This is a genomic window from Pseudomonas sp. KBN10P06128, from assembly GCF_037574945.1.
In the GTDB taxonomy this organism is placed as follows: Bacteria; Pseudomonadota; Gammaproteobacteria; order Pseudomonadales; family Pseudomonadaceae; genus Pseudomonas; species Pseudomonas aeruginosa.
The window spans coordinates 1,756,026-1,866,257 of the sequence record NZ_JBBELR010000001.1 but is presented as its reverse complement, the minus strand read 5'-3'; the positions used below and the strand labels follow the sequence as shown (position 1 = coordinate 1,866,257).

General features: G+C 65.4%; 116 protein-coding genes and 3 tRNA genes (2 of these 119 running past the window's edge). 43 read left to right on the top strand and 76 right to left on the bottom strand.

Annotated features, from left to right (window positions below):
• From VQ065_RS08760 to VQ065_RS08650, 23 genes are all read right to left on the bottom strand, one after another.
• A protein-coding gene (locus tag VQ065_RS08760; protein ID WP_033964221.1) for a phage tail-collar fiber domain-containing protein crosses the window boundary here: on the bottom strand, positions 1–1,895 show its 5' portion. The gene continues 187 nt to the left of window position 1, outside the view; only the first 1,895 of its 2,082 coding nucleotides appear in the window; the start codon lies at positions 1,893–1,895; its stop codon lies off the left edge, out of view.
• Positions 1,892–2,422, bottom strand: coding sequence for a phage tail protein I (locus VQ065_RS08755; protein WP_031691621.1), 531 nt, complete (start codon positions 2,420–2,422; stop codon positions 1,892–1,894). The genes VQ065_RS08760 and VQ065_RS08755 overlap by 4 nt, the downstream gene beginning before the upstream one ends.
• Positions 2,419–3,303, bottom strand: coding sequence for a baseplate assembly protein (locus VQ065_RS08750; protein ID WP_014603889.1), 885 nt, complete (start codon positions 3,301–3,303; stop codon positions 2,419–2,421). The genes VQ065_RS08755 and VQ065_RS08750 overlap by 4 nt, the downstream gene beginning before the upstream one ends.
• A complete protein-coding gene (locus VQ065_RS08745; protein ID WP_014603890.1) occupies positions 3,300–3,626 on the bottom strand; it encodes a GPW/gp25 family protein in 327 nt (108 codons plus the stop codon). Before VQ065_RS08745 ends, VQ065_RS08750 begins: the two co-directional genes overlap by 4 nt.
• A 9-nt stretch (positions 3,627–3,635) precedes the next feature.
• Positions 3,636–3,857 carry a hypothetical protein gene (locus tag VQ065_RS08740; protein WP_014603891.1) on the bottom strand — a complete coding sequence of 74 codons (222 nt, stop codon included), beginning with the start codon at positions 3,855–3,857 and terminating at the stop codon, positions 3,636–3,638.
• Positions 3,858–3,913: 56 nt separating this feature from the next.
• The gene (locus tag VQ065_RS08735; protein ID WP_031691622.1) at positions 3,914–4,471 is read right to left on the bottom strand and encodes a phage baseplate assembly protein V; all 558 of its coding nucleotides are present in this window, start codon (positions 4,469–4,471) and stop codon (positions 3,914–3,916) included.
• Positions 4,468–5,004 carry a hypothetical protein gene (locus tag VQ065_RS08730; protein ID WP_031691623.1) on the bottom strand — a complete coding sequence of 179 codons (537 nt, stop codon included), beginning with the start codon at positions 5,002–5,004 and terminating at the stop codon, positions 4,468–4,470. Before VQ065_RS08730 ends, VQ065_RS08735 begins: the two co-directional genes overlap by 4 nt.
• Positions 4,997–5,665 carry a hypothetical protein gene (locus VQ065_RS08725; protein ID WP_031691624.1) on the bottom strand — a complete coding sequence of 223 codons (669 nt, stop codon included), beginning with the start codon at positions 5,663–5,665 and terminating at the stop codon, positions 4,997–4,999. The genes VQ065_RS08730 and VQ065_RS08725 overlap by 8 nt, the downstream gene beginning before the upstream one ends.
• Complete coding sequence (locus VQ065_RS08720) at positions 5,665–5,979, bottom strand: head-tail joining protein (protein ID WP_015649052.1); 315 nt, start codon at positions 5,977–5,979, stop codon at positions 5,665–5,667. Before VQ065_RS08720 ends, VQ065_RS08725 begins: the two co-directional genes overlap by 1 nt.
• Before the next feature lie 2 nt (positions 5,980–5,981).
• Entirely contained in the window at positions 5,982–6,167 is a 186-nt protein-coding gene (locus tag VQ065_RS08715; protein WP_023127301.1) for a hypothetical protein, read from the bottom strand.
• A gap of 1 nt (position 6,168) precedes the next feature.
• Positions 6,169–7,206: a major capsid protein gene (locus tag VQ065_RS08710; protein WP_023127300.1), complete on the bottom strand. Its 1,038-nt coding sequence runs from the start codon at positions 7,204–7,206 to the stop codon at positions 6,169–6,171.
• Positions 7,207–7,221: 15 nt separating this feature from the next.
• On the bottom strand, positions 7,222–7,572 hold the full coding sequence (locus tag VQ065_RS08705; RefSeq protein WP_014603897.1) for a head decoration protein: 351 nt from the start codon (positions 7,570–7,572) through the stop codon (positions 7,222–7,224).
• 13 nt (positions 7,573–7,585) lie between these two features.
• Positions 7,586–8,806, bottom strand: coding sequence for a S49 family peptidase (locus VQ065_RS08700; protein ID WP_031691625.1), 1,221 nt, complete (start codon positions 8,804–8,806; stop codon positions 7,586–7,588).
• Between the two features lie 2 nt (positions 8,807–8,808).
• Entirely contained in the window at positions 8,809–10,422 is a 1,614-nt protein-coding gene (locus VQ065_RS08695; RefSeq protein WP_031691626.1) for a phage portal protein, read from the bottom strand.
• A gap of 2 nt (positions 10,423–10,424) precedes the next feature.
• Positions 10,425–10,640, bottom strand: a complete 216-nt coding sequence (locus VQ065_RS08690) for a hypothetical protein (protein WP_014603900.1) — start codon at positions 10,638–10,640, stop codon at positions 10,425–10,427.
• A gap of 12 nt (positions 10,641–10,652) precedes the next feature.
• Entirely contained in the window at positions 10,653–12,602 is a 1,950-nt protein-coding gene (locus tag VQ065_RS08685; RefSeq protein WP_311060810.1) for a phage terminase large subunit family protein, read from the bottom strand.
• Positions 12,583–13,107: a terminase small subunit gene (locus VQ065_RS08680; RefSeq protein WP_031691628.1), complete on the bottom strand. Its 525-nt coding sequence runs from the start codon at positions 13,105–13,107 to the stop codon at positions 12,583–12,585. The genes VQ065_RS08685 and VQ065_RS08680 overlap by 20 nt, the downstream gene beginning before the upstream one ends.
• A 114-nt stretch (positions 13,108–13,221) precedes the next feature.
• Positions 13,222–13,584: a phage holin family protein gene (locus VQ065_RS08675; RefSeq protein ID WP_014603903.1), complete on the bottom strand. Its 363-nt coding sequence runs from the start codon at positions 13,582–13,584 to the stop codon at positions 13,222–13,224.
• Positions 13,585–14,153: 569 nt separating this feature from the next.
• Positions 14,154–14,525: a PA0613 family protein gene (locus tag VQ065_RS08670; RefSeq protein WP_015649058.1), complete on the bottom strand. Its 372-nt coding sequence runs from the start codon at positions 14,523–14,525 to the stop codon at positions 14,154–14,156.
• A complete protein-coding gene (locus VQ065_RS08665; RefSeq protein ID WP_050158037.1) occupies positions 14,522–16,768 on the bottom strand; it encodes a VapE domain-containing protein in 2,247 nt (748 codons plus the stop codon). Before VQ065_RS08665 ends, VQ065_RS08670 begins: the two co-directional genes overlap by 4 nt.
• A complete protein-coding gene (locus tag VQ065_RS08660) occupies positions 16,732–16,941 on the bottom strand; it encodes a TraR/DksA C4-type zinc finger protein (protein ID WP_034002897.1) in 210 nt (69 codons plus the stop codon). The genes VQ065_RS08665 and VQ065_RS08660 overlap by 37 nt, the downstream gene beginning before the upstream one ends.
• A complete protein-coding gene (locus VQ065_RS08655; RefSeq protein ID WP_019726483.1) occupies positions 16,934–17,488 on the bottom strand; it encodes a phage regulatory CII family protein in 555 nt (184 codons plus the stop codon). The genes VQ065_RS08660 and VQ065_RS08655 overlap by 8 nt, the downstream gene beginning before the upstream one ends.
• A 448-nt stretch (positions 17,489–17,936) precedes the next feature.
• A complete protein-coding gene (locus VQ065_RS08650) occupies positions 17,937–18,206 on the bottom strand; it encodes a transcriptional regulator (protein ID WP_071537920.1) in 270 nt (89 codons plus the stop codon).
• A 111-nt stretch (positions 18,207–18,317) separates the two neighbouring features.
• Here VQ065_RS08650 and VQ065_RS08645 point away from each other — a divergent pair, with 111 nt between their 5' ends.
• From VQ065_RS08645 to VQ065_RS08560, 18 genes are all read left to right on the top strand, one after another.
• Positions 18,318–19,118, top strand: coding sequence for an XRE family transcriptional regulator (locus tag VQ065_RS08645; protein WP_033949268.1), 801 nt, complete (start codon positions 18,318–18,320; stop codon positions 19,116–19,118).
• Between the two features lie 264 nt (positions 19,119–19,382).
• Positions 19,383–20,207, top strand: a complete 825-nt coding sequence (locus VQ065_RS08640; RefSeq protein WP_044261405.1) for a BRO-N domain-containing protein — start codon at positions 19,383–19,385, stop codon at positions 20,205–20,207.
• Positions 20,204–20,515: a hypothetical protein gene (locus tag VQ065_RS08635; protein ID WP_033949270.1), complete on the top strand. Its 312-nt coding sequence runs from the start codon at positions 20,204–20,206 to the stop codon at positions 20,513–20,515. Before VQ065_RS08640 ends, VQ065_RS08635 begins: the two co-directional genes overlap by 4 nt.
• A 9-nt stretch (positions 20,516–20,524) precedes the next feature.
• Entirely contained in the window at positions 20,525–20,818 is a 294-nt protein-coding gene (locus VQ065_RS08630) for a phage antirepressor KilAC domain-containing protein (protein WP_023115509.1), read from the top strand.
• 153 nt (positions 20,819–20,971) lie between these two features.
• Positions 20,972–21,280 (top strand): hypothetical protein, encoded by a 309-nt coding sequence (locus VQ065_RS08625; protein WP_031631574.1) that lies wholly within the window; start codon positions 20,972–20,974, stop codon positions 21,278–21,280.
• Complete coding sequence (locus VQ065_RS08620) at positions 21,277–21,591, top strand: pyocin activator PrtN family protein (RefSeq protein WP_023107149.1); 315 nt, start codon at positions 21,277–21,279, stop codon at positions 21,589–21,591. Before VQ065_RS08625 ends, VQ065_RS08620 begins: the two co-directional genes overlap by 4 nt.
• Before the next feature lie 41 nt (positions 21,592–21,632).
• A complete protein-coding gene (locus VQ065_RS08615) occupies positions 21,633–21,911 on the top strand; it encodes a hypothetical protein (protein ID WP_057391390.1) in 279 nt (92 codons plus the stop codon).
• Positions 21,912–21,982: 71 nt separating this feature from the next.
• Positions 21,983–22,546 (top strand): hypothetical protein, encoded by a 564-nt coding sequence (locus VQ065_RS08610; protein ID WP_058161067.1) that lies wholly within the window; start codon positions 21,983–21,985, stop codon positions 22,544–22,546.
• Positions 22,543–22,782, top strand: a complete 240-nt coding sequence (locus VQ065_RS08605; protein WP_033949281.1) for a hypothetical protein — start codon at positions 22,543–22,545, stop codon at positions 22,780–22,782. Before VQ065_RS08610 ends, VQ065_RS08605 begins: the two co-directional genes overlap by 4 nt.
• Positions 22,783–22,790: 8 nt before the next feature.
• The gene (locus VQ065_RS08600) at positions 22,791–23,351 is read left to right on the top strand and encodes a Lar family restriction alleviation protein (protein WP_057391391.1); all 561 of its coding nucleotides are present in this window, start codon (positions 22,791–22,793) and stop codon (positions 23,349–23,351) included.
• Complete coding sequence (locus tag VQ065_RS08595; RefSeq protein WP_057391392.1) at positions 23,348–23,869, top strand: hypothetical protein; 522 nt, start codon at positions 23,348–23,350, stop codon at positions 23,867–23,869. The genes VQ065_RS08600 and VQ065_RS08595 overlap by 4 nt, the downstream gene beginning before the upstream one ends.
• Positions 23,866–24,651, top strand: a complete 786-nt coding sequence (locus VQ065_RS08590) for a hypothetical protein (RefSeq protein WP_058161070.1) — start codon at positions 23,866–23,868, stop codon at positions 24,649–24,651. The genes VQ065_RS08595 and VQ065_RS08590 overlap by 4 nt, the downstream gene beginning before the upstream one ends.
• On the top strand, positions 24,648–26,495 hold the full coding sequence (locus VQ065_RS08585) for a DNA cytosine methyltransferase (RefSeq protein ID WP_057391194.1): 1,848 nt from the start codon (positions 24,648–24,650) through the stop codon (positions 26,493–26,495). The genes VQ065_RS08590 and VQ065_RS08585 overlap by 4 nt, the downstream gene beginning before the upstream one ends.
• Positions 26,492–26,923, top strand: a complete 432-nt coding sequence (locus VQ065_RS08580; protein WP_034026058.1) for a hypothetical protein — start codon at positions 26,492–26,494, stop codon at positions 26,921–26,923. The genes VQ065_RS08585 and VQ065_RS08580 overlap by 4 nt, the downstream gene beginning before the upstream one ends.
• Positions 26,910–27,857, top strand: coding sequence for a hypothetical protein (locus VQ065_RS08575; protein WP_228757874.1), 948 nt, complete (start codon positions 26,910–26,912; stop codon positions 27,855–27,857). The genes VQ065_RS08580 and VQ065_RS08575 overlap by 14 nt, the downstream gene beginning before the upstream one ends.
• A complete protein-coding gene (locus VQ065_RS08570) occupies positions 27,857–28,138 on the top strand; it encodes a DUF4031 domain-containing protein (RefSeq protein ID WP_031690977.1) in 282 nt (93 codons plus the stop codon). Before VQ065_RS08575 ends, VQ065_RS08570 begins: the two co-directional genes overlap by 1 nt.
• A complete protein-coding gene (locus tag VQ065_RS08565) occupies positions 28,131–28,505 on the top strand; it encodes a hypothetical protein (protein WP_033943748.1) in 375 nt (124 codons plus the stop codon). The genes VQ065_RS08570 and VQ065_RS08565 overlap by 8 nt, the downstream gene beginning before the upstream one ends.
• Positions 28,506–28,616: 111 nt before the next feature.
• Positions 28,617–28,901: a hypothetical protein gene (locus tag VQ065_RS08560; protein ID WP_052178651.1), complete on the top strand. Its 285-nt coding sequence runs from the start codon at positions 28,617–28,619 to the stop codon at positions 28,899–28,901.
• On the opposite strand, the gene VQ065_RS08555 is transcribed toward VQ065_RS08560, so the two are convergent.
• A complete protein-coding gene (locus VQ065_RS08555) occupies positions 28,885–30,516 on the bottom strand; it encodes a recombinase family protein (RefSeq protein ID WP_033943750.1) in 1,632 nt (543 codons plus the stop codon). The two genes, VQ065_RS08560 and VQ065_RS08555, sit on opposite strands and share 17 nt — an antisense overlap.
• A gap of 28 nt (positions 30,517–30,544) precedes the next feature.
• Between VQ065_RS08555 and rimO the strand changes: the two genes are divergently transcribed.
• From rimO to VQ065_RS08540, 3 genes are all read left to right on the top strand, one after another.
• Entirely contained in the window at positions 30,545–31,879 is a 1,335-nt protein-coding gene (gene rimO, locus VQ065_RS08550; RefSeq protein WP_019725859.1) for a 30S ribosomal protein S12 methylthiotransferase RimO, read from the top strand.
• A 61-nt stretch (positions 31,880–31,940) separates the two neighbouring features.
• The gene (locus VQ065_RS08545; protein ID WP_003085999.1) at positions 31,941–32,402 is read left to right on the top strand and encodes a YehS family protein; all 462 of its coding nucleotides are present in this window, start codon (positions 31,941–31,943) and stop codon (positions 32,400–32,402) included.
• Positions 32,395–32,787, top strand: coding sequence for a hypothetical protein (locus VQ065_RS08540; protein ID WP_003085997.1), 393 nt, complete (start codon positions 32,395–32,397; stop codon positions 32,785–32,787). The genes VQ065_RS08545 and VQ065_RS08540 overlap by 8 nt, the downstream gene beginning before the upstream one ends.
• 49 nt (positions 32,788–32,836) lie before the next feature.
• Here the strand turns inward: VQ065_RS08540 and mgtE are convergent, their stop codons facing one another.
• Positions 32,837–34,285 carry a magnesium transporter gene (gene mgtE, locus VQ065_RS08535; protein WP_003085996.1) on the bottom strand — a complete coding sequence of 483 codons (1,449 nt, stop codon included), beginning with the start codon at positions 34,283–34,285 and terminating at the stop codon, positions 32,837–32,839.
• A 326-nt stretch (positions 34,286–34,611) separates the two neighbouring features.
• Here mgtE and VQ065_RS08530 point away from each other — a divergent pair, with 326 nt between their 5' ends.
• Positions 34,612–35,127: a DUF4124 domain-containing protein gene (locus tag VQ065_RS08530; protein WP_003085993.1), complete on the top strand. Its 516-nt coding sequence runs from the start codon at positions 34,612–34,614 to the stop codon at positions 35,125–35,127.
• Between the two features lie 45 nt (positions 35,128–35,172).
• On the opposite strand, the gene VQ065_RS08525 is transcribed toward VQ065_RS08530, so the two are convergent.
• The 5 genes from VQ065_RS08525 to VQ065_RS08505 all read right to left on the bottom strand — a co-directional run bounded on the left by VQ065_RS08525 (position 35,173) and on the right by VQ065_RS08505 (position 37,643).
• A complete protein-coding gene (locus tag VQ065_RS08525; RefSeq protein WP_014603630.1) occupies positions 35,173–35,658 on the bottom strand; it encodes a hypothetical protein in 486 nt (161 codons plus the stop codon).
• 52 nt (positions 35,659–35,710) lie between these two features.
• A complete protein-coding gene (locus VQ065_RS08520) occupies positions 35,711–36,214 on the bottom strand; it encodes a phage neck terminator protein (protein ID WP_003085991.1) in 504 nt (167 codons plus the stop codon).
• A 91-nt stretch (positions 36,215–36,305) separates the two neighbouring features.
• Positions 36,306–36,581 (bottom strand): phage holin family protein, encoded by a 276-nt coding sequence (locus VQ065_RS08515; protein WP_003085989.1) that lies wholly within the window; start codon positions 36,579–36,581, stop codon positions 36,306–36,308.
• The gene (locus VQ065_RS08510) at positions 36,574–36,948 is read right to left on the bottom strand and encodes a phage holin family protein (RefSeq protein ID WP_003085986.1); all 375 of its coding nucleotides are present in this window, start codon (positions 36,946–36,948) and stop codon (positions 36,574–36,576) included. Before VQ065_RS08510 ends, VQ065_RS08515 begins: the two co-directional genes overlap by 8 nt.
• 164 nt (positions 36,949–37,112) lie before the next feature.
• Positions 37,113–37,643 carry a hypothetical protein gene (locus tag VQ065_RS08505; RefSeq protein ID WP_003085984.1) on the bottom strand — a complete coding sequence of 177 codons (531 nt, stop codon included), beginning with the start codon at positions 37,641–37,643 and terminating at the stop codon, positions 37,113–37,115.
• A 170-nt stretch (positions 37,644–37,813) separates the two neighbouring features.
• Here VQ065_RS08505 and alpR point away from each other — a divergent pair, with 170 nt between their 5' ends.
• The gene (alpR, locus tag VQ065_RS08500; protein WP_003085982.1) at positions 37,814–38,527 is read left to right on the top strand and encodes a transcriptional regulator AlpR; all 714 of its coding nucleotides are present in this window, start codon (positions 37,814–37,816) and stop codon (positions 38,525–38,527) included.
• Positions 38,528–38,624: 97 nt separating this feature from the next.
• On the opposite strand, the gene VQ065_RS08495 is transcribed toward alpR, so the two are convergent.
• The 14 genes from VQ065_RS08495 to aruC form a co-directional block, all read right to left on the bottom strand.
• Positions 38,625–38,701 (bottom strand) — tRNA-Arg (locus VQ065_RS08495).
• A gap of 111 nt (positions 38,702–38,812) precedes the next feature.
• Positions 38,813–38,889 (bottom strand) — tRNA-Arg (locus VQ065_RS08490).
• Between the two features lie 117 nt (positions 38,890–39,006).
• Positions 39,007–39,097 (bottom strand) — tRNA-Ser (locus VQ065_RS08485).
• A 61-nt stretch (positions 39,098–39,158) separates the two neighbouring features.
• The gene (gene csrA, locus VQ065_RS08480; protein ID WP_003085981.1) at positions 39,159–39,344 is read right to left on the bottom strand and encodes a carbon storage regulator CsrA; all 186 of its coding nucleotides are present in this window, start codon (positions 39,342–39,344) and stop codon (positions 39,159–39,161) included.
• Positions 39,345–39,528: 184 nt separating this feature from the next.
• Entirely contained in the window at positions 39,529–40,767 is a 1,239-nt protein-coding gene (locus VQ065_RS08475; protein ID WP_003085971.1) for an aspartate kinase, read from the bottom strand.
• Between the two features lie 147 nt (positions 40,768–40,914).
• Positions 40,915–43,539: an alanine--tRNA ligase gene (alaS, locus tag VQ065_RS08470; RefSeq protein WP_003085968.1), complete on the bottom strand. Its 2,625-nt coding sequence runs from the start codon at positions 43,537–43,539 to the stop codon at positions 40,915–40,917.
• 121 nt (positions 43,540–43,660) lie between these two features.
• Complete coding sequence (gene ltaE, locus VQ065_RS08465; protein WP_003085964.1) at positions 43,661–44,665, bottom strand: low-specificity L-threonine aldolase; 1,005 nt, start codon at positions 44,663–44,665, stop codon at positions 43,661–43,663.
• A gap of 144 nt (positions 44,666–44,809) precedes the next feature.
• Positions 44,810–45,808, bottom strand: coding sequence for a succinylglutamate desuccinylase (gene astE, locus VQ065_RS08460; protein WP_003085962.1), 999 nt, complete (start codon positions 45,806–45,808; stop codon positions 44,810–44,812).
• A 13-nt stretch (positions 45,809–45,821) separates the two neighbouring features.
• Positions 45,822–46,112 carry a hypothetical protein gene (locus VQ065_RS08455; protein WP_003085959.1) on the bottom strand — a complete coding sequence of 97 codons (291 nt, stop codon included), beginning with the start codon at positions 46,110–46,112 and terminating at the stop codon, positions 45,822–45,824.
• A gap of 13 nt (positions 46,113–46,125) precedes the next feature.
• Positions 46,126–47,472 (bottom strand): N-succinylarginine dihydrolase, encoded by a 1,347-nt coding sequence (gene astB / locus VQ065_RS08450; RefSeq protein ID WP_003085956.1) that lies wholly within the window; start codon positions 47,470–47,472, stop codon positions 46,126–46,128.
• Positions 47,469–48,935, bottom strand: coding sequence for a succinylglutamate-semialdehyde dehydrogenase (gene astD / locus VQ065_RS08445; protein WP_003085953.1), 1,467 nt, complete (start codon positions 48,933–48,935; stop codon positions 47,469–47,471). The genes astB and astD overlap by 4 nt, the downstream gene beginning before the upstream one ends.
• A gap of 42 nt (positions 48,936–48,977) precedes the next feature.
• Positions 48,978–50,000, bottom strand: a complete 1,023-nt coding sequence (gene astA, locus VQ065_RS08440) for an arginine N-succinyltransferase (RefSeq protein WP_003085952.1) — start codon at positions 49,998–50,000, stop codon at positions 48,978–48,980.
• Positions 50,001–50,011: 11 nt separating this feature from the next.
• A complete protein-coding gene (aruF, locus tag VQ065_RS08435; protein ID WP_003085950.1) occupies positions 50,012–51,028 on the bottom strand; it encodes an arginine/ornithine succinyltransferase subunit alpha in 1,017 nt (338 codons plus the stop codon).
• Between the two features lie 198 nt (positions 51,029–51,226).
• On the bottom strand, positions 51,227–52,447 hold the full coding sequence (gene aruC / locus VQ065_RS08430) for a bifunctional succinylornithine transaminase/acetylornithine aminotransferase (protein WP_003085948.1): 1,221 nt from the start codon (positions 52,445–52,447) through the stop codon (positions 51,227–51,229).
• Positions 52,448–52,613: 166 nt separating this feature from the next.
• Between aruC and VQ065_RS08425 the strand changes: the two genes are divergently transcribed.
• The gene (locus VQ065_RS08425; protein ID WP_073660254.1) at positions 52,614–52,937 is read left to right on the top strand and encodes a hypothetical protein; all 324 of its coding nucleotides are present in this window, start codon (positions 52,614–52,616) and stop codon (positions 52,935–52,937) included.
• A 20-nt stretch (positions 52,938–52,957) separates the two neighbouring features.
• On the opposite strand, the gene argR is transcribed toward VQ065_RS08425, so the two are convergent.
• From argR to VQ065_RS08345, 16 genes are all read right to left on the bottom strand, one after another.
• Entirely contained in the window at positions 52,958–53,947 is a 990-nt protein-coding gene (argR, locus tag VQ065_RS08420) for a transcriptional regulator ArgR (RefSeq protein ID WP_003085944.1), read from the bottom strand.
• Positions 53,948–53,979: 32 nt separating this feature from the next.
• Complete coding sequence (gene aotP, locus VQ065_RS08415; RefSeq protein ID WP_003085940.1) at positions 53,980–54,744, bottom strand: arginine/ornithine transport ATP-binding protein AotP; 765 nt, start codon at positions 54,742–54,744, stop codon at positions 53,980–53,982.
• 18 nt (positions 54,745–54,762) lie between these two features.
• The gene (locus VQ065_RS08410) at positions 54,763–55,875 is read right to left on the bottom strand and encodes a M14 family metallopeptidase (RefSeq protein WP_003085938.1); all 1,113 of its coding nucleotides are present in this window, start codon (positions 55,873–55,875) and stop codon (positions 54,763–54,765) included.
• Between the two features lie 13 nt (positions 55,876–55,888).
• Complete coding sequence (locus VQ065_RS08405; protein WP_003085936.1) at positions 55,889–56,587, bottom strand: ABC transporter permease; 699 nt, start codon at positions 56,585–56,587, stop codon at positions 55,889–55,891.
• A 16-nt stretch (positions 56,588–56,603) separates the two neighbouring features.
• Positions 56,604–57,293 carry an ABC transporter permease gene (locus VQ065_RS08400; RefSeq protein ID WP_003085934.1) on the bottom strand — a complete coding sequence of 230 codons (690 nt, stop codon included), beginning with the start codon at positions 57,291–57,293 and terminating at the stop codon, positions 56,604–56,606.
• Between the two features lie 118 nt (positions 57,294–57,411).
• Positions 57,412–58,191 (bottom strand): ABC transporter substrate-binding protein, encoded by a 780-nt coding sequence (locus VQ065_RS08395; protein ID WP_003085932.1) that lies wholly within the window; start codon positions 58,189–58,191, stop codon positions 57,412–57,414.
• A 540-nt stretch (positions 58,192–58,731) separates the two neighbouring features.
• On the bottom strand, positions 58,732–60,687 hold the full coding sequence (acs, locus tag VQ065_RS08390) for an acetate--CoA ligase (RefSeq protein ID WP_003110260.1): 1,956 nt from the start codon (positions 60,685–60,687) through the stop codon (positions 58,732–58,734).
• Positions 60,688–60,869: 182 nt separating this feature from the next.
• Positions 60,870–62,153, bottom strand: coding sequence for a C4-dicarboxylate TRAP transporter large permease protein DctM (dctM, locus tag VQ065_RS08385; RefSeq protein WP_003085927.1), 1,284 nt, complete (start codon positions 62,151–62,153; stop codon positions 60,870–60,872).
• Positions 62,150–62,788, bottom strand: coding sequence for a TRAP transporter small permease (locus tag VQ065_RS08380; RefSeq protein WP_023098808.1), 639 nt, complete (start codon positions 62,786–62,788; stop codon positions 62,150–62,152). Before VQ065_RS08380 ends, dctM begins: the two co-directional genes overlap by 4 nt.
• Before the next feature lie 48 nt (positions 62,789–62,836).
• The gene (locus tag VQ065_RS08375) at positions 62,837–63,832 is read right to left on the bottom strand and encodes a TRAP transporter substrate-binding protein (protein WP_003114244.1); all 996 of its coding nucleotides are present in this window, start codon (positions 63,830–63,832) and stop codon (positions 62,837–62,839) included.
• A 113-nt stretch (positions 63,833–63,945) separates the two neighbouring features.
• Complete coding sequence (locus VQ065_RS08370; protein WP_003085920.1) at positions 63,946–64,773, bottom strand: HpcH/HpaI aldolase/citrate lyase family protein; 828 nt, start codon at positions 64,771–64,773, stop codon at positions 63,946–63,948.
• Positions 64,774–64,783: 10 nt separating this feature from the next.
• A complete protein-coding gene (locus VQ065_RS08365) occupies positions 64,784–65,986 on the bottom strand; it encodes a CaiB/BaiF CoA transferase family protein (RefSeq protein WP_003085918.1) in 1,203 nt (400 codons plus the stop codon).
• A 55-nt stretch (positions 65,987–66,041) separates the two neighbouring features.
• Positions 66,042–67,394: an MmgE/PrpD family protein gene (locus VQ065_RS08360; protein ID WP_003085916.1), complete on the bottom strand. Its 1,353-nt coding sequence runs from the start codon at positions 67,392–67,394 to the stop codon at positions 66,042–66,044.
• Between the two features lie 38 nt (positions 67,395–67,432).
• The gene (locus tag VQ065_RS08355; protein ID WP_003085915.1) at positions 67,433–67,813 is read right to left on the bottom strand and encodes a VOC family protein; all 381 of its coding nucleotides are present in this window, start codon (positions 67,811–67,813) and stop codon (positions 67,433–67,435) included.
• A gap of 14 nt (positions 67,814–67,827) precedes the next feature.
• Positions 67,828–68,988, bottom strand: a complete 1,161-nt coding sequence (locus VQ065_RS08350) for an acyl-CoA dehydrogenase family protein (RefSeq protein ID WP_003085913.1) — start codon at positions 68,986–68,988, stop codon at positions 67,828–67,830.
• 45 nt (positions 68,989–69,033) lie between these two features.
• On the bottom strand, positions 69,034–69,861 hold the full coding sequence (locus VQ065_RS08345; RefSeq protein WP_003085910.1) for an FAS1-like dehydratase domain-containing protein: 828 nt from the start codon (positions 69,859–69,861) through the stop codon (positions 69,034–69,036).
• 116 nt (positions 69,862–69,977) lie between these two features.
• Between VQ065_RS08345 and VQ065_RS08340 the strand changes: the two genes are divergently transcribed.
• The gene (locus tag VQ065_RS08340) at positions 69,978–70,874 is read left to right on the top strand and encodes a LysR family transcriptional regulator (protein ID WP_003085908.1); all 897 of its coding nucleotides are present in this window, start codon (positions 69,978–69,980) and stop codon (positions 70,872–70,874) included.
• 133 nt (positions 70,875–71,007) lie between these two features.
• On the opposite strand, the gene VQ065_RS08335 is transcribed toward VQ065_RS08340, so the two are convergent.
• The gene (locus VQ065_RS08335; protein ID WP_003085907.1) at positions 71,008–71,952 is read right to left on the bottom strand and encodes a LysR family transcriptional regulator; all 945 of its coding nucleotides are present in this window, start codon (positions 71,950–71,952) and stop codon (positions 71,008–71,010) included.
• Positions 71,953–72,171: 219 nt separating this feature from the next.
• On the opposite strand from VQ065_RS08335, the gene VQ065_RS08330 reads away from it, so the two are divergent.
• Both VQ065_RS08330 and VQ065_RS08325 read left to right on the top strand, forming a co-directional pair.
• Positions 72,172–74,367 carry an FUSC family protein gene (locus VQ065_RS08330; protein ID WP_003140839.1) on the top strand — a complete coding sequence of 732 codons (2,196 nt, stop codon included), beginning with the start codon at positions 72,172–72,174 and terminating at the stop codon, positions 74,365–74,367.
• 268 nt (positions 74,368–74,635) lie between these two features.
• On the top strand, positions 74,636–74,902 hold the full coding sequence (locus VQ065_RS08325; RefSeq protein ID WP_003085904.1) for a DUF2790 domain-containing protein: 267 nt from the start codon (positions 74,636–74,638) through the stop codon (positions 74,900–74,902).
• 217 nt (positions 74,903–75,119) lie between these two features.
• Here VQ065_RS08325 and VQ065_RS08320 read toward each other — a convergent pair whose 3' ends face one another.
• On the bottom strand, positions 75,120–76,679 hold the full coding sequence (locus VQ065_RS08320; RefSeq protein WP_003105980.1) for a sigma-54-dependent phenylalanine hydroxylase transcriptional regulator PhhR: 1,560 nt from the start codon (positions 76,677–76,679) through the stop codon (positions 75,120–75,122).
• Positions 76,680–76,963: 284 nt separating this feature from the next.
• Here VQ065_RS08320 and phhA point away from each other — a divergent pair, with 284 nt between their 5' ends.
• The 4 genes from phhA (at position 76,964) to pbpG (ending at position 80,655) form a co-directional block, all read left to right on the top strand.
• The gene (gene phhA, locus VQ065_RS08315; RefSeq protein ID WP_003085900.1) at positions 76,964–77,752 is read left to right on the top strand and encodes a phenylalanine 4-monooxygenase; all 789 of its coding nucleotides are present in this window, start codon (positions 76,964–76,966) and stop codon (positions 77,750–77,752) included.
• Positions 77,753–77,856: 104 nt separating this feature from the next.
• Positions 77,857–78,213, top strand: coding sequence for a 4a-hydroxytetrahydrobiopterin dehydratase (locus VQ065_RS08310; RefSeq protein ID WP_003085898.1), 357 nt, complete (start codon positions 77,857–77,859; stop codon positions 78,211–78,213).
• Positions 78,210–79,409, top strand: coding sequence for an amino acid aminotransferase (locus VQ065_RS08305; protein ID WP_003085895.1), 1,200 nt, complete (start codon positions 78,210–78,212; stop codon positions 79,407–79,409). The genes VQ065_RS08310 and VQ065_RS08305 overlap by 4 nt, the downstream gene beginning before the upstream one ends.
• Before the next feature lie 313 nt (positions 79,410–79,722).
• Complete coding sequence (gene pbpG, locus VQ065_RS08300; protein ID WP_003085893.1) at positions 79,723–80,655, top strand: D-alanyl-D-alanine endopeptidase; 933 nt, start codon at positions 79,723–79,725, stop codon at positions 80,653–80,655.
• A gap of 22 nt (positions 80,656–80,677) precedes the next feature.
• Here pbpG and arfB read toward each other — a convergent pair whose 3' ends face one another.
• The 4 genes from arfB to hppD form a co-directional block, all read right to left on the bottom strand.
• Positions 80,678–81,091: an alternative ribosome rescue aminoacyl-tRNA hydrolase ArfB gene (gene arfB, locus VQ065_RS08295; RefSeq protein ID WP_003085891.1), complete on the bottom strand. Its 414-nt coding sequence runs from the start codon at positions 81,089–81,091 to the stop codon at positions 80,678–80,680.
• Positions 81,092–81,212: 121 nt separating this feature from the next.
• Positions 81,213–81,596, bottom strand: coding sequence for a lysozyme inhibitor (locus tag VQ065_RS08290; protein WP_003085889.1), 384 nt, complete (start codon positions 81,594–81,596; stop codon positions 81,213–81,215).
• Between the two features lie 152 nt (positions 81,597–81,748).
• Positions 81,749–83,167 carry an amino acid permease gene (locus VQ065_RS08285; protein ID WP_003085884.1) on the bottom strand — a complete coding sequence of 473 codons (1,419 nt, stop codon included), beginning with the start codon at positions 83,165–83,167 and terminating at the stop codon, positions 81,749–81,751.
• Positions 83,168–83,464: 297 nt separating this feature from the next.
• Positions 83,465–84,538 carry a 4-hydroxyphenylpyruvate dioxygenase gene (gene hppD, locus VQ065_RS08280; RefSeq protein WP_003085882.1) on the bottom strand — a complete coding sequence of 358 codons (1,074 nt, stop codon included), beginning with the start codon at positions 84,536–84,538 and terminating at the stop codon, positions 83,465–83,467.
• 321 nt (positions 84,539–84,859) lie between these two features.
• Here hppD and VQ065_RS08275 point away from each other — a divergent pair, with 321 nt between their 5' ends.
• The 3 genes from VQ065_RS08275 to VQ065_RS08265 all read left to right on the top strand — a co-directional run bounded on the left by VQ065_RS08275 (position 84,860) and on the right by VQ065_RS08265 (position 86,890).
• Positions 84,860–85,648, top strand: coding sequence for an AraC family transcriptional regulator (locus VQ065_RS08275; protein WP_003085876.1), 789 nt, complete (start codon positions 84,860–84,862; stop codon positions 85,646–85,648).
• Between the two features lie 83 nt (positions 85,649–85,731).
• On the top strand, positions 85,732–85,905 hold the full coding sequence (locus tag VQ065_RS08270; RefSeq protein WP_003085873.1) for a DUF1427 family protein: 174 nt from the start codon (positions 85,732–85,734) through the stop codon (positions 85,903–85,905).
• A gap of 25 nt (positions 85,906–85,930) precedes the next feature.
• Positions 85,931–86,890: a quinone oxidoreductase family protein gene (locus VQ065_RS08265; RefSeq protein WP_003085871.1), complete on the top strand. Its 960-nt coding sequence runs from the start codon at positions 85,931–85,933 to the stop codon at positions 86,888–86,890.
• A 50-nt stretch (positions 86,891–86,940) separates the two neighbouring features.
• Here the strand turns inward: VQ065_RS08265 and VQ065_RS08260 are convergent, their stop codons facing one another.
• The 7 genes from VQ065_RS08260 to VQ065_RS08230 all read right to left on the bottom strand — a co-directional run bounded on the left by VQ065_RS08260 (position 86,941) and on the right by VQ065_RS08230 (position 94,944).
• Positions 86,941–87,723 (bottom strand): TenA family transcriptional regulator, encoded by a 783-nt coding sequence (locus VQ065_RS08260; RefSeq protein WP_003085869.1) that lies wholly within the window; start codon positions 87,721–87,723, stop codon positions 86,941–86,943.
• Positions 87,724–87,797: 74 nt separating this feature from the next.
• On the bottom strand, positions 87,798–90,254 hold the full coding sequence (locus VQ065_RS08255; RefSeq protein WP_003134291.1) for an EAL domain-containing protein: 2,457 nt from the start codon (positions 90,252–90,254) through the stop codon (positions 87,798–87,800).
• Between the two features lie 294 nt (positions 90,255–90,548).
• Entirely contained in the window at positions 90,549–92,339 is a 1,791-nt protein-coding gene (locus tag VQ065_RS08250) for an ABC transporter ATP-binding protein (protein ID WP_003085865.1), read from the bottom strand.
• The gene (locus VQ065_RS08245; RefSeq protein WP_003145641.1) at positions 92,332–92,934 is read right to left on the bottom strand and encodes a DsbA family protein; all 603 of its coding nucleotides are present in this window, start codon (positions 92,932–92,934) and stop codon (positions 92,332–92,334) included. The genes VQ065_RS08250 and VQ065_RS08245 overlap by 8 nt, the downstream gene beginning before the upstream one ends.
• Positions 92,935–92,973: 39 nt before the next feature.
• Positions 92,974–93,912: an oxygen-dependent tRNA uridine(34) hydroxylase TrhO gene (gene trhO, locus VQ065_RS08240; protein ID WP_003085861.1), complete on the bottom strand. Its 939-nt coding sequence runs from the start codon at positions 93,910–93,912 to the stop codon at positions 92,974–92,976.
• A 164-nt stretch (positions 93,913–94,076) separates the two neighbouring features.
• Positions 94,077–94,382 carry a BolA family protein gene (locus VQ065_RS08235; RefSeq protein WP_003085859.1) on the bottom strand — a complete coding sequence of 102 codons (306 nt, stop codon included), beginning with the start codon at positions 94,380–94,382 and terminating at the stop codon, positions 94,077–94,079.
• 13 nt (positions 94,383–94,395) lie between these two features.
• Positions 94,396–94,944 carry a DUF2059 domain-containing protein gene (locus VQ065_RS08230; RefSeq protein ID WP_003120754.1) on the bottom strand — a complete coding sequence of 183 codons (549 nt, stop codon included), beginning with the start codon at positions 94,942–94,944 and terminating at the stop codon, positions 94,396–94,398.
• Positions 94,945–95,111: 167 nt separating this feature from the next.
• On the opposite strand from VQ065_RS08230, the gene VQ065_RS08225 reads away from it, so the two are divergent.
• The 5 genes from VQ065_RS08225 to VQ065_RS08205 all read left to right on the top strand — a co-directional run bounded on the left by VQ065_RS08225 (position 95,112) and on the right by VQ065_RS08205 (position 100,858).
• A complete protein-coding gene (locus tag VQ065_RS08225; protein WP_003085857.1) occupies positions 95,112–96,131 on the top strand; it encodes a DUF2804 domain-containing protein in 1,020 nt (339 codons plus the stop codon).
• Positions 96,132–96,259: 128 nt separating this feature from the next.
• Positions 96,260–97,654: a class II fumarate hydratase gene (locus VQ065_RS08220; RefSeq protein ID WP_003085854.1), complete on the top strand. Its 1,395-nt coding sequence runs from the start codon at positions 96,260–96,262 to the stop codon at positions 97,652–97,654.
• On the top strand, positions 97,647–98,270 hold the full coding sequence (locus VQ065_RS08215; protein ID WP_003085852.1) for an NAD(P)H-dependent oxidoreductase: 624 nt from the start codon (positions 97,647–97,649) through the stop codon (positions 98,268–98,270). The genes VQ065_RS08220 and VQ065_RS08215 overlap by 8 nt, the downstream gene beginning before the upstream one ends.
• 279 nt (positions 98,271–98,549) lie before the next feature.
• A complete protein-coding gene (gene cbpD, locus VQ065_RS08210; RefSeq protein ID WP_003085850.1) occupies positions 98,550–99,719 on the top strand; it encodes a chitin-binding protein CbpD in 1,170 nt (389 codons plus the stop codon).
• Between the two features lie 176 nt (positions 99,720–99,895).
• A complete protein-coding gene (locus tag VQ065_RS08205) occupies positions 99,896–100,858 on the top strand; it encodes a threonine dehydratase (protein WP_003085848.1) in 963 nt (320 codons plus the stop codon).
• Between the two features lie 10 nt (positions 100,859–100,868).
• Here the strand turns inward: VQ065_RS08205 and VQ065_RS08200 are convergent, their stop codons facing one another.
• The 3 genes from VQ065_RS08200 to VQ065_RS08190 form a co-directional block, all read right to left on the bottom strand.
• Positions 100,869–101,288 (bottom strand): MAPEG family protein, encoded by a 420-nt coding sequence (locus VQ065_RS08200; RefSeq protein ID WP_003085846.1) that lies wholly within the window; start codon positions 101,286–101,288, stop codon positions 100,869–100,871.
• A 253-nt stretch (positions 101,289–101,541) separates the two neighbouring features.
• The gene (trxB, locus tag VQ065_RS08195; RefSeq protein WP_003085844.1) at positions 101,542–102,492 is read right to left on the bottom strand and encodes a thioredoxin-disulfide reductase; all 951 of its coding nucleotides are present in this window, start codon (positions 102,490–102,492) and stop codon (positions 101,542–101,544) included.
• 133 nt (positions 102,493–102,625) lie between these two features.
• The gene (locus tag VQ065_RS08190) at positions 102,626–103,225 is read right to left on the bottom strand and encodes a peroxiredoxin (RefSeq protein WP_003085842.1); all 600 of its coding nucleotides are present in this window, start codon (positions 103,223–103,225) and stop codon (positions 102,626–102,628) included.
• A gap of 184 nt (positions 103,226–103,409) precedes the next feature.
• Between VQ065_RS08190 and VQ065_RS08185 the strand changes: the two genes are divergently transcribed.
• From VQ065_RS08185 to VQ065_RS08170, 4 genes are all read left to right on the top strand, one after another.
• On the top strand, positions 103,410–105,365 hold the full coding sequence (locus tag VQ065_RS08185) for a sensor domain-containing diguanylate cyclase (RefSeq protein WP_031630121.1): 1,956 nt from the start codon (positions 103,410–103,412) through the stop codon (positions 105,363–105,365).
• 84 nt (positions 105,366–105,449) lie between these two features.
• The gene (gene cysZ / locus VQ065_RS08180) at positions 105,450–106,190 is read left to right on the top strand and encodes a sulfate transporter CysZ (protein WP_003085838.1); all 741 of its coding nucleotides are present in this window, start codon (positions 105,450–105,452) and stop codon (positions 106,188–106,190) included.
• A gap of 377 nt (positions 106,191–106,567) precedes the next feature.
• A complete protein-coding gene (gene cerN, locus VQ065_RS08175; RefSeq protein ID WP_014603629.1) occupies positions 106,568–108,580 on the top strand; it encodes a ceramidase CerN in 2,013 nt (670 codons plus the stop codon).
• A 341-nt stretch (positions 108,581–108,921) separates the two neighbouring features.
• Positions 108,922–110,232: the 5' portion of a phosphocholine-specific phospholipase C gene (locus VQ065_RS08170; RefSeq protein WP_003085833.1), read on the top strand. 882 nt of this gene lie beyond the right edge of the window; the window shows 1,311 of its 2,193 coding nt (coding positions 1–1,311); its start codon is at positions 108,922–108,924; its stop codon lies off the right edge, out of view.

The window sequence follows — 110,232 nt, the reverse complement described above, 5'->3', positions numbered from 1 at the left end:
GTCCCGTCACCCGCTACCGTCACGCGCCCCCACTGGCGGATAAATCCAGTGTCGTTATCCCGCCACCAGCCGGTGGAATAGAGCCACGCGGTCGAAGGTACACCGGCTCCAAGACTCTCCCTTGCCCCCGTGGAGTTATTCGCGCCCGTTCCCCCCAAATGTACCGGGAGAATCCCTGAAGTGATTTGGCTAGCATCGTGCGTATGCGAGACACGGGCATACACCGAGAGATCCAGATTCGCCGCAGTGTAGATTGGACTCCCGCGCCAAAGCAGATTTCCAACATCGTTCATCCCGAGGTCGCCCGCGTATACGCCGCTCCAGTGAAACCAGAGTCGCGGCGCATATTTGTAAATTCGCCCGTTCGCGCCAATCAATTCGGCTTCACGAATTTGGATGGCGGCTTGCGCGAGCCCATCGCCTGCCACCGCCGAATAGAAAATTGGACTCTGACTGTTGAATCCTGCGTTCAGCGCATCGGTAATCCCGTAGCCCGCCAACGTAGTGGGCTTGCCGCTGTTGATCTTGCTCCAATCCAAACTTGGGATATCAGCGGCGGACAACGATGCACCTGCTGTCACCAAACCTTTGGCGTTGATTGTCACCTTGGGATAGACACCGGGCACCACTCCGCTATCTGCGAGGGTCAGCGCGATGGAAATGTCCCGTGTTCCATCGAATACTGCGCTGCCTGTTGCAGCACCGCTACACGCAAGAATCCGCTCCGACGTCAGCTTCGTAGCACTCGCTGCATTACCGGTAATTGACGCCGGCAGTTGGCCCGCGCCATTGAGCCGTAGCAGCTTGTGCGGTGTTGGCTCTTCCACCGCCTCACTCTTCGCCAGGGCATCGGTGATGCCATAGCCACCCAGCGTATTGGGCTTGCCGCTGTTGATCTTGCTCCAATCCAAACTTGGGATATCAGCGGCGGACAACGATGCACCTGCTGTCACCAAACCTTTGGCGTTGATTGTCACCTTGGGATAGACACCGGGCACCACTCCGCTATCTGCGAGGGTCAGCGCGATGGAAACGTCCCGTGTTCCATCGAATACTGCGCTGCCTGTTGCAGCACCGCTACACGCAAGAACCCGCTCCGACGTCAGCTTCGTAGCGCTCGCTGCATTACCGGTAATCGACGCCGGCAGTTGGCCCGCGCCATTGAGCCGTAGCAGCTTGTGCGGTGTTGGCTCTTCCACCGCCTCACTCTTCGCCAGAGCATCGGTGATGCCATAGCCACCCAGGGTAGTAGGATTGCTGCCACTGGTTGCTCGGCCCTTCGCGTCAACAGTGAGGCTGCGGTAGGTACCAGGAGCAACCCCCGTCGGACTCAAGGATAAAGGCAGTGTAATACCGCCGCCCTGCTCTAGCGTCATCTGCCCAGTGGCATCATTGATCGCCCGAACCTCCAACAGGGCCTTATTCAGATCTGCCACCGTCGCGGTAACTACATTGGGATCGATCAGAAGGTTAACGATTTCTGCGTGGCTGACTGCGATATGCAACCGGACGGTCTGGGTTCGCCCCGCCCCCTCGCTGACCAACGGCTTGTAGCTAGGCGCACAATCCGCTACAGCGATCAGGTCGCCATCGGAATCCTCCAGTCCCAGCTCGCGCATCCACCAGCCCCCCACTTCCTGCGGCAGAATGGCTTCGGCCACTAGCACGCTAGGACTATCCTCGGCCGCTACCAACCGGTTTAGTTTGACCCGGTAGCGCTGTCGGATAAGCGCGGTTTGCGACGGACTAGGGACCGGATCAGGAGTCTCCCCGGGCGCACCTCCTCCATCACCAATCAACATATGGGTAATGTCACGCCGCAGCCCGCCAGCCGCCGCCTCGATTTGCTTGGCAGCCCCCTTGTCGGTAAGGAAGCCCCCGTATTGCTTGCTCATGGAATGAACCTCGGGAATACATCCAAGATGTCACCATCGGTTTCTACAACCGCAGTGAAGACCTGAAGCTTGGGCTCGAAGCGAATGTCGAGCCCGACGATATGGCGACTGACCGGCCGCGCGTCATCCAGCAGGCGCTCCACCTCGCGATAGGTGGTTTCAGTGATACCGCCGCTGCTCACGCCAACCTCGATGGAGAACGTGCCGGGCTCGCCGGGCGGGTCGGTCTGCCACCACTCGGTCACCGTCAACAGGTAGCCAATTGGCTCGACCACCCGACGTAGCGCGCCGATAGTGCCTTTCCTCGCGTGGATCTCGAAGGCAGAGCGGATTGCTGCCCGCTTTGTCGGCACCGACCATTCGTTGTCCCAGCGATCCACTGACCAGGCCCAGGCCAGCCACGGCAGGATGTGTTCCGGGCAGGTATCGGGGTTGACCAGCAGCCGCAGAGGCACGTCCGTTTCTTCGTCCGTCGCGAACTCCAGGGCGCGCTCCAGATCGGTCGCGTTGCTCGGTAGCTGACTCATGCGTCCCCCTGTACGACCTTCACGGACGTGCAGTAGGCCGCCTGAGCCTTGGTCGGCACGATATCGACCCAACCGTTCAACACCACCTTGCGAACGCCGGTGATATGCAATTGGGCGTCAATCGCCGACCGGGACACCTCGACACCCAGGCGACGGCGCGGATTGATCCAGGCGTTTATCCGACGCTGGCACTCGGCAAGAATCGCCTCGTTCTCCGACCCGACGCCCTCCATGTACACCACCGCATCGATGCTGTACGGCAGCACCTCGGCGCTCTGCACCGTCAGCCGGTCGCCGACCGGCCGGATATCCTCATCACTCAGTCGGGCATAGACGGTATCGAGCAACGCCTGATCGGCGACCCCCTGCCCTTCGACGTGCAACACGGTAACCACCACCTCCGCCGGCCTGGGGCTTTCGGCCGTCGCGTCCCCGACCAGGGCCGACGCACTGCGCGCGTGCAGGATGTAGCTGGACCGAGGCCCTGCGGTGGTCAGGCCTTCATAGGCTAGCTGTACGCGCTCCCGCAACGCGGCGTCGTCCTCCATCACCCGCTCGGTCGGCGGAACCGCCGACTCGTCGGCCTCCCGTATCACCAGGCGCTGTAGCTTGACGTTCGCCGCCAACTGGTCAAGGTCGCTACCCTCGGCATAGGCCAGCAACAACGCCTTGGCCGCCGAGTTCACCCGAGCGCGGTTCTGCATTCGACGATAAGCTGCCTGTTCGAGCAGCTTCACCACCGGGTCACTTTCCAGCGCAGCGTTCCACTGGTCGCCCATGTAAGCCCTGAAATCCGCCAGCTCCTCGGCATAAACCGCCTCGAACTCCAACGGCTCCAGCACTTCGGGCGCCGGCAGTGAGGCCAGATCTACGGTACTCATGCGCTGACCTCCAGCATTACGGAGTCACCCAGGTACACCCCGGCCAACTCCAGATCGATCCGCCCACCCATGACCGCCACCACCCGGACACGCTCCAGGCGCAGCCGAGGTTCCCACCGGCCAAGCGCCCGCGCGACCTCGGCTTGCACGGCACTCTTCCAACCGTCGTTCACCGGCAGATCGACCAGGCGCCGCAACTTACTGCCGTACTCCGGGCGCATGCGCCGGGTGCCCAACGGGGTAGTCAGAATGTCCTCGATGGATTGTTTCAAGTGGGCCACGCCGGATAGCGGCTGCCCGGTCCGTCGATCCAGCCCAATCATCGATCACCCCTACTTACGAACGAATTCCGCGCGAGCCACTAACCACTCGAACACCTCTTCGGTGTCGGCGACGACCTCGCTATTGCGCACCTGCACCGTCACGCCGCCGGGCATGATCAGGGTGCGCTGTCGGTAGGCCTGATCGATGAACGTCACCGGCAACTCGGGCGTCGGATGATCTTGAACCGGCGCCTGGACGGCTTCCGCTTCTTCAGTCTTGGCTTTGGCCATTGGCCCCTCCAGAAACGACAAAGCCCGCACAAGGCGGGCTCAGCGTTGGGTTATGTTCAGTGTGTGTGATGGTTGCTGTTGCCGGTGGTGTCCATGATCGAGCCGCCGCTGGTGATATTGCCGGTGACGTGCAGCGTGCCGGCCACCGTGACCTTGCCAGCCAGCAGGATCTCGCCGGCCTGGACGACTACCTGACCCGGGGTGACGGTGACCGAGGCGCCGCCAACGGTCGTCGTGCAGGTACCTGCCGGGAGGGTCACCGCGTAGCTCTTCGCCTGCCAGTCGTAGACCAGGGAGCCGCCATCGGGAAACCGCCAGACCTCCACGTTTTCGCGGTTGTCGGGCTGGTCGCCGGCGACGCCGTACAGGCCGGGAATGAACGTTCCCATGTCGGCTACGCCGCTAGGGCTGATCAGCGCACCCTGCTCACCGAGGCTCGGCGCTCGCCAGTGCCGCGCCGTGCCGGCGGCCAGGCTATGCCAGCGCACCCAGCCACTGATCCAAGCCCCTGCCTGCACGCGCACCCGAGCGGCCGCGAGATCCACCGCAGCAACCACGCACGGCTTGATCATCGCCGCAATCATGCGGTCATGTTCCGCTGTCGCGTAGCTCATAGCGGGATATCCTCGGGCGCGAAGTAGTCCCCCTCATGACCGGGACCAGTGTCGGGATCGATGCCGAACAGCAGCTCCTCGCCAGACTCGTCCTTCCAGGGCCACTCCTCGGCCCCTACATAGACCGTTTGCGTCCACTCCACCAGCCAGACACAGAAGGCGTCCAGCTCAGGCTTCGTGTAGTCCTCGCCGGCCTGGACGAACTCGGCTTGCGAAACATCGTCCAGATCCCATGTCTGGTCCCGCAGCAGATGGGCAAGCTGGGTTGCCAGTTGTAGGGCCTTGGTGCGGTTCTCCGCGCGCTCCCGGCCTACGACGATCCGGGCTTGCACATGCAAGGTCAGTCCCACCTCGCCCGTGCCCTGGTCGGGATCCTGGCTCGGCTCGAACTCCGACACCTCCAACAGGATGCACGGCGCTGGCATCCGGTCCTCGATCTGCGTATCGAACGCGATAGAGCGCATACCGGCGAGCGATGCGTTCAGCTCTGCCTCAATCGCTCGGTAGAAGTCGAGCAGCACGAAGTCAGCCACGCGCGCCTCCCTTGGTCAGCTTGTGCAGTTCGTAGGCAAGTTCGCGCTGGGCGAACTCAAGCAGTTTCTGGTCGGCCCGCTTGGCCCAGGCATCGAACAGCGGACGCACGTCGTCCAGCAGCACCTTTGCCTTGGCCAAGGGAAAGCGGCCGTACATGTCCGCGTCCATCGAACCGCGGCGACCGTAGGCCATCGATCGAACGTCGCTGGCCGGGTAATCGCTCGGGTCGAAGTGCGGGCTGGCCGTTCGAATCCAGATATCTGGCTCGCCCCCGTACACACGGGCATAGAAGGCCCCGCGATAGGTTCGCCCGGCCACCGTCACCCCCGCCTTTCCCTGACGAGGCCGGCCGATTCGGCTGGCCTCGATGGGGTTGATGCCAAACCAGAGCTTGCCCTGGCTACCCGAGCCACGCACCGGATACGCGATCAGCCGCTGCCGCACTGCCCGAACCGCTATGCGCTCCTTCTGGCCGACCGCCCTGGCGATATGCGTCCGCAGCCAACCGAGCGTCTTGTTGATCGCCCGGCGCTGCGCGTTCATAGCCGCCTTCGGGTACGCCGCCGCCAGAGTCGAGAAGGCCGCCATATCGGCGGCCTTCGGCTGGACGTTCAGCGTACCGCCTCGCGCGGTCACCCGATGGGTGGTACCGATAGCCATCAGTCCCTCCTCAGCAGCAACGCGACTAAGCCAGTGCCATCAGGCTCCCGCCGCACGACGATATAGGCGCCGCCGTCTGGCGGAGGGAGATCCACGACGATTCCCTGCCCGACCTCCACGCTCGCCGCATCGCTGGCCAGAACGGTGAACCGCGGCTCACGCAATGGAAGCGGCGCGGTACCCATGCGCGGAGCCTGCCATGGGGCGGTAAACTCCCCCAGCACAGGCTCTGCCCGCCCTTCGAAATGGGCAGGGTCGCCCAGCTCATCGAACAGCAGCGCATCGAGATCAGCGAATCGCTCATGAAAGCGCATGGCTATTCGCCGTCCTCGCCGCTCTGCGCCTGGGCGTGGTCCTTGGCCAGACCGATAACGCCCGCAGCCAGCAACTCCTCCCGCAGCTCCGTGCTGGCCGGTTCGTAGGGCTCGCCCATCCGATAGATATCGCGCCCGTCCTGCACGCACCCCTTAATGACGATGTACTTCGACTTTGCGGCGGCCATGTCACACCACCTTCGCGAACAGGAAGGCATCCGGCTCCAGCAGGCCGGACAGCGCAGCAGCCTGGAGCTTCACCCAGCGCACGCTCGGCTCCTTGGTCGTCCAGCTCTTCGGGAAGCGCGACGCCTCGACCAGGCCACTCTCGATGGCGTCGAGATCCTGAATCGCCCCGTACAACATCGCGTTACGGGTGTTGGTCGAGCCCAGGATGATGCCACCCGCCGAGATCATCGGCTGCTCCTCCTCGTCGCCATCGTCGGGCACGAACCACTCATCGTAGCCGTAGAGATCCAACCCCGGATCGTTGAGATAGCCGAGGTACGTAACGCCATCAGGCAGTTCCTCGGGGTTGATCATGCCCAGGTCGACGCGACGGGTATTCAGCTTTTTCATGACGCTTTCGTCGTTCTGGAACGCATCCAGGGCCTCGCCGCTGAACACCGACACGTTCGCTGTGCGCCCGGAATCCTTGGCAATGCGGCGCTTCCAAGTCCGCAGATTGCCAATCGGGTCGGCGCCACTGGCCCCCCACTTGCCGGTGGCCAGCGTCACCTTGTGGGTATCTTCCATCTGGAAGTCGATAACATCATCGACGCCCTCGCCCTTCACATTGATGCTGCCGGTAGTAAGCGCCTGGGCACACATCCACTCTTCACGACGGGTAATCTCGTCGTCGAGATCCGCCAGATCCTTGCCCAATTGCTCGCCGGCCCGCTGGAGCGCGGACTTGGTAGCGAACGGGTTTTCGCCAGGCGAACGTTTCAGGATCAGCTCCGCGGTGGTCTCACGCTTGGGCTGGATGTACGGCGGCTTGTAGGTGGTGCTCCGGTAGCCGGAGCGCAGCGACAGGCTCCCCGGTAGGCGGGGATGCACGAACGGAGCCATCTTGCGGGTGCCCTTCACGATATCGATATCCACCGCAGTGGTACCAAAGGTCACCGGGTTGGCGCCATTGAAGAACAGGTCACGCAGGAAGGTACGCGGCCGCACCATCTGCTCCACCGCATCGAGCATCGTGCGGCAGTCGAAAATATCGGTCATCTGGTTGAACTCCTATCAGCGAACGAAGAGGCAGAACGGGCGCAGAGCATCGACCAGGCTGTCACGCCCGTGGCCCTCGCCTACGGTGAGCGCGCCGAAACGCACATCGCCGGTCAGTTGCAGCGGCGCGACCTTGGCACCTGCCGAGGTATCGACGGCCTCCAGCAGAACCGCGCTCGGCGCCTGGGAGCCATCGTCGGCGGCGGCAACCGACAGCTTGTACTCCTTCGAAGCAGTGACCCGGCCCAGCACCGCGCCGCGCTTGAGTACCTGGCCGGCAGCGATCACACCGGAGCCGGTGGCAATGGGGAAATCACCGGCCGCCAATTGGTCCGGGACGTAGGTATTGCGTTGAACTTCGTACATGGCGGATCTCCTTTTAGCGGCGCTTGGCACCGGTCACGATGGCGGATACCGCAGCGCCACGCTCCTTGCTGGCCGCGTCGTCGCCAGCCGGCGTGGAGGCCGAGGCCCCGGTGGAGTCGGCAACGATTCCGGCGAGGGTAATGCCGCGATCAGAGGCCGCCTGGAGCAGTTGCAGGGCGGTCGCTTCGACACTGGTACCGGCTTCGATGGCAGCAGCCACCTCCTTCTCGAAGCCCTTGCTGGCCAGTGCGCTGATGCCCTGAATACGCTTGCGCTCAGCGACAGCCGCGTCGGTACGGGCCGCCTGGATCTCCTCGGCGCCGGCACTGGCCACTTCGATGGTGTTCGGGTCGATGCCGCTGGCCAGCGCCTCGCGCAGCTCTGCCGTGGTCTTCACGACTTTCATACTTGCTTTCCTCGGTTGGGTTGCGGCCGGTTTGGCCAGTTCAGTGATCAGGGCTTCCAGGCTGCCAAGTCGGTGCGCGAGGCCGGCTTTCACCGCCGCGGCGCCGACCAGAAGGCCGCCGTAGTCACCCATTTCCGGGATACGTTCAGCAGCCACGCCGAGATTGCGGGCCACCTTGTTCTCGAAGACTTCAGCCAGGGCATCGACGGTCTCGCCGATCTTCTTGCGCCCTTCTTCGGTGGTGACGTCAGGCCGCTTGTTCGGGGCGTTGCGACTGACCACCTGGTAGCGCTTCGGCTTGTCTGGTCCATCGGGCTGAACCACCGCCTCAACGATGACGCCGATACTCCCGGCCATCGCCGTCTCGTCGACAACGATTTCCTCGGCAGCACTTCCGATCCAGTACGCAGCGCTAGCCAGGTAGCCCCCGGCATAGGTAACGATCCGCTTGCGATTGCGCCCCTCGTACACCAGCTCGGCCAGCTCGTTGATGCCAGATGCCACACCGCCCGGGCTATCGATGTTCAGTACGATGCTGCGGACTGCCGGGTCGTCGAGCGCCCGCTGAATGTCCGTGGCCAGCACCTGGGTGCTGGTGGCTCCGCTGATCTCGGTAAACAGGTTCGCGTAACGGAAGATGGGGCCGATCACAGGCACGATGGCCACGCCGTTGCGAACAGTCACCGTGCGGGCCTTGTTCAAGCGCTCGCCTTCGCGGGTCACCAGCGCTTGGGGGTCACCCATTCGCTCAGCGATGGCCAGCAGGTTCTCCAGATGCTCGGGCAGCATTAGCCAAGGCTGCGATGCAGCCAGCTCGAATGCGCGCATGGTTATTCCTCGTCGTGGGGACCGGGCACCGGCGGCGCCTCGGTTTCGCGGCCCTTCGGCAGCGTGTACAGGTTGTTGGCGCGGCGCTGCTCGATCTCCCGCAAGCGCTGGTTGAACACCTGCTGCCAGGGCTCGCCAGTCATCGCCGCAGTCTCCAGGGTCTCGTTCGACAGGCCGTACTCGATGCGCTTACCGGCGGCGTTCGCCTCCTTCAGCTCGTCGATGGCGCCACGCGCCGGCCCAATCCATAGCGCCTGGCAGTACGCACGCCGCTTGATCGGATCGTGATAGCCGGGCAGGTCGATCAGGCCGCGCGCCACCGCTTCGTCAATCACCAGCTCCCGGCTCGGTTGGCAGAAGTCGCAGGTCAGCCACCAGCGGCGCAGACTGTAGAATCGCCAGGCTTGCAGCATGGCGGCCCGCGCGGCGCTGTAGCTGGTGCTGTAGTGCAAAAGCACCTCGTCCGCGGGGATCTCCAGGGCGGCGCCTATCTCCTTGACGACCGCCATAAAGAACGGATCGAACTGCGCATTCGGCCGGGCGGGGTTGGCGACAACAGGCTCTTCGCCCTCGCCCAGGTCAACCACCGCCCCCTCGCCCAGCTCCAGGGCCGGTGCTTCGTCGTCGGTGGAGGCACTACCACCACCGTTCACCAGGCCCGTCATCGGCAGGCCGCCGGCGTTGTTGTAGTCGGAGCCCTTCTTGATGAACACGGTGAACATTGCCGAGATCACCGCCGCCATAAGCTCGGCGCTGCTGTAGCGCTCCAGCTTCTGCAACGGCTCCAGCACCGGCGCCAGATACGGCGCACCGCGCTTCTGGCCGGGCCGTTCCTTGTCCGACATGACGTGCAACACCCGGCGCCGTCCGGTCTGCGCACCGAATGCCGGTAGACGCTGCCAGGTTAGCGGCCCGGCAGTCGGCAGGTCGTTCGGGTAGCCCGAGCAGACGTGATAGGCAACCGGCGCGCCGAGTCCGTTGGACTCGATGCCATCGACCAGCCCTGCGCTATCCAGGCCGTACCCCGGATTGCAAACGCGCTCGGCCTCGATCAATTGCAGGCGCGTGCCGAAGATGCAGCCGGGCCGCTCCTCGAAGGGCGTTGCCACCAGCACATCGCCGCCGACCAGCGACGACACCAGGGTCAGCGCCTGGAGCTGGTAGTGGTTCAACGTCGCCTCGGCATCGCACTCGGCTGGGCTGTCGGCGTAGTGGTTCCAGATCCAGTCCAGTTGCGCATTCAGCCGCTCCGCTTCTTCACCGGAGATCCCGAGCGCCTGGTGGTCGACCTGCGCCCGACAGACCAGCCCCGTACCGACCACGTTCGTGCGCAGGCGCATCACGACAGCCCGCGCGATCAGGTGGTTACGCAGGGCATCCCGAGAACGGGCGATCAGCATATTGCGCTCGCCGCGGTTCAGGTCTCGACGAGGACTGCCCAGGCCAGGGATCCAACTGGCCATACTGCGGAGCATGCGTGAAGCTCCCCGCCAGCGCGTTTCCGTGCCACCGCCGCCCCCCTGCGCCATCGGCGCCGAGGGACGGGCCGCCGCCTTGGCCAGACGGAGGGCTTCGCGCATCAGTTGTTGCTCGGGTGAGCGTCGGAAAAAGCCCATGGTCAAATCTTCAGGTAGTAAACGCGGTTACGACCCCGCCCGTGCTGGGCGGCCTCTTCCTGAGCGGCGGCTGCGGCGTACTGTTGTTCAAGCATTCGCAGAGACGCCAGCTCGGCTTTGTAGACCTCGCGCTCGCCACGCTTCAGGCGCTGCCCCTTTGACAGGACGTCAGATATCGCCGCCCGGACTTCCTCCAGGCGCTGTTTCGCTGTGGTCATGATTTCCCTCAGTCAGCCGACCCGGCTGCGTGTACCGCGACCGCGCGGCACCGCCCGCTTGGGCATTGGTGCCACGGGCTGGTCGCCACTGAACAATGTGGGTTGCCGCACCTGGCGCTCCAGGGCATCCCATTCGTCATCCCGCAGAAGGTGGGTTTTCAGGCTGCGCGCGGCATGCAGGGCATACACCTCGCAATCCAGCGCCTCGTTACGCCGACCGGCTTTCTTCTGCCAAATCATCTTTGTGGGAATCCGCGGGTGCGGCGCCAACACCTCGTTTGTGAACTGCTCGAAGTAGTCCTGGCGGATATCGCTGTACCAGTGCATCCGCCCCGCCCCAGCACCCACCAGGCGCACGCGGGAGTCGAGCAGGGTCTTGGCCTTGTGCGTGCCGACGATGTACACCCGCAGGCCGTACTTCGCGGCCTTGGTGTTGTCGCGGGCGGTATCCACTGAGGCAGACGGCCGGGAGAAAATCTCTTTCTCCAGGCTATCGCGGGAGGCCCCCTTGATCGCCATGATGTTGAAGCGCTGGCGGTCCCGGACGTATGCGTAGACGGCGTGGTTGGTGTTCCCGTCAGAGCTGTCGATGCTCACCGCCGATATAGCCAGCTCGCCGCCGCCCTCCATCGGGAGCGGCTTTGCCAGCAGCGCATCCAGTTCAGACCAGACCCCATCGCTGGGGTCGGCCGGATTGCCGCGCAGCTCGTTCCAGAACAGGCGCCAGGACTCCTCCCCACGCCCCCAACCGACGACAATCACCGCCAGGCGGTCGCCTTGTACGTCCACCCCTGCGGTAGCCAGCAGCACGCCAGCCGGTGCCGTCCATTCGCCGTAAGCCTCGGCGCGCTTCACCAGCTCCTCGATCCCAGGCGCATTGCTCTTGAACTCGTAGCTCTCACCCTTCGAGCTGTTCACGAACGCGATCATGGGGCCGATGTTGCCCTGGGCGGCGGCATGCTCGGCCTGTAGCCACTTCTCCATCAGCACCGCGAAGCGTGAGCCGTAGAACGTCGCGATCAGCTCGTTCATGTCGTAGCCGGCTATACCGCGGAACTCAGCCGTCGCCACCCAGCGGCCATGCTGTAGGTTCGCGTTCTTCTGCGCGTCGTCCCACACCGACCCGCAGTGCGGACAGGCGTAGTAGGCCAGCTCGGGGCGCTTGTGCCCGTACACTTCGTGATACTGCGTCGGATCCTCCGGGCAGTGCAGGTGATCGAAGCTCAGTTCGTGTTCCTGGCCGCAGTCGTGGCATGGAACCATGGCAATGCGCTTATCCGACAGCTCGTACTCGGCATCGATGGCCGACAGCCCCTTTAGCGTCGGCGTGCCGCCGATGATCACTTTGGATCGTCGGTAGGTCTTCAGCCGCTCCTTGGCCAGCTTGATGCTATCGCCCTGCCCCCTCAGGTTCAGGTTGCAGTCGTCGGGCTCCTCGACGCCGACACGGGGTACCGGCGTTGACTTCACGCTGGAGGGGCTGTTGGAGCCGACCAGCTTCAGGAAGCCACCGGGGAAGCGCTTGAAATCTTGCCGCTGTTGGAGCTTGCGGCTTCGAAGATCGATCTTCTTGCGCAGCCGAGGCGTGGCCTCCACCATCGGCTCCAGTTTCTCGGCCACATACTGCTTCGCAGCTTCGGCCTTCGGAAACAGGATCAGGATCGGCGAGGGGTCCAGATCGATCCATTTGCCGAGGGCGTTACCCAGCACGCCGGAGGTCCATGCGACCTGGGCCGACTTGCGCCCGACTACCTCGGTCACATTCGGATCGTCCAGGGCCTCCAGAGGACCACCCGGCCACACCAGATGGGGGGTCACCTCGAACCGATAGGGACCAGGCTTCGCCGCCTCTTCGGGAGACAGCCAACGGTACTTCCGCGCCCACTCGGCAATGCTCATCCGCGGCGGCGGAGACCACTTGCGGGCCATACGGCGAACGGCGTTAATCGCCGTCTTCTTCAAAGCCCTCTTCAGGGAGCGCGTAGTCAGTATCCCCGTCTGACGGGGCGTCATCCGGTTCATACTCGGCCAGTTTCCTTAGGGTCTCTTCCATCGGTTCGCGAATCAGGCTTTCGTCGATCTCAATGCCATAGCGGGCCGATAGCGACGCTGCCAGCGCGTCGGGGTAGGTGTTGAGCAACTCGACCTTGGCCGCAGTGATCATCGCTTCGTATGCGGTCGCCATATCGGCCACCAACGCCACCTCGCCCACATCGCGGGCCAGGGCGATCTCCTCGCGGTCGGCGCGCAGCCTGTCCAGGCGGTCCCGTACCGATTCTTTCTTGCCGTTGAGGGAGGCGACCTGCACCAGCCAGCCGATCACCTCTTCGGTGTCGTACTCGTTCTCGTTCCCGCGACCGAGCCCGACCGACACCACCGGCATTCCCTCACGCTGCCACCGGCTCAAGGTGCGTTCGTCGCGCCCGACGATCTCGGCCAGGTCGGCTTTCGTCACTCTGCGACCCATGCTAACCCCTTGAAAAGACGGACATTCCTGTAGAAATCACAGCTAGAGGGAAAACGCGAGTCCGCGTACCCGTATAGGGCCGGGGACCGGGGAAGGACCCAAAAAATCGGGATTTCAGGGGGGGCTGGCCGGCCCGCCCCGCTGCTCATCGCCGGCCGGCGGCATCCCGGCGCGCCGGGCAAGCCAGCGCGTGTAGAACCCCGAGGTCACATCGGCGCCGAGGCACGCGACCACGCTACCGAGCGCGGCGGCAACCGGCAGCCCCGCACCGCTCGCCGTGGCGAGCAACACCGAGGCCAGGCCGAACACCACCGAGGCCCCCGAGCGCAGCAGGACACGTTTCAGCAGATCGCTGACCGTCAGTCCTGCCGCCTCGGCGCGCCACAGCTCCCCGGACAGGCCGGCCATCGACACCAGCACGAACAGCCAGGTCGGGATATCGCTCAGCGTCTGCTGAACGTCGTTCTCTGTCGCCATGTTCACCTCGGTCTGAGTAGGCGGCCCGTCCCTGGACCCGACACCCCGCCAGGGAGGCCAGAGGCGCCGAAATCGAGCCAATAAAAAACCCGGCGCGATGGCCGGGTTCCGATGATGTGGAGCGTGTGCCTCAGTGGCGCACCTCTACGAGAGTGCCTACTTTTTACCCCCAAAGTGTCATGGCAACAACCCCGTTTCATTGCCACCCTGCGAATATCCCATGAACGCCTTGGCAATCCCTGGCGAATACTCGGTGAATATCTGCCTACGGTTATCAAGCGCCTCTGGCGCTGTCCTACTGGTCAGTAGGTGGGTCAGCAGGTGGGACAGATAACCCATTGTTTTATATGGCGTTGTCCTACTGTCCCACTTGTCCCACTACTTTTTACGCATATAAGAGAATAATAAGAGCGCACGCTGCGCGCGTGCGCGCGATGCGCGCCTATGTGCGGGCGGGTGTGTGAAAGGTGGGACAGTGGGACAGCCCCAGCAGCGACGGGGCTTTGCGCTGTCCCGCCTCGAAAAACGAAGCGGGACAGAGTAGGACGGTGGGACAGCGCCAGGCCAAGTCAGGCCGCCCGCCGCAGCAGGATTTCAGCGATGGCCGCGTGGGCCAGGTCGAGCCTGCGGTAATACTGGCGTTTGCCACATCCGCATGCTGCCCATTTCATCGGGTCCGACATGTCGTAATCCGTGTAATGCAACCGCACCACCCGCTCGATGGGCGGCGGAAGGTGCTTGTTCACGATCAGCTCAATGTCCGCCGTGCGATCCAGGGGACAGCGAGCCCCCGCTGTGGAGCGAGTCAGGTTTCCCCTGGTCGCCATCAGCATAGCAATCACATTGCTCCCGCCGCTAGCGTTGCCGGCTGAACCTACGCCGTTCGGTGGGTGCAACTCGGCGGCCCAGGTCCGTAGCATCTCGTCAATCGGCTTGATCAAAATGCGGCCTCCTTCTGCGTTGGCCGCCCCTTCCACGACGGCGGCCGCTCATAGCCCCACGGCCGCACCGGCGACTTGCCGGATGCGGGCAGGCGTCTGCGCCGCCAGCCCAGACGGTGCATGATATGGCCAACTCGCATCTGCTCCGGCTTGCCCCAATGCCCGAAGTCGAGGTTGAGCGCGTCCCCCAGCAGGTCAGCACTGGTAACGGTCTCGCCGACGTACCCCTCCAGCCAACCGATCAGCTTGTGTTCCCAGGCATCGACCGTGTAGCGCTTGTCCTGCTCCTCCTCGAACAGCGCGCGCTCTTCACGCGAGACCCACCACTGATCCCCGGCGCGGTAGCAGAACAGCGCTTCTGCCCATAGCTGGTCCCGGATCTCGCGCAGCAGGTCCAGATCCACCTTCGTGCAGAGGACCGGCCAGTATCGACGGTTGCCGGTGGTGTCTTTCAGGTACTCGTCCTGGTTGGTCGTACCCACGAAAACACACTGTCGTGGCACATCGCGGGTTCTGCGGCCGTAGCTCTCGCGGAAGGTATCGACCGAGGCCGAAAAGAACTGCTTTGCCTTCGTGCTGTCGGCCTTGTTGAACGCATCCAACTCGCCCAACTCGCTGATCCACTTGCCGCGCAACATCTGGAACGTCTCTTTGTCACCGAGCACGAACGGGGTATCCATGAACCACTCGCCGCCCAGCACCGACATGGCGGTCGACTTGCCTTCGCCCTGCAACCCTTCGAGGATCAGCACCGTATCCATTTTGCAGCCTGGGCGCATAACACGCGCAACAGCGCCGATCAGCCAGCGCTTGCCGGCCTTCATCGAGTACGGGGTCTCCTCCACGCCCAAGGCCCTGTTCAGCCAATGCTCGATCCGCGGCGTACCGTCCCACTCCAGGCCCTCAAGGTACGCCCGCACCGGGTGAAAGCTGTTCTTGCTGGCCACCACCGACACCGCCTCAAGCACGGGCGGCACCTTCGTCAGCAGCCCGTATTGCTGGGCCAACCACTCGCACGCCAGCATGTCGTCCAGATCTGTCCACTCCCCCGTACCACCGCCATAGGGCGGCGTCCGCAGCTTCATGGTCTTGGCGCTGAACTCGTCATAGCCGAGCACGCCTTGCCATCGTTCGTCGTTCTGAAGGATGAGGCTGATGTTCACCATGTGCGCTGCCAGGCCGCCGCCCTTGATCCGCAGAAGGCAGTCACGCCAGCCCCCCTCAGCCGGTGGCCGGACCACCGCCATGACCTGGGCGCGTACCACTTCCAGCCCCTCGGCACAGTGCAGGTCGTTGAAGTCAGTCCAGCCCTCCTCCCGCTCGCTGCCAAAGCGAGGGAGTACGAACTGGCCGCCAAGGATCGTGGCGGCGTTCTCCGCAGCCTGAGCGCCCGGATTCCAAGGCGATCCGTCCGGGCGGGTGGTCTTCCAGTCGTCATCGCCGCAAAAGATCAGCGGCCGCGACGGGTACTCGGTCTGCATCGCCTTGCCGACCGGCAGCAGGTTGCCGGCATCGAAGGCGATAGCCACCGCGCAGCCCGTCGCCATATACAGGCTGACGCCGGTTGCGTAGCCCTCAGCGATCAACACCGGCTCGCCCGGTTCGGGGCGCGGACCGATCAGGCAGAACGCGCCTTCCTTCTGCATGCCGTAGGGCCAATACGCCTTGTCCCGGCCGGTATCGGGCTGCTTTTCGGGGTAGATGATTTGCAGTCCCACCAGCCCTTTGAGCGTCCGCATGGGAACCATGAAACGCCCGCCGTAGCCGTAGCGACCGCCGATCCCTACGATTTGCTTGCGGTCGAGATACGGCGCCTTGCCCTTCTCCGATAGCCGCTCCCACAGCCGCGCTGCGCCCTGGGCGGCACGCTGCGCGGCATAGGCGGCCTTCGCCGCCGCCTTGCGCTTGGCCTCTTCCTGCCGCGCGTGCATCAGCTCGCGCTCCTCGGCAGTCAGGCGAACACCCTTGAGCTTGAATTTCTCGTTGAGATCCTGCCGCCAGTTGCCGAAGCGCCCGAAATAGAGGGTCTTGCCGCTGGCAGTGGTGTATTCGTGCAGGACGTACCAGCCAGTTGCCTCCCCGTTCCGGTCGCCCTCGACCTTGCAGCGCACCAACTTCCCAAACACCCAGTCCGGGCTCCGCTTGGTGAAGGGTTCAATTCCATGGTCTCGAAGCTGATTCAGCACTTCGTCCAAGGCTTCGTTACTCACCGACGCCCCCTCCGCTCGTTGAACGATTGGCATTCGATGCAGGTTTGGCACCCCGGCACAGCTTCGCGACGGCGCGGCGGGATCGGCTCGCCGCAGCACTCGCACTCATGGGCCGATTCGCCAACCGTTACCAGCGCTCGGGCAGCCAATGCCGCCTCCATGCGCTCCAGCACCAAGTCATTGGCGTGATCCGCGATATCAGCCATTGGCCACCTCCCCGCGTTCGGCGCCCTTGGTGGTCTGGTGGACGTAGCGGGCCCGCTCGTAGAGGCCAACCGCCGCGCGGATGATGCTCATCGCCAGTTTTTGGGTTTCGGCCAGCTCGGCCGCGTCAATGCGGCCGTCCTCGATATGGCGCGCGATGGTGGTTGCCGCGTTGGCCGACGTGTGCAAGATCTCGCCGGCGCCGGCAATCAGGCTGGCCGGCACATCCTCGAACTGAAGCGGCGAAACGAAGAACCACAAGCTGTCGCCCAGCTCGGCATGCAGCGCGTCGAGCACGACCGCCCGCCCCTCGGCCGACACGTACCGCAGGAAGTCGAGCACGTCGTAGATGTTGAGGATATGGCTGGTGTGGCTGGGGTCGAACTTGTGGGAGGTGGTGGAGACGCTGCGGCCGGTGGAGTGAGCGAAGCCAGTGATGCCACCGTGGCACATGCGTTGATTGCGGGCGACGAGGTTGAGCGCTTCGCCCAGGGGGAGTACCTCGCGGCCCATACGGTCGAACTGATCCGCGAACGAAGGTCGGGACATGGCAATTATTCCTGTTTACTGCCAGTGCCACGACGCCACCAACCTTGTTACAGTAAGCGCCGTGGTCACATTGCATGGTGGTCACAAAGGCAGATGGCCGCTCTGTGGTGGAAAAGCCATCTGCCGCCTTGGCCAGGTGATCGGCATCCCTGATCACCTGGCCATTGCAGCCAGTCGCTCTGTGGTGGAGCGGCAGGCAACCCCAAGGCATCCGTGCCTTGGGCCCCGGTAGGCGGCCGCTCTGTGGTGGAAAAGCCGCCTGCCACGATAGCCGGGGATTGGTATCCCTGATCCCCCGGCTGTCAACGCCAGCCGCTCTGTGGTGGAGCGGCTGGCAACCCCAAGGCATCCGTGCCTTGGCTCGGGATGGCAGGGCCGGTCAGGCTTGGACATGCAGTGCGTCCAACCTGATCGGCCTTGCCGCCCCCCCCTCTATGAGCCCCAGCCCTTAAGCCGCGGCTCGAATCTTCGAGTCAGGCCGCGGGAACAACTGAGGCAGATCCGGGCGCAACTCCCATGCCTCGACGGCTCCATCAACAGCACTGACGACTGCCGGCACTCGCTCAGCCGGAACGCGCCCAGCCTTCAGCCACTTCCAAACGTGTGGCTGCTTTACGCCGCAACGGCGTGCAAGTTCGGATTGATTGCCCTTACACAAGGTGAGGACCGCCTCCAGCGCCTCGCGGCATTGGGTAGCGTCGGATTTCGTTGCAGTCATAGTGTCTTGCTCTGTGGTGGAGAACATGCGCAAAGGCTACAACCTTCGGAATAGGATGGTCAACACCCAAAGTTAAAACAAAATCTATAACCTTGGTCTTAGAATGGGCTGATGAAATACGTACCGAGAGACTTACTTCCCACCCTAGCCGAACGACTCCGCTATGCGATGGAGCAGCTAGGTATGAGCCAACCAGCAGTCGCCAAGGCGGCGGGCTGCTCCCAAACCACTATCTTCAAGATTCTGGAAGGCCAAACGCGCGAGAGCAGAAAGACCGGGGCCATTGCACGGGGAATGGGAATTTCGGTGGCCTGGCTGGAGAACGGCGAGATGCCCGCCACCGTTACTCATCTGCACAGAGCAAACAGAGATGTAGATAGAGCAGCCAGAGTCACCCTTGACCCCATTTCCCCCTGGGATAGCGACACCCCCTTGGATGATGATGAGGTTGAGCTTCCCCTATATAAGCAAGTGGAGATTTCTGCTGGGCATGGCAGAACCGCCGTCCAGGCGGAGCCCGGGCGAGTATTACGCTTCTCCTACGCAACGCTACGTGCGTGCGGCGTCTCCCCGTCAAACGCCCTGTGCGCCACCGTCACAGGCAAGAGTCAGGAACCTCTTATTCTGAGCGGAGCGACAATAGGAATTGACTGCGGAATGACACGGATTCTCCCCGGCCACCTGTATGCAATCGAACAAGACGGTGAGCTGAGGGTGAAGTTTCTGGAGCGCCTCGACGGCGGCGGCCTCAGACTGGTCAGCTACAACGACGAAGAGTACCCAAGCGAGAGCTATACGTTTGATCAATACTTGGAAAGACAAATGAAGGTGCTGGGCCGGGTCTTCTGGTGGTCCACCATTCGACCGCTAAACGCTCCACCTATTCCGAGATGCAATCACCCCAAAAACTAAAACCTTAGTTGTTGACCGCACTTAAAACCTTAGTTAGAGTTGCCTCGACTCACCACCACAGAGACGAGGTAACACCATGCAACGTTCCGCCACGGTACACGTCCACCCGGCCTGTACCTCCTCCCCCCAGCAGATCCAGCGCCTCCAGGCCGACACTGGCTGCCTTGTCGTCATCTTCAACGGCAAAGCCCAGCTTGTAGCCAGCCGCACCTCGGGCCGCCGCCATGTCGTAACCGCCACCTCCCCTTTTGGAGGTGACGCGGCATGACTCTCCCCCTCCAATACGCCTTCGAAGGTACCGAAGTGCGCGTCGTGATGATCAGCGGCGAGCCGTGGTTCGTTGCCAGCGACGTGTGCGCAGCACTGAACCTCCCCAACACTACTATGGCCCTGAGCCGGCTCGACGCCGACGAACAAGCCCTCATTTCAATTGAGGGCATCTCTCGCGGTAACAACAAAGCCAACGTCGTCAACGAACCGGGCCTGTATACCCTCGTCCTGGGCAGCCGCAAGCCCGAAGCCAAGCGTTTCAAGCGCTGGGTGACCCACGAAGTGCTCCCTGCTATTCGCCAACACGGCGCCTATAGCCCGTCCCCAATTGAGCAAGACCAAAGAGGCACTGCCGCGTCGGTAGCCAGCAACATCGACCCCGACGCGCTGGTTAGCGCTGGAAAGGTATTCAACACCCTCTTCCGCACAGCTCGACATATGGGCATGACCCGCCAAATCGCCGCCGGCCGGGCCAGTGAAGCCGCCCAACGCTCCACCGGAGTTGATCTAATCACCGAACTTGCTCCCAGCACGTGGCTGAACAGCAGCGAACTATCGAAGCTCCCACTTCGCGTTTCTCGCGATAACACTGGACTCCAGCAGCGTATCCATAGCCATTTGGAGGCGCACGGCTGGCCCCAAGCATTCACTGGTCAACAACTGATAGAGGAGCTTGGCCTAGTTGACGACAGAGCCAATCAATCAGCAGTCGGGAAGTGCCTGTCGGCGCTGAATTACCGTCGCACCCGGCTTTCGACGCAAGGCCGCCCCTGGGTCTACACCCGTCCGACCGCGTTAAAAGGAGGGGATTTGGCATGAGTGGCTATCGTCTCCGGCAGCAATCGTTCATCCGACTGCAAGCCCAGCTCAACCTGACCGGCAAGTTCCACCTGACACTCGAAGACGCGAAAGCCCAGGCTGTCATCTACGGCTCGATCACCACCGAACGCACCGACACCAGTGTTCGCATCGATCTCCGCATGGGCGATCAGCATCACAGCCTTACCCTGCCTTCCCGCAGCAGGAACAACGCCACCACCGTGGCGCAGTGGCTGGAAGGGATCGCGAACGGCCTGATCGAGACAGCCGAGTTCAAACCTACCCGCCGCTGGCGGGCGGCCGCTTGAGGTGCAGCGATGAAAGACTTGTCCCTGCACCAGGCCGCGCAGCGCCTCGGCCTAAGCCGTCCCGAGCTGATCAAGCGCATGAAGGCGGCCGGCCTGCTCGACAGCAGCAACCTTCCAGCCGTACCGGTCCGCGACCGCCTCTACCTGCGCGCAAAGGAAACGTCCTGGCACCACCCCGAACTCGGCATGCAGTACAGCCACTCGACGAAGGTGCGCCCGGCCGGAGTGGCATGGCTGGCCGACAAGCTCGGCATCCCACGCGTCTGCCCGCCGGCGGTCCCGGACCGCCGCGAGGTTGGCTGACGAACCCCGGCCCCGCGAGTACGCCCGCCAGATCGTAGCCCTGCGAACCGTCGAGGAACGCAGGGCGGCCCTGGAGCGGGTGCCGGAACACCTTCGGGAACTTGTACGAACCCACGTAGAGATCGCCTGGAACCATCCCAAAGGAGGCAAGGCATGAACCAATCAACTATCACCGACGCTCAGGCGACGCGGCTGGCAGCAATGGTGCTTAAGCTGGCAACAACAGCCCGGACGTCGGATCGGCCCAGCGATATTGAAGCCGCAGATCATCAGGCACGCGGCGCAACTCTATTCGCGATGACGGCCGGAATCATCGACAGCGACGCATACCTTGCACTCTGCAATCTCTCAACAGATGCGCGCTATCAGCGATCAACCGAACTCATCTTCGACCAGCCGCTGTACACCGGCGCGGCCCGCGCCAGGGCTCGCCACTCCGCTGCTCTACGGGCTGCCGTATGAGCACTCCGCATGACAACCAACCCGAGCTTCGCCTAACTCCGGCTCCGCGCCCGGAGACGGTGGAACTCCTCTACCGCACCTTCGGCGACGTGCTGATCCCGCTGGAGCAACTGCGCACCAGGTACTTCAGGAACCTCAACGAAGACAGCTTCAGCCTGGCCATCAAGGCCAAGCGGATAGCCCTCCCGTTGACCACCTTGGACCCCAGCCGCAAGGCGCCTTTGTTCGTTGACGTGCGCCACCTTGCGGCCCTGATCGACTCCCGAGCCTGGCAGGCCGACGAGGCATATGCCCGACAACGGGAAGACTAACAACCACCACCAGGGTCGCGCTGGCCCAAAGCGAGGAAGACATGATCTGGACAGAAGAAGGCCACAAAGCCTACCCCGAACTGGCAGCAGCTCAACGCGCCCTCTACGAAGCGAGGGATCAAAAAAGACTCCTGATGAGAAAAGCATTCCCCGCAGGGAAGCGGGTGCTGATTCGACTCTACAACGGAGAATACACGGGGACGGTCAAGCGCACCGACCTGAACCAGGTCTTCGTGATCAACCCCACAACCGGGGAGACCAACGGCGCCAATCCTCTGCTTGACACTCGCGGAAAGCCTTCGGTCGAGATCATCGACTGATCAACCATCCGCCCTGACGGGCACCACCGGCCGCCACCACCGGCCATCCACCACCAATGGAGAAAGCCACCATGCATACCCAACACATCATTCTCGCGGCCACCACGCTCGCCGCGCTGCTGATCCTGATCTCCACCGCCTACCTTGCCGGGCGCAAGGACAGAAAGAACGCGCAACAGCAGGCGGTCGACGAGGCGCTCTATCTCTGCCGCGTCTCGCACAGCCAGGAACTGACTGCGCTGCATACCGACCTGATCAAGCTGCGCACCAATGCCCAGCGCCTGCAACAGGTCATCGATGAGCAGCAGGAAGAGATCAGCGAACAGAAGGGGCTTCTGCAAACAGCCGAAGCCGAGGCTTCCGAGAAAGAAGCCGAGTTCGTGAGGGCTTATGTGGACCTGTCGAATACGGTCAAGCGGCTCAAGGCCGAGGCCTTGACGGACCAAGAGCAAGACGCCATCCGCACCGCCAGTCGCCTCCTCAGCGGCCACGCTCGACAGTTCCAAAAGACCGGCACCACCAAGCGCAACGCAGACGCCGAGGCCCAACAGCAGCTCGCCGCGATCCTCCAGCGGCTCGCCATCACGAGATTGGCCAGCCAGAGCGCAGACGCCGAAGCGCAGGAGGCGGCATGAACTACTCCAACCTCTCCGCTTCCGACCTGCTGAAGCACCGCAGCCACCACGTCGACAGCCTGACCCGCCTGCGCCGCGCCCGGCCGCAGTGGGACGAGGACGCCGCTCGACGCGCGGAAATCACGATGACCGATATCAGCGACCAGATCCGGGAGATCGACGAGATCCTGCGCCCCAGCGGCTGGGAATCGGTCGACCTCGACTACTCCGGCGACACCGCGCCGATGTGCATGTGAGGCCGACCATGAACCGGATACTCGATATTCTGATTCCCCGCTTCATCACCGAGCGGGTGGCGCTGATCGACGCAAACGGCCAACTCGAAATCGCCTGCGCCCTCTCCAACGTGCGGCCGAACGAGCGGTTCGATGGGATCGCCACCATCCGATCCTTCAACCTGGCGGGCTTCGCCTTGTTCCCCAGGATGGTGGACGGCCCCCACCCATGGCCAGTGCAACTCCATCCGAGCAACAAGGACTCGGCGGATGTGATCAATCTCCCGCCCTGCCCCTGGTGCGAGGGCCCTCCAGTCGTGCTGGTCGCTCGCACGTTCTCACCCTTCGGAACGGTCCGGGAAATGACGACCTACGGCTGCGAGGGCCTGGACGTCGACGCCTATGTGTTCTGCCACGAATGCGGCTGCGAAGGCCCGAAGTGCGAAGACGTGATCTTCAACGCCGAAGACTTCCGCCGCGCGGAACGCGAAGGCGCCCGCCTCTGGTCTGAGCGGACCAGCAGGAACCGGCATCTATTCGACTCGAACGCGGCCGATGGCCACTGCGTCTACCCGAGGAGCGCCCAATGACCGCCCCTATCCCAGCTGGCTGCGTAGCAGCACTCCGCCAGGGCGCCGCCCTGGCACACGCCACCCACAGCACCCAAGCCCCGGCCGCGCAGAAGCGCGGCGGCGGCCTGGCACGTCGCATCCAACTGATCGCCATCGCCCAGGGCCGCCAACCGATGCCCGAGGGTGGCGCTATAGAAAGCCACTGCTGCGCAGCAGCAGGCATATTCCAATCCGACCCTCAGCACACGCCGAAGGCACGCATACCCCACGAAAGGCTGCGCCGGGGCGCGAAGCACATAGCCACGCTTCGCTTAATGACTCGCTCGCCCGCGCAGCTTGTCGAGGGGGGAAAACGCCCACCGAAGCCCACCGATAACGCACTGATCCGCACTCTGTGCGCGCAGATCCGCGAGCAGAACCAAGAGATCGCCGCGCTGCGCATCGCGAACACCGACCTCCTCCAGCGCCTGGAGAAAGCCGAACGTGGCCTGGCCCAGCTCGACATCTTCCACGACACCAAGGAGCCCATCGCATGAGCCAGATCCCAGCCGAGGCGCGCATCGTGGGCCAGTTCAGTTGCGGCGCGGCCTCTGCGGTCGCCGGCAAACTGGCCCTGGCCCAATACGGCGATACCCACGACGTCCAGTTCCTCAATGCCTACCTGGCCAACGAGCATCAGGACAACCGGCGCTTCCTTGCTGACTGCGAGGTCTGGACTGGCCGGAAAATCACGGTGCTGCGCGACGAAAAGTACGGCGCCGACGTGCTCAACGTCTTCCGCCGCGAGCGCTACATGAAGGGCCGCACTGGCGCGCCCTGCACCAAGCTGCTGAAGCGTCGCCTGCTGGACACCTGGAAGCGTCCCGGCGACGTGATGGTGCTCGGCTTCACTGCGGAAGAAGAGCACCGCCTGGACGACTTCCGGGAGCGGAACCCCGACCGCCCGGTGATCGCGCCGCTGATTGAGCGCGGCCTGGGCAAGGAGGACTGCAAAGCCATCATCGCTCGCGCCGGTATCGAACTGCCGGCGATGTACCGCCTGGGCTACGAGAACGCGAACTGCATCGGCTGCGTGAAAGGCGGAGAAGGCTACTTCCGGGCGATCCGGGAGGACTTCCCCGAGCAGTTCGAAGCCCTGTGCAAGGTGCAGGACGAGCTTGGCCCGGGTTCGTACCTCTTCCGGAACCGTAAGACCGGAGAGCGCTACTCGCTCCGCGACCTTCCCGCTGGACCGATCCGCCGCAACGAAGCGATCCCGGCCTGCAGCTTCTTCTGCGAGCTCGCCGAGGCCGACATTATCCATAAGGACCCGGCATGAACGGGCATATCACCTACGGCTCGGTTTGCAGCGGCATCGAGGCCGCGAGCGTGGCGTGGCACATGCTGGGGTTTCGCGCCAGTTGGTTCGCCGAGATCGAACCCTTCCCGTCCGCCGTACTGGCCAACCGCTGGCCCGCGGTACCCAACCTGGGCGACATGACCAAGCTCGCCCGCGAGGTGCTGCTGGGAATCATCGCTGCGCCGCTGATCCTGGTGGGCGGCACGCCGTGCCAGGACTTCTCCGTAGCCGGCATGCGCGCCGGCCTGGCCGGCGAGCGCGGCGCCCTGACAATGAAATTCGTGGAGCTCGCAGATGCAATTGACCATGTTCGACCAGACGGAGACGAGTGCGTCGTCGTCTGGGAAAACGTCCCCGGCGTCCTGTCCGACAAAGGCAACGCGTTCGGCAACTTCCTCGCAGCCCTGGTGGGCGAATCCGAAGCGCTGGAGCCGTCAGGGCCCCGATGGACGAACGCTGGTTGTGTGTATGGACCCCGCCGAGCAGCCGCATGGCGGGTTCTGGATGCCCAATATTTCGGACTGGCCCAACGACGCAAGCGTGTGTTCGTTGTCGCAAGTGCTCGAACAGACTTCGATCCCGCGTCGGTACTTCTTGAGCGCGAAGGCATGCGCCGGGATCATCCGCCGCGCCGAGGCGAGGGGCAAGACCTTGCCGGACACGCTCCTTTCGGCCCTGCGCGCCAGTGCGGCTGCGGGTACCTCTTCGACCTGAGCCTTGGTCAGTGGGGTTGCCCGAACTGCGAGGGCGACGAAGGGCCTGCCGTCGAAGTAATGGCCGGCGTCCCTGCCTTCGGCGGCGAGAACCAGAGCCGGTCTCTATTCCAGGCCGGCGCGCTGACCGCCCATGGCGTTCGGAATGACTTCGCATCCGAGACGTTCTGCGTGGCGCCGACCGTGGCCGGTACTCTGCGCAGCACCGACGGCGGATCGGATGTCGACCATGCCGCAGCGAACCATCTGGTCGCCGGCACTCTCCAGGCCAACGGAAAGGCAGCCGGCAGCGCGACACAACAGGACGCCGAGTCCGGCCTGCTGGTCGTACACGGCACGCAAGATCCTGACGTCGTTCAAGATTGCGCTCACACGCTGGGCAGGAACCACGGCCAGGAAAATGCCGTATTCGACCCGAACCAGATCACCAGCGCGACAAACCGTAGCCAACCCACTCCAGGTCTGTGCCACACCCTGCCGGCATCGAGTCAGCCGCCCATCGCCTTCAGTTGCAAAGACTACGGTGCCGATGCCGGCGGCGTTTCGCCGACTCTACGCGCCATGGGCCACGGTGAGAGCCACGCCAATGCCGGCGGCCAGGTCGCTATCGCATATCCACTGCTTGAGGTCGGCAAGCGGACAGGTAGAAGCACATTTGACCCGCGCGCCGGGCTGGGCGTCGGCGCGGAGAACGATCCGATGTTCACGCTGCAGGCTAGCGCGCAGCACGGCGTCTGCGTCACCGGCGACATCACCCACACCCTGAAAGCAGAAGGCTTCGACGCCAGCGAGGATGGAACTGGGCGCGGCCAGCCGATTGTCGCGGATGTAGCCCCCACGCTCCGATCAGGCAATTTCAGGAACCACAGCAAGCCGGCCACCGAGGCTGACAGCCTGGTAGTTGCCTCGGCAGTGCGTCGCCTCACCCCCCGCGAGTGCGAGCGCCTACAGGGATTCCCCGACGACTACACGCTGATCCCTTGGCGTGGGAAGCCCACTACCGAATGTCCTGACGGCCCACGCTACAAGGCGATTGGCAACAGCAAGGCGGTCCCCGTCGTGCGCTGGATCGGACGGCGCATTCAACAGCAACTGGAGAGAACCGCATGAACACTGAGCAGTTCATTCGGGAGTCCGCCGCGCGCGGGCTTTCCCGGCGCGCCACCCGGCTGGCCTTGGGCATCGGCCCCTGGGTGTTCCGCGAAATGCTGACCCTGATGCCGGATATCGAGTGGCCGGCGAAGGGCCAGTCGCTGGACCACAAGCGGGCCAACTCGCAGAAACGAGGTTACTGCACGCCGGCACTCGCCCGCGCACTGGACCATGCCCGCCAGGCCCGAAAGGACAAGCATACCCACACCGTGCGCGGCCGGACCGGAACCATAGAGGAACTGGTGGGGACGCTGCCGAGCCCTGTCTCGGCTAGCACCGTCCGCAGGCGGCTCGCCGGAGGCATGCCGCTTGAGGAAGCCCTCCTCACCCCAGCGACTCCGCCGTTCAGCAAATACAAACGGGAGAATCCCGATGATCACGAATAATTCAAAGGCTCCTTCATGCACTTGCCCGAGTGGCGACGGGTCGCTGCGCCATCCGTGCCCGGCACATCCTGCGGCGGAGCGACCAGAACTTTGGGCTGTCCATGCCCAGGGGCCGGACGAACTGTACGCAGCATTCACCCGCGAAGACGCGGAGAAACATGCCGCCGAGCTGAACGCCCTGGCGATGCCAGAGGGAATTACGGTCGACGCAGTGGTTGTTTCATCCCCATGGCCGCCTGCCGAGCACTGGCAATACCTGGCCGAACAGGAGCGAGACCACAAGAACGAAATCGCTGTGCGCCTGCGCCAGTTCGAGCGCTTGGAGGATCAGCTGAAAGTCGCCCAGGCCGAAGTCGAAGCACTGCGGGCGGAGCTTCAATCTCAACGAGAGCGCAACACCGAGCTGATCTTCAAGCTCGGTAGCGCAACGAACGGCTGGGGGCGCTGCGAAAAAGAGCGCGACGCCGCCCAGGCCAAGCTGGCCGAACTGGAAAAGCAGGAGCCGGTAGCGGCTGTCTCGGAAGAGACATTCAGCGCTAACGGAACGAGTGACATCATCACTCGCAACTTGCCCATCGGAACGACGCTCTACGCCGCCCCAGTAGCCCCGGCTCAGCACAGCGTGCCTCAAGCATGGCTCGACGTACAGGCAGAGCGCCGCCGGCAGATCACCGCCGAGGGATGGACGCCGGAGCACGACGACGAGCACAGCCACGGCCAGATGGCTCGCGCCGCCGCCTGCTACGCCCTGGCCGGCTCCAGCGCTCCGAACGATGGAACCGCTGCCCTGCTGGTGTCGCTGGCATGGCCCTGGGATGAACAGTGGTGGAAGCCGACCAGTACACGCCGCGACCTGGTCAAGGCCTGCGCCCTGGCGCTGGCCGAGATCGAGCGCCTGGACCGCGCCGCCGAGCGCGGCAAGGATGGGGTGTGATGGCCGTTTACGTCGACGACATGAACGCAACCTTTGGCCGCATGAAGATGTGCCACATGCTCGCGGACACGACCGAGGAACTGCTCGCAATGGCAGACAAGATCGGTGTTCAGCGGAAGTGGATTCAGCATGCCGGGACCATCAAGGAGCACTTCGATATCTGCCTGTCGAAGAAATCAGCAGCTCTCGCAGCCGGGGCCGTGGCTATCACGTACCCCGACGGCGTAGCAGAGATCATGAAGCGGCGCCGAGTAGCCAGCAAGGAGGTAGGTCATGAGTGAGCTTCAGCGATACAGGGCAACCGTTGGAAACAAAGCAAGCGACCGTAGGGAATGGGTATATCTCTGCATCGATGTTGACGAAGTAATTAGTGACGCTATGCAGCAAGCGCGAGAGGCGAAGCTGTTCAAGGTCTCCCTGGCGGAAGCTGTAGACAAGATCGTCACACTCGAAGCCGAGGCCCAGGCGCTCAGGGAGGAAGTCGCGCGCGGAAACCGGATCATCTGCGCCATGGCGCTGGACCTTGCTGCCGTTGGCGAGGCGCTGGGAATCCCCGCAGAGCAACAGGAAGGTGGCGCCGGTGAGATCATCGAAGCCATTCAAGCGCTTCAGGAAGAGCTGGGCCGGGGAGGGCCACGCGATGCGTAGAGCGCTGACCGCCCTCGGACTGATCGCCACCCTGGGCCTGGCCGCAGTGTTCGCAGCGGAGGTATTCCCGATCCTCCGCACGCTGGCGGCATGGCAAGTGGGGTGCCACTGATGAGCGAAATGTACCCAAACCCCGAAATGCCGAATGCCATCATCAGCGCCAACTCTAGCAGCGGTTTCGTCGCCACAACCCGCGACGGCAAGCCGCTACGCATGGCTCTAGTGGACGAAGAAGGCAACATCATCGAAGCGGGCGACCCGGTACGCTGGGCAGCCTGGCGGGTCTGCACCGAGACGCTAGAGAACCTCTGGCAGTGTGAGGGCTGGCTAGTAGTCCACAGCAGCCCTCCAGGCGACCCCGAGGTGATCACCCGCTTGATCAAGGCCGCCGCGTAGTTGGCCGGTCGGCCCCCTCCTTCCAGACTCCCGTCCGCCGGTCAACGCGAATCCAGCGCGTTTGGCCGGCACGGGACTTCATCATGACGTCAATGTACCGCCCCTTCGGGTTCGGTATCACACCACGCATGTACACCACCAGGGTCTCGAAGGTATCCATAACCAGTTGCCGCGCCTGCTCCCTCGCGTCAACATCGGCCATCGATTTTGCCCGCTCCGCCAACTCTGCCCATTTTGACGCCCCAGCCGCAGGGGCTGAAGCGGACTTCGCCACCAACTCCTGCTCCAACGCCTGGACTGCCGATCGACGTCTTTCCAGATCCTCCTCCAACTCGCGCGCCTTGCGTACGAACGCCAACGGCGCCGCACCACTGTCGTCCGCCAACAGCGCATCGGTTACGCGCTCCAACTGGCGCTCGATCTCAGCAACGCCTTTTTGCGCCTCGACCAGGCGCGGCCGCAGATCCTCGCCGGCCGACGTCGGCTCAAGTAGGCGCTGAAGGTTCATCTGGTCAGAACAGTAAGCGAGCACGGCGCGCTCAATCGGTACCGAGCTACAGCTCCCCCCATTACACCCGCCATTCTTGCTGTAGCTGACGCAGTGAAGGCGCCGGTGGCCATCCTCAAGTGAACCGTCAGACTTCACTCGCTGCATGAGATTCTGGGCTACCAGCGCAGTACCACAGTAGCCACATCGAGTTATGCCTATACCGGTCACGATGCCAACAATCTCGTCCTTCCCACGACGCCGATAGCGCTGGCCTACCAATGTCTCCAGTTCGGAAAACTCCTCATCGGACAACAGCCGTGGATAGTAGTCCTCCAGCATGAAGTCCTCGCCATCGATGGAGATCCGCTTGGCACCTCGCAATGCGGGCAAACGCACCAACCGGTATACCTGCTGCGCCGCAATACCCCAGTCGCTCAGCACCATCCCCTTTTCATGCATCAGGCGAACCAGCCGAGCAGCCCCAATACCGGATCGATATGCATCTAGAGCAAAGCGTACCGCCTCGACGCGCTCGGGAATGAACTGCCAAGAATCACCGTCCCAGGCCAGCCACTGCGGATCCTTGCCACTCACAATGCGACCACGATAGGAGCCGGTAACCCATCCTTCGCACTGCCGCCGTACTGCGGCCTTCACCCGCTTGCTTTTTGTATCGGATTCCTCATGCGCCCGAATCATCACCAAGAGCGAATACACCAGGTTCATCGGCTCGGCCTTGAGCCCTTCCCTGTTGTATTCGCGGCCGTCGCTTGCCGTCACGACCGTAATGCCGGCGTTCACGATCTGGCCAAGCTGCGCCTGCGCAAGAAGTGGCTCTGCTCGACTCAGACGGTCCAGTCCCTCAACGATCAAGACAGACCCTGCCGGGATGCGTCCCTCATCGACGGCCCTGAGGAACGCACCCAAGGCGCCCTGCTTTACGTGTGTTTCGTGGTACGCCGAAAGCCCTTCGTCACGCAGAGTCAACGTGGCATCCAGCTCCATACCATGCTTAGAGGCCCAGGCCGAGGCATACGCTAACTGACGGTCGGCGCTACTCCCGGTCGCCTGCCGGGGATCGGAAAACCTCAAATAGCTGTATACTCGCGCGCCGTTTTTTCCCATACCGTGATTCCTGAGGCACCTAAAACTAATGAATTCTCAAAAAGAGCATAAGGCCCCTAGTATAGGATGGGTTTCGTTAGGGTGCCCCAAGGCGCTGGTCGACTCCGAGCGCATCCTCACCCAGCTGCGCATGGAAGGCTATGAGGTCGTCCCGACCTACGAAGACGCCGACGTCGTGGTGGTCAACACCTGCGGTTTCATCGACAGCGCCAAGGCCGAGTCCCTGGAAGTGATCGGCGAAGCCATCGCCGAGAACGGCAAGGTCATCGTCACCGGCTGCATGGGCGTGGAAGAGCACGCGATCCGCGACGTGCATCCCAGCGTCCTGGCGGTCACCGGCCCGCAACAGTACGAGCAGGTGGTTACCGCGGTGCACGAAGTGGTGCCGCCGAAGACCGAACACAACCCGCTGGTCGACCTGGTCCCGCCGCAAGGCGTCAAGCTGACCCCACGCCACTACGCCTACCTGAAGATTTCCGAAGGCTGCAACCACAGCTGCAGCTTCTGCATCATCCCGTCCATGCGCGGCAAGCTGGTCAGCCGGCCGGTCGGCGACGTGCTGAGCGAGGCCGAGCGCCTGGTCAAGGCCGGGGTCAAGGAACTCCTGGTGATTTCCCAGGACACCAGCGCCTACGGCGTGGACCTGAAGTACAAGACCGACTTCTGGAACGGCCAGCCGGTCAAGACCCGCATGAAGGAACTCTGCGAGGCGCTGAGCAGCATGGGCGTGTGGGTTCGCCTGCACTACGTCTACCCGTACCCCAACGTCGACGACGTGATCCCGCTGATGGCCGCCGGCAAGCTCCTGCCGTACCTCGACATCCCCTTCCAGCACGCCAGCCCGAAGGTGCTCAAGGCCATGAAGCGCCCGGCCTTCGAGGACAAGACCCTGGCCCGGATCAAGCAGTGGCGCGAGATCTGCCCGGAACTGACCATCCGCTCGACCTTCATCGTCGGCTTCCCGGGCGAAACCGAAGAAGACTTCCAGTACCTGCTCGACTGGCTGACGGAAGCCCAGCTCGACCGCGTCGGCTGCTTCCAGTACTCCCCCGTCGAAGGCGCTCCGGCCAACGAGCTGGGCCTGGAGCCGGTGCCGGACGAGGTCAAGCAGGACCGCTGGGAACGCTTCATGGCCCACCAGCAGGCGATTTCCGCCGCTCGCCTGCAGCTCAAGGTGGGCAAGGAAATCGAAGTGCTGATCGACGAAGTCGACGAACAGGGCGCGGTCGGCCGCTCCTGGGCCGACGCTCCGGAAATCGACGGCAACGTGTTCGTCGACAGCGACGAGCTGAAGCCGGGCGACAAGGTCCGCGTGCGCATCACCGATGCCGACGAGTACGACCTCTGGGCCGAGCTGGTCTGAGCCCCCCTGAAGAGCCCCGCCCCGCGGGGCTTTTTCATCGCCAACCGTTCCGGAGAGCACGATGCTCAACAACGACGTACTACGCAGCCTGCGCTACCTGCTGGATCTTCCCGATGCACATCTGGCCGAACTGGCCGCCCCGTTCGGCGAGCAAGTCGAAGCGGACCTGCTCGAGGCTTACCTGAAGAAGGAAGACGAAGACGGCTTCCAGGCCTGCCCCGACCGCTACCTGGCGCGCTGCCTGGACGGACTGATCATCCAGCGCCGCGGTCGCGACGAGTCGCGTCCGCTACCGCCGCTGGAGCTGCCGTTGAGCAACAACATGATCCTGAAGAAGCTGCGGGTCGCCTTCGAACTCAAGGAGGAAGACCTCCATGCCATCCTCGCCAGCGTCGACTTCCCGGTCTCCAAACCCGAGCTGAGCGCCCTGTTTCGCAAGCCCGGCCACAGCAACTACCGGACCTGCGGCGACCAGTTGCTGCGCAACTTCCTCAAGGGCCTGACCCTGCGCGTCCGTGGCTGAACGCGCGGAGCCGCTGCTGGCGGTTCTGCTCCAGGCGCCGCCCTGCGTCGACCCCTGGTTCCTGGAGTGCCGCCAGGATCGCGCCGGCCTCACCATCCTCGTCCGCGACCTCGCCAACCAGCGCACCTGGCGCGTCGAGTTCGTCGAAGTCGAAGGCCTGCGCCAGCTCGACGCTGCCGACCTGCTGGAATTCTGGCCAGCCTGTGCGGCGTCCGAGGGTTGGCTGTACCGGGTCGAGCAAGGCGGCTGGCTGGACCAGGAATGCCGTCGCGAGGGCTTCGTCGCCCGCGAGACCAAGGCCGTCGACGAGTATTTCGTCAATGGCGGCGATCGCTGCCTGAGCGTGCTGTCCTGGTCGCCACCAAAGGTTTCCCCGCTGATCTGACCGCCATGAAAAAAGCCGCCCGTGGGCGGCTTCTTGCATGGCGCTCCGGCTACATCAGGAAGATCGTCGCCAGGCCGAGGAAGATGAAGAAACCGCCGCTGTCGGTCATCGCAGTGATCATCACGCTGGAGCCCATCGCCGGATCGCGTCCGAAACGATGCAGGGTCATCGGGATCAGCACTCCCATCATCGCCGCCAGCAGCAGGTTCAGGGTCATCGCGGCGGTCATCACCACGCCCAGTTCCCAGTTGCCGTAAAGATAGAAGGCCACCACGCCGATCACTCCGCCCCACGCCAGGCCGTTGACCAGCGCGACGCCAAGCTCCTTGCGCAGCAGGCGGTTGCGACTGTTGCTGGTCGGCTGTACCTGGTCGAGCGCGATGGCGCGGACGATCATGGTGATGGTCTGGTTGCCGGAGTTGCCACCGATGCCGGCAACGATCGGCATCAGCGCGGCCAGCGCCACCAGTTTCTCGATGGAGCCTTCGAACAGGCCGATCACCCGCGAGGCGACGAAGGCGGTGATCAGGTTGGTGGCCAGCCAGGCCCAGCGGTTGCGCACCGACTTCCAGACCGAGGCGAAGATGTCTTCTTCTTCACGCAGACCGGCCATGTTGAGGACTTCGCTTTCGCTCTCCTCACGGATCAGGTCGACCATCTCGTCGATGGTCAGACGACCGATCAGCTTGCCGCCCTTGTCCACCACCGGCGCGGAAATCAGGTCGTAACGCTCGAATGCCTGGGCGGCGTCGTAGCCGTCCTCGTCCGGGTGGAAGGTCACCGGGTCGGTGGCCATGACTTCCAGCACTTGCTTGTCCGGATCGTTGACCAGCAGGCGCTTGATCGGCAGCACGCCCTTGAGCACGCCGTCGTAGTCGACCACGAACAGTTTGTCGGTATGCCCGGGCAGTTCCTTCAGGCGGCGCAGGTAGCGCAGCACCACTTCCAGGCTGACGTCCTCGCGGATGGTGACCATCTCGAAGTCCATCAGCGCGCCGACCTGGTCCTCCTCGTAGGACAGCGCCGAACGCACTCGCTCGCGCTGCTGCGCGTCGAGGCTTTCCATCAGTTCATGGACCACGTCGCGCGGCAGTTCCGGCGCCAGGTCGGCGAGTTCGTCGGCGTCCAGGTCCTTGGTCGCGGCGATGATCTCGTGGTCGTCCATGTCCGCGATCAGGGTTTCCCGGACCGCGTCGGAGACTTCGAGGAGAATGTCGCCGTCGTCCTCGGACTTGACCAGTTGCCAGACCGTCAGACGGTCGTCCAGCGGCAGCGATTCGAGGATGTGGGCGATGTCGGCGGGGTGCAGTTCCTCCAGCTTGCGCTGGAGTTCTACGAGATTCTGGCGGTGGACGAGGTTTTCCACCCGGTCATGGTGCTGGCCTTCCTGACGATGGGTCAGGTCCTCCACCACCTTGTGGCGATGCAGCAGCTCGACCACCTGCGCTAGGCGGTCCTGCAGGCTTTCCTGCGGCTTCTTGGCTTCTACTTCGGTCATAGCGCGCTCCACCCCCAGTAGCGGAGCACGCCAAAGGGGTCAATCAGAAACGTGATTGGTCAAACGGGAAACTGTTCGAGTTTCTACTGGGTAAGTCCATGGGGGTGTTCCAAGGGCCCTCTCGGGGCAGATACGGATAATGATAACACTCCGCTTGCGTTTTGCGCGTTACAAAATGGCGGCAAGAACAAGCGCTTGCGGCACAAAGTTCATCGTCACTCGACGCCTGACTGCGACGCCGGAAATTTCACTCAGGACACTCGGCCCCGCGGAAAAAGGCAACGCGTTAGCCTGCACTCACCCTTATCCGACCCGGAGTGCCGGCCATGCGTTCCCTGTCCCTCCTTCTCCTCCTCTCGCTGGCGTCCACCTGCGAGGCCGCTGCGGTATTCCGCTGCGAAGACGCCAGCGGCCATGTCAGCTTCACCCAACTCGGTTGCCCCGCCGGGCAGGCCGGCGAGACCGTCGTGGCGGACAACCCGCCGCCGGGAGGCAGGAGTGTCACGCCGATGGCCGAGACGAAGACGAAAAAGGCGTCCATCGGCCGGAAAAGCGTGCCGCTCGCGGTGATCGGAGAAAGAGAAGATCGCTGCAGCAGACGCCTGGACGAGAAGGAACGCCGCAAGGCGATCGTGGAGCAGCGAATAATGGCGGGAATGACCCGCTCCGATGTGGAGCGGGCGCTGGGCAAGCCGGACCGGGTCAGCGGGAACAATGCGGAGGTGCGTTATCAGTACAAGGCCGACAAGCGACGGGGAGCGAGAAGCGTGAGCTTCGATCAGGAGGGATGCGTGAAGGGAAAGGGAAGGTACCGGGTGGAGCGAGTCGATCCCGGGAGCTAAGGCCGGGCCGACCTCATACCGATGAAAGCAGGACCGGCATCGCCTTTAGCGTGCCGGGCAGGGTGTCGCCCTGCCCGCATGGAAAAGACGGACGACAGTCTTCAGCAACCTACCGCCTGCCCGCCGCGCACGCCTCTGGCTGGCGGTTATGGTCAGGCTCAATCCTCTTTCTGCGGTTCGCCGGGCAACAACGCGCGTGATGAACAGACCGCGATACAGGTGGAATCCCGTTTGCACGTCCACCGTTTCGGAAGCGCCTTGCAGTGAAGTCAAGGCAGCGATGCCCTTGCGCACACGGCACTCGTTCAACGCGCGGCTGCCTACCTCCATCGGCAGCAAGGAGGGCAACGGCTCGCCAGCGGGCGCATGGTCGACAATGCTGCCGACGATGGTGATGAGCTGGTCGCCGCGCGCGCTGACGGCAGCCTCTTGCCCCGTCTCGACGACACTCCCGGCAGCCTGCGCGAGGTTTTCGGAAATCACCGCATCCAGGCGAACGATGCCGACGCGACGACTGATCAACATGACCATGGTTCTCTCCTTTATGTATGGATGGCATCGCTACGATGCATCGCAACGACCTCTAGGAAGCCGTTCCACCCGTCCCCCCGGAGGCCTGTCCGGAAGCGGTGCGCTCGAGGTCGACGAGCAGCACGTGTTCGTGAGCGAGAACAAGGTCGAAACGAGCCTGCCCCAGCGCCTGGCCATCCTGCACGACGGACAGGTTTTCGATAGGCGTCAGGCGCAGCAGGCTGGCCTTCAGCACGCGCAGGCGCTCGCCGGCATTGCCTGACTGCAGCAGGCAGCGGGCATCCTGCAGGTACTGGTGCGCCTCGGGACCATGCCAGGTCAGGCGAAAGATGCTCTCGCAACTGGCCAGCAGGGACTCCTGCTCGCCACTGGCGGAAAACTCCCGCCGCACCTTGCCAAGCAGGCTCGAGGACTCCAGGCGCAAGGTCATGAAGGGGATGGCCGGCGGGGCCAGCAGTTGATCGGCATCGACGACGCTGCCGGCGGGCAGGCCGAACAACTGCCGCAACGTTTCGCGCAGGGCGGCGTGATCCAGGCGCACGGTTGCACTGGACATGGCGAACTCCTTTTTCAGGATGGATGGATGACGGACAGGCACCGACGCGGCGGATACAACCGCCGGCCAGGCCGGAGCGAAGTGCGTTCGTTCAATGCAGGCGCAGGACCCGCGCCAGGTTGCCACGCGCCTGCAACAGCAGGACCAGCAGCACCAGCAGTACCCCGAGCATCCACGGCGAGAGGTGCTCGGCGCGATACAGCCCGGCCACTATTCCCAGCGCCTGGCAGCCGGTGCACAACGCCAGCAGGTAGGCGCACAGGGAAACGCCGGGGCGGAAACGCGCGCCGGCGCGGCGATAGGTGATCAGGCGCATGCAGATCGCCGAGCAGACCAGCACGGTCAGGGTGGACAGCGGATCAACCATCGGACTTGCCTCCCCGGCGGCGCAACAGCCCGCGCATCCAGTTGGGCAGTTCACCGCCACGCATCCACTCGAGCATGCCGATGCCGCCGGTCACGCACAGGGTCGCGGCGACGAAGGCGGCCATGCCGCTGGTCTGGGTCAACCCGCGGCCGAGCGCCTCGATTCCGGCGTAATAGCCGCCGACCCAGGACACCAGCAGGTAGCCGAGGCGGGTCAGGGCGTTGTAGTCACGGGCGAACACGACAAAGAAGATGGCGCCGCCGAAGCCTCCCAGCAAGGCGTTGCCATCGATACCCGGCAGGTACATGGCCAGGCCGACGCCAGCCATTGCGCTGGCGGCGGAGGCCGCAGAGCTTGGCTCGGACATGGATGACTCCCGGAAATGCAAAGGCCCGCCGAAAAGGCGGGCCCGGAACGGGCGAAGCCCGCATCGGCGGGCTTCGGCCAGAGGAATTTCAATCGTGGAGAATTTATACCTTTATCGTCCCATAGCGTCAATATGGGAAAACCCGTTTTCATACAGAAATTTTTTTAGCGCTCGCCCACGATCCCCACCTCCGCCATCGGCTCCTCCAGTCGCTGCAAGGCCTGGCGCAGCAAAGCGACGACCCGCTCGCGCCATTCCTTGTCCCAGCGATGCAGGGTGCTCTTCGACAGGCCGCTGAGTCGCTCGATCTCGCGGATGCTCGACGGCGGACGACGGAACATGCGCATCAGCAAGGCCAGGGTTGCCCGCTGCTCGATCGGGTCGGCCCCGGGCTTCAGCCAGTCGCGCAAAGCCGCCAGGCCAAGGACGAAATCCCGCCCGCGGGCGAACTCGGCCCGCACCACCGCCAGCTCCAGTGGGTGCGCAGCCAGCTGGCGCTGGGCGAAACGCACGGTCATCACCGCCTGGGCCTGCCATTCGTGCGGACTCAAACCGCTGGGCAGGTGTTCGATGAAGCTGCGATCGAAGCGCTCGCGCAGGCCATCGATCACCATCGCCGTCGACGACTTCGGTCCCGGCTGGTGCTCGAACATCCAGTAGGCCACGGCCAGCGCCTGCTCGGTACTTTGAAACATGGTATTCCCTCCTTGGCCGGCCCACCTGGCTGGCCGCTCGCATTAGCCACCCGCAGTGGCTGTGTTGGGCCGCCGTCCTACCCGAGGCGAGTAGGAAAGCGCTGAAATTATGGTAATACCCATATACGGACGCTTGCAATGCCACAGGTACACCCTTAGTCTTGCCACCTATGGAACTCAAAGATCGCATCAAGGCGGCGCGCAAGCACGCCCATCTCAGCCAGGTCCAGCTTGCCCAGGCGGTAGGCATGACCCAGACCTCCATTTCCGATCTGGAGCGCGGCAAGTCCCGCGCCACCAGCTTCGTCGCGCAGATCGCCGGCGCCTGCGGCGTCAACCCCCTGTGGCTGGCGGAAGGTCGCGGCGAGATGCTCGCCGAGCGCGGCCAGGCGAACGCAGGACCCAATGCCAGTTGGCTTGGCGCAGTAGAGTCATGGGACGACGAAACGCCCCTGGATGCCGACGAGATCGAACTGCCCTTCTACAAGGAGATCGAGCTGTCCGGCGGCAAGGGCAGCACGGTGATCCTGCAGACCGGCGGGCGCAAGCTGCGCTTCGGCAAGTACACCCTGCGCAAGAAGAACATCGATCCGGCCAGTGCCGCCTGCGTCACGGTCAGCGGCAACAGCATGGAGCCGGTGCTGCCGGACGGCAGCACGGTAGGCGTGGACACTAGCGCGCGGACGATCAAGGACGGCGACATGTACGCCTTCGACCACGACGGCCAACTGCGCGTGAAACTGCTCTACCGCCTTCCGGGCGGCGGCCTGCGCATTCGCAGCTTCAACAGCGACGAGCATCCGGACGAGCGCTACGAGCCCCAGGAAGCCGCCGAGCACATCAACGTGATCGGCCGGGTGTTCTGGTACTCGGTGCTGGTCTGACCCCTTCCCGCCCCGCCTGACGACGGGGCCGCGTTCCGGCGGAAGAAAAATCCCGGGCAAAGAAAAAGGGCCTGCATTGCTGCAGGCCCTTTCGGTATGGCGCACTCAGGAGGATTCGAACCTCCGACCGCTCGGTTCGTAGCCGAGTACTCTATCCAGCTGAGCTATGAGTGCGTGTCGGTGCTTTTTCCGGCCACCTGCCGGTAACGCTTGTTTTACCGTGAAAGACCGCAACTGTCGATCCTTCGTCCGTCGAGCCCCTGACGAGAGGAACCCTTCGAAATATGGCGCACTCAGGAGGATTCGAACCTCCGACCGCTCGGTTCGTAGCCGAGTACTCTATCCAGCTGAGCTATGAGTGCGTCGTGGGGGCGCATTATAGATTGTGGATTTTATCCGTCAAGCGATTTTTTCAATCAAATCAGTAACTTAGTTACCAAGATGGCTTTCGCCGCCTGAATCAACCTCTAACACTTGAATGGCGGAGAGGGGGGGATTCGAACCCCCGACACCCTTTTGAGGTGTACTCCCTTAGCAGGGGAGCGCCTTCGGCCACTCGGCCACCTCTCCGCAACACGGGGCGCATGATACCCATCTTTACCCCGTTTGCAAAGGGAAAATTAGATAAAAATTAATGGTTTGGCTCTTGATCTTTCTCTTTCTGGATGCGCTGGTAAATTTCCTCCCGGTGCACGGCGACTTCCTTCGGCGCGTTGACGCCGATGCGCACCTGGTTCCCTTTGACACCCAGTACCGTCACGGTGACGTCGTCACCTACCATCAGGGTCTCTCCGACCCGACGAGTCAGAATCAGCATTCCTTTCTCCTCACGCGAATATTTCAGGACAACAGTCTGCAAAAAAGAAATGGCGGCGGATCCGCAGAAATCAAGAGCGCGATCCTTCACCCAGTATTGACCAGTCCCGCCGGAATGAAAGTTCCTGCCGAACGGTCAAAAACGACAAAAGGCGCGGGGTTGCCGCGCCTTTCGCCTGCCAGCGTCACTCACCCTGTCGCGCCGGCGCGTCGAGCTCGAACGCCGTGTGCAGGGCACGTACCGCCAGTTCCAGGTACTTCTCTTCGATCACCACGGAAACCTTGATTTCCGAGGTGGAGATCATCTGGATGTTGATGCTTTCCTTGGCCAGCGCCTCGAACATGCGGCTGGCCACGCCGGCGTGCGAACGCATGCCGACGCCGACGATGGAAACCTTGGCGATGTTGGTGTCGCCGATGGCTTCGCGCGCGCCGATGTTGGCGGCGGTCTGCTTGAGGATTTCCAGGGCGTTCAGGTAATCGTTGCGATGCACCGTGAAGGTGAAGTCGGTGGTGTTATCGTGCGCCACGTTCTGCACGATCATGTCGACTTCCACATTGGCGGCACTGATCGGCCCGAGGATCTTGAAGGCCACGCCGGGGGTATCGGGTACGCCACGGATGGTCAGCTTGGCTTCGTCGCGGTTGAAGGCGATGCCGGAGATGATCGGCTGTTCCATGGATTCCTCTTCATCATCGATAGTAATGAGGGTGCCCGGACCCTCCTGGAAGCTGTGCAGCACGCGCAGCGGAACGTTGTACTTGCCGGCGAACTCGACCGCCCGGATCTGCAGCACCTTGGAACCGAGGCTGGCCATTTCCAGCATTTCCTCGAAGGTGATCTTGTCCAGCCGGCGGGCCTGCGGCACTACGCGCGGATCGGTGGTGTAGACGCCGTCGACGTCGGTGTAGATCTGGCATTCGTCGGCCTTCAACGCCGCCGCCAGGGCCACCCCGGTGGTATCGGAACCGCCGCGGCCCAGCGTGGTGATGTTGCCGTTGCCGTCGACGCCCTGGAAACCGGCGACCACCACTACCCTGCCGGCCTTGAGGTCGGCGCGGATGTGGGTGTCGTCGATGTGCAGGATGCGCGCCTTGGTGTGTGCGCTGTCGGTGAGGATACGCACCTGGTTGCCGGTATAGGAGACCGCCGGCACGCCGCGCTTGATCAGAGCCATGCTGAGCAGGGCGATGGTCACCTGCTCTCCGGTCGAGACCATGACGTCCAGTTCGCGCGGAACCGGCTGCTCCATGATCTGGTTGGCCAGGCCGATCAGACGGTTGGTCTCGCCGCTCATGGCGGATACCACCACGACGACGTCATCGCCCGCTTCGCGGAATTTCTTCACCTTCTCGGCCACCTGCTCGATACGCTCGACGGTGCCGACGGAGGTCCCTCCAAACTTCTGTACGATCAAAGCCATTTCAAACCGCCTGATTCCGTGAAGGGCGCCCTTTTGAACCTGCCACATTCTTTCGCTACCCGGACTGGCGGGGCGCACCGCCGGCCGGGCATCAAGGGGCGCTGGCCGCCCGGCCCCGCGTCGCTCTGGCGCGGGGCCAGCATGGCATCAGAGCCCTTGCTCGACGAAGCGCTGGGCCAGGGCCAGGGCCTCGTCCAATTTCGCTGCATTGGTGCCGCCGCCCTGGGCCATATCCGGGCGTCCGCCACCTTTGCCACCAACTGCCGCCGCGGCTTGCTTCATAAGCTCGCCGGCCTTCAGTTGGCCGGTCAGGTCCTGGGTCACGCCTGCGACCAGTACGACCTTCCCGTCCAGCTCGCCGCCGAGCAGGATCACTGCGCGACCGAGCTTGTTCTTCAACTGGTCGACCAGCGCCAGCAGCGCCTTGCCGTCCAGACCATCGAGGCGCGCGGCGAGTACCTTCGCGCCCTTGATTTCCACCGCCGCCGCCGAAAGGTCGTCGCCGGCCGCGCTGGCAGCCTTGGCCTTGAGCTGTTCCAGCTCCTTCTCCAGCGAGCGGTTGCGCTCCAGCAGTGCGCCGAGCTTGTCCAGCAGGTTATCGCGGCTGCCCTTGACCAGGCTGGCGGCTTCCTTGAGCTGCTCCTCGGCACCGTTCAGGTAGGCCAGCGCCGCCGCGCCGGTGACCGCCTCGATACGGCGTACGCCGGCAGCCACGCCACCCTCGCTGGTGATCTTGAACAGGCCGATGTCGCCGGTGCGGGATACGTGGGTGCCACCGCACAGCTCGACGGAGAAATCGCCGCCCATGCTCAGTACGCGCACCTGGTCGCCGTACTTCTCGCCGAACAGCGCCATGGCGCCCTTGGCCTTGGCGGTGTCGATATCGGTTTCCTCGGTCTCGACCTCGGTGTTGCGACGGATTTCGGCGTTGACGATATCCTCCAGGGCCTTCAGTTGTTCCGCCTTGATCGCCTCGAAGTGGCTAAAGTCGAAACGCAGGCGCTGGCTGTCCACCAGCGAGCCCTTCTGTTGTACGTGCTCGCCCAGTACCTGGCGCAGCGCGGCATGCAGCAGGTGGGTCGCGGAGTGGTTGAGCGCGGTGGCCTGGCGTACCGAAGCGTCGACCTCGGCCTTGACCGCGGCGCCGACGCTCAGGTTGCCCCGGGCGACCACGCCGTGGTGCAGGTGCGCGCCGCCGGCCTTGGTGGTATCGCGCACGTCGAAGCGCACGCCAGCCGCCTCGAGGTAGCCACTGTCGCCGACCTGGCCGCCGGACTCGGCGTAGAACGGCGTCTGGTCGAGGACCACGACGCCCTCCTCGCCCTCCTCCAGGCGCTCGACGGCCTGGCCGTCCCTGAACAGCGCGACGATCTGTCCAGCGCCGGAGACCCCCTGGTAGCCGAGGAAGCGGGTCTCGCCGTCGACCTTGACCAGGCTGTTGTAGTCCATGCCAAAGGCGCTGGAAGCGCGGGCGCGCTCGCGCTGGGCCTCCATCTCGCGCTCGAAGCCGTCCTCGTCGATGGTCAGCTCGCGCTCGCGGGCGATGTCATTGGTCAGGTCGACCGGGAAGCCATAGGTGTCGTACAGCTTGAACACCACGTTGCCGGGAATCACGCTGCCCTGCAGTTCGGCGAGGTCCTGTTCGAGGATCTTCAGGCCTTGCTCCAGGGTCTTGGCGAACTGCTCTTCCTCGGTCTTCAGCACGCGCTCGATGTGTGCCTGCTGTTGCTTCAGCTCGGGGAAGGCATCGCCCATCTCGGCGACCAGCGCTGCGACGATCTTGTGGAAGAAGGTGCCCCTGGCGCCCAGCTTGTTGCCGTGGCGGCAGGCGCGGCGGATGATCCGCCGCAAGACGTAGCCGCGACCTTCGTTGGACGGCAGCACGCCGTCGGCGATCAGGAAGCTGCAGGAACGGATGTGGTCGGCTACCACCTTCAGCGACGGCGCGTCGTCGTTGGCGCAGCCGATGGCCTCGGCGGAGGCTTTCAGCAGGTTCTGGAACAGGTCGATCTCATAGTTCGAGTGCACGTGCTGGAGTACCGCGCTGACGCGCTCCAGGCCCATGCCGGTGTCCACGCTCGGCGCCGGCAGCGGGTGCATGACGCCGTCCGCGGTGCGGTTGAACTGCATGAACACGTTGTTCCAGATCTCGATGTAGCGGTCGCCGTCCTCTTCCGGCGAACCGGGCGGGCCGCCCCAGATCTCCGGCCCATGGTCGAAGAAGATCTCGGTGCAGGGACCGCAAGGTCCGGTATCGCCCATCGCCCAGAAGTTGTCGGACGCATAGGGCGCGCCCTTGTTGTCGCCGATCCGCACCATACGCTCGGCGGGCACGCCGACTTCCTTGGTCCAGATGTCGTAGGCCTCGTCGTCGGTGGCGTAGACGGTGACCCAGAGCTTTTCCTTGGGCAGGTTCAGCCATTTCTCGCCGGTGAGGAACTCCCAGGCGTAATGGATGGCGTCGCGCTTGAAATAGTCGCCGAAACTGAAGTTGCCCAGCATTTCGAAGAAGGTGTGGTGCCGCGCGGTGTAGCCGACGTTTTCCAGGTCGTTGTGCTTGCCGCCGGCGCGCACGCATTTCTGGCTGGTGGTCGCACGGGTGTAGGCGCGCTTTTCCAGGCCGAGGAAGCAGTCCTTGAACTGGTTCATGCCCGCGTTGGTGAACAGCAGGGTCGGATCGTTCGCCGGGATCAGCGAACTGGAAGCGACACGGGTGTGTCCCTTCTCTTCGAAGAAGCGGAGGAAGGCTTCACGGATTTCAGCGCTTTTCATAGGTTCTTCCACGGAAAATTGGCGGCCACGAATCGCCGGCAAAGGGCCGCATTATATCGGCCCTTGGGCAAGGTTGTAGTGTATTTGCGCGATAGTTATTGCCTATTGCCGACCTTTTCGCTTATGAGCGACGAAAGGCCGCGAAGGCATCCAGTACTTGTCCTATGGACTCGGCGGAAACGTCCAGGTGGGTGACCAGGCGCAAACGCGCCGCCGCGCTGATCCGCACCTCGCGCTCGGCGAGGAAGTCGCGCAGCGCGACCGCCCGCTCGCCGACATCGACGTAGACCATGTTGGTCTGCACCGGCTCCACCGCATAGCCCAGTTCGCGCAGCCCGTCGCCCAGGCGCGCGGCGTTGGCGTGGTCGTCGGCCAGGCGTGCCATCTGGTGATCGAGGGCGTACAGGCCGGCAGCCGCCAGCAGACCGGCCTGGCGCATCCCGCCGCCGACCATCTTGCGCCAGCGACGGGCCTTGCCGATCAGTTCGACGCTGCCGCAAAGCACCGAGCCCACCGGCGCACCGAGGCCCTTGGACAGGCACACCGACACCGAGTCGAAGTGCCGGGTGATTTCGCTGGCGTCTACGCCCAGCTTCACCGCCGCGTTGTACAGGCGCGCGCCATCCAGGTGCAGGGCCAGGCCACGCGCGCGAGTGAAAGCGCGCGCCGCGGCCAGGTAGTCGAGCGGCAGCACCTTGCCCTGCATGGTGTTTTCCAGGGCCAGCAGGCGGGTCCTGGCGAAATGGAAGTCGTCGGCCTTGATCGCCGCCGCGACCTTGTCCAGGTCGAGCGATCCGTCGGCCTCGCCGTCGATCGGCTGCGGCTGGATCGAGCCCAGCACCGCGGCACCGCCGCCCTCGTATTTGTAGGTATGCGCCTGCTGGCCGACGATGTATTCGTCGCCGCGCTCGCAGTGGGCCATCAATCCGAGCAGGTTGCTCATGGTCCCGGTCGGTACGAAGAGCGCCGCGGCGAAGCCCAGGCGCGCCGCCAGTTCGGCCTCCAGGCGGTTGACCGTAGGGTCCTCGCCATAGACGTCGTCGCCCAGTTCGGCCGCGGCCATGGCTTCGCGCATGCCGGCGGTGGGCTGGGTGACGGTGTCGCTGCGCAGGTCGATGACAGGCACGGAGGGCTCCTCGGTTCGGCGGAAAAGCCCGATCCTACGGCGCTCTACCGACAGCCACAAGGGACGTCGGGAAATCTTCCCGGCCGCAACGGAAACGGAGCGCCGAAGCGCTCCGTCATGATCGAGAGGGAAGGCCGATACGTCTCAGAGCTTGGCCGGCACCACCAGGATTCCGGCGCGCAGGCCGTTCTTCACCCGCGGATTGGGGAAGATGATGCGCGCGCCGACCTCCTCCACCACCCAGCGCGTGCCGCCGATATCCTCGGCCAGCAGGTAGCCCGGCGAGAGTTCGGTGAAGTTGGCCACGTCGTCGTCGAGGTGCAGGCGGAAGTGGTCGCTGTGCTTGATCACCTCGCGCGACACGCTGAACAGCTTGAGGCCATCGAGTCGGGAGCCGTCCGGCTGTTCCTCGCTGCCGTCGATCAGCAGCTCCAGGCTCCGCTCCAGGCGCTCCAGGTTGACCTCCTGGTTCTCTCCGAACGGACGTGCCTTGCCCAGTTCCAGGGTAAAGGCCTCGGCGCCGAGCTGGCCGTAGGTGTAGGCGCTGAAGGTGATGCCCGGCTTGTTCTGCAACAGCACCGCCTCGATGCCGGCGTCGCGCAGGCGGGCCAGTTCGCTGCGGGAATGCTCGCGGCCCTCGGCCCAGGGGTAGAGGGCGAACTGCTCGATCTTCGAGCCGCGGATCGCGGTATGCAGGTCGTAGTGCAGGTGGACTCGCTCGGTCTTGCTGAAGAACACCTGGGCCAGGCGCTCCAGCTCGGCGGCACGGAAGGCCTCGTTGCCGCTGCCCTCCTCGTGGCGACCGTTGAACAGGCGGTTCATGTCCTGTTCGACGTAGCGCTCGCCGCGGCGGATGGCCTCGGGATTGCCGAACAGGAAGAGGACCCTGGCGGCAGGCTTGAGGGTGCCCGCGGCGACCTTGCGGATCAGCCGTTCGAGCAGTTCGATGGGCGCGGTCTCGTTGCCGTGGATACCGGCCGAGAGCAACAGGTCGACGCCGTTGTCGCGGGCGCCGATCGGCGTGACTTCCAGCGCGCCCTCGGCCAGCCAGTGCAGGCGGGTGCCGTCGGCGGTGAGCTGGATCTTCTCGGTCGGCTCGCGGCCGGCCAGGGTCAAGTCGAGCAGTTTGCCGAGGGCGAGCATGGGATGTCCTCAGTCAGTGGGTGTGGTCGCAGCCGCAGTCGGGGCCGTGCTCGTGGTCGTCGCCCTCTTCGATCGGCTCCATCTCCAGTTGCAGGCTGACCAGGTTGGTCGCCATCGGCCGCAGCAGCAGGTTGGTGTATTCGGTATCGCCGTCTTCGACGTCGACGCCGATCAGCAACTGGCCGTTGCCGGCTTGCTGGACCCACACTTCCTTGCCCTGCCAGACCACGGCGAAACGGGTGCAGGAAGTTTCCAGCTGGGTGCCGTCGGTATCTTCGAGGATCAGTTGCAGGCTATCGGACATGGTGGCGAGGCTCTCAATCGAGTTGGAAGGAATAAACCGAGCCCAGTTTAAGGATCTGCGTCAGTTCATCCAATGCCGTCCGGCACTCCAGCAGCAGTTGCGGGTCGGCCAGGTCGGTTTCGCTCAGGCGGTCGCGGTAGTGCCGGTCGACCCAGGCTACCAGCGTGTCGTACAGGCCGGCGCTCATGATCACCCCCGGATTCACCGCCGCCAGCTCCCGCTCCTGCAGCGCCACGCGCAAGCGCAGGCAGGCCGGGCCGCCGCCGTTCTGCATGCTCTGCTTGAGGTCGAAGACCTTCACTTCGCGGATCGGGCCGTCGTCGCCGGTGAGCTGGTCCAGGTAGTTCCAGACCCGCGGGTTGTTCCGACACTCCTCCGGTACCACCAGCAGCATCGAACCGTCGGCCTTCGACAGCAGTTGGCTGTTGAACAGATAGGACTTCACCGCGTCCTCCACCGCGACCTGGTCGCGCGGCACGCAGATGGCGCGGAAGCGGCCGCCGCGGCGGCCAAGCTTGTCGTGCAGTTCGGCAAGGACCTTCTCGGTATCGAGGAAGGCGTCCTCGTGATGGAACAGCACCTCGCCATTGCCCACCGAGATCACATCGTTGTGGAACACGCCCTGGTCAATTACCGCCGGGTTCTGTTGAGCGTAGACCACTCCGGCCTCGCTCAGCCCGTGCAGGCGCGCGACCGCCTGGCAGGCTTCCAGGGTCTGGCGCGCCGGATAGCGTTGCGGCGCCGGGAAGCGACTGTCGAAGGCGCTGCGACCGAAGACGAAGAACTCCACGCCGGCATCGCCATAGTCCTTGCAGAAGCGCGTGTGGTTGGCCGCGCCTTCGTCGCCGAACTGGCTCACCGCCGGCAGCGCCGCGTGATGGGCGAAATGCCGCTCGTCGTTGAACATCGCCGCCAGCACGCGGCTGGTGGTGGGATGCTCGATGGATCGGTGGAACTTGCAGTTCAGGTTGGCCGCGGTGAAATGCACGCGGCCGTCGGCGGTGTCGGCGCTCGGGCTGACCGTGGCGGCATTGGCAGTCCACATGCTCGACGCCGAACTGCAGGCGGCGAGGAGAGGCATCGCTTCCTTCGCCGCGCGGCGGATCACCTCCTCGTCGCTGCCGGAGAAGCCCAGGCTACGTAGCGCAGCGGTATCCGGGCGGGCTTGCGGGGCGAGCACCCCCTGCTTGAAACCCATCTCCATCAGCGCCTTCATCTTCGCCAGGCCCTGCTTCGCCGCTTCCTTCGGGTTGGACACCGCCTGGCTGTTGCTTTGCGAAGCGACATTGCCGTAGGACAGGCCGCCGTAGTTGTGGGTCGGGCCGACCAGGCCGTCGAAATTCACTTCATGGGCATTCATAGGCTGATCCCGGGAGTCAGGGTGGCAGGAAGGGACACGCTGGGGCTTTCCAGCGAGGCGACCGGATAGGCGCAGTAATCGGCGGCGTAGTAGGCGCTCGGCCGGTGGTTGCCGGACGCGCCGATACCGCCGAACGGCGCGCTGCTGGCGGCGCCGGTGAGCTGCTTGTTCCAGTTGACGATGCCGGCACGGCTTTCCACGAGGAACTGCTCGAAACGCTCGCGGGAATCCGACAGCAGCCCGGCGGCCAGGCCGTACTGGGTGGCGTTGGCTTCACGGATCGCCGCAGCGAAATCGGAGTAGCGGATCACTTGCAACAACGGCCCGAAGAACTCTTCGTCCGGTCGCTCGGCCACCGTGCTGACGTCGAGGATGCCCGGGGTCAGCAGGGCGGCGCCGTCGATCGGCTGGGTCATCGCCAGCAGCGGCTGTGCGCCCTTGCCGATCAAATGCTCCTGGGCCTTGAGCAGGTGCTCGGCGGCGCTCAGCGAAATCACCGCGCCCATGAACGGCGCCGGCTGTTCGTCGAAGCGGCCGACCCGCAGGGTAGCGCTGACCGCCACCAGGCGCGCCAGCAGTGCGTCGCCCCAGGCGCCCTGCGGCACCAGCAGGCGGCGGGCGCAGGTGCAGCGCTGGCCGGCGGAGATGAAGGCGGACTGGATGATGGTGTAGACGGCGGCGTCGAGGTCGGCGACCTCCTCCACCACCAGCGGGTTGTTGCCGCCCATCTCCAGCGCCAGGATTTTCTGCGGCTGGCCGCCGAACTGGCTGTGCAGCAGGTTGCCGGTGCGACTGGACCCGGTGAAGAACAGACCGTCGAGCCCACGGTGGGCGGCCAGCGCGACGCCGGTTTCGCGACCGCCCTGGACCAGGTTGAGCACGCCGGCCGGCAGGCCGGCCTCGATCCAGGCCTTGAGCGTCAGCTCGGCGACCTTCGGGGTCAGCTCGCTGGGCTTGAACACCACGCAGTTACCGGCCAGCAGCGCCGGGACGATATGCCCGTTGGGCAGGTGGCCGGGGAAATTGTAGGGACCGAATACCGCCACCACGCCATGCGGCTTGTGCCGCAGCACGGCGGTGGCGTCGGCCAGCGGACCGGACTTCTCGCCGGTGCGCTCGCGGAACGCCTGCACCGAGATCGCCACCTTGTTGACCATGCTGGTCACTTCGGTGGCCGACTCCCACAGCGGCTTGCCGGTTTCCTCGCCGATCGCCCGGGCCAGCTCGTCGGCGCGGGACTTGAGGGTGGCAGCGAAGCGCTCGAGCAACTCGATGCGCTGCTCCAGCGGGCGCCGCGCCCAGGCCGGGAAGGCCTCGCGGGCGGCGTGCACGGCGGCATCGACCTGGGCGGCGTCAGCGCCGCGCCCGGACCAGACCACGCCCTGGCCAACCGGGTCGAGGGACTCCAGGGTCTCGCCCTGGCCCGCCAGCCACTGGCCGGCAATGTAATGGGTACTCATCATCGACTCCTCGGGCGCCCTCGCCGGGACGCCTCCATCAGGCTTTCAAGCGCGTTTCTGCGCCGACAGCGGCACCGCGCGTACCGAGGCGCCGGCCGACAGGCGCAGGCGCTTGGCGGTCAGCGGATCGACCACCAGGGTGCCGGCGGCGGCCCGCGCCGGCGCGGCGGTGATGCGACAGTCTTCGCGCTTGCGGTTGTGGATCAGGTAGGGCTCGGCGTCGTCGCCGGGAGTGCCCACCGCCAGCACCAGGTTCTGGCTCTCGGCGATGGCGCGGATCTTGTCGGTCTCGGCCTCGATCGCCGGGCCGGCGTCGAAGATGTCGACGTAGCCCTGGTAGCTGAAGCCCTCGGCCTTGAGCATGGCCAGCGCCGGCTCGGTGTTCGGATGGACGCGGCCGATCACCCCGCGCGCCTCCTCGGAGAGGAAGCAGGTGTAGAGCGGGAACTTCGGCATCAGCTCGGCGATGAAGGCCTTGTTGCCGACCCCGGTGAGGTAGTCGGCCTGGGAGAATTCCATCTTGAAGAAGTGCCGGCCGAGGCTTTCCCAGAATGGCGAACGCCCCTCCTCGTCGGACATGCCGCGCATCTCGGCGATCAGCTTGTCGCCGAACAGGTGGCGGAATTCGGCGATGAACAGGAAGCGCGCGCGCGACAGCAGCTTGCCGTTGAGGCCGCTGCGGTGGTTGGCGTGGAGGAACAGCGAGCACAGCTCGGAATTGCCGGTCAGGTCGTTGGCCAGGAACAGCGTGGGGATCTCGCGATGGATGTTGAGTTCCTGCGAGGCGCTCACGGTGAGGCCGACCCGGTAGTTGTACCAGGGTTCGCGAAGCCCTACCGCTCCGGCGATGGCGGAGATGCCGACGACCTTGCCGGCGTCGTCCTCGAGGACGAACAGGTAGTCGGCGTCGCCGCGTTCGGCCTCGCCACGGAAGGCCTTCTCGGCCCAACTGACGCGATGCTGCAGGCGCTGCTCGTTGGCCGGCAGGGTGGTCAGGCCGGTGCCGGTGCTGCGCGCCAGCTCGATCAGGGCCGGCAGGTCGGCGCTGGTAACAGGACGTACGATCATGACTGGCTCCTTCAGACCGCTACCAGGCGCACGCTGGCGCCTTCGCCGACGCCCAGGGCCTCGGCGGCTTCAACACTCAGGGCCACCGGCTTGCCGGGCGCCCAGTCCAGGTCCAGCACGACCGCGCGGAAGTCCTGCAACTGGCCGTTGGTGACCAGGTATGGACGCCCGCTCTTCGGCGCCTCGCCGATCTTCACCGGAACCACCCGGCTCTGGGCGATCGAGCGAATCCCCGAGGTGCGCGCGTGCAGGGTCGGGCCGCCATCGAAGATGTCGATGTAGTTGTCGGTCTCGAAGCCTTCGCGCATCAGGATGTCGAAGGTGATCTGCGCTCGCGGGTGAACCTGGCCCATGGATTCCTGGGCGGCATCCGGCAACAGCGGCACGTAGATCGGATAGTGCGGCATCAGTTCGGCGAGGAAGGTGCGGCTCTTCAGCCCGGAGAGCTTTTCCGCCTCGATGTAGTTCAGGTCGAAGAAGTTGCGCCCGACCGCGTTCCAGAACGGCGATTCGCCCTGCTCGTCGCTGTAGCCGACGATCTCCACCACCACCGCGTCGGCGAAGCGCTCCGGATGGCTGGCCATGAACAGCAGGCGACCGCGCGAGTTGAGTTCGGCATAGACGCTCTGCACCAGGTCGCGCTGTACGTAGAAACTGGTCAGCAGGCTGTTGCCGGTAAGGTCGTGGCACAGCGAGAGGACATGGATCTTGTTGTGGATCGACAGCGAGCGCGAGGCGTGCACGAAGGTTTCGTTGCGGAAGCTGTAGAACGGTTCCGAGAACCCGGCCGAGGCGACGATCGCCGAGCAGCCGACCAGCTCGCCGCTGGCGCTGTCCTCGAGGACGAAGAAATAGCTTTCCTCGCCGTTGTAGCTCACCTCCGCGGCGAACGAGGCCTCGGAAGCGAGGATCTTGTCGCGCAGGCGTTCGGCGTCATCCGGCAAGGACGTGACGCCTACCGGGCTGTCCGCCGCCAGACGCTGCACCTGTGGCAGGTCGGCCGCTTGGGCGGGGCGCATCACCAACATGGCGTCACTCCTTTCTCAGACAACGATGATTGCCGCATCCATGCGCGGGACCGCGGCACCTTCCTGTGCCACGGTTTCGAACGTCCAGCAGGGAATATCCCGCGCCACGCACGGCGGCACGGTTCCCGGCTCCGGCGCGGGCCGCTCCGGGATGTCGCATCGGGTACCCCGGCCTGCGCCGGGGCTCCGTGGGTTCGCTCAGCCGCGGACCAGCTTGGCCACGGCGCGCTCGAAGCGCTCCAGGCCTTCGTCGATCTCGGCGTCGTCGATCACCAGGCTCGGCGCGAAGCGCACCACGTCCGGGCTGGCCTGGAGCACCATGACCGCCTCTTTCTCGGCGGCGTTGAGCACATCCCTGGCCTTGCCCTTCCACTCGTCGGTCAGCGCCGCGCCGATCAGCAGACCCATGCCGCGAATCTCGCCGAAGATGCCGTACTCCTGGCCGATCTTCTGCAGGCGGGACTTGAAGCGCTCATGCTTGGCCTTCACGCCATCCAGCACTTCCGGGGTATTGATCACGTCCAGCGCCGCCTCGGCCACCGCCGACGCCAGCGGGTTGCCGCCGTAGGTGGTGCCGTGGGTGCCGACCGACAGGTGCTTGGCGATCTCGCCGGTGGTCAGCATCGCACCGATAGGGAAGCCGCCGCCCAGGCTCTTGGCGCTGGAGAGGATGTCCGGGACCACGCCGTAGTGCATGTAGGCGAACAGCTCGCCGACCCGGCCCATGCCGCTCTGGACCTCGTCGAAGACCAGCAGCGCGTTGTGCTCGTCGCACAGCTTGCGCGCCCCTTCCAGGTAGGCCTGCTGCGCCGGCAGCACGCCGCCCTCGCCCTGGATCGGTTCCAGCACCACGGCGCAGGTCTTGTCGGAGATCGCCGCCTTCAGCGCTTCCAGGTCGTTGTAGGGAACGTGGGTGATACCCTCGAACTTGGGCCCGAAGCCATCGGAATACTTGGGCTGGCCGCCGACGTTGACGGTGAACAGGGTGCGCCCGTGGAAGCTGTTGCTGGCGGCGATGATCTCGTACTTCTGCGGGCCGTAGACATCGTTGGCGTAGCGGCGAGCCAGCTTGAAGGCCGCCTCGTTGGCCTCGGCGCCGGAGTTGGCGAGGAACACCCGCTCGGCGAAGGTGGCGTCCACCAGCTTGCGCGCCAGGCGCAGGGCCGGCTCGTTGGTGAAGACGTTGGAAACGTGCCAGATGCGCTGGGCCTGCTCGGTGAGCGCCTTGACCAGCGCCGGATGCGCGTGGCCCAGGGAGGTCACGGCGATGCCGCCGGCGAAATCGATCAGTTCGCGGCCGCTCTGGTCCCAGACGCGCGATCCCTCGCCTCGCACCGGGATGAAGGCGGCGGGGGCGTAGTTGGGGACCATATACCGGTCGAAATCGGCACGTTCTACCTGCGCATGGGGAGCGGACATCGGTGTTTCTCCTGCCTGAAGGCGGCTATCGATGAAAGGATTGTAGGGATTGGGACCGGGCCGGCATTGCCGCCATGCGACAACTTGTTATAGCGCCACCCCGGGAATTTCCGCGGCTTTCGGAAATGCGACAGAAAGCATCGGGAAGGCGCAGTGTAAACGCGCGATGCACTCGGGTGCATACTTCTTCTACGCCGCCACGCGGGCGGGAACAGCAGGGAAACAAGCCATGCCCATCGAGGGAATCGACTACCGTCTCGTCTTCGCCTCCGACCTCAATCCGCGCGACGGCCTCGGCCTGGAGTGCTGGCGCGGCGAACAGCCGCTGTTCGAGGTCTTTCGCGACGACGCCGGCCGGCGTTTCGTGGTCAACCTGTTCGCCAGCGACGTTCCGCTGGAACTGCTGGAGGCGATCATTCCGACGGCCCGTCGCGAACTCGGCGACTTTCCGAGGCGATCCGCCTTCCGGGGCGTCGCAAAGCCCGACTGAAAACGCCGCGCCGTTGGCGATCAGCCGCGTTCGACGGGAGTGAAGGTCGTCTCGAAGGCGCTGCCGCCGCGCCGCTGGTTGCGGTCCTCGCGCGGAGTGACGCCGAAGAAGTTGCGGTAGGCGCTGGAGAAGTGCGGCCCGGAAGAGAAACCGCAGGACAGGCCGATCTGGATGATCGACTTGCTGGTCTGCATCAGCATCTGCCGCGCGCGGTTCAGGCGCAGCTCCAGGTAGTACTGGCTGGGTACGCGGTTCAGGTATTGCTTGAAGATCCGTTCCAACTGGCGCCGCGAAACGCACACATGCTGGGCGATCTCGTCGGTGGTCAGTGGCTCCTCGATATTGGCTTCCATCAGCAGTACCGCCTGGGTCAGCTTCGGATGGCTGGAGCCGAGGCGATTCTTCAGCGGGATGCGCTGGCGCTCGTTGCCTTCGCGGATGCGCTCCACCACCAACTCCTCCGAGACCGCGCCGGCCAGTTCAGCGCCATGGTCGCGGGACAGCAGCGCCAACAGCAGGTCGAGTACCGCCATGCCGCCGCAGGCGGTCATGCGGTCGCGATCCCACTCGAACAGGTGGTTGGTGGCGATGACCTTGGGGAAGCGCTCGGTGAAGTCATCGTGCCAACGCCAGTGCACCGCGGCGCGATAACCGTCGAGCAGGCCGAGCTGGGCCAGCGGGTAGATGCCGGCGGACAGTGCGCCGATCGCCGCTCCCGAACGCGCCAGTTGCTTGAGCGCCAGGCCCAGCGCTGGCGACACCGCCGCCGGCGCCTCGTCGGCGACCAGGAACAGCCGCGAGCATTGCTCCAGCCTGCCGTTCCAGGCCGTTCCCGGCAGGCGCCAGCCCTCCTCTTCGGCCGGCGCTTCGGCGAGCAGGAACAGCGGCTCGTAGAGCGCCTCGGGGTGCAACCGCCGGGCCGCCCGCAGGGCTTCCTCGGCAAGCGATAGCGTCAGCGCGCGGGTGGCGGGCCAGAGGAGGAAACCGATGCGTTGGGGTTGGGCAGTCATGGGAGCAGCTTAGCCGGCCTCTGCGATGAATGTTACTTGAGGCTGCCGGAGAGGAACTGCTTGAGGCGGTCCGACTGCGGGTTGGCGAGGACTTCCTTCGGGCAGCCGTGTTCCTCGACCAGGCCCTTGTGCAGGAACACCAACTGGTTCGACACCTCGCGGGCGAAACCCATCTCGTGGGTCACCACCACCATGGTGCGGCCTTCCTGGGCCAGGTCCTGCATGACCTTCAGCACTTCGCCCACCAGCTCGGGGTCGAGCGCCGAGGTCGGCTCGTCGAACAGCATCACTTCCGGCTCCACCGCCAGCGCCCGGGCGATCGCCACGCGCTGCTGCTCGCCGCCGCTCATGTGCGCCGGGTAGGCGTCCTTGCGGTGCGCCACGCCGACCTTGGCCAGGTAGTGCTCGGCCTTCTCGATGGCTTCCTTCTTCGACACGCCGAGCACATGCACGGGCGCCTCGATGACGTTCTCCAGAGCGCTCATGTGCGACCACAGGTTGAAATGCTGGAACACCATCGACAGGCGCGAGCGCATACGCTGCAACTGGCGAGAGTCGGCGGCCTTCAGCGCGCCGTCGCGGCCGGGCACCAGCTTCAGCTCCTCGCCGTTGAGCAGGATCTTGCCGGCGTGCGGCTGTTCCAGCAGGTTGATGCAGCGCAGGAAGGTGCTCTTGCCGGAACCGCTCGAGCCGATGATGCTGATCACGTCGCCCGCTTTCGCCGCCAGCGAGACGCCCTTGAGCACCTCGTGGCTACCGTAGCGCTTGTGCAGGTCTTGGACTTCCAGTTTGTACATGTGTGTGTTCTCGGCTAATCAGTCGCTGAGCAAGCGTCCCTGACGGATCGGTTGACGACCGGCCACCTTGGCCAGCCAGAGTCCCGGCTGCGCGTAGCGCATCCGTTCGATGGCGAAAAGCACGCCGGAAACCCCGGCGCACACGGTGCTGGCACGGTCGGCCAGGGGATCGATGACCTGGAACAGCGGTTCGCCCGCCTCCACCCATTCGCCCGGCCGGCGCAGGAAACTCACCACGCCGGTATGCGGCGCGTGGACGTATTCGGTGCCTTCGAAGGGCAAGCCTTCGCAGCAGGCTTCGGGCGCCGCCGGCCATTCGCCCTCGACGAAGCCCTGCTCGGCGAGGAAGGCCAGGATCGCCGCGGCGTTGGCCTCGGCCTGCTGCGCCGTGGTATCGGCCTGGCCGCCGAGTTCGACGGTGGTCGCCAGGCAGGCCAGCGGCAGCTCGGCGCGCGGATACAGGCGCGACAGGCGCAGCCACGGCACCGAGCAGGCCTCGTCGAAGGAACCGCCGCCGGACTCCTCGGCGAGCAGCCCGACAGCGGCGCCCAGGCGTGCGGCCAGGGAGGCGAAGGCGGGCCATTGCTGCGGCAGGGTATAGAGATGGATGGCGGCCTCGAAGTCGCAATGCAGGTCGAGCACCAGGTCGGCGTCGCAGGCGTGGCGATAGAGCAGGCGCTGCATGCCCTCCAGTTCCGAGGTCGCCGGCGGCAGGGCGTCCAGCGCCGCGCGCAGGGCCTGGCGGACCAGCGCGACATTGGCCGCCGGATCGCTGCCGAGACGCTCGCCGACGCTGTCGATCACCGCGTCCAGCAGGTCGGGGAAATCGCGGTTGAAGTTGCGCCCGCTACTCATTTCGAAGCGCCCCTGGTGCAGCGCCTGGATCATCTGCCCGAGACCGACCGGATTGGCCACCGGCACCAGCTCGACGGTACCGCGCAGGCGGCCTTCCGCCTCCAGCAGGCGCAACCGCTGCTTCAGCTCCCAGGCGGTGCGCATGCCCGGCAGCTCGTCGGCGTGCAGGCTGGACTGGATGTAGACCTTGCGCGCGCCGCAGCCGAAGCGGAACACGCTCAGGCGCTTCTCGCTTCCCAGGGTGCTCCACGGCAGCAGGTGGTCGATACGCTCCATGCGGTCCTCCGGATCAGGATTTGCGCGGCGCCAGGTAAGCCAGCCAGCGGCGCTCGGCAAGCTTGAACAGGCGCACCAGGATGAAGGTCAGGCACAGGTAGAACAGACCGGCGGTGATGAACGCTTCGAACGGCAGGTAGTACTGCGAATAGACGGTTCGCGCGGCGCCGGTGATGTCCACCAGGGTGACGATGGACGCCAGGCTGGTGGTCTGCAGCATCATGATCACTTCGTTGCTGTACTGCGGCAGCGCACGCCGCAGTGCCGATGGCAGGAGGATGCGGCGGTACATCTTCAGGCGCGACATGCCCATCGCCTTGGCCGCCTCGATCTCGCCATGGGGCGTGGCCTTCAGGCTGCCGGCGAGGATCTCGGCGGTGTAGGCGCTGGTGTTGATGGCGAACGCCAGGCAGGCGCAGAAGGACGCGTTCGACAGCCAGGGCCACAGCGCGCTCTCGCGCACCGCGTCGAACTGCGCCAGGCCGTAGTAGATCAGGAACAGCTGGACCAGCATCGGCGTGCCGCGGATCACGTAGGTGTAGAGCCAGGCCGGGAAGTTCACCAGCGGCTGCTTGGAGACCCGCATCAGCGCCAGCGGCACCGCCAGCAGCAGGCCGATCAGCAGGGAGATCGAGAGCAGCTTGAGGGTGACCAGCAGGCCGTCGAAATAGAGCGGAAGGCTGTCCCAGATGACGGAGAAATCGAAGATCACGATAGGGCCCCTTGACTCACAGTTCCGCGGTTTTCACGCCGACCGAATAGCGGCGTTCGAGCAGGCGCAGCAACAGCAGCGACACGCTGGTCACCAGCAGGTACAGGCCGGCCACGGCGAGGTAGTAGGTGAACGGCTCGCGGGTCGCATCGGAGGCCTGCTTGGCCTTGAACATCATGTCCTGCAGGCCGACCACGGAAATCAGCGCGGTGGCCTTGACCAGCACCAGCCAGTTGTTGGTGAAGCCGGGGATCGCCAGGCGGATCATCTGCGGCACCTGGATGCGGAAGAACACCTGGCGGTGGCTCATGCCGTAGGCGTAGCCGGCCTCGCCCTGGCCCTTGGGAATCGCCATGAAGGCGCCGCGGAAGGTCTCCGAGAGATAGGCGCCGAAGATGAAGCCGAGGGTGCCGACGCCGGACACGAAGGGATTCAGGTCGATGTAGTCGTCGTAGCCGAGTTGCGGGGCGACCCAGTTCAGCAGGCCCTGGCCGCCGTAGAAGATCAGCAGGATCAGCACCAGGTCGGGAATGCCGCGCACTACCGTGGCGTACAGGTCGCCGCACCAGGCCAGCCAGCGCACCGGCGACAGGCGGAAGGCCGCGCCCAGCAGGCCGAGGACGATGGCCAGGAGCATGGAAAGCAGGGCCAGCTGGAGAGTCAGCCAGGCGCCATCGACGATGGTCGCACCGTAGCCAGTGATCATCAAAACGGTACCTCTATGCAGCTAATGCAGCGCTAAAGCAGTGGCGTCCACTCAATAAAAAAGTGGCACAAACAGCGCGAGGCGTCGCGGACGTTTGTGCCACCTCTGACGGATAGCGTCAGTTCGAACCGTAGACGTCGAAGCTGAAGTACTTGTCCTGGATCTGCTTGTACTTGCCGTTGGCGCGCAGCGCGTCGATGGCCGCGTTGAACTTGCCGGCCAGCTCGCTATCGCCCTTGCGCACGGCGATGCCGACGCCTTCGCCGAAGTACTTGGCATCGGTCAGTTGCGGACCGACGAAGGCGTAGCCCTTGCCGGCATCGGTCTTGAGGAAGCCATCTTCGAGGTTCACCGAATCGGCGACCACCGCGTCGAGGCGACCGGCCACCAGGTCCATGTTGGCTTCCTGCTGGGAGTTGTAGCGCACCACTTCGACGCCGGCCGGGGTCAGTTCGGCGGAGGCGTAGCGGTCGGCGGTACTGCCACGCAGCACGCCGGCCTTCTTGCCCTTCAGGTCGGCCTTGGGATCGTTGAGGCTGGCGCCTTCCTTCATCACGAAGCGCGCCGGGGTGTTGTAGTACTTGTTGGTGAAGTCCACCGAACGCTTGCGCTCGTCGGTAATGGTCATCGACGAGAGGATCGCATCGATCTTGCGCACCTTGAGGGCCGGGATCAGGCCGTCGAACTCCTGCTCGACCCACTTGCACTGCACCTTCATCTCTTCGCAGAGGGCATTGCCGATATCCACGTCGAAGCCTGCCAACTGGCCGTCCGGGGTCTTCAGCGAGAACGGCGGGTAGGCCGCCTCGATGCCTATGCGCACCGGCTTGTCGGCGGCGAAAGTGGGCAGGGAGAGCACGGACAGCGCCAGGGCGCCGAGAAGTGCGAGCTTCTTCATCTGGAACTCCTTCGAAGGGGATGGCATCGATTGGCAGGAGAAATAGAACCTTGCCCAGGCTGCCGACGGATATGCGTGATCACCGGCTCTTGCGCATGGCGCCTTCTCGTGGACAGGGCGCCAGCTGGGGTGAGCGGCATTCTAGCGACAGGCCGAAAGTGGTTATTTCTTCAATGCGACAACTAATTATAAAAGCACCGAAGAGGGCATTCGGCGATATTGACAGGCAGCGACATTTGTGCCCGGAAAGCGCGAAGTGTAATCAATGAGTAAAGCAAATCTCAAGCCATAAATTGCCAATTCCTTCTCCTTCAATGGCTTGGCCGCTACGACTCGCCTCGACTGCTACCCCGTGTCGCACCTTTGCTGTGCGTGGCGTTTCCTCTCGCCCCAATTATGCGCAGGCGCGCATCACCGAAGTGTTACCGCCGCCCCATTCCCGGCTCGAGCCCATTCGAAACGCCCTCCTCCTCGGCCCGCGCCAAATGAAAGACCCCGCGCGGCTCGCACCGCGCGGGGTCGTTTCGGATCAGGCGGAATTCAGGCGGCCTGCATCGAGCGATGGGTCTCGATCAGGTGCTGAACCACGCCCGGGTCGGCAAGGGTGGAGATGTCGCCGAGGGTGTCGTACTCGGCCGCGGCGATCTTGCGCAGGATGCGCCGCATGATCTTGCCCGAACGGGTCTTCGGCAGTCCCGGCGCCCACTGGATCACATCCGGCGTGGCGATCGGACCGATCTCGCGGCGAACCCATTGCTTCAGCTCCTGGCGCAGCGCCTCGCTCGGCTCGACCCCGGAGTTGAGGGTGACGTAGACATAGATGCCCTGCCCCTTGATGTCGTGCTGCATGCCGACCACCGCCGCCTCGGCGACCTTCGGGTGGGCGACCATCGCGCTTTCCACCTCGGCGGTGCCCATGCGGTGGCCGGAGACGTTGAGCACGTCGTCGACCCGCCCGGTGATCCAGTAGTAGCCGTCCTCGTCGCGGCGCGCGCCGTCGCCGGTGAAGTACATGCCCTTGAAGGTCTTGAAGTAGGTGTCGACGAAGCGGTCATGGTCGCCGAACAGGGTCCGCGCCTGGCCCGGCCAGGAGTCGAGGATCACCAGGTTGCCCTCGGCGGCGCCCTCGATCAGGTTGCCGAGGTTGTCCACCAGTGCCGGAACCACGCCGAAGAACGGCTTGGCCGCGGAGCCCGGCTTCATCGCGTGGGCGCCCGGCAGCGGGGTCATCAGGCAGGCGCCGGTCTCGGTCTGCCACCAGGTGTCGACGATCGGGCAGCGCGACTGGCCGACGGTCTCGTAGTACCACTGCCAGGCTTCCGGGTTGATCGGCTCGCCCACCGAACCGAGCAGACGCAGGCTGGAACCGTCGGCACCGGCCACCGCCGCCTTGCCTTCGGCCATCATCGCGCGGATCGCGGTCGGCGCGGTGTAGAGGATGTTGACCTTGTGCTTGTCGATGATCTTCGCCACGCGGGTCACGTCGGGGTAGTTCGGCACGCCCTCGAACAGAATGGTGGTGGCGCCGTTGGCCAGCGGGCCATAGACGATGTAGGTGTGGCCGGTGACCCAGCCGATGTCGGCGGTGCACCAGTAGACTTCGCCCGGACGGTAGTCGAAGACCCGCTCGTGGGTCAGCGAGGCGTACACCAGGTAGCCGCCGGTGGTATGCAGCACGCCCTTCGGCTTGCCGGTGGAGCCGGAGGTGTAGAGGATGAACAGCGGGTCCTCGGCGCCCATTTCCTTGGGTGCGCAAGTGCTGCCGGCAACCTTCATCAGGTCGTCGTACCAGACGTCGCGGTGCTGGTTCCACTTGATCTCGGCGCCGGTACGCTTGCAGACGATGATCTTCTGCACGCTGGAGGTTTCCGGGTTGGTCAGGGCGTCGTCGACGTTGGCCTTCAGCGGAGTACGCTTGCCGCCGCGCACGCCTTCGTCGGCGGTGATCACCACCTTCGACTTGCAATCGATGATGCGTCCGGCCAGGGCCTCGGGGGAGAAGCCGCCGAAGACCACCGAGTGGATCGCGCCGATGCGGGTGCAGGCGAGCATGGCGACCACGGCCTCGGGGATCATCGGCATGTAGATGGTCACTACGTCGCCGCGGTGCACGTCCTGCCCGCGCAGGGCGTTGGCGAACTTGCAGACCTGCTCGTGGAGCTGGCGGTAGGTGATTTCCTGGTGGTCGGCGGGATCGTCGCCTTCCCAGATGATCGCCACCTGGTCGCCGCGTTCGGCGAGGTGACGGTCGAGGCAGTTGTGCGACACGTTGAGGGTGCCGTCGGCGAACCACTTGATGTCCACGTGATGGTCGTCGAAGGAGGTCTGCTTGACCTTCTCGAACGGCTTGATCCAGTCGATCCGCTGGGCCTGCTCGCGCCAGAAGCCGTCGGGGTTGACGACGGACTGCTGGTACATCGTCTTGTAGGTGGCTTCGTCGGTGAAGGTCCGTGCCACCGCTTCCGGGTGCACGGGGTACAGGGATGCCGCAGACATGGCTTTAACCTCGGTACGTGAGTGTTGTTTTTGTTGTGCCCAGTTGTAGCGAGCGCACACCCCACGAACCATACGACCATGGTCTTACCACTGCGCGACAGCGCCGATCGTAGCTATAAGCCGCGCCGATCGTAGCCTTGCGCCGGGCGGCGGAGCGCGTCCCGCGCCCCGCCGCCGCGACCTCAACTCATGCCCAGCAGGCCCGGCAGCCACAGCGAGATCAACGGCACGTAGGTCACCAGGATCAGGAACAGCAGCAGGATCATCAGCCACGGCAGCGCCGCGCGGATGGTCGCCCCCAGCGGCATGCCAGTGACCGCCGAGGTGACGAACAGGTTGAGGCCCACTGGCGGGTGTACCAGGCCGATCTCCATGTTCACCACCATGACGATACCCAGGTGGATCGGATCGATGCCCAGCTTCATGGCGATGGGGAAGAAGATCGGCGCCAGGATCAGCACGATCGCCGAGGGCTCCATGAAGCTGCCGGCAACCAGCAGCACCACGTTGACCATCAGCAGGAAGCCGATCGGGGTCAGGCCTTCCTGCACCACCCATTCGGTGATCTGCTGGGGGATCTGCTCGGTGGTCAACACATGGGCGAAGAGCATGGCGTTGGCAATGATGAACATCAGCATGATGCTCAGCCGCCCCGACTCCAGCAGCACCTTGGGACAGTCGCGCAGACGCATGTCCTTGTACACGAACAGCGCGACGAAGGCCGAGTACACCGCCGCCACCGCCGCCGCCTCGGTGGGGGTGAACAGCCCGGAATAGATGCCGCCGAGGATGATCACCAGCAACAACAGGCCCCAGCCTGCACGGCGTGCGGCGGCCAGCCACTCGCGGAAGCTGGCGCGCGGCTGCGCCGGCAGCTTCTTGACCCGCGCGACGATGTAGATCACCACCATCAGGATCACCCCGAGCAACAACCCCGGAACCACCCCGGCGACGAACAGCTTGCCCACCGAGGTCTCGGTGGCAGCGGCGTAGACCACCATCACGATCGATGGCGGGATGAGGATGCCCAGGGTCCCGGCGTTGCAGATGATCCCCGCGCCGAAGGCGCGCGGATAGCCGGAGCGGACCATGCCGGCCACGGCGATCGAGCCGACCGCCGCCACCGTCGCCGGCGACGAACCGGACAGCGCGGCGAACAGCATGCAGGCGAGCACCGCAGCGATCGCCAGGCCGCCGCGGATATGCCCGACGCAGGCATTGGCGAAGTCGATCAGGCGCCGCGCCACGCCACCGGTGGTCATGAACGCGCCGGAGAGCAGGAAGAACGGGATCGCCAGCAGGGTGTAGGCCTCGGAGGTCTCGAACAGCTTGATCGCCAGCGAGCGCACCGAATCCGGGCTGAACAGCAGGATCGTCAGGGCGCCGGACAACCCCAGGGAGATGGCGATGGGCACGCCGATGAACATGAACAGGAACAGCAGCAGGAACAGGATCAGCACGGTCATGGACGGTTCTCCCCGGCCTCTTCGCCGGCCAGTTTGGAGGCCTCGGCGGCCTCGTCGGCGAGGCCCAGCCCGAGCTGGCGACCGCGCAACAGGTTGACGAGGATTTCCAGGTAGCGCAGCAGCACCAGGCCGAAGCCGACCGGCACCACCACCGCGATGTAGGCCTGGAGGATGCCGAAGTGGTCGAGGTCCTCGGCGCCGATGCCGGCGACGAACAGGGTCTTCACCCAGTCGTAGCTGGCGACCATGAACAGCCCGGCGTAGCCCAGGCAGCAGAGGCAGGCGAGTATCCCGATCAGGCGCTGCAAGGGACGCGGCGCCAGGCGCACCAGGGCATCCACCCCGAGGTGGCCGGCGGTGCGTACGCCGTAGGCGATGCCGAGGAAGATCAGCCAGCCGAACAGCGCCTTGGTCAGCGCGTTGCTCCAGGACATATCCTGGGCTACCCCGAGGATCGCGTCGCCCATCGAGTACAGCGGAGCCCGCAGTGTCGGCAGGCGGTCGCCGAGGTCGTAGAACAGGGTGAAGACGTTGGTCATCACCACATAGAGGAAGGTCATCAGCGTCATCGCCGCCAGCAGGAAGGCGATAGCGCCCTCCTCGAAGCGGTTCCAGACGCGCACGAGTCGATTCATCGCAGCGTTCTCCACAATGCCCCGCCCGGCCGGGCGGGGCCGGACGGGTCAATCGGGACGGTTGGAAGCTTCGGCGGCCTGGAGCAGATCGGCACCGACATTGCCGCGGAATTTCTGCCATACCGGCTGCATCGCCTGGCGCCAGTCGGCGCGCTGCTGCGGGCTCAGGGTATGGATCTCGCTGGCGCCACTGGCGAGGATGCGCTGGCGGGCGTCGCGGTTGAGGCGCTCGGCCTCGAGGTTCACCTGCACGGTGACCTCGTCCATGATCCGCTGCAGTTCTTCGCGGATGTCCGCCGGAAGGCCATTCCAGAACTTCGCGTTGGTGATCACCATGTAGTCCACCAAGCCGTGGTTGGACTCGGTGAAATACTTCTGTACCTCGTTGACCTTCTGGCTCTCGTAGTTCGACCAGGTGTTCTCGGTGCCATTCACCACGCCGGTCTGCAAGCCCTGGTAGACCTCGGCGAAGGACATCTTCCGGGAGATCGCGCGGAGCTGGCGGAACTGCTCGTTGAGCACGTCGGACGCCTGCACGCGGAATTTCAGCCCGCGCGCGTCTTCCGGCTCCAGCAACGGGCGATTGGCGGAGAGCTGCTTCATCCCGTTGTGCCAGTAGGCCAGGCCGAGGATGCCCTTGCCCTGCATGCTGGTCAGCAAGGCGCGCCCCTGCGGGCTGCGCTGGAAGCGGTCGACCGCCTGGATGTCGTCGAAGAGGAACGGCAGGTCGAAGATCTGCACCTTGCGCGTGTACTGCTCGAACTTGGCCAGGGACGGCGCCAGCATCTGCACGTCGCCCAGCAGCAGCGCCTCCATTTCCTTGCCGTCGCCGAACAGCGACGAGTTGGGATAGACGTCTACCTCGACCCGGCCGCCCAGGCGCTGTTCGACGAGTTTCTTGAACAGCAGCGCGCCCTGGCCTTTGGGCGTGTTTTCCGCGACCACGTGGGAGAACTTGATGACGATCGGCTGCGCGGCATTCGCCAGGCAGGAGCCACCGATCGCCAGGGCGCACAACAGCGCCCGTACCATCGTCTTGAACATTTCGTGACCTCAGATTGTTGTTGTGCTTTCGAGGTATCGACGAGCCTGACGCAGCCGGCGCGTTCGGAGAATTCGCCATTGCTCAAGCCCGCGTTCGCGTCTGTCGAACGCGTTCAGCCACCCTCCCCGGCCCGCTCCAGCAGGCGTCGCGCGCGCCCCAGCACCGGCGCGTCGACCATCTCGCCGTCGACCACGAAGACGCCGGCACCGGAGGCGCCGGCCTCTGCCACCCGACGCGCCCACTCCAGTTCCGCGGGACTCGGCATCAATGTCTGGTGGATCGGCTCGACCTGGCTCGGATGGATGCACAGCAACCCGCCGAAGCCCATGTCGCGAGCGAAGCGCACTGCCTCGACCAGTCCGGCACGGTTCTGGATCGCCGGATAGACGCCGTCCAGCGGCGGCGCCAGGCCTGCCAGGCGCGTTTGCAGGAGCAGTGCGTAACGGGCGTGACCGAGAATCTGTTCGGCTGCGTTGCTGCCGCTGTTGAGATCGAGGTCCAGGGCCAGGTCGAGGCTGCCGAAGGACAGCCGCTCGACCCCCGCGGCGGCGGCGATCTCGCCCAGCGCGGCAAGGCCGCGGGCACTCTCGACGATGGGCCAGACCGGCTTGCCGCTGGCCACGGCGGCGTGGCGCACCTGGGCGGCGCTCTCCACTTTCGGCAGGAGCAGGCCGATCACTCCGGCGTGGTCGCGGCACAGCGCCAGGTCGTCGGCATGCCCGGGATGCTCCGCCGCGTTGATCCGCACCAGCACCCGGGCTTCCGGCGTATCGACGAGGAAACGCCGGAGATTGGCCCGCGCCTCGACCTTCAGCCCCTCCTCCACCGCATCCTCGAGGTCGACGATGACCCGGTCGGCGCCGCTGGCAAGGGCCTTGGGGATCCGCTCCGGGCGGGTCGCCGGGACGAACAGCGCGCTGCGCACGATCTGTCGGTTCATGTCCGCCTCCTCATACCGTTCCGGTCGCGCGCAGGCGCTGGATATCGGCCGCGGTACAGCCCAGTTCGGCAAGCAGCGCGTCGCTGTCGCCGCCCAGCGCCGGCACCGCATCCATGCGCGGAACGAAGGCGCTGCTGCTGGCCGGCGGCAACAACGCCGGCAGGCGCCCGGCCGGGCTGTCGATGGAGGTCCAGCGTTGCCGCGCCTGTAACTGCGGGTGCGCCCAGACCCCGGCCATGTCGTTGACGTGGGCGCTGGCGATCTGCGCCTGTTCCAGGCGCGCCACCACCTCGGCGGCCGGCAAGGCGGCGAAGGCTTCGACGATCAGCGCACGCAGCTCTTCGCGGTTGGCCGAGCGCTTGAAGTTCGCCGAGAAGCGTTCGTCGTCGGCCAGCTCCGGGCGGCGCAGGACCTTGTCGCAGAAGGCCCGCCACTCGCGCTCGTTCTGCAGGCCGAGCATCACTGTGCCGCCGTCGCCGGCGGGGAATGGCCCATAGGGGTAGATGGTCGAGTGCGAAGCGCCGGCGCGCGGCGGCGGCGGCGCGTCCTGGTAGGCGTAGTACATCGGGTAGCCCATCCACTCCACCAGGCTCTCCAGCATCGACACGTCGATGCGGCTGCCCTCGCCGGTGCGCTCGCGCAGCAGCAGGGCCGAAAGGATGCTGCTGTAGGCGTACATGCCGGCGGCGATATCGGCGATCGAACAGCCGGCCTTGGCCATCTCGTTCGGCCCGGCGCCGCCGGTCACCGAAAGGAAGCCGCCCTCGCTCTGGATCAGCAGGTCGTAGGCCTTCTTCTTCTCGTAGGGACCGCCTTCGCCGTAGCCGGAGATATCGCAGACGATCAGTCGCGGGAAGCGCTCGCGCAACGCCTCGTAGGACAGGCCCAGGCGCGCGGCGGCGCCCGGCGCGAGGTTCTGCACCAGCACGTCGGCGCCGGCCAGCAGCTTCTCCAGCAACGGCAGCGCCTCGGCCTGCTTGAGGTCGAGGCTGAGGCTCTGCTTGGAACGATTGGTCCAGACGAAGTGCGACGACAGGCCGTTGACCCGCTCGTCGTAACCGCGGGCGAAATCGCCGACGCCGGGGCGTTCGATCTTGATCACCCGCGCGCCGAGATCGGCCAGTTGGCGGGTGCAGAACGGCGCGGCGATGGCGTGCTCCAGGCTGACCACGGTGATGCCGTCGAGCGGGCGCGGTCGGTGGGATTGTGTCATGGGTCGGACTCCCTGCCCTCGTCCGTCGAAGACGAGGTGCGGCTGGTTCGGTTGATCAGATCAGCGGCGCTACGGAAGGCGCCTGGCGCAGGCCCCAGGCGCGCTGGATAAGGATTTCCGCCTCGGCGTCGGTGGCCGCGCCGGAGAACGCCAGCAGGCGGCGGAACTTGTCGGCCAGTTCGTCGCGGCTGAGGGTATTGCCGGGATCGCCCTTGGGTTCGTCGATGGCGGCGGTATGGCGCCGCCCTTCGCGATCCAGTACTTCGACCCGCCCGAGCCAGCGCTGCGGATAGGCGGCGTCGACCTCCGGGTCCAGGCGCATCTCGACCCGCTCGCGGAACGCTGCGACCCGCGGGTCGCTCAGCGCATGCCGATGGAACTCGCCGAGGCCGGCCTTGCCGTACACGGCGATCAGGCCCAGCACGGTGCCCATGGAGAACTTCGCCTGGTGCACGGTCTGCGGCTCGACCACCCGGCCGAGCACGTCGATGGCGCCCTGGTGGACCCGCGCGGTGACCGCGGCGATCTGCGAGTGATCGAGCCCTTCGCGCTGCATCAGCGCCAGCAGCGCGTCGGCCGCGGGATGGGTATGGCGGCACGAGGCGTGGAACTTGAACGAGGTTTCCAGCAACGCCCAGCGGCTGCCGAGGCGATCCACCAGGCGCTCGGGGTCGGCGTCGCTGGACATCCCGGCGGCCATCCCCTGCTCGCCTTCGAGGATGTGTCGCGCGCCGCTCAGGCCGTCGGCGGTGAGATAGGCGGCGAGCAGCCCGTCGGCGGCGGCCTTGGCGGTATGCAACTGCTTGGAATCGGCGGCGTCGCGGAGGAACTCCCAGAGCCCGGCGGCCTGGGTTCCGGCGCTGCCGAGCAGGTCGACGAAGCGCTCGCGGTCGAAGTCCATCAGCTTGCCCACCGCCACTGCCGCGGCGAGGGTGCCGACCGTGGCAGTGGTATGGAACACCCGGTAGTGGGAACGGCCGAGGAATTCGCCGATGCGGATGCCGGCCTCGTAGCCGGCCACCGCCGCGAGGATCAGCTCGGCGCCGCTGCGGCCGAGGTCCTGGGCCGCGGCCAGGGCAGCAGGGAAGACCACCGCCGCGGGGTGCAGCACCGAGCTGTTGTGCAGGTCGTCCTGCTCCACCACGTGGGAAGCCGCGCCGTTCACCAGGGCGGCGAAATACGGCGAGCTGCGCCGCCGGCTGGGCAGGATCTGCGCGCTACCGTCGGCCGGGCCCATGCGTTCGGCGTAGCGCTCGAACAATGGGATCGGATGCTGGCCCTTGCCGGCCAGCGCCGAGCCGAGCCAGTCGAGGAACAATTCTTCCATCCGCGCCAGCACCGCCGGCGGCAGGTCCTGGTAGCGCAGGCCGGCGAGAAAGCCGGCGAGTTGCTGGGTGTAGTCGGTCATGACCAACGCTCTCTTGTAGTTGTCCCGAGGCACGCGGCCTACAGCGGGTTGCTCAGTTCGATCAGGTTCAGGTCGGGGTCGCGCAGGTACAGCGAGAGGATCGGCCCGCCGGCGCCGGTGCGCTGCACCGGGCCCTCGAGGATTTCCACGGCCTGCTGGCGCAGTTGCTCGGCCACCGCCTCGAGTGGCGTGGCGACGATGAAACAGAGGTCGGCGGACCCTGGCGTAGGTCGCTCGGCCTTGGGTTCGAATTCGCCCCCGGCCTGGTGCAGGTTGATCTTCTGCGCACCGAAGGCGAGGGCCTTGCGACCCGCGCCGAAGGTAACGGCGCGCATGCCCAGCACGCGGGTGTAGAAATCGATGCTGGCGTCGATGTCGCGGACGGTGAGCACCAGGTGGTCGAGACGGTCGATCTGCATGGGCGGCTCCCGCTTCAGAACGAGCGCGGCAGTTCGAGCAGGTGCTCGGCCACGTAGGACAGGATCAGGTTGGTGGAGATCGGCGCCACCTGGTACAGGCGGGTCTCGCGGAACTTGCGCTCGACGTCGTACTCGCAGGCGAAGCCGAAGCCGCCGTGGGTCTGCAGGCAGGCGTTGGCCGCCTCCCAGGAAGCTTTCGCCGCCAGGTACTTGGCCATGTTCGCGCTGGCCCCGGCGTTGAGCCCGGCGTCGTACTCCTGGCAGGCGCGCCAGCGCATCAGGTCGGCGGCCTCCACTTCGATGTGCGCCTCGGCGATGGGGAACTGCACGCCCTGGTTCTGCCCTATCGGCCGGCCGAAGACCACGCGGTCGCGGGCATAGTGGCTGGCCTTGTCGATGAACCAGCGGCCGTCGCCGATGCATTCGGCGGCGATCAGGGTGCGCTCGGCATTGAGGCCGTCGAGGATGTAGCGGAAGCCCTTGCCTTCCTCGCCGATCAGGCTATCGGCGGGGATCTCCAGGTTGTCGAAGAACAGCTCGTTGGTCTCGTGGTTGACCATGTTGGCGATCGGCTGCACGGTCAGGCCCTTGCCGATGGCCTCGCGCAGGTCGACGAGGAAGATCGACATGCCTTCGGACTTGCGCTTCACCTCGGCCAGCGGCGTGGTGCGCGCCAGCAGGATCATCAGGTCGGAGTGCTGGATCCGCGAGATCCACACCTTCTGCCCGTTGATCACATAGCGGTCGCCCTTGCGCACGGCGGTGGTCTTGATCTTGGTGGTATCGGTGCCGGTGGTCGGCTCGGTCACCCCCATCGACTGCAGGCGCAGCTCGCCGCTGGCCAGCTTCGGCAGGTAGAAGCGCTTCTGCGCCTCGCTGCCGTTACGCAGCAACGTGAACATGTTGTACATCTGCCCGTGCACGGTGCCGGAGTTGCCGCCGCAGCGGTTGACTTCCTCCAGGATCACCGAGGCCTCGGCCAGGCCCAGACCGGAACCGCCGTACTCCTCCGGGATCATCGCCGAGAGCCAGCCGGCGTCGGTCAGGGCCTTGACGAAGGCCTCGGGAAAACCGCGCTGCTCATCGATGCGGCGCCAGTAGGCGGCGTCGAATTCGGCGCAGAGGGCACGTACGCCCTCGCGGATCGCGTTCAGCTCTTCGCTGTTCGGATTCATCGGTGACTCCTCGATTCTTGTCGTTGGATGGGCGCTGGGGCCCTTTCAGTCGAATTCCACGTCGCCGCGCTGGGCCAGGCCGGCGCCATTGCCGACCCATACCTCGGCCTTGCCGGCAGCGAGCAGGCGGCCGCCGACCTCGAACGGCTCGGGACAGATCAGCGGGCGCAGGCCGCGATAGGCGAAGCGACGCAGGCGCGCCTGCGGATTGGCCCGGCAGAACGCGCGCAGGGCCAGGGTGGCGATCAGCGGACCGTGCACCACCAGGCCCGGATAGCCTTCGGCATCGGTGACATAGGGCCAGTCGTAGTGAATGCGGTGGCCGTTGAAAGTCACCGCCGAGTAGCGGAACAGCAACACCGGATCGGGCTCCAGCGCCTCGCGCCAGTCGCCCTCGGGCAAGGCCTCGGTACCGCCGAGCTTGGGCGGGGTCGGTTCGCGGTAGACGATGTCGTGCTCTTCGCTCAGCGCCAGTTGGCCGTCCTGGCGGTAGTCGTGGCGCAGGGTGACGAACAGCAGCGCGCCGCTGCGACCGTGCTTCTCCTCGACCCGGAGGATGGTCGAGGTGCGGCTGGCCTCGCCGCCGACCCGCAGCGGCTGGTGGAACTCCAGGCGCCCGCCGGCCCACATGCGGTTGCGATCGTCCGCCGGCGGCAGGAAACCGCCGCGCGCCGGGTGGCCGTCGACGCCGAGGCCGGCGGCCTCCACCGGGTCCTGGAAGAACGCCCAGTGCCAGAGCGGCGGCAGCGCTTCGCCGTGGGCCGGGGTCGGCTCGCCGAAGGTGGCGGCGATGCGCTTGACCAGGTTGCGGCTCAATTGATCGTGGGTTTCTTCCTGGCGACCGATCCAGGGGGCGAAAGCGGACTCACTCATGCGTGGCTTCCCATGACCTAGGGGGTGATGGGAGGAGAATGATAGGATGCTAGCGTTTTGAGAATTTGCAATTACGCAATGGCGCGTTCGGATTTGCCGAACGCCATGGAGTGCCCATGCATTTCGATCTCGCCGACCTGCGCCTGTTCATCCATATCGCCGAGTCGCCCAGCCTGACCCAGGGCGCGCGCCGCGCCTTCCTTTCCCCGGCCGCCGCCAGCGCGCGGGTCAAGGCGCTCGAAGGCCAGCTTGGCAGCCGCCTGCTGTATCGCGACAGCCGCGGCGTCGAACTGACCCCGGCGGGCCAGCGCCTGCTACAGCACGCGCGGCTGATCATGCGCCAGGTGGAATACCTGAAGAGCGAGTTCACCGAGTACGGCAGCGACGCCGCCGGGCATATCCGCATCTTCGCCAATACCACCGCGGTCACCGAATTCCTTCCGGAAATCCTCGCCGGCTTCCTCGCCGCTCGTCCCGGGGTCACCGTCGACCTGCAGGAACGCCTCAGCCGCGACATTGTCCGCGGCGTGCTGGACGGCTCCACCGACCTCGGCATCATCGCCGGGCCGGTGGCGGCCAGTGGCCTGCAGGTCCTGCATTTCAGCACCGACCGCCTGGTGATGGCGGTGCCCCAGGGCCATCCGCTGGCCGGACAGGCCAGGGTACGCCTGCGCGACACCCTGCAGTTCCAGCATATCGGCCTGCCCGAGGGCACCACCCTGCACGCCTTCCTGTACGAACGGGTGGAGCAGATGGGCGAGCAGCTATCGCTGCGCATCCAGGTCTCCAGCTTCGAGGCGATCTGCCGGATGATCGAGGGCGGCGTCGGCATCGGCGTGATCCCGCAGTCCGCCGCGCGCCGCCACAGCCGGACGATGAAGCTGGCGACCATCGAACTCGACGAGCCCTGGGCGATCCGCGAGCGCAGCCTGCTGGTACGCGACCTGGAAGCACTGCCGAGTTGCCTGCGGGCGTTGATCGAGGAGTTGCAGAGGGTGGGAGACAGCCTGTAGGGCGGATAACGCCCCTGGCGTTATCCGCGGGGCTCCGGAGAATCGGCGGACAACCGCCAGGCGGTTATCCGCCCTACGACTCCCGACAAGCCGGGGTGCGATCGTCGCGAAGGGCGCCGCCCACCACTCCCGCTCAGTTCGCCAACCCACCGCTCTCCGCCAGGCTGCGCTCGTCCGCGGCGAGCATCGCCGGCATGTGCTCGCGGAGGAACTCGACCCAGGTGCGGATCTTCGCATCCAGGTACTGCCGCGAGGGGTAGAGGGCGTAGACGTTGAGATGGAACAGGCTATAGCGCGGCAACACCCGCACCAGGCTGCCGTCCTTCAGGCCGTTGACCGCCGCGTACACCGGCAGCGCGCCGATACCCATGCCGGAGACCACCGCCTCGGTCATGGCGTCGGCGGTGTTGACCTGGAAATGCGTCTGGTTGATGCAGGCCAGTTCCTGGCCGTCGGGCCCGTCGAACAGCCAGCGGTCCAGCGACATCACCGAGTTCACCAGGCGCAGGCAACGGTGCGCGGACAGCTCCGCCGGCAGCTTGGGGAAGCCGTGCGCGGCAATGTAGCCCGGCGAGGCGCAGAGGATGCTGTAGGTCTGGCCGATGCACTTGGAGACGAAACCGGAGTCCGGCAGCTCGGGGGCGATCACCACGGAAATGTCGTAGCCCTCGTCGAGAATGTCGGTGATCCGGTTGGCCAGGGTCAGGTCGAAGCCAACCTCCGGGTAGGTCTCGCAATATTGCGAGATGGCCTTGATCAGGTAGTGCTGGCCGATGCCGGTCATCGCGTGGACCTTCAGCGTGCCCGACGGCCGCGCATGGGCGTCGCCCGCCTCGGCCTCGGCCTCCTCGATGTAGGCGAGTATCTGCTGGGCGCGCATCAGGTAGCGCTGCCCGGCTTCGGTCAGCGCGATGCGCCGGGTGGTGCGATGCAGCAGGCGGGTCTGCAGGTGGGCCTCCAGCTTGGCCACCGCACGGGAGACATAGGCGGTCGTCAGGTCCAGGCGCTGGGCGGCGGCAGTGAAACTGCCGGTCTCCGCGACGCTGACGAACGCGCGCATATTGAACAGGATATCCATCACGGCCCTCTAGGCTCTGACGCTTATGGCGCGTCTCTTTTCCACGCAACCCGGAGGACACCCCAAGGCGGCGCAGATTCTGTCACGAGTCAACCCACCTATTATTGCCTTTTGTGACAAAAATTTTTCACCTATCCGAGCTCTTATCCGCAAGCGCCGGCGCTCCTAGAATTCCCAGCCGTTTCGGCCTCCCCTCGCCGTCGTTCAGGATTCGCAGCAGTGCCCCGCGCCACCCGGAAAGGTCTCCCCCTGGTTCCACCGGCTCCCCTCGCGTTCTTTCCCAGCCCCGACGAATTGCGCCGCGCCCTGCTCGAATGGGCGCGTAGCGACGGCGTCGCCTGGGTCTTCGTGTTCAAGGCCCTGCTCACCGCCAGCCTCGCCCTGTGGCTGGCCTATCGCCTGGAGCTGCCGCAGCCGAGCACGGTGCTGGTGACGGTCTTCATCGTCATGCAGACGCAGAGCGGGCAGGTCCTGGCCAAGAGCTTCTACCGCATCGTCGGAACCCTGATCGGCCTCAGCGTGATGGTCACCCTGATCGCCCTGTTCGCCCAGGAGCGCGTGCTGTTCCTCGCCTGCCTGGCGCTCTGGGTCGGCCTGTGTACCGCCGGCGCCGCGCGCTACCGCGATTTCCGCGGCTACGCCTGCGTACTCGCCGGCTACACCGCGACCATGATCGGGATTCCAGCCACCGCGCACCCGGAAGGCGCCTTCATGGCGGCGCTGTGGCGGGTCCTGGAAATATCCCTGGGCATCCTCTGCACCGGTACCGTCAGCGCCATCTTCCTGCCGCAGACCAGCGGCGCCGCCCTGCGCAACACACTCTACGGGCGCTTCCGCGACTTCGCCGGGTTCGCCGCCGAAGGCCTGCAGGGCAGCCTCGACGGCGAGCGCTTCGGCGAGCTCAGCGCGCGCTTCGTCGCCCAGTCCGTGGGCCTGGAAAACCTGCGCAGCGCCACTACTTTCGAAGATCCGCACATGCGCCTGCGCAGCGGCCGGCTGATTCGCCTGAACAACGAATTCATGGTCATGACCAGTCGCTTCCACGGCCTCCACCGCCTGCTCGAACGCCTGCGCGGGCGCGGCGCGCAGAATGTCCTGGAGGTCCTGGCGCCCTGCCTGGCGGAGCTTGCCGGGCTGCTCGCGCCGATTCGCGAACGGACGCCCACCGACGCCGACGCCGCGCGCCTGGCCGAACGCATCGAGGCCTACAAGCCGGAACTGATGCAGAACATCCGCCAGGCCCGCCAGCGCCTGGTGGAGCAGCGCCCCGGCGAGAACGACCTGCTGGATTTCAACACCGCCGCCGAACTGGCCTTCCGTTTCACCGACGACCTGCACAACTACGCCCTGACCCACGCTTCCCTGGCCGAACACCACCATGCCCGCGAGCAATGGAAGGAAAGCTTCGTCGCCCGCGCCAACCCGGTCGCCGCGCTGGTCGCCGGAGCGCGCAGCGCGCTGATGATCGGCCTGCTCGGCACGTTCTGGATCCAGACCTCCTGGCCCCACGGCGGCACCTTCGCCCTCACCGCGGTACTGATCTCGGCGCTCTCCTCGACCTCGCCGAATCCCGGCCGGTTGTCGCTGCAACTCACCCTCGGGACCCTCGCCGGGGCCTGCACCGGGCTGTTCGTGCTGCTCTACCTGCTACCCCACGTGGACGGTTTCCCGATGCTGCTCTGCTGCCTGCTGCCGGTCTTCGCGGTCGGCGCCCTGCTGCTCTGGCGGCCGCAGTGGAACGGCTACGGCGTCGGCCTGCTGGTGTGGTTCTGCTTCGCCTCGCTGCCGGCCAACATGGCGCGCTACGACGCCCTGGCCTTCTTCAACGAATACCTGGCACTACTCTTGTCGATGGTCCTCGCCACGGTCGCCGCCAGGGTGATCCTGCCGCCGAACCGGCCGTGGATGTGGAAGCGCCTGGAGCACGACCTGCGCGAGCGGGTAGTGTTCGCCATCAGCGGCAAGAGCAAGGGCCTGGTCTCCGGTTTCGAAAGCGGCACCCGCGACCTGCTGAACCAGGCCTACACCTTCTCCGCCGGCCGCCCGGACGTGCAACGCCGGTTGCTCGGCTGGATGTTCCTGGTGCTGGAGGTCGGCCAGGCGATCATCGAGCTGCGCCTGGAACAACAACGCCTGCCCCAGGAGCCCTGCTACGCCGAACGCACCGCCTGGCGCCGGGCGATCCGCCTGATGGGCCGGGCGCTGATCCGGCTGTTCCTGCAACCCGGGCCGAGCAACCGTCAGCGCGCCCTGCACGCGGTGAACCAGGCGATCATGGCGGTACGGGCGGCGCCGGAGCCGCGCGCACCGCAGTTCGATACCTCGCCGCTGCGACGGGTGCTCAGCTACCTGCACTTCATTCGCAGCGCCCTGCTCGACCCGCAATCGCCCCTGGGCCAGGAAAGAAACCCGTGAGCCGGTCGAAAAGCCGCGGCGCAGAAGGCCACAGGGATATTGTTACCGATCCGTACAAGGTTCTTGTCTTGACTGAGTCTATATGTCGCAGCCTATCCGAACTTACAATTAACCCAGCAGCCGAAGTTAACTCCCGTTGCACTTCGACTCCGCAACTTGATTGCAGACTTACTTATCCAGCCTTGTTTATCGAGTTGCACCGGTGACCTGTCCGCCTGTCTTCCGACGGCAGATCGTACCCACTCAGAAACTACTCAGGTAAATAGTAATGAAGGCTTTCGCCCTGATGGCCCTGTTCGCCTGCTCGCCGCTGGTGATGGCGGCTGGCGCCCAGGATCAACCTGCCAGCCAGCAGGAAAACGCTGTTGAAGAATATGCCTATGGCATGCAACTGGATGTGGCTCGCGTTATATCTTCAACCGACACTTCCAATGCGTGCGGCATCGTTCCCGCACGCATGACCTACGAAGATTCGAACGGTCAGAAACATACCGTCGAATATCAGGTCTGGGGCAACGGCTGCACTGGCGGCTAAACTCTCCTCGACCTCCGGGTCGACCTCCGAAGGATCGCGCCACGAGGGGCAGCTCGCCCATCCGGCGCGATCATTGTGTACTCGGCGGCGACAATCCCGCCCCTCGGCGAACATCCTGGCCGTCTTCCCCGCGCCTCACCGCGCTGCCGCCCTTCCACAGGAGCCGACGCCTCCGCCGTTTCTTTCCCAGCCTGCAACAAACCGGCAAGCATGCCGCTCAGCCCTCGCCTTGCCCCACGCCATGCTGGCGCAGCTTGTTCGCCGCCGTGGTATGCGAAACGCCGAGGCGCTTGCCCAACTGGCGGCTGCTCGGATGCTCGCGGAACAGGCGCTCCAGCACCGCCTTCTCGAAGCGCCCGACGATGGCGTCGAGGTCTCCTTCCAGGGAAAAATCCCCCAGCGGCTGCGGTGCGCCGTAGTCCGGCAGGCGGATGTGCTCGGCCTTGACCGTTCCCCCTTCGCACAGCGAAACCGCCTGGAACAGCACGTTTTCCAATTGCCGCACGTTGCCCGGCCAGTGGTAGCGTTCGAGACGTTCCAGCGCCTGCGCGGAAAGCTTCGGCAGGCCGCAGCCGATCTGCCGGCTGGCCTGGTCGAGGAAATGCTCGGCGAGCGGCGCCAGGCCATCCAGGCACTCGCGCAGCGGCGGGATGTGCAGCGAGAGCACATTGAGACGGTGATAGAGGTCCTGGCGGAATTCGCCCTTGGCGCAGAGTTCGGACAGGTCTACCTGGGTGGCGCAGATCACCCGCACGTCCAGGTACACCTCCTCGTCGCTGCCGACCCGGCGGAAACAGCCGTCCTGCAGGAAGCGCAACAGCTTGGCCTGCAGGCGCGGGCTCATCTCGCCGACGCCGTCGAGGAACAGCGTGCCGCCGGCGGTAAGCTCCAGCAGGCCGAGCTTGCCTTCCGGACGGGCGCCCTCGAAGGCTCCCGGACCATAGCCGAACAGCTCGGTCTCGGCCATGGATTCCGGCAGGCCGGCGCAGTTCAACGCCATGAACGGCGACTGCCCGCGCGGGCTGGCCAGGTGGCAGGCGCGCGCCAGCAGCTCCTTGCCGGTGCCGGTCTCGCCCTCGATCAGCAGCGGCGCGTCCAGCGGCGCCATGCGCCGCGCCTCGCGGACCACCGCGGCCATTACCCGCGAACTCTGGAAGATACTGTCGAAGCCACGCAGCTCCTGCTTGCGCACATGGTAGATGCGCTCGCCGACGCGATCCGCGCGATGCAGGGTCAGCACCGCTCCAGCCAGTGCCTCGCTCTCGTCGTGCTCGGATTGCAGCGGCGCGATGTCGGCGAGGAACACGTCGCCCTTCACCTTGACCCGCAGCCCGTTGATCCGCGCCTTGTTGGCGCGCACCAGTTCGGGCAGGTCGAGGTCCTCGACATAGCGCGACAGCGGAATCCCCGGCACCTCGTCGACGCGCACGCCGAGCAACTGCGCGGCGGCACGGTTGGCGGCGACGATCTGCCCGCCCATGTCCACCGAGAGCACCGGGAAGTCCAGGGCGGCGAGCAGCGCGTTGAGTTCCAGGTGCCGGCGCTCGCTGGGCATCAGGCCGACGCGCTTGACCCCGAAGACCCCCGGCACCGCCTCCAGCTTGGGCCGCAGCGACTGCAACTGGAGGTTGATCATGTTCGGACAGAGCAGGTAGATGGCGTTGCCCTGGTCGCCGCCGACTTCGCCGCGATTGACGTTGATGCCATAGTCGACCAGCAGGTTGAGGATGTCGCGGAGGATGCCTACACGGTTCTGGCAGTGCACTTTGATACGCATGGCGTGGCCCGGTGTTGTCGTTCTGATGGGCTCGCGGCCGGTTTTTTTAACTCCCGGCCGGAAATTTCCGTCAAGAATATGTGACAGTTAGACTCACCAGCAACAATGCCTGGCCCAATGAACAGGCGACCCAGGCCAATTCGTAAGGAAAACTTTACGAAAACGCCGATTCCTCCCCGTTGCCCGGTCCCTATCCGGGGCTGCACGGACCGTCCCGACGCGGTATCGATAAGGCAACGACAACAACAAAGACCCCGCGGCCACAAGCCGCTCATGGAGTCCGTATGAAAACGACGCAGTACGTGGCCCGCCAGCCCGACGACAACGGTTTCATCCACTATCCGGAAACCGAGCACCAGGTCTGGAATACCCTGATCACCCGGCAACTGAAGGTGATCGAAGGCCGCGCCTGTCAGGAATACCTCGACGGCATCGAACAGCTCGGCCTGCCCCACGACCGGATCCCCCAGCTCGACGAGATCAACAGGGTTCTCCAGGCCACCACCGGCTGGCGCGTGGCGCGGGTTCCGGCGCTGATTCCGTTCCAGACCTTCTTCGAACTGCTGGCCAGCCAGCAATTCCCCGTCGCCACCTTCATCCGCACCCCGGAAGAACTGGACTACCTGCAGGAGCCGGACATCTTCCACGAGATCTTCGGCCACTGCCCACTGCTGACCAACCCCTGGTTCGCCGAGTTCACCCATACCTACGGCAAGCTCGGCCTCAAGGCGAGCAAGGAGGAACGCGTGTTCCTCGCCCGCCTGTACTGGATGACCATCGAGTTCGGCCTGGTCGAGACCGACCAGGGCAAGCGCATCTACGGCGGCGGCATCCTCTCCTCGCCGAAGGAGACCGTCTACTGCCTCTCCGACGAGCCGCTGCACCAGGCCTTCAATCCGCTGGAGGCGATGCGCACGCCCTACCGCATCGACATCCTGCAACCGCTCTATTTCGTCCTGCCCGACCTCAAGCGCCTGTTCCAACTGGCCCAGGAAGACATCATGGCACTGGTCCACGAGGCCATGCGCCTGGGCCTGCACGCGCCGCTGTTCCCGCCCAAGCAGGCGGCCTGACGAGAAACGCCGCCGCCGCGGCTGACCCCGCGGCGGCCTTGTACTATGGTGGACGGGCACGGCCCGTCCGCCGCTCCCACATGCGACAACCAAGGACTCCCACCATGACCGCACTCACCCAAGCCCATTGCGAAGCCTGCCGCGCCGACGCCCCGCACGTCAGCGACGAAGAACTGCCCGTGCTGCTGCGGCAGATCCCGGATTGGAACATCGAAGTCCGCGACGGCATCATGCAACTGGAGAAGGTCTACCTGTTCAAGAACTTCAAGCACGCCCTGGCCTTTACCAATGCCGTCGGCGAGATATCCGAGGCCGAAGGCCACCATCCGGGCCTGCTGACCGAGTGGGGCAAAGTCACCGTGACCTGGTGGAGCCACTCGATCAAGGGCCTGCACCGCAACGACTTCATCATGGCGGCGCGCACCGACGAGGTAGCGAAAACCGCCGAGGGGCGCAAATGAGTCATTTCGCCAAGGTCGCCCGCGTACCGGGCGACCCGATCCTGGGCCTGCTCGACGCCTACCGCAACGATCCGCGCGCGGACAAGCTGGACCTCGGCGTCGGTGTCTACAAGGATGCCCAGGGCCTGACCCCGATCCTGCGCTCGGTGAAACTCGCCGAGCAGCGCCTGGTCGAGCAGGAAACCACCAAGAGCTACGTCGGCGGCCACGGCGATGCGCTGTTCGCCGCGCGCCTGGCGGAACTGGCGCTCGGCGCCGCCTCGCCGCTGTTGCTGGAGCAACGCGCCGACGCCACCCAGACGCCCGGCGGCACCGGCGCCTTGCGCCTGGCCGGCGACTTCATCGCCCATTGCCTGCCCGGCCGCGGCATCTGGCTGAGCGACCCGACCTGGCCGATCCACGAGACGCTGTTCGCCGCCGCCGGCCTGAAGGTTTCCCACTACCCCTACGTCAGCGCCGACAACCGCCTGGATGTCGAGGCGATGCTTGCTGGCCTGGAGCGCATTCCCCAGGGAGACGTGGTGCTGCTGCATGCCTGCTGCCACAACCCGACCGGTTTCGACCTGAGCCACGACGACTGGCGCAGGGTGCTCGACGTGGTACGTCGCCGCGAGCTGCTGCCGCTGATCGACTTCGCCTACCAGGGCTTCGGCGACGGTCTCGAGGAAGACGCCTGGGCGGTACGCCTGTTCGCCGGCGAACTGCCGGAGGTGCTGGTCACCAGTTCCTGCTCGAAGAACTTCGGCCTGTACCGCGACCGCGTCGGCGCGCTGATCGTCTGCGCGCAGAACGCCGAGAAGCTCACCGACGTGCGTAGCCAACTGGCCTTCCTCGCCCGCAACCTCTGGTCGACCCCGCCGGCGCATGGCGCCGAGGTGGTCGCGGCGATCCTCGGCGACAGCGAGTTGAAGGGACTCTGGCAGGAAGAGGTCGAAGGCATGCGCTCGCGCATCGCCAGCCTGCGCATCGGCCTGGTCGAAGCCCTGGCGCCGCACGGCCTGGCCGAGCGCTTCGCCCATTTCGGCGCGCAACGCGGGATGTTTTCCTATACCGGACTGAGCCCGCAGCAGGTCGCTCGGCTGCGCGACGAGCACGCCGTTTACCTGGTCTCCAGCGGCCGGGCCAACGTCGCCGGTCTCGACGCGCGCCGCCTCGACCGCCTGGCGCAAGCCATCGCCCAGGTCTGCGCGGACTGAACCCTCACGGTTACCCTGAGCCGGCTGTGATGGCCGGCTTTTTTTCGCCCCAGCGAATGCCGCGCACTCCCGCCGAGGCGGCGGATAACCGCGTTGCGGTTATTCGCCCTACCGCACCACGACCTTGTGGGCGTAGGGCGAATACCGCCACAGGCGTTATCCGCCGAACCTCTCCGAACCGGGCCAACCATAAGTCAGCACTTTCAAAGCCCTACGTGCTTTTCCTACAAAAGAGCATAAAATGCTCAATTATGGGCACCAGTTCACACTGCGCCCCACGGCCCCCACTTTCTCGTCTTAGTGAGCAACGCACGTGAGAAACCGTCTCCTGTCACTGGTCACCCTGTTCCTGTCCCTCAGCGTTGCCACCGCGGTATCCGCCTCCCCACCGCCCAAGGCCGGGCTGCCGCTGCAACAGGAGCTGGCGTCGGGCAGCGCGCTGGTTACCGACCAGAACACCGGCAAGGTGCTCTACTCGCGCAACCCCGACCTGGTGGTGCCGATCGCCTCGATCACCAAGCTGATGACCGCCATGGTCGTGCTCGACTCGAAACTGCCGCTGGACGAGGTACTGCCGATCGCCATCAGCGAGACCAGCGAAATGCGCGGGGTGTTTTCCCGAGTGCGGGTCGGCAGCCAGATCAGCCGCCGGGACATGCTCCTGCTCGCCCTGATGTCCTCGGAGAACCGCGCCGCCGCCAGCCTCGCGCAGAACTATCCGGGCGGCAAGAACGCCTTCGTCAAGGCGATGAACGCCAAGGCCCACGCCCTCGGAATGAAGAACACCCGCTACGTCGAGCCGACCGGGCTGTCGCTGCACAACGTCTCCACCGCTCGCGACCTCACCCGCCTGCTGGTGGCTAGCCGGCAGTACCCGCTGCTCAGTCAGTGGAGCACCACTCCGGAGAAGACCGTGGCCTTCCGCCACCCCAACTACACCCTGGGCTTCCGCAACACCAACCACCTGATCAACAACAAGACCTGGAACATTCAGTTGACCAAGACCGGCTTCACCAACGAGGCAGGCCACTGCCTGGTGATGCGCACCACGATCAACCGCAGCCCGGTCAATCTGGTGGTGCTGGACGCCTTCGGCAAGTACACCCACTTCGCCGACGCCACCCGCCTGCGACGCTGGCTGGAAACCGGCCAGGTCACTGCGATCCCGGCCTCGGCCAAGGCCTATCGCCTGCAACGCGACCGCGAGCGCGGCCTCGGCCAGCCGGTGGCCCAGGCCGTACGCTGATCCGTCGCGAAGACCGGCCGGCTCAGAAATCCACCTTGCCGCGCCCGGCCTTCACCGCGCCGCGCTTGGTCTTGCCGTCCAGCCGGCGCTTCTGCGAGCCGCGCGTAGGCTTGGTCGGGCGCCGCGCCTTCTGCACCTTGGCCACGCTGCGGATCAACTCCGCCAGGCGCTCCAGGGCATCCTCGCGGTTCTGCTCCTGGGTCCGGTACTGCTGGGCCTTGATCACCACCACGCCGTCGCCGCTGATGCGCTGGTCGTTCAGTGCCAGCAGACGCTCCTTGTAGAACGGCGGCAACGACGAGGCCTGGATGTCGAAGCGCAGGTGCACCGCGCTGGAGACCTTGTTGACGTTCTGCCCGCCGGCGCCCTGGGCGCGAATGGCATTCAGCTCGATCTCATGATCGGGCAGGTGGACGGCATTGGAGATGATCAGCATGGGGCGGCACGGTGGACCAACGGGGCTGCCAGCATAACCCCTTTGCCGAGCGGAAAAGCAGGCAAAAAGAAACCCGGCCGCGGCCGGGTTCCTTCATTTCGGCTAAGGCGCCAGGTCGAACTCAACGCTCCTTGCAGGCGACCCCGTCGGTGGGCTCGCCGCCCTTCCAGTCGCCGTAGAGGGTGGCTTCCTCGCCCTTGGTCCACCAGATGTACTGGCCGGCGGCGTACTTGGCGCCGGAGGCGGAAATCACATTGCTGAAGACCAGCGTCGAGTTGTCGCTGACCGGCACCACGGCGAGGCTGTTGTCGCCCTTGTTCAAGTACTGCACGGTGAACTTGCGACCGTTCTCGCACTTGTAGTCGACGCTGCGGGTATCCAGCTTGGCATCCCCCGGCAGGGCCAGGTAATCGACCTGGGCGGTCTGCTTGTCGTCGTCGCTGCCGCCGCAGGCGACCAGGACCACGGGAACGGCAGCCAGAAGCAGCCAGAGCGCTTTTTTCATGGAAATCCCTCTAACGAGAAAAAATGGCGCTGCCACTGTAGGAATTCGGCACCTGCCGCGTCAACGACAGGCGCCCCTAGAAAAAGTCTTGTGGGCCGCCGGGACGCGCAAAGGAGCGCTCCCCTCTCCTCTGCGCGCCGGCGCCCCATCGATCACTCGGTGACCGGCTTCACCCGCAGGCCCGGCATCGGCCGCGGGGCTCCCTTGAGTCGGTAGCAGGCCCACATCACCAGCAGCCAGACCGGGATGGCATAGACCGAGACCTGGATGCCGGGGATCAGCAACATGACGCCGAGGATGAACACCACGAAGGCCATGCACAGGTAGTTGCCGTACGGATACCAGAACGCGCGGAAGTGCGTGCGGGTGCCCTGGCGGTCCATCTGCGCGCGGAACTTCAGGTGCGCCATGCTGATCATCGCCCAGTTGATCACCAGCGCCGCCACCACCAGCGACATCAGCAGCTCCAGCGCCTGGTGCGGGATCACATAGTTCACCACCACCGCGAGGAAGGTCACCAGCGCCGATACCACCAGGGCGCGTACCGGTACGCCGCGCTTGTCGACCCTGGCCAGCGCGCGCGGGGCATCGCCCTGCTCGGCCAGGCCGAGAAGCATGCGGCCGTTGCAATAGGTGCCGCTGTTGTACACCGACAGTGCGGCGGTGAGCACCACGAAGTTCAGCAGGTGCGCGGCAGTGCCGCTGCCGATCATCGAGAAGATCTGCACGAACGGGCTGCCGCTGTAGGCATCGCCGGAAGCGTTGAGGGTCTGCAGCAGGCTGTCCCAGGGCGTCAGCGAGAGCAGCACGACCAGGGCGCCGATGTAGAAGATCAGGATGCGATAGATCACCTGGTTGATCGCCTTCGGGATCACCGTCCTCGGCTTGTCCGCCTCGGCCGCGGTGAAGCCGAGCATTTCCAGGCCACCGAAGGAGAACATGATGATCGCCATGGCCATCACCAGGCCGCTCACTCCGTTGGGGAAGAAACCGCCGTGTGCCCAGAGGTTGCTCACCGAAGCCTGCGGACCGCCGCTGCCGCTGAACAGCAGGTAGCAGCCGAGCAGGATCATGCCGATGATCGCCACCACCTTGATGATCGCGAACCAGAACTCGGCTTCGCCGAAGGCCTTGACATTGGCCAGGTTGATCGCGTTGACGACGACGAAGAACAACGCCGCCGTGGCCCAAGTCGGCACCTCCGGCCACCAGTAGTGGATGTACTTGCCGACCGCGGTCAGTTCCGACATCCCGACCAGGATGTACAGCACCCAGCAGTTCCAGCCGGAGAGGAAGCCGGCGAAGCCGCCCCAGTACTTGTGCGCGAAGTGGCTGAAGGAGCCGGCAACCGGCTCCTCGACGATCATCTCGCCGAGCTGGCGCATGATCATGAAAGCGATGAAGCCGGCGATGGCGTAGCCGAGGATCATCGACGGGCCCGCCGACTTGAGCACCCCGGCCGAGCCGAGGAACAGGCCGGTGCCGATGGCGCCGCCGAGGGCGATCAACTGGATGTGACGATTCTTCAGGCCGCGCTTGAGCTCGCCCGAATGCGGATGTTGGCCGTCCATTGAGTTATCTCACGCAAGTGGAAATTTATTGTTGTCGGAGGCGAAACGGGGCCGTGCGGCTCAGGCGGCAGGCGCACGGCGGGCGCCATGCGGGGCGCGTGGCGGCGGGCGGTCGGCTGGGCGAAGGAAGGACTCACGGATCATGCGTCACCTGTTTGTTGTTGTACGTGACGTGAATGGGCCGCCAGGCTCGTGGCTCGGCGGTGCGGGCAAGGCTGGCGCGATCGGCGCCGCTGGAACGGAAACGCGGAGCGCAAGGAAAACCGCCAGCCCCGGAACAGGCTGGCGGCAGCGGGATCAGATCACGCCGCGGCGAATCTGGTCTTCCTCGATGGACTCGAACAGGGCCTTGAAATTGCCCTCGCCGAAGCCCTGGTTGCCCTTGCGCTGGATGATCTCGAAGAAGATCGGGCCGATCACCGTGTCGGTGAAGATCTGCAGCAGGATGCCGTCGTCGCCCGGGGCGCCGTCGATCAGCAGGTTCAGTTCGCGCAGTTGCTCGAGCGGCTCGCCATGCCCGGCGACGCGGGTGTCGACCTTCTCGTAGTAGGTGTCCGGGGTCGACATGAACTTCACGCCGTTGGCGCGCAGCTTGCGCACGGTGGCATAGATGTCGTCGGTGGTCAGGGCGATGTGCTGGATGCCTTCGCCATGGTATTCGCGGATGAATTCCTCGATCTGCGAGGTATCGTCGGCCGACTCGTTGATCGGGATGCGGATCTTCCCGCAAGGCGCGGTCATGGCGCGGGAGAACAGGCCGGTGAGCTTGCCTTCGATGTCGAAGTAGCGAATCTCGCGGAAGTTGGCGATGCGCTCGTAGAAACCGGACCAGACGTCCATCTGGCCGCGCTTGACGTTGTGGGTCAGGTGGTCGATGTAGGTCAGGCCGACCGAGTTGTCGTTGGCGCTGCGGCCTTCGATGAACTCGAAGTCGACGTCATAGATGCTGCGGTCGCCGTAGCGGTCGACGAGATACAGCAGCGAACCGCCGATGCCTTCCAGGCAGGGGATGTTCAGCTCGCCGAAGTTGGCGTGACTGCCCACCAGCTTGGCACCCTGGGATTCGGCGTAGGCGGCGGCCTGGGAAGCGTTCTTCACCCGGAAGGCCATGGCGCAGGCGCTCGGGCCGTGCTTGAGGGCGAATTCGTGGACATGCCCGGTCGGGCTGCCGTTGAGCACGATGTTGATATCGTTCTGCTGGAACAGGAAGACTTCCTTGGAACGATGCTTGGCGGTTTCGGTGAAGCCCATCATGTTGAACAGCTGGCGCAGCTGCTCGATGCCCTTGGCGTCGGGGGCGGTGAACTCGACGAATTCGAATCCGTCGGTACCGATGGGATTGTGCTGTTCGATCTTGGCCACGGCGTTCATCCGGCCTCCTCGTTGTTCTTGTTGAATGGACCGCCGCCGGTCCAGGCGGCCGGCGACATGGGAGATGCCTTCATCTCACCCCGTGGCGGCGCGGCGGACAAGCCGTCGGCAGGGCCCGGCGCAGGGCCTGGCGCAGGGTTTCTGGCAACTATTCCTTACGCGCCGGCGGCATGCATGGCGAACGCCCGGTCTTCGTAAAATTATCCTTACAGGGCGGAGCGAAAAGCTGCCAGCAGCGCTGTCACGGCTGCGCTGAAAGCCGGCGCTGCATGATCGGCGTCAAGCGGTTAACCTGCGTCTTTACTCCGCGACGGCATTCCCATGGCACGACCCGCCCCACCCGACCTGAGCGACAGCCGCCGGCCCCTGCGCGGCGTCGCCCGCAGCTATCCTGCCGGGCACCGCGTCGATGCCCACGAGCACGCCTGGGGCCAGGTGCTCTATGCGGTGTCCGGGATGATGTGGCTGGAGACGCCCGACGAGGCCCTGCCGGTCCCGCCGCAACGGGCGGTCTGGTTGCCTCCGGGCCTGCGCCATGCGGTGCGGATCGCGTCCGAGTTGCAGATGCGCAACATCTACCTGAGCCCGGAACTCTCCCGCGGCCTGGAGGACCGCACCCTGGTGCTGGTGGTCGGCCCGCTGCTGCGCGAGCTGATCGTCAGCCTGGTGGAGCAGGAACGACAGAGCGACCCCCACTACTATCGGGCGCTGGCCGATCTCGCCGTGCTCGAACTCGGTCGCGCGCGCCGTTCCAGCCTCCGCGTACCGCTGCCGGACGCCTCCGACAGGCGCCTGCTCGCGCTGTGCCAGGCGGTGATGGCCAATCCCTCCCTGGACATCGGCCTGGAGCGCCTGGCCGAAGACGCCGGGGCCAGCGTGCGGACCCTCTCGCGCCTGTTCCAGCGCAGCCTGGGCATGGGCTTCGCCGACTGGCGGCGGCAGGTGCAGCTGGCGACCGCCGCCGCCGCACTGATCGATGGCCGTCCGGTGGCAGGCATCGCCCATGCCCTGGGATATACGCCGAGCGCCTTCAGCGACATGTTCCGCCGCGAGCTGGGCGTCTCTCCCACCGAGTACAGGGCCGAGCATCACCAGCCGTTCCAGCCTTGACCGGTATTCGATAGCGATTGGCCGATAGATGTTTTTTCGGCCAACTAGACTGGCACCATCGTTCACCGTCCCTGTCAGCCGCCATGAACTACCTGATCTCCCTCGGCATCGGCCTGCTGGTCGGCGTGCTCTACGCCGTACTCGACTTCCGCTCGCCGGCGCCACCCGCCATCGCCCTGGTCGGCCTGCTTGGCATGCAGCTCGGCGAACAGCTTTTCCCCCTTGGCCGCGACCTGCTGCAGCAGTGGCTGCACTGATCGCCGCGACGACACGGAGCCCCCAATGAAAGCACTGCAATTCGACCGTACCGGCGACCTCGCCGCCCTCAAGCTGGTGGACATGCCCGATCCGCTTCCCGCCGCCGATGAGGTGCGGGTGGAAATCCGCGCCGCCGGGCTGAATCCGAGCGACGTGAAGAACGTCCTCGGCCGCTTCCCCTATACCACCCTGCCCCGGGTACCGGGCCGCGACTTCGCCGGGGTGGTGGTGGAGGGACCGAAGGCCCTGCTCGGCCAGGCGGTCTGGGGCACCGGGCGGGAGCCGGGATTCTTCCGCGACGGTAGCCACGCGCAGTTCCTGACCCTGCCAGCCGCCGGCGTCGCGCTCAAGCCGGAAAGCCTGAGCTTCGCCCAGGCCGCCAGTTGCGGGGTGCCCTACAGCACCGCCTGGGACGCCCTGCAACGCAGCCAGGTCAAGGCCGGTACCCGGCTCCTGGTAATCGGCGCCAACGGCGCGGTCGGCAAGGCCGCGCTGGCGCTGGCCAAGGCCTTGGGGGCCGAAGCGATCGGCGCGGTGCGGCGCGAGGAGCAACGCCAGGCGCTGGAAACGCAGGGCATCGCCGCGCTGCTGCTGGGCGAGCCGGCCGAACTGGCGGCACAGGTGGAAGGGATCTTCCCCGGCGGGGCCGAGGTGATCTTCGATACGACCGGTTTCTGGCTCGAGGCGGCGGTCCCGGCGCTGGCCGCCTTCGGTCGCCTGGCGATCATCGCCGCACCAGCCGACGGCCATGTGCGCCTGCCGGCGTTGAACCTGTACCGTCGCGGTGGCTCGGTGGTGGGGATCAACTCGCTGCTCTATGGCGTGGAAGCCTGCGCAGGCTTCCTCGACGCCTTCGGCAAACTGTTCGACCAAGGCCGCCTGCCGCTGCCGGACGGGCTGCGGGAAGTCCCGCTGGAGCAGGGCGTTGAGCAGTACCGGGCAGTGAACGAAGGCACCTGCGAGAAGATCATCCTGGTGCCTTGAGGACCAGCGGAATCCCGGCAGAACACGCCGGGATTCCGCTGCGCGCAAGACTACTCCGCGCCGACCGCGAGCTTGCGGGCGCTGCGCGCCTCCTCCAGCTGCATGCAGCGCTCGAGGAACAGGTACATGTAGTCGTAGCTCTTGCAGATCGCGTCGCGCAGTTGCCGGCGCAGCTCGGCGCTGGGATTGGTGCCGGCCAGGGTGCAGATGATCTCCAGCGCCTCCCAGGGGTGGGCATCGTCGTACTGGGCGTGGAGCTTGAGCCACTTCATGGCGCGCTTGCGGCCTTCCTTGGGGAAGGCGTTTTCGTAGACGCCGTTCGAACAGACCAGCGCCGACCACTCGCCAGTGACGCCTTCGATGGCGTAGTTGGTGGCGGCCATGGCCACCGGCAGTGAGTCGCTGGCGCAGGTGTGCCAGCACCAGTGGCTGAGCGCGTGCAGTTCGGCCGGCACGTCTTGCGCCTGGATCTCGGCCAGGCTCACGCCGTGGGCCTCGGCCCAGTGCAGCCAGTAGTCGGCGTGGTTGAGTTCGACCCGAATGTTGCGCATCAGCCAGCGGCGCGCCATGTCTTCGCCGGGATGGCGGGCGAAACGGGTCTTCAGCAGGTTCTGCGACATGTACAAGGGGAACTGCTCGACCACCGGCCAGCCGCCGATCAGGTACAGGCGCATCAGCGCCGGGCTCAGCTCGGCGTCGCGCATGCGCCGGTACAGCTCGTGGCCGGAAACCCGGTCCTTGCTCGCCTGGCAGTCGACGATCAGTTGCTGCGCCCACTGCGGATAGCTTCCCGCCTCCTGCAAGGGGCCCGTACGGTCAAAGAACTCGCTCACACCCGTCTCCCTTCTCTTCTTCTCGGCAACGGCCTCATAGCAGCGAAACTACTCTTTCTTCGCTCCGCGGTCACCTACCGGAGGTTCTGTCCGAGGCTCGGCCACAGGCCCTGGGCATCCAGCCCTGCGCCCGGAGGCTGGCGACTGAACGGCAGGGGCGCGCCGATGGCCAGGCCCTGGGCATAGTCGATGCCGATCTCGCGCAGCGCCTCCATCACTTCGACGGTCTCGACGAACTCGGCGATGGTACGTTTGCCCATCACGTGGCCGATATGGTTGATCACCTGGACCATAGCGCGATCGATGGGATCCTCGAGCATGTCCTTGACGAAGCTGCCATCGATCTTCAGGTAATCCACCGGCAGGTGCTTGAGGTAGATGAAGGACGACATGCCGGCGCAGAAATCGTCCAGGGAGAAACGACAACCGGTGTCCTTGAGCTCGTTGATGAAGCGGATGGCGCTGGCCAGGTTGGCAACCGCCACGGTTTCGGTGACCTCGAAGCAGATCGTCTGCGGCGGAATGCGGTAACGGGCGAACAGCTCGGTGAGGAACTGCAGGAACGACTCGTCGCCGATGGTCGCGCCGGAGAGGTTGATGGCGCAGGTGCCGATCGGCTCGGCGCGAGGGTCCTGGGCGCGCTCGACGAGGGTGCGGAAGGCATTCTCCACCACCCAGCGGTCGATCAGCGTCATCAGGCCATAGCGCTCGGCGGCGGGTATGAAGCTCAGCGGCGGCACCAGGCGCCCGCCCTCGTCGCGCAGGCGCAGCAGCAGTTCGACGTGCAAGCCCTCCTCCGCGCCTTCGCCCAGCGGCACGATGGGCTGGGCATAGAGGCTGAAGCGGTCTTCCTCCAGCGCCAGGTGGATGCGCTGGACCCAGGTCATCTCGCCGAAGCGCATCGACAGTTCGACGTCGTCCTGATGGAACACCTGGACCCGATTGCGCCCCTTTTCCTTGGCCATGTAGCAGGCCATGTCGGCGGAGCGCAGTGCCTCCTCGAGGGTCGAGATACCCGGCAGCAGGTGCACCAGGCCGACGCTGACGGTGCAGTTGAACGGCTGCCCGCTCCAGGTGAAGTGCAGGTCCTGGACCGTCTTGCGCAGATGGTCGGCGATCTCCACGGCTTTTTCCGCCGGGCAGTTCTCCAGCAGGATGCCGAACTCGTCGCCGCCCAGCCGCGCCAGCGTGTCGCCCTCGCGCAAGCCTTGTTGCAGCAGGGTGCAGACCTGGCGCAGCAGTTCGTCGCCGGCGGCGTGGCCGCAGGTGTCGTTGACCAGCTTGAACTGGTCCAGGTCGAGGAACATCAGGGCGTGCCGCCCGCTGTTGCGCTCCAGGCGTTCCAGCGCTATCTGCAGGCGATACTCGAACTCGCGGCGGTTGGTCAGCCCGGTCAACGCATCGTGGGTCGCCTGCCAGGACAGGCGCGCCATGTACTGGCGCTCGCGGGTCATGTCGTGAAGCACCAGGACCACCCCGGTGATCTCGCCGCCGCGATGGATCGGCGCGCCCACCAGGGTCACCGGCACGCTGCTGCCGTCGTGGCGCAGGACCAGCTTGGAATGCTCGCGGCCGCCGTCGATCTCGCCGCTGAGGATCTGCTCGATCAGCAGCATGCCCTCCTCCCGCGAGCTTTCGTCGACGATCCGGAACAGCGACGCCAGGGGCAGGCCGCGGGCCTTGTCCAGCGTCCAGTTGGTCATCTGCTCGGCGGCCGGGTTGAGGTAGGAAATGCCCCCCTGGGTGTCGGCGGTGATCACTCCGTCGCCGATCGAGGCCAGGGTGATCTGGGCCCGTTCGCGCTCGGCATCGAGGGCGTTCTCCACTTCCTGGCGCTGCATCAGTTGCTGCCGGGTACGCAGGAACGCCAGGAGGATGAGCACGCTGGCGGTGGTCAGGTTGGCCACCAGCAGCAGCCTGAGCAAGGCCCGCGAGCCCTCGCCGAGGGCGTCGCTGAAGGCCTTGGCCGCCGGCGTGACCTTCTCGTTGATCGCGTGGATCTCGGTCTTCCACTGTTGCACCTGCTCGGCACTGGCCTGCCCGGTGCCGATGCCCGCGCGCATCTTGCCGGCGACGTCGATCAGTTCCATGACGTACTTGTCGCCCACCAGCCACAGCTCGATGGCGCGCTCGAAGTAACTGAAGTCGTGGAAGTTGCGGTACAGCCAGATGATCGCGGTAACGTCGTCGGCATGGTTGCCGCCCTTGAGGATGCCCTGGCGGGCCGCCTCGATGTCCGGGTCGGGCTGGTCCAGGGCAAGGCGCATCTCGCGGTCGCCGAGGGGGATCGCGATGGCCTCCTCGTAGCGGCGGAAGTCTTCGTCGGCGCGTGAGTCGGCATAGAGGGTGAGATAGTAGATGGCATCCTTCTGGCCCTTCGACCAGAGGCTTTCGCCGCCGACATAGCTGCGCACCGCGGAGAGGACGTAGAGACTGCCGCCCGCCAGCATGGCCTGCAACAGCACCACGACGATGAAGGGCCATACCAGGCCGAGCAGGCGGGGCTTGTCGAGAGTCCGGTTCTGCCTCATTCCATCTACCATTCAAACTGGCGCTAAGCGATCGGGTGCCGTCTCCGTCACCCCTGACTGCATCACCTGTCGGCCGCTCAAGATCCCGTCGCAGAACTCCCGAGGCCTTGCCTGCCGGCAGCCACGACGCTGGAGGAGGCGGACACCCGGCAAACAGTAGGAGTTTAGTGGCTGTTTGCCGAACCTGCCCTGCACCTGGCGGAACAGACAGCGTTTTTTATTGCCGCAGCCAATAAAAACCGGATGTCTTATATGGAATATACGAGAAAAACCGCCAGGCGACAGCCTGGCGCCTCACATCTGTTGCAGATGTCCATAGAGCCGGGCGTAGAGGCCGCCTTCGGCGATCAGTTGCTGGTGGTCGCCGTCTTCGGCGATATGCCCGCCATCGAAGACCAGGACCCGGTCGGCCTGCTTCACCGCCGACAGCCGATGAGCCACGATCAATGTGGTGCGGCCTTCGAGGAAGTCGCCGAGCGCCTGGTGCAGGGCGTACTCGGTAGCGGCGTCGAGGGCCGAGGTGGCCTCGTCGAGGATCACCACCTTGGGCTCGGCGAGGATCATCCGGGCGATCGCCAGGCGCTGCCGCTGACCGCCCGACAGGCGCACCCCGGAACGCCCGACCACGGTGTCCAGCCCCTGCGGCAGGCGCCGCACGCCGTCGGCCAACTGGGCGATCTCCAAAGCCCGCCAGCAGGCCTGGTCGCTGCGTTCGCGGCCCATGGTCAGGTTGGCCCGCACGCTGTCGTTGAACAGCGCCGGATGCTGGAGAACCACCGCGACATGTTCGCGCACGCAGTCCAGGCCGATTTCCTCCAGGGGCACCCCGCCGTAGCGGATGCTGCCGCGCTGCGCACTGTAGAGGCCGAGTAGCAGTTGCACCAGCGTGCTCTTGCCGCCGCCGCTGGCGCCGACCAGGGCAACCTTCTCGCCGGCGCCGATGTTCAGGTCCAACTGCTCCAGGACCTTGTCCTCGCCGTAGGCGAAATCCAGCCCGCGCACCTCGATGCCAACGGTCGTGCGGCCGGCGAACGGATCGCGCAGCGGCGGGTAGCGCGGCTCGTCGGCCCGCGCCAGCAACTCGTTGATCCGCTGCAACGCGCCGCCAGCGGCGTAGTAGGCGTATTGCAGGCCGAGCAGCTGTTCGACCGGACCGATCATGAACCAGAGGTAGCTGAATACCGCGAGCATCTGGCCGATCGACAGGTCCGAGAGCAGCACGGTAAGCATCGCCGCGGCGCGGAACACATCGATGCCGAACTGGAACAGCAGGCCGCTGGCGCGCCCGGCGGCGTCGCTCTTCCATTGCGAGGCCACGGCGTAGTCGCGGACCTCCTGGGCGCGGTGGCCGAGGCGGCCGAGGAAATAGCCCTGGCGATTGCCGGCGCGGACTTCCTGGATCGCCTCGAGGGTCTCGGTGAGCGCCTGGGTGAAGCGCGCGGTGCTGTCGTTCTCGAGCTTCTTGAGATGCTTGACGCGCTTGCCCAGCTGCACCGTGGACCAGATCACCAGCGGGTTGAACAGCAGGATCAGCAAGGCCAGCTGCCAGTGCATCCAGACCAGGATCGCGGCGGTGCCGAGCAGCGTCAGCAAGGCGACCAGGAAGCGGCTGAGGGTTTCCCCGACGAACTTGTCCAGGGTATCCAGGTCGGTCACCAGGTGGGCGCTGATCGACCCGCCGCCGAGGGTTTCGTATTCGCCCAGGGCGATATGCCGGAGGCGCTCGATCAGACGCAGGCGGATGCGGTAGACGATGTCCTTGGACAGCCGCGCGAACAGCTTCGCCTGGAGCACGTTGAATACCAGCGCCGCCCCCCGCAACAGAAGGGTCGCCGCCAGCATCAGGCCGATGTAGCCGAACGCCACCTGCCAGTCGGCGGGCAACAGGCGGTCCATGAAACGCAGCGCGCCGTCACCCTTGCCGAGCAGCACTTCGTCCACCAGCAGCGGCAGCAGCAAGGGAATCGGCACGGTGCAGAGGGTGGCCAGCACCGCCACCAGGTTGGCGAACAACAGGGCTTTCTTATGGCGCAGTGCGAGTCGACGAATCTCCGCCCAGCTCAGGCGGTCTCCGCGCTCACTCATGCCGGCCCCGTTCCAGCCAGCGGCCGAGCAAGGGTGAAAGTTCGGCAAGCGGCTGGTAGCCGTTGGTGAGCAACGCCAGTTGGCCGTTGCGTTCGGCCAGCAGGGTCGGGAACCCGGCGATGCCGAGGTCCTGGACCCAGGCGAAATCGGCGGCGGTGGCGTCACGCGCCTCGCCGCTGTCGAAGGCCGCGGCGAACTCGATGCGCGGAAGTCCCACCGCTTCCGCCAGGCCGGCGAGCACCGCCGCCTGGGTGACATCGCGACCCTCGGCGTAGAACGCCCGCTGGATCGCCCTTACCAGCGGCCAGGCGCTTTCCTCGTCGAGGCTGCGCGCCGCCACCAGGGCCCGGCAGGCCGGCTCGGTGTCATAGACGAAGCCTTCGGGCAACGCGTCGTCGAAGCGGAACGGCTGGCCGGTGGTCTGCTGCACGGTCTGCCAGTGGCCGAGGATGTAGCCGCGGGTATTCGGGTCGAGCGCCGCGCCGTGGCCGGCGCGCAGGCCACCGGCTACCAGGTGGAAAGCGACGCCGTCGGCGGCCGCCTGCCGGGACAGCGCCTCGGCGACCGGGGCGAAGCCCCAGCACCAGGAGCACATGGGGTCCATCACGTACAGCAGGCGGGCCTTGGCCAAGGTTCAGTTCTCCAGCGTGGACTGGCGCGGATCGCGACCGAGCGGGTGCGGCTGGTTGCGCTGCCGCGCCAGTTCGATCTGTTTCTGCCGCTCGCGGGCGCCGGCGCGGGTCTTCTCGCTCAGCGAGTCCCAGCAGTGCGGACAGCTGATGCCGGGCACGTAGTGCTCGGACTGGCGGTCCTCCAGCGAAACCGGGTTGCGGCAGGCGTGGCACTGATCGTACTCGCCCTCGCTAAGATCGTGGCGCACGGTCACGCGGTTGTCGAATACGAAGCAGTCGCCGCGCCACAGGCTCTGTTCCTGCGGCACCTCTTCGAGGTACTTGAGGATGCCGCCCTTGAGGTGGAAGACTTCCTCGAAACCGGCGCCGAGCATGTAGCTGGAAGCCTTCTCGCAGCGGATGCCGCCGGTGCAGAACATCGCCACCTTCTTGTGCCGCGCCGGGTCGTAGTGGGCCTTGATGTACTCGGGGAACTCGCGGAACGACCTGGTCTTCGGATCGACCGCGCCCTCGAAGGTGCCGATCGCCACCTCGTAGTCGTTGCGGGTATCGATCAGCAGGACTTCCGGATCGCTGATCAGGGCATTCCAGTCCTTCGCCTCGACATACTGGCCGACCTGCTTGTTCGGATCGACGCCAGGCACGCCGAGGGTGACGATTTCCTTCTTCAGCTTGACCTTGGTGCGGTAGAACGGCTGTTCGTCGCAGTAGGATTCCTTGTGCTCGATATCGGCCAGCCGGGGATCGCTGCGCAGCCAGGCGAACAGCGCATCGATGCCTTCGCGGCTACCGGAGACGGTGCCGTTGATGCCTTCCTCGGCCAGCAGCAAGGTGCCTTTCACACCGTTGTCGAGCAGGGTTTGCAGCAGGGGTTCACGCAGCGCCACGTAATCGTCGAGAGTCACGAACTTGTACAGCGCCGCCACGACGATGGATGTCATGGGGATATAGCCTCCAGGTGGTCGCCCGCGTAAAGGGCGGACCGGAACGAAAAGCGCCAGCCGCTGGCGCCATGGAAACGACAACGCCGGCGGAAGGCCGGCGCTGGGTGCGTAGTCTAGCGCAGCAGGGGCAGGCTCTGCACCCCGCCGCGACGGACGCCGTCTCAGGGTATGTCGTGCTTGCTCCCGCCGCGGCAGGTCGGCGAGGCCGGCACCGCAGCCTGGCTCCACTCCTCAGGGGTGAAGGTATGCAGCGCCAGGGCGTGGAACTCGCCCATCAACCCACCGAGGGTGGCATATACCTTCTGGTGCCGCCTCACCGCGTTCAACCCGGCGAACTGCGGGCTGACCAGCACCACCTTGAAGTGGGTCTCCAGCCCGCGGCTGTGCATGTGGCTCTCGTCGAGCACCTCGACGTGTTGCGGATCGAGGGGCTGCAGGGCGGTCTGGATACGGTCACGCATGCTCATCGCGAATCACGACTCACTTTTTCTTCTGGGCCGGCGCGGCGACGCCGAGTTCCTTGTCCATGTCGGCCATCAGCTTGTTCACCGGCTCGACGGCGCCTTGCAGCTTGGCCTGGGTCAGTTGGGCGGATTCGGCGGTCAGGCGCGGCATCTTCTCCAGCACCTTCTTGCCCAGCGGCGACTGGTAGAAGGCATTCAGGTCCTTCAGCTCGGACTCGGTGAAGTTGGTGGTGTAAAGCTTGATCAGCTCGGGCTTGATCTTGTCCCAGCCGATGGCGCGGTCCAGTTCGGCATTGGCCTTGGCCTGGTAACGCTCGAGAACCGCCTTCTTGCTCTCCGGCGCCTTGGCCTGGGCGAAGCGCTGGGCCAGCATCTGCTGCACCTGGGCATAGACCGGGACCGTCAGCTTGTCGGCATGGACCAGCTTGAGGAATTGCTCGGCCTGGCTGGCGGAATCGGCCATGGCCATGGAGCTGAGGCTGAGCAGCACGGCGCTGCCGATGAGGCGAAGACGGGTCATGGAAAATCCTTGAGGTTGGGTAGATGTGTCCGTGGGACCCGACATTCTGCGCCTAAGTTCGAAATCCGCTCAAGCGCGGCGCCGAATATCGGGAGAATCCTATCCGGCGCCCGCCCGCTCCATGCCGTCTACTATCAGTTCTGTAGTGGGTACTTGCCGCCTTCCTTCCGCAGCCGGCATGCTTGCGTCAGCCTGTCACATGGATGTGTTAGATGAACGGAACCGCCGCCGATACCCTCGCCGTATCGCCCCCGCCCCTGCGCAACCTCTGCGACGGCCACGGCCGGCTCGATCCCCGGGCGGTCGGCTGGTCCGCCCGGCCGCGGGTGCTCTGCCACATCCCCGGCCACTTCGGCCGGCGCAAGCGCTGGAACCACTGGTGCATCGTCAGCCCCGGCTGGATGCTCTCGCTGACCATCGCCGACCTCGACTACCTGACCTACGGCGCCGCCTATTTCCTCGACCTGGACAGCGGCCAGGCGGTAGCGCACACGCAGATCCGCTTCTTCGGCCTCGGCTGCCAGTTGCCCGACGAGCCGCAGGCCAGCCATGCCTTCGAGCATCCCCACCTGCAATTGCGCTTCGACGAACAGCCCGGGCGCCTGCGCGTCACCGGCCAGGCCCCGGACCTCGGTGGCCTGCCGCTGGAGCTGGCGCTGGAAGTGCGACGACCGTCGCACCTGGAGTCGGTGAACCTGGTGGTGCCGATGGGCGAACACACCTTCCATGCCTGCAGCCGCCAGCTCGGCCTGCCGATCAGCGGCTGCCTGCAGCTCGGCCGCCGGCGCTACGACTGCCAGGCGGGCCAGAGCTTCGCCGCGCTGGACTTCGGCCGCGGTGTCTGGCCGCTGCATACCTACTGGACCCGCGCCGCCTTCGCCGCCCCCGGCGGCATCGCCGGCAACTTCGGCACCGGCTGGACCGAAGCCAGCGACCTGCGCGAGAACGCCCTGTGGTTCGGCGGCAAGCTCAGCCGCGTGCTCGACGACGTGCACATCCGCGAGCCTCGCGACCCGCTGGCCGAATGGCGCCTGGACAGCGCCTGCGGTCGCGTCGAGCTGCTCTTCCGTCCCGAACAGCTGCACCAGGCGCGGCCCAGCGTCGGCCTGTTCTATGCCAATACCCGCCAGTGGTTCGGCCGTTTCAACGGCACCCTGCGCCACGACGACGGCGACTGCGTGCCGGTGGACGGCGCCCTCGGCTGGATCGGTTCGACCCGCGCGCGCTGGTGAGGCCGGCGGCGGGCAATCTATTTCCGACCCGCAGCGCGGCGAAAAATGCCCACGAGGAAGCGACGGCAGCGGAACCCAAGGCGGGAGCGAAGGCCTAAACTGCCGGATACGCACCCTGGAGAACACTCATGAGCCGGACCGAAACCGATAGCCTGGGCACCATCGAGGTGCCCGACGACGCCTACTGGGGCGCCCAGACCCAGCGTTCGCTGGAGAACTTCGCCATCGGCGGCCAGCGCATGCCGCTCGCCGTGATCCACGCCCTGGCGCTGATCAAGAAAGCCGCCGCGCGGGTCAACGACCACCTCGGCGAACTGCCGCCGGAAGTCGCCCGGCTGATCGAACAGGCCGCCGACGAAGTCCTCGCAGGCCGCCACGACGAACACTTCCCGCTGGTGGTCTGGCAGACCGGCAGCGGCACCCAGACCAACATGAACGTCAACGAGGTGATCGCTGGCCGCGCCAACGAACTGGCCGGCAATCCGCGTGGCGGCAAGTCGCCGGTGCATCCCAACGACCACGTCAACCGCGCGCAGAGTTCCAACGACAGCTTCCCCACCGCCATGCACATCGCCGCCGCCAAGGCCGTGCACGAACAATTGCTGCCGGCCATCGCCGAGCTTTCCGGCGGTCTCGCCGAACAGTCGGCGCGGCACGCCAGCCTGGTCAAGACCGGCCGCACCCACCTGATGGACGCCACGCCGATCACCTTCGGCCAGGAACTCTCGGCCTTCGTCGCCCAGCTCGACTACGCCGAGCGCGCCATCCGCGCGGCGCTGCCGGCGGTCTACCAGTTGGCCCAGGGCGGCACCGCGGTGGGCACCGGGCTCAACGCGCCGAAGGGCTTCGCCGACGCCATCGCCGCGGAAATCGCCGCCGAATCGGGCCTGCCCTTCGTCGCCGCGCCGAACAAGTTCGCCGCCCTGGCCGGCCACGAGCCGCTGGTCATCCTCTCCGGCGCCCTGAAGAGCCTGGCGGTGGCCCTGATGAAGATCGCCAACGACCTGCGCCTGCTCGGTTCCGGCCCACGCGCCGGCTTCGCCGAGGTGAAGCTGCCGGCCAACGAGCCGGGCAGCTCGATCATGCCCGGCAAGGTCAACCCGACCCAGTGCGAGGCGCTGTCGATGCTGGCCTGCCAGGTCATGGGCAACGACAGCACGATTTCCTTCGCCGCCAGCCAGGGCCATCTGCAACTCAACGTGTTCAAGCCGGTGATCGTCTACAACCTGCTGGAGTCCATCCGCCTGCTCGCCGACGGCTGCCGCAACTTCAACAAGCATTGCGTCGCCGGCCTGGAGCCGGACGCCCAGCGCATGGCCGACCTGCTGGAGCGCGGCCTGATGCTGGTCACCGCACTGAACCCGCACATCGGCTACGACAAGGCCGCCGAAATCGCCAAGAAGGCCTACGCCGAAGGCACCACCCTGCGCGCCGCGGCGCTGCAGCTGGGCTACCTGGACGAAGCGCAGTTCGACGAATGGGTACGGCCGGAGCAGATGCTGGAGGCCGGCCACCATGGTTGAAACCGCCAAGACCGGCGCCACCCCGCTGGAAGGCGACGGCAAGCGCATCCTGCTGATCGTCGGCTCGCCCAAGCGCAAGAGCTTCTGCCACCTGCTCGCCGAATGCTACGCCCAGGGCGCGCGCAGCAAGGATCACGTGGTGCGCGAACTGAAGCTGGGCGAGCTGGCCTTCGACCCGATCCTCCACGAAGGCTACGAACAGAGCCAGGTGCTCGAACCCGACCTGCTGGAAGCGCAGCGGCAGATCCACTGGGCCGAGCACCTGGTGTTCGTCTACCCGGTCTGGTGGGGCGGCCTGCCGGCGCTGCTGCAGGGCTTCTTCGACCGCGCCCTGCAGCCGGGCTTCGCCTTCCGCTACCGCGGCACCCAGGACAAGGACTGGGAGCAACTGCTGGGCGGGCGCAGCGCCGACCTGCTGGTCTGCCACGACCAGCCGCTGTCGCGGCTGCGCTTCCTCAAGGGCCCGCCGGCGCACCGGCAGATGGTGCGCAGCGTGCTCGGCGCCTGTGGCATCGCCACCCGCCGCCTGGAAGAGTTCGCGCCGATGCGCAGTTCCAGCGAGGAACAGCGCCAGGGCTGGCTGCGTCGCGCCGAACAGCTCGGCAGCCAGGTCTAGTTCCCTTCCCGCCCGGCTGCGGCCGGGCGCGGACACTGATCGTTCTGACAGGTCCGCCACCTTCCCGCCGGCTTGCCTTCCCCGCCCCCATGGCGGCCCTTTGCCTGCCTCTACCGGCTCACAGTGCGGGTGCCGACCGCTTTGCATTCCGCGACATCCATCTGGAATGGGTAGCGAATCTGACCGGCCCGTCACATTTGGTAGGGACCTCAAACCGGCACCGAGGGCTAGGATCAGCCCGCTTCGAAATGAATCCGGTTCTGGAAAAAAGGACTTGTCATGAAACACTACTCAGCCACCCTGGCACTCCTGCCACTCACCCTCGCCCTGTTCCTGCCCCAGGCAGCCCATGCCCACGGCTCGATGGAAACGCCGCCCAGCCGCGTCTACGGCTGCTTCCTCGAAGGTCCGGAGAATCCCAAGTCGGCCGCCTGCAAGGCCGCCGTCGCCGCCGGCGGCACCCAGGCGCTGTACGACTGGAATGGCGTCAACCAGGGCAATGCCAACGGCAACCACCAGGCGGTGGTCCCCGACGGCCAGCTCTGCGGCGCCGGCAAGGCACTGTTCAAGGGCCTGAACCTGGCTCGCAGCGACTGGCCCAGCACCGCCATCGCGCCGGACGCCAGCGGCAACTTCCAGTTCGTCTACAAGGCCAGCGCGCCGCACGCGACCCGCTACTTCGACTTCTACATCACCAAGGACGGCTACAACCCCGAGAAGCCGCTGGCCTGGAGCGACCTGGAACCCGCGCCGTTCTGCTCGATCACCAGCGTCAAGCTGGAGAACGGCACCTACCGGATGAACTGCCCGCTGCCCCAGGGCAAGACCGGCAAGCATGTGATCTACAACGTCTGGCAGCGCTCGGACAGCCCGGAAGCCTTCTACGCCTGCATCGACGTGAGCTTCAGCGGCGCCGTCGCCAACCCCTGGCAAGCGCTGGGCAACCTGCGCGCGCAGCAGGACCTGCCAGCCGGTGCTACCGTCACCCTGCGTCTGTTCGATGCCCAGGGCCGCGACGCCCAGCGTCACAGCCTGACCCTGGCCCAGGGCACCAACGGTGCCAAGCAATGGCCGCTGGCGCTGGCGCAGAAGGTCAACCAGGACTCCACCCTGGTCAACATCGGCGTGCTGGATGCCTACGGGGCGGTCAGCCCGGTGGCCAGCTCGCAGGACAACCAGGTCTACGTGCGCCAGGCCGGCTACCGCTTCCAGGTCGACATCGAACTGCCGGTCGAGGGCGGCGGCGAGCAACCGGGCGGCGACGGCAAGGTCGACTTCGACTATCCGCAAGGCCAGCAGCAATACGACGCCGGGACCGTAGTGCGCGGTGCCGATGGCAAGCGCTACCAGTGCAAGCCCTACCCGAACTCCGGCTGGTGCAAGGGCTGGGACCTCTACTACGCCCCGGGCAAGGGCATGGCCTGGCAGGACGCCTGGACCCTGCTGTAACGCCCTCGACTGCCGCCCGCTCCGGGCGGCAGTCGTTTTCGCCGCCAGGCACCCGCCGCGAGACGGCGAATCCGCGCAACGGTACAGTCCCCCGGCGAAACCCTGGCTACGTGTGCCTGTTCAATCTGCCGTGCGCTCCCTAGGCTGGTCCGACCACCAGCACGGGGAAACCACGCATGCCTTTTTCTCTCGCCTCCCTCCAACAAGCCGCCGCCATCGTCTACCAGAGCCTGCCGCCGACGCCGCAGATACGCTGGCCACTGCTATGCGAGGCACTGGGTTGCGAAGTGTGGATGAAGCACGAGAACCACCTGCCGGTGGGGGCCTTCAAGCTGCGCGGCGGCCTGGTGTATTTCCACCACCTGGCGCACCAGGGTGAGCGGCCGGCCGGCGTGATCAGCGCCACCCGCGGCAACCACGGCCAGTCGGTGGCCTTCTCGGCGAGCCGCTACGGCATCCAGCCGATCATCGTCGTGCCGCACGGCAACAGCCGCGAGAAGAACGCGGCGATGCGCAGCCTCGGCGCGGAGCTGATCGAGCATGGCGAGGACTTCCAGGCCTCCCGCGAATACGCCGCCGAGCGCGCCCGGCACGAAGGCCTGCACCTGATTCCGGCGTTCCATCCCTGGCTGGTGGCCGGGGTCGCCAGCTACAGCCTGGAGTTGTTCGCCGCGCTGGCCGACCTTGACGAAGTCTACGTGCCGATCGGTATGGGTTCGGGCATCTGCGGCCTGATCGCCGCGCGCGACGCGCTGGGCCTGAAGACCCGCATCGTCGGCGTGGTGTCCGCCCATGCGCCGGCCTACGCCTTGTCGTTCGAGGCCGGCACGGCGATCAGCCACCCGGTCGACACCCGCCTGGCCGACGGCATGGCGTGCAGTACGCCGGACCCGAGCGCGCTGGAAATGATCCTGGCCGGCGCCGATCGCCTGGTGCGGGTCAGCGACAGGGAGATCGGCGCGGCCATGCGCCTGTGCTTCACCAGCACCCACAACGTCGCCGAGGGCGCCGGGGTGGCGGCGCTGGCCGCCGCCTGGCAGGAGCGCGAGCGCCTGAAGGGGCTGAAGGTAGGCCTGATCCTCAGCGGAGCGAACGTCGACCGCGAGGTATTCGCCGAGCAACTGGCCGCCGGCGACTGACCCGGCGCCGCTAGGCCAGCCCCGCGAGGAGCAGCAGCCACCAGGCGAGCACCAGCAACTGCACGAAGAAGCCGGCAAAACGCAGCCAGACGAACAGCGCGGAGGTGCTGACCAGGTGCATCAGCGACTGGAACAGCCGTGCGCCGAGCACCAGTGGCGCCAACGGGTCGGTCAGGCTGCTCTGCCCGCTGGCGATCGCGTAGAGCAGCGCGCCGGCCAGCAGCGGCAGGTTCTCCACGCAGTTGGCATGGACTCGCACCAGCCGCTGGCCGAAACCGCCAGGCGTGTTGCTGCCATCGGCGGCGAAGGCGTTCACCGCCATCCGCCCGCCGAGTACCAGCAGGCCGCGCTGGCTGACCAGCAGGAAGACCAGCAACAGGGTCCAGGCGATCAGGCCGAGCAGGCAGATCGCGCTAGGGCTGAGAAACATGGATGACGCTCCTTCTATTGTCTTGTCGTGGGAAGGATGAAGCGTCTGGATTCTAGGCCGGCTAGAGCAATTGCTCTATTCGCAGTCCGCCGTCCTTAAGTCGTGTTCTGCCGGTACGCCGCTCGGCCCCGATGTCCGCCGTCGGCGGATGCGTAACCGGACGACCCACTGCCCGCGGCTTTCCGAACGGACAAAGAAAAGCCCCGCCGAAGCGGGGCCTTCCTTGCACGCAGCACTCAGGGCTGTCTTCTCATCAGAGCGAATCGAGATAGCGCTCCACATCCAGCGCGGCCATGCAGCCGGCGCCGGCCGAGGTGATCGCCTGGCGGTAGACGTGGTCGGCCACGTCGCCGGCGGCGAACACACCCGGTACGTTGGTCGCGGTGGCGTTGCCTTCGCGCCCGCCGTTGACCACCAGGTAGCCGTCCTTCAGGGCCAGTTGCCCTTCGAACAGCGAGGTATTGGGAGTATGGCCGATGGCGACGAACATGCCATCCACGGCGATCTCCTCGCTGCCACCATCGCGGGTCTTCAGGCGCACGCCGGTGACGCCCATCGTGTCGCCAAGCACCTCATCGACCTCGGCGTTGAGCTTGAGCACTATCTTGCCTTCGGCGACCCGCGCCTGCAGCTTGTCCTGGAGAATCTTCTCGGCGCGGAAGGTCTCGCGACGATGCACCAGGGTCACCCGGCTGGCGATGTTGGCCAGGTACAGGGCCTCTTCGACAGCGGTATTGCCGCCGCCGATCACCGCCACTTCGCGGTTGCGGTAGAAGAAACCGTCGCAGGTGGCGCAGGCCGACACGCCCTTGCCCATGAACGCCTGCTCCGACGGCAACTCCAGGTAGCGCGCGCTGGCACCGGTGGCGACGATCAGTGCGTCGCAGGTGTAGGTGCCATTGTCGCCGCGCAGGGTGAACGGCTTGCCGGCCAGGTCCACGGCATGAATGTGGTCGAAGACGATCTCGGTCTCGAAGCGCTCGGCGTGCTCCTGCATCCGCTGCATCAGTGCCGGGCCGGTCAGGCCGTGGGGATCGCCCGGCCAGTTGTCGACCTCGGTGGTGGTGGTCAACTGGCCGCCGGCCTGCATGCCGGTGATCAGCAGCGGCTTGAGGTTGGCGCGCGCGGCGTAGACAGCCGCGCTGTAACCGGCGGGACCGGAACCGAGAATGATCACTCGGGCGTGGCGGAGGGTATCGGGCATCTCGTCGGACTCCTGCCGACATCAGCGTCGGCGCGAATAAAAACGGGGCCACCAAAGCACATGGGGAAGGCTTGGAAGGAGCGGTCGCCCCGGAAAAAGGTCGGTCGGGCACACTTCGCGCCCGCCATCGGGATCACAGAGCCTCGGCGTTCTCGGCCAGGTACGAGGCCACGCCCTCGGCGCTCGCCTTCATGCCTTTCTGGCCCTTGCGCCAGCCGGCCGGGCAGACCTCGCCGTGTTCCTCGGTGAACTGCAGGGCCTCGACCAGACGCACCATCTCGTCCACCTCGCGCCCCAGCGGCAGGTTGTTCACCACCTGGTGCTGGACCACCCCGGCGCGGTCGATCAGGAACGAAGCACGCAAGGCCACGCCGTCCTCGTGCTCGATGCCGTAGGCGCGGGTGATCTCGTGCTTGACGTCGGCGACCATGGTGAACTCGACCGCGCCGATGCCGCCCTTCTCCACCGGCGTGCTGCGCCAGGCGTGATGGGTGAACTGCGAGTCGATGGAGACACCGACCACCTCGACGCCCAGCTCGCGGAACTTATCCATGCGGTTGTTGTGGGCGATGATTTCCGAGGGGCAGACGAAAGTGAAGTCGAGCGGCCAGAAGAACAGCACGACGTACTTGCCGCGCAGGCTGGAAAGCTGGAAGGCATCGACGATGGAACCGTCGCCGAGGACCGCGGCAGCAGTGAAGTCGGGGGCTTGCTTGTTGACCAGTACGCTCATCGCGAGGCTCCTAGAAGGTTGGGTTGCGCCTGGCGACGCCAGGCTCCCGGAAGAATATGCAGCGCAGGTTACCCAGCCACGACGATACATTGAAATGTCGAATTTCAATTCGCACGATAGAGTCCGCCTATGCTCTCAACCTGCGGCTAGACTCATGCTGTCGTCCATTACCCGTCTTCACCGCATGCCCCTACGCACACGCCTGCTCTGGCTGTTCCTGCCGTTGCTGGCCGCCAGTCTCGGCGGTATCTGGCTCTTGTCGGAAAGCATCCTGCTGAGCCGTTTCGACCGAGAGGACCAGCAACGCCTGCAAGAGGGCGCCACCGTCCTGCACAACCGGCTGGACTTCGAGTTGAAGCGCCACCTGGACATCGTTCGCACCTACGCCTGGTGGGATGCCAGCTACGACTTCATCCAGCACCCCAACGAGACCTTCGAACAGGAAAACCTCGACCACGAGATGCTCGACGACCTGGGATTCGACTTCGTCCTGTTCCTCGACGACCGGGGTCACCTGCAACTGAAGCAGTGGTCCCCGCCCGCGCCCGACCAGCGCGTGCTCTTCGGCGCCCCCTCGGCCAGCGACCAGGCCCTGCTCGAGGCACTGCAGCAACGCGCCATCCGCCTCGGCGCGCTGGACTTTCGCGGACGCACCGACCACAGCCTGAGCGAGCTGCTGCTGGTCGACAACCTGCCGACCCTGCTGGTCAGCGTGCCTATCAGCAACAACCAGGGTAGCGCGCCGGCGAAGGGCGCGATCCTCGCCGGCTACTTCCTCGACCGGGAACGCCTGGCCAACCTCCGCGAACAGATGCAGGCCGACCTGCAACCGATGCCCAACATCGCCACCGACGCCACCTGGAAGCCGCTGCGCAGCCGCAGCGGCAGTACCCACAACCAGGCCCTGCTCAGCCCGCGGCGATTCATCGGCGAACATGTCCAGCAGGTCTCGGTGCAGTACCTGAGTTCCAGCGGCGAGCCGCAGCTGCGTTTCGACATCACCAAGAGACGCCTGCTCTACATCCAGGGCGAGAAGGCCATCAACTTCTTCCTCGGCGCCTCCCTGCTGGTCGCGCTGGGCGCTTTCCTGGTCGGCTACCTGGCCCTGGAGCTGTGGGTCCTGCGCCGGGTCCAACGGCTCAACCGGGAGGTCGCCGAAGTCGGACGCAACGCCCACTCGATACGCCTGAGCGACTTCGGCAACGACGAGCTGGGACAACTGGCGGGCGAGATGAACCAGATGCTCGAGCGCCTGGAACACAGCGAGGCGCGCGACCGGGCGATCCTCCAGTCGATGCGCGACGGCTACTTCGAAATGGACGTCGACGGCGTGATCCTCACCGTCAACCCCGCGCTCTGCCAACTGCTCGGTCAGACGCGCGAAACGCTGATCGGCCATCCCTACTACGAACTGCTCGGCGAAGACGACCTGGCGCGTGCCCGCCAACCCTTCCAGCGCGCCATGCAGAGCGGCGCAGGCAAGACCTTCGCCATCCCCCTGCAGCGCGCCGACGGCAGCCTCGGCTACTTCGAGGCCACGGTTTCGCTGATCCACGACCTGCAGGGCGAACTGCGGGGCTACCGCGGCATCGTCCGCGACGTCAGCGACCAGATCGCCTACCAGCAGCAATTGCTGGAAATGGCCTACCGCGACCCGCTGACCGGCCTGGGCAACCGCAAGGCCTTCGACGAACAGCTCGGCCAGGCGTTGCTTCGCGCCGGCTCCGGCGGAAGCGAACTGGCCCTGCTGTACCTGGACCTGGACCGCTTCAAGGAGGTCAACGACCGCTTCGGCCACGACGTCGGCGACGCCCTCCTCAGGACCGTCGCCGAACGGGTACGCAGCACCCTGCGGCAGCCGGACAAGGCCTACCGCCTGGGCGGCGACGAATTCGCCGTGCTCCTCGAGGACAGCCAGGAAAACAATCCGCAGCGCCTCGCAGAACGCCTGCTGGCGGCGCTGGTCCAACCGATCGCGCTGAATGGCGAACGCATCGACTTCGTCACCCCGAGCATCGGCATCGCTCTCTACCCGCGGCATGCCGGCGATGCCGAAGGACTGGTCCGTGCCGCCGACAGCGCCATGTACGAGGCCAAGCGCCAGCGCAACCACTATTGCCTGTACCGGGCGCAAGCCTGAAATGCGCGGTCAAACAGGCTCTGTCGCGGGCTTTCGCCAGTCTGCTAAGGTTTCAGCCCGCATCCCATCGGAGAACCATTCCCTATGCCAGCCCTGAGCGGCCCGCAATACCTCGGCGAAGGCCTGAAGCTGATCATGCGTCCCGGCCTGCGCCTGTTCGTGCTGATCCCCCTGACCCTCAACCTGCTGGTGTTCGCCCTGCTGATCGGCTTCGCGATGCAGCAGTTCAGCCACTGGGTCGACCTGCTGATGCCCAGCCTGCCCGACTGGCTGAGCTTCCTGCAGTACATCGTCTGGCCGTTGTTCGTCCTGCTGGTGCTGGTGATCGTGTTCTTCACCTTCACCATGGTCGCCAACATCATCTCCGCGCCGTTCAACGGCTTCCTCTCGGAAAAGGTCGAGGTGGTGGTTCGCGGCCGCGACGACTTCCCGCCGTTCAGCTGGGCCGAACTGCTGGCGATGATCCCGCGCACCATGGGTCGCGAGATGCGCAAGCTCGCCTACTTCCTGCCGCGCGCGCTGGTGCTGCTGGTGCTGAGCTTCGTGCCCGGGGTCAACCTGATCGCCACGCCGCTGTGGATCCTCTTCGGCATCTGGATGATGGCGGTGCAGTACATCGACTATCCGGCGGACAACCACAAGCTCGGCTGGAACGAGATGCTCGCCTGGCTGCGCAGCAAGCGCTGGGCGTGCATGGGTTTCGGCGGGATGACCTACCTGGCGCTGCTGATCCCGCTGGTCAACCTGGTCATGATGCCCGCCGCCGTCGCCGGCGCCACCCTGTTCTGGGTCCGCGAGGAAGGCGAGAAGGCGCTGGTGAAATAAGCATGCGTCCGGTGTCCGCTGTCGGCATTGTCAGGCGGGCGTCAGCGCCCTGACAGCCGGCGCCGGGCACACTACGAATGCCCTCGGGAGCGTCGGCGCAGGCCGCAGCCGAGACCTGCGCCAGCCCTTGCAGACCGGCTCGACGCTGCCGAACCGACTGGCCGCCGGTGCCTCCCCACGCAGGCGGCCTTTTTTTACCCGCCTGCCTTGCCGTCCATGCAGGATGGCCGGCGCTCACCCCCTTCCTGTCCGCTACGCCCCCCTCGACTCCACCACCCTGGCACTACAGTGGCAACCAGGCGAAGCAGGCTCCGGCCCGCTTTCGATGACCACCGTCCCCAGCCCGCCCAGCGGCGGAAAACAAGAAGAGGGTCGCCATGTCACGTTCCGCATTCACCGCGCTCTTGCTGTCCTGCGTCCTGCTGGCGCTCTCCATGCCTGCCAGGGCCGACGACCTGCCCTACCGCTTCGGCCTGGGCAAGGCGGACATCACCGGCGAAGCCGCCGAAGTCGGCATGATGGGTTACTCCTCCCTCGAACAGAAGACCGCCGGCATCCACATGCGCCAGTGGGCGCGTGCCTTCGTGATCGAGGAAGCGGCCAGCGGACGTCGCCTGGTCTACGTCAACACCGACCTGGGGATGATCTTCCAGGCCGTGCACCTGAAGGTCCTGGCCCGGCTCAAGGCGAAGTACCCCGGTGTCTACGACGAGAACAACGTGATGCTCGCCGCCACCCACACCCACTCCGGTCCGGGCGGCTTCTCCCACTACGCGATGTACAACCTGTCGGTGCTCGGCTTCCAGGAAAAGACCTTCAATGCCATCGTCGACGGCATCGTCCGCTCCATCGAGCGGGCCCAGGCCAGGTTGCAGCCCGGCCGCCTGTTCTACGGCAGCGGCGAGCTGCGCAACGCCAGCCGCAACCGTTCGCTGCTGTCGCACCTGAAGAATCCGGACATCGCCGGCTACGAGGATGGCATCGACCCGCAGATGAGCGTGCTCAGCTTCGTCGACGCCAACGGCGAGCTGGCCGGCGCGATCAGTTGGTTCCCGGTGCACAGCACCTCGATGACCAACGCCAATCACCTGATCTCCCCGGACAACAAGGGCTACGCCTCCTATCACTGGGAGCACGACGTCAGCCGCAAGAGCGGTTTCGTCGCCGCCTTCGCCCAGACCAATGCCGGCAACCTGTCGCCCAACCTGAACCTGAAGCCCGGCTCCGGTCCCTTCGACAACGAGTTCGACAACACCCGCGAGATCGGTCTGCGCCAATTCGCCAAGGCCTACGAGATCGCCGGCCAGGCTCAGGAGGAGGTGCTCGGCGAACTGGATTCGCGCTTCCGTTTCGTCGACTTCACCCGCCTGCCGATCCGCCCGGAGTTCACCGACGGCCAGCCGCGCCAGTTGTGCACCGCGGCCATCGGCACCAGCCTGGCCGCCGGTAGCACCGAAGACGGTCCAGGCCCGCTGGGGCTGGATGAAGGCAACAATCCGTTCCTCTCGGCCCTTGGCGGGTTGCTCACCGGCGTGCCGCCGCAGGAACTGGTGCAATGCCAGGCGGAAAAGACCATCCTCGCCGACACCGGCAACAAGAAACCCTACCCCTGGACGCCGACGGTGCTGCCGATCCAGATGTTCCGCATCGGCCAGTTGGAACTGCTCGGCGCCCCCGCCGAGTTCACCGTGATGGCCGGGGTGCGGATCCGCCGCGCGGTGCAGGCGGCCAGCGAAGCGGCCGGTATCCGCCATGTGGTCTTCAATGGCTACGCGAATGCCTATGCCAGCTACGTCACCACCCGCGAGGAATACGCCGCCCAGGAATACGAAGGCGGCTCGACCCTCTACGGCCCCTGGACCCAGGCCGCCTACCAGCAGTTGTTCGTCGACATGGCGGTGGCGCTGCGCGAACGCCTGCCGGTGGAAACCTCGGCGATAGCGCCGGACCTGTCCTGCTGCCAGATGAACCTCCAGACCGGAGTAGTGGCCGACGATCCCTATATCGGCAAGTCCTTCGGCGACGTGTTGCAACAACCCAGGGAAAGTTATCGCATCGGCGACAAGGTGACCGTCGCTTTCGTGACCGGACATCCGAAGAATGACTTACGCACCGAGAAGACTTTCCTGGAAGTGGTGAATATCGGCAAGGATGGCAAACAAACGCCCGTGACCGTTGCCACCGATAATGACTGGGATACTCAATACCGCTGGGAGAGAGTGGGTATATCTGCCTCGAAAGCGACTATCAACTGGTCCATTCCACCAGGGACCGAGCCCGGCCATTACTACATCAGGCACTACGGCAACGCGAAGAACTTCTGGACCCAGAAGATCAGCGAAATCGGCGGTTCGACCCGCTCCTTCGAGGTACTCGGCACCACTCCCTAGCGGGCTCCAGCCAAGGTTGCGAGATTCGCCAGCCAACTTTATGACGCATGAAATTCGTCAAATAAAATGTGATTTAAAACACATGAACAAGTGACCTTTCATTCAGCCGACAAGGGCATGGAACTCCATTTCCATGCCCTTTGTTTTTATCCCGAAAAACTTCTCAAGTTGTCGCTCAAGGTCATATCGAAGTCGCTTTCGGGATCAACCGATAAATTATCGCCATGAAACCATCGGCTCGCTGTATTCCCTGCCGGAAAAACAGCGAAGACGATTAATCATCTCGAAACAAGAAGTACGCAGATTGATGGAAATCAAAAAACCACCCGGGAAATAAAACGATGACCGAAAACTGGAAATTCCGCCGTCGAACCTTTCTCAAGCACGGCGCCCAGGCCGCTACCCTGGCCGGCCTTTCCGGGCTGTTCCCGGAGACGCTCCGGCGCGCCCTGGCCATCGAGCCGGACATCCGCACCGGAACCATCCAGGACGTCCAGCACGTGGTCATCCTGATGCAGGAGAACCGCAGCTTCGATCACTACTTCGGCCACCTCAACGGCGTCCGCGGCTTCAACGATCCTCGCGCGCTCAAGCGCCAGGACGGCAAGCCGGTCTGGTACCAGAACTACAAGTACGAGTTCTCCCCCTATCACTGGGATACCAAAGTCACCAGCGCCCAGTGGGTGAGTTCGCAGAACCATGAATGGTCGGCCTTCCACGCGATCTGGAACCAGGGCCGCAACGACAAGTGGATGGCGGTGCAGTACCCCGAAGCCATGGGCTACTTCAAGCGCGGCGACATTCCCTACTACTACGCCCTGGCCGACGCCTTCACCCTGTGCGAGGCCTACCACCAGTCGATGATGGGCCCGACCAATCCGAACCGCCTCTACCACATGAGCGGACGCGCCGCCCCCAGCGGCGACGGCAAGGACGTACACATCGGCAACGACATGGGCGACGGCACCATCGGCGCCAGCGGCACGGTGGACTGGACCACCTATCCCGAGCGGCTAAGCGCCGCTGGCGTGGACTGGCGGGTCTACCAGGAAGGCGGCTACCGCTCCTCGTCACTCTGGTACCTGTACGTCGACGCCTACTGGAAATACCGGCTCCAGGAGCAGAACAACTACGACTGCAACGCCCTCGCCTGGTTCAGGAACTTCAAGAACGCTCCGCGCGATTCGGACCTCTGGCAGCGCGCCATGCTCGCCCGCGGCGTCGACCAGTTGCGCAAGGATGTGCAAGAAAACACGCTGCCGCAGGTGTCCTGGATCGTCGCGCCCTACTGCTACTGCGAGCATCCCTGGTGGGGCCCCTCGTTCGGCGAGTACTACGTGACCCGGGTGCTCGACGCGCTGACCAGCAACCCCGAGGTCTGGGCCAGGACCGTGTTCATCCTCAACTACGACGAGGGCGACGGCTTCTATGACCACGCCAGCGCCCCGGTGCCGCCGTGGAAGGATGGCGTCGGCCTTTCCACGGTCAGCACCGCCGGCGAGATCGAGGCATCCAGCGGGCTGCCCATCGGGCTCGGCCACCGCGTCCCGCTGATCGCCATCTCGCCCTGGTCGAAGGGCGGCAAGGTCAGCGCCGAAGTGTTCGACCATACCTCGGTGCTGCGCTTCCTCGAACGCCGCTTCGGCGTCGTC

Excerpts from the sequence above, each read along its gene's own strand:
- VQ065_RS08755 (WP_031691621.1), bottom strand. The coding sequence starts at position 2,422 with ATGAGTCAGCTACCGAGCAACGCGACCGATCTGGAGCGCGCCCTGGAG.
- VQ065_RS08750 (WP_014603889.1), bottom strand. The coding sequence starts at position 3,303 with ATGAGTACCGTAGATCTGGCCTCACTGCCGGCGCCCGAAGTGCTGGAG.
- VQ065_RS08745 (WP_014603890.1), bottom strand. The coding sequence starts at position 3,626 with ATGATTGGGCTGGATCGACGGACCGGGCAGCCGCTATCCGGCGTGGCC.
- VQ065_RS08740 (WP_014603891.1), bottom strand. The coding sequence starts at position 3,857 with ATGGCCAAAGCCAAGACTGAAGAAGCGGAAGCCGTCCAGGCGCCGGTT.
- VQ065_RS08735 (WP_031691622.1), bottom strand. The coding sequence starts at position 4,471 with ATGAGCTACGCGACAGCGGAACATGACCGCATGATTGCGGCGATGATC.
- VQ065_RS08725 (WP_031691624.1), bottom strand. The coding sequence starts at position 5,665 with ATGGCTATCGGTACCACCCATCGGGTGACCGCGCGAGGCGGTACGCTG.
- VQ065_RS08720 (WP_015649052.1), bottom strand. The coding sequence starts at position 5,979 with ATGCGCTTTCATGAGCGATTCGCTGATCTCGATGCGCTGCTGTTCGAT.
- VQ065_RS08715 (WP_023127301.1), bottom strand. The coding sequence starts at position 6,167 with ATGGCCGCCGCAAAGTCGAAGTACATCGTCATTAAGGGGTGCGTGCAG.
- VQ065_RS08710 (WP_023127300.1), bottom strand. The coding sequence starts at position 7,206 with ATGACCGATATTTTCGACTGCCGCACGATGCTCGATGCGGTGGAGCAG.
- VQ065_RS08705 (WP_014603897.1), bottom strand. The coding sequence starts at position 7,572 with ATGTACGAAGTTCAACGCAATACCTACGTCCCGGACCAATTGGCGGCC.
- VQ065_RS08700 (WP_031691625.1), bottom strand. The coding sequence starts at position 8,806 with ATGCGCGCATTCGAGCTGGCTGCATCGCAGCCTTGGCTAATGCTGCCC.
- VQ065_RS08695 (WP_031691626.1), bottom strand. The coding sequence starts at position 10,422 with ATGGGCTTTTTCCGACGCTCACCCGAGCAACAACTGATGCGCGAAGCC.
- VQ065_RS08690 (WP_014603900.1), bottom strand. The coding sequence starts at position 10,640 with ATGACCACAGCGAAACAGCGCCTGGAGGAAGTCCGGGCGGCGATATCT.
- VQ065_RS08680 (WP_031691628.1), bottom strand. The coding sequence starts at position 13,107 with ATGGGTCGCAGAGTGACGAAAGCCGACCTGGCCGAGATCGTCGGGCGC.
- VQ065_RS08675 (WP_014603903.1), bottom strand. The coding sequence starts at position 13,584 with ATGGCGACAGAGAACGACGTTCAGCAGACGCTGAGCGATATCCCGACC.
- VQ065_RS08665 (WP_050158037.1), bottom strand. The coding sequence starts at position 16,768 with ATGCCAATCGTTCAACGAGCGGAGGGGGCGTCGGTGAGTAACGAAGCC.
- VQ065_RS08660 (WP_034002897.1), bottom strand. The coding sequence starts at position 16,941 with ATGGCTGATATCGCGGATCACGCCAATGACTTGGTGCTGGAGCGCATG.
- VQ065_RS08655 (WP_019726483.1), bottom strand. The coding sequence starts at position 17,488 with ATGTCCCGACCTTCGTTCGCGGATCAGTTCGACCGTATGGGCCGCGAG.
- VQ065_RS08650 (WP_071537920.1), bottom strand. The coding sequence starts at position 18,206 with ATGACTGCAACGAAATCCGACGCTACCCAATGCCGCGAGGCGCTGGAG.
- VQ065_RS08645 (WP_033949268.1), top strand. The coding sequence starts at position 18,318 with ATGAAATACGTACCGAGAGACTTACTTCCCACCCTAGCCGAACGACTC.
- VQ065_RS08640 (WP_044261405.1), top strand. The coding sequence starts at position 19,383 with ATGACTCTCCCCCTCCAATACGCCTTCGAAGGTACCGAAGTGCGCGTC.
- VQ065_RS08635 (WP_033949270.1), top strand. The coding sequence starts at position 20,204 with ATGAGTGGCTATCGTCTCCGGCAGCAATCGTTCATCCGACTGCAAGCC.
- VQ065_RS08630 (WP_023115509.1), top strand. The coding sequence starts at position 20,525 with ATGAAAGACTTGTCCCTGCACCAGGCCGCGCAGCGCCTCGGCCTAAGC.
- VQ065_RS08625 (WP_031631574.1), top strand. The coding sequence starts at position 20,972 with ATGAACCAATCAACTATCACCGACGCTCAGGCGACGCGGCTGGCAGCA.
- VQ065_RS08620 (WP_023107149.1), top strand. The coding sequence starts at position 21,277 with ATGAGCACTCCGCATGACAACCAACCCGAGCTTCGCCTAACTCCGGCT.
- VQ065_RS08615 (WP_057391390.1), top strand. The coding sequence starts at position 21,633 with ATGATCTGGACAGAAGAAGGCCACAAAGCCTACCCCGAACTGGCAGCA.
- VQ065_RS08610 (WP_058161067.1), top strand. The coding sequence starts at position 21,983 with ATGCATACCCAACACATCATTCTCGCGGCCACCACGCTCGCCGCGCTG.
- VQ065_RS08605 (WP_033949281.1), top strand. The coding sequence starts at position 22,543 with ATGAACTACTCCAACCTCTCCGCTTCCGACCTGCTGAAGCACCGCAGC.
- VQ065_RS08600 (WP_057391391.1), top strand. The coding sequence starts at position 22,791 with ATGAACCGGATACTCGATATTCTGATTCCCCGCTTCATCACCGAGCGG.
- VQ065_RS08595 (WP_057391392.1), top strand. The coding sequence starts at position 23,348 with ATGACCGCCCCTATCCCAGCTGGCTGCGTAGCAGCACTCCGCCAGGGC.
- VQ065_RS08590 (WP_058161070.1), top strand. The coding sequence starts at position 23,866 with ATGAGCCAGATCCCAGCCGAGGCGCGCATCGTGGGCCAGTTCAGTTGC.
- VQ065_RS08585 (WP_057391194.1), top strand. The coding sequence starts at position 24,648 with ATGAACGGGCATATCACCTACGGCTCGGTTTGCAGCGGCATCGAGGCC.
- VQ065_RS08580 (WP_034026058.1), top strand. The coding sequence starts at position 26,492 with ATGAACACTGAGCAGTTCATTCGGGAGTCCGCCGCGCGCGGGCTTTCC.
- VQ065_RS08575 (WP_228757874.1), top strand. The coding sequence starts at position 26,910 with ATGATCACGAATAATTCAAAGGCTCCTTCATGCACTTGCCCGAGTGGC.
- VQ065_RS08570 (WP_031690977.1), top strand. The coding sequence starts at position 27,857 with ATGGCCGTTTACGTCGACGACATGAACGCAACCTTTGGCCGCATGAAG.
- VQ065_RS08565 (WP_033943748.1), top strand. The coding sequence starts at position 28,131 with ATGAGTGAGCTTCAGCGATACAGGGCAACCGTTGGAAACAAAGCAAGC.
- VQ065_RS08560 (WP_052178651.1), top strand. The coding sequence starts at position 28,617 with ATGAGCGAAATGTACCCAAACCCCGAAATGCCGAATGCCATCATCAGC.
- VQ065_RS08555 (WP_033943750.1), bottom strand. The coding sequence starts at position 30,516 with ATGGGAAAAAACGGCGCGCGAGTATACAGCTATTTGAGGTTTTCCGAT.
- rimO (WP_019725859.1), top strand. The coding sequence starts at position 30,545 with ATGAATTCTCAAAAAGAGCATAAGGCCCCTAGTATAGGATGGGTTTCG.
- VQ065_RS08545 (WP_003085999.1), top strand. The coding sequence starts at position 31,941 with ATGCTCAACAACGACGTACTACGCAGCCTGCGCTACCTGCTGGATCTT.
- mgtE (WP_003085996.1), bottom strand. The coding sequence starts at position 34,285 with ATGACCGAAGTAGAAGCCAAGAAGCCGCAGGAAAGCCTGCAGGACCGC.
- VQ065_RS08530 (WP_003085993.1), top strand. The coding sequence starts at position 34,612 with ATGCGTTCCCTGTCCCTCCTTCTCCTCCTCTCGCTGGCGTCCACCTGC.
- VQ065_RS08525 (WP_014603630.1), bottom strand. The coding sequence starts at position 35,658 with ATGGTCATGTTGATCAGTCGTCGCGTCGGCATCGTTCGCCTGGATGCG.
- VQ065_RS08520 (WP_003085991.1), bottom strand. The coding sequence starts at position 36,214 with ATGTCCAGTGCAACCGTGCGCCTGGATCACGCCGCCCTGCGCGAAACG.
- VQ065_RS08515 (WP_003085989.1), bottom strand. The coding sequence starts at position 36,581 with ATGGTTGATCCGCTGTCCACCCTGACCGTGCTGGTCTGCTCGGCGATC.
- VQ065_RS08510 (WP_003085986.1), bottom strand. The coding sequence starts at position 36,948 with ATGTCCGAGCCAAGCTCTGCGGCCTCCGCCGCCAGCGCAATGGCTGGC.
- VQ065_RS08505 (WP_003085984.1), bottom strand. The coding sequence starts at position 37,643 with ATGTTTCAAAGTACCGAGCAGGCGCTGGCCGTGGCCTACTGGATGTTC.
- alpR (WP_003085982.1), top strand. The coding sequence starts at position 37,814 with ATGGAACTCAAAGATCGCATCAAGGCGGCGCGCAAGCACGCCCATCTC.
- csrA (WP_003085981.1), bottom strand. The coding sequence starts at position 39,344 with ATGCTGATTCTGACTCGTCGGGTCGGAGAGACCCTGATGGTAGGTGAC.
- VQ065_RS08475 (WP_003085971.1), bottom strand. The coding sequence starts at position 40,767 with ATGGCTTTGATCGTACAGAAGTTTGGAGGGACCTCCGTCGGCACCGTC.
- alaS (WP_003085968.1), bottom strand. The coding sequence starts at position 43,539 with ATGAAAAGCGCTGAAATCCGTGAAGCCTTCCTCCGCTTCTTCGAAGAG.
- astE (WP_003085962.1), bottom strand. The coding sequence starts at position 45,808 with ATGCTCGCCCTCGGCAAACTGCTCGACTTGACCCTGGCCGGCCGCGAG.
- VQ065_RS08455 (WP_003085959.1), bottom strand. The coding sequence starts at position 46,112 with ATGTCCGATAGCCTGCAACTGATCCTCGAAGATACCGACGGCACCCAG.
- astB (WP_003085956.1), bottom strand. The coding sequence starts at position 47,472 with ATGAATGCCCATGAAGTGAATTTCGACGGCCTGGTCGGCCCGACCCAC.
- astD (WP_003085953.1), bottom strand. The coding sequence starts at position 48,935 with ATGATGAGTACCCATTACATTGCCGGCCAGTGGCTGGCGGGCCAGGGC.
- astA (WP_003085952.1), bottom strand. The coding sequence starts at position 50,000 with ATGATCGTACGTCCTGTTACCAGCGCCGACCTGCCGGCCCTGATCGAG.
- aruF (WP_003085950.1), bottom strand. The coding sequence starts at position 51,028 with ATGTTGGTGATGCGCCCCGCCCAAGCGGCCGACCTGCCACAGGTGCAG.
- aruC (WP_003085948.1), bottom strand. The coding sequence starts at position 52,447 with ATGTCCGCTCCCCATGCGCAGGTAGAACGTGCCGATTTCGACCGGTAT.
- VQ065_RS08425 (WP_073660254.1), top strand. The coding sequence starts at position 52,614 with ATGCACTCGGGTGCATACTTCTTCTACGCCGCCACGCGGGCGGGAACA.
- argR (WP_003085944.1), bottom strand. The coding sequence starts at position 53,947 with ATGACTGCCCAACCCCAACGCATCGGTTTCCTCCTCTGGCCCGCCACC.
- aotP (WP_003085940.1), bottom strand. The coding sequence starts at position 54,744 with ATGTACAAACTGGAAGTCCAAGACCTGCACAAGCGCTACGGTAGCCAC.
- VQ065_RS08410 (WP_003085938.1), bottom strand. The coding sequence starts at position 55,875 with ATGGAGCGTATCGACCACCTGCTGCCGTGGAGCACCCTGGGAAGCGAG.
- VQ065_RS08400 (WP_003085934.1), bottom strand. The coding sequence starts at position 57,293 with ATGATCACTGGCTACGGTGCGACCATCGTCGATGGCGCCTGGCTGACT.
- VQ065_RS08395 (WP_003085932.1), bottom strand. The coding sequence starts at position 58,191 with ATGAAGAAGCTCGCACTTCTCGGCGCCCTGGCGCTGTCCGTGCTCTCC.
- acs (WP_003110260.1), bottom strand. The coding sequence starts at position 60,687 with ATGTCTGCGGCATCCCTGTACCCCGTGCACCCGGAAGCGGTGGCACGG.
- dctM (WP_003085927.1), bottom strand. The coding sequence starts at position 62,153 with ATGACCGTGCTGATCCTGTTCCTGCTGCTGTTCCTGTTCATGTTCATC.
- VQ065_RS08380 (WP_023098808.1), bottom strand. The coding sequence starts at position 62,788 with ATGAATCGACTCGTGCGCGTCTGGAACCGCTTCGAGGAGGGCGCTATC.
- VQ065_RS08375 (WP_003114244.1), bottom strand. The coding sequence starts at position 63,832 with ATGTTCAAGACGATGGTACGGGCGCTGTTGTGCGCCCTGGCGATCGGT.
- VQ065_RS08370 (WP_003085920.1), bottom strand. The coding sequence starts at position 64,773 with ATGAACCGACAGATCGTGCGCAGCGCGCTGTTCGTCCCGGCGACCCGC.
- VQ065_RS08365 (WP_003085918.1), bottom strand. The coding sequence starts at position 65,986 with ATGACACAATCCCACCGACCGCGCCCGCTCGACGGCATCACCGTGGTC.
- VQ065_RS08360 (WP_003085916.1), bottom strand. The coding sequence starts at position 67,394 with ATGACCGACTACACCCAGCAACTCGCCGGCTTTCTCGCCGGCCTGCGC.
- VQ065_RS08355 (WP_003085915.1), bottom strand. The coding sequence starts at position 67,813 with ATGCAGATCGACCGTCTCGACCACCTGGTGCTCACCGTCCGCGACATC.
- VQ065_RS08350 (WP_003085913.1), bottom strand. The coding sequence starts at position 68,988 with ATGAATCCGAACAGCGAAGAGCTGAACGCGATCCGCGAGGGCGTACGT.
- VQ065_RS08345 (WP_003085910.1), bottom strand. The coding sequence starts at position 69,861 with ATGAGTGAGTCCGCTTTCGCCCCCTGGATCGGTCGCCAGGAAGAAACC.
- VQ065_RS08340 (WP_003085908.1), top strand. The coding sequence starts at position 69,978 with ATGCATTTCGATCTCGCCGACCTGCGCCTGTTCATCCATATCGCCGAG.
- VQ065_RS08335 (WP_003085907.1), bottom strand. The coding sequence starts at position 71,952 with ATGGATATCCTGTTCAATATGCGCGCGTTCGTCAGCGTCGCGGAGACC.
- VQ065_RS08325 (WP_003085904.1), top strand. The coding sequence starts at position 74,636 with ATGAAGGCTTTCGCCCTGATGGCCCTGTTCGCCTGCTCGCCGCTGGTG.
- VQ065_RS08320 (WP_003105980.1), bottom strand. The coding sequence starts at position 76,679 with ATGCGTATCAAAGTGCACTGCCAGAACCGTGTAGGCATCCTCCGCGAC.
- phhA (WP_003085900.1), top strand. The coding sequence starts at position 76,964 with ATGAAAACGACGCAGTACGTGGCCCGCCAGCCCGACGACAACGGTTTC.
- VQ065_RS08310 (WP_003085898.1), top strand. The coding sequence starts at position 77,857 with ATGACCGCACTCACCCAAGCCCATTGCGAAGCCTGCCGCGCCGACGCC.
- VQ065_RS08305 (WP_003085895.1), top strand. The coding sequence starts at position 78,210 with ATGAGTCATTTCGCCAAGGTCGCCCGCGTACCGGGCGACCCGATCCTG.
- arfB (WP_003085891.1), bottom strand. The coding sequence starts at position 81,091 with ATGCTGATCATCTCCAATGCCGTCCACCTGCCCGATCATGAGATCGAG.
- VQ065_RS08290 (WP_003085889.1), bottom strand. The coding sequence starts at position 81,596 with ATGAAAAAAGCGCTCTGGCTGCTTCTGGCTGCCGTTCCCGTGGTCCTG.
- VQ065_RS08285 (WP_003085884.1), bottom strand. The coding sequence starts at position 83,167 with ATGGACGGCCAACATCCGCATTCGGGCGAGCTCAAGCGCGGCCTGAAG.
- hppD (WP_003085882.1), bottom strand. The coding sequence starts at position 84,538 with ATGAACGCCGTGGCCAAGATCGAACAGCACAATCCCATCGGTACCGAC.
- VQ065_RS08275 (WP_003085876.1), top strand. The coding sequence starts at position 84,860 with ATGGCACGACCCGCCCCACCCGACCTGAGCGACAGCCGCCGGCCCCTG.
- VQ065_RS08270 (WP_003085873.1), top strand. The coding sequence starts at position 85,732 with ATGAACTACCTGATCTCCCTCGGCATCGGCCTGCTGGTCGGCGTGCTC.
- VQ065_RS08265 (WP_003085871.1), top strand. The coding sequence starts at position 85,931 with ATGAAAGCACTGCAATTCGACCGTACCGGCGACCTCGCCGCCCTCAAG.
- VQ065_RS08255 (WP_003134291.1), bottom strand. The coding sequence starts at position 90,254 with ATGAGGCAGAACCGGACTCTCGACAAGCCCCGCCTGCTCGGCCTGGTA.
- VQ065_RS08250 (WP_003085865.1), bottom strand. The coding sequence starts at position 92,339 with ATGAGTGAGCGCGGAGACCGCCTGAGCTGGGCGGAGATTCGTCGACTC.
- VQ065_RS08245 (WP_003145641.1), bottom strand. The coding sequence starts at position 92,934 with ATGTGCTCCTGGTGCTGGGGCTTCGCCCCGGTCGCCGAGGCGCTGTCC.
- trhO (WP_003085861.1), bottom strand. The coding sequence starts at position 93,912 with ATGACATCCATCGTCGTGGCGGCGCTGTACAAGTTCGTGACTCTCGAC.
- VQ065_RS08235 (WP_003085859.1), bottom strand. The coding sequence starts at position 94,382 with ATGAGCATGCGTGACCGTATCCAGACCGCCCTGCAGCCCCTCGATCCG.
- VQ065_RS08230 (WP_003120754.1), bottom strand. The coding sequence starts at position 94,944 with ATGTCGGGTCCCACGGACACATCTACCCAACCTCAAGGATTTTCCATG.
- VQ065_RS08225 (WP_003085857.1), top strand. The coding sequence starts at position 95,112 with ATGAACGGAACCGCCGCCGATACCCTCGCCGTATCGCCCCCGCCCCTG.
- VQ065_RS08220 (WP_003085854.1), top strand. The coding sequence starts at position 96,260 with ATGAGCCGGACCGAAACCGATAGCCTGGGCACCATCGAGGTGCCCGAC.
- VQ065_RS08215 (WP_003085852.1), top strand. The coding sequence starts at position 97,647 with ATGGTTGAAACCGCCAAGACCGGCGCCACCCCGCTGGAAGGCGACGGC.
- cbpD (WP_003085850.1), top strand. The coding sequence starts at position 98,550 with ATGAAACACTACTCAGCCACCCTGGCACTCCTGCCACTCACCCTCGCC.
- VQ065_RS08205 (WP_003085848.1), top strand. The coding sequence starts at position 99,896 with ATGCCTTTTTCTCTCGCCTCCCTCCAACAAGCCGCCGCCATCGTCTAC.
- VQ065_RS08200 (WP_003085846.1), bottom strand. The coding sequence starts at position 101,288 with ATGTTTCTCAGCCCTAGCGCGATCTGCCTGCTCGGCCTGATCGCCTGG.
- trxB (WP_003085844.1), bottom strand. The coding sequence starts at position 102,492 with ATGCCCGATACCCTCCGCCACGCCCGAGTGATCATTCTCGGTTCCGGT.
- VQ065_RS08190 (WP_003085842.1), bottom strand. The coding sequence starts at position 103,225 with ATGAGCGTACTGGTCAACAAGCAAGCCCCCGACTTCACTGCTGCCGCG.
- VQ065_RS08185 (WP_031630121.1), top strand. The coding sequence starts at position 103,410 with ATGCCCCTACGCACACGCCTGCTCTGGCTGTTCCTGCCGTTGCTGGCC.
- cysZ (WP_003085838.1), top strand. The coding sequence starts at position 105,450 with ATGCCAGCCCTGAGCGGCCCGCAATACCTCGGCGAAGGCCTGAAGCTG.
- cerN (WP_014603629.1), top strand. The coding sequence starts at position 106,568 with ATGTCACGTTCCGCATTCACCGCGCTCTTGCTGTCCTGCGTCCTGCTG.